Origin of the sequence: Tolypothrix campylonemoides VB511288_2 (assembly GCF_045999855.1) — a bacterium.
GTDB lineage: Bacteria > Cyanobacteriota > Cyanobacteriia > Cyanobacteriales > Nostocaceae > Scytonema > Scytonema bouteillei_A.
In genome coordinates, this window is sequence record NZ_JBFPMW010000007.1 from 288,358 (window position 1) to 397,792 (window position 109,435).

The following is a 109,435-nucleotide window of genomic DNA, read 5'->3' on the forward strand; positions in this document are numbered from 1 at the left end:
TAGTAAATAAGAATAAGATGAAGTTGTTGTGTAACTGATAACTGGTAACTCAAGGATTGTGCGCCGATTAAACTCCTAAATTACGGAGTACGGCTTCGAGTCTGACCACGCTTTCTGACTTACCTTGGCGTTCGTATAGTTCTCGAGCTTGTTTGAAAACTGCGATCGCTTCTTTCGATTTTCCTTGCTTCATCAGTATATTACCTCGCAACTCATAAACTTGAGGATTTTTGGGATCTAGACTGACCGCTTGTTCGTATGCCCATTTAGCATTTACGTACTCTCCCAAACGCAAGAGAACTGTTGATAAACCTATGTACGCATTAGCGTTATTCCGATTGCTTTGTATGGCACGTCTGTAGGCTTCTTTGGCTGTTTTGTTATCTCCCAAATTACCACTTACGTAAGCTAAAGCATATTGGTAATCGCTATTGTTAGGATTGAGTGATACAGCACGTCGATACGCCGTTAAAGCTGCGGGAAAATTGCCTTGCTGGGCGTATAAGTAGCCAATACCGGCATATATGGTGGCATTTTTTGGCTCTAGATTTGTGGCTCTTTGATAAACTGCGATCGCGTTATTATAATCCCCTGTATCTACAAGTCGTCGCCCTTCATCTAGAAGTTCCTTTAACTCCTGAGAACTTTGTTGGGGCAAAATGCTTTGAGCGCGGGCTACTGATGGTATTGTTGCTGCAATACTGCTAATAATGAAAATACTTACTATAAAAGATGTTGGCTTGTACACAGTAATTTTCCTGATATTTTTTGCAACTTTTTCAAAGTTTTCTTGATTGCTTGTCCATTAAAACAAAAATATCTTGTTTTGCAAACACCTTGTATTGACTTTTATACAAGAATTATGAAGATTTTTCAGAACTCTGTAAAAGTACGTTACAAGCATTGTTTGATTTCATACAAGTTCTTTGGACTAACAAAAAAAGATTAACTAGCACTCATGTCATGGTAAAGGGGCTGACGTAACTCAATCAAAGCTTCAGCATTACTACCCGTTGATATTAACCACATGAACGGGCAAAAACTATTTTCCTATAAGTTGTGTACCTCAATTCATTTATTTCACAAGCTTTTTGCCCCCTCAGGAAGTTTTTCTAATGTCAATCATGGATGCATGGCTTTGGATAGACTCAAATATATATGTAGATGCGTTAATGAAAAAGCTACCTTTATCGCTCTCTCTATACCGATTAAATAATTAGGTAGAGGAGAACGTTAGCATATCAAATAGAATAAAAACCCGTGCTATTCCAATTAATGCGATTGAGGTTCGATTTATGATTTTGAGTACAACTGATGTCATTCAGGGATCTATCGTTGATTCATATTTGGGCATTGTGACTGCAGAAGTGGTCTACGGAAGCAATTTCCTGCGCGATTTCTTTGCGAGTATCCGAGACATTATTGGTGGACGCACTGGAAGTTACGAACGCCTATTTGAGCAGGGTCAACAAAAAGCGATCGAAGAATTATCCCTAAGAGCAAGGCGTTTGGGTGCGGATGCTGTTATTGGTATCGAAATTGATACTGGTACTATCAATGTTGACCAATCAGGTGTTCTCATACTTATTACAGCAACGGGGACAGCTGTGAAATTGCGCTAGTGGTGAGTAGTGAGTGGTTGTTAATAGAACTGCTAACTACCACTTGCTCACTAATTTACTATTTATTTTTCATCACAAACTGTTCATTCTTCACCGTTTTTATCCAAAATTTTAGAATTTTCGCTAGTATAACAATCCTATTTGAGTCCGAACAAGGAAGACAAGGAAGAGGTGTTTGTAATTCCGACAGGCTCTGCTATGGGTATTGCATACTATAGCACTCCTATTTGATTTATAAAATTATGAATCACAAAGACGAGCTATTGCATTGTGGGGTTTCCCTGTTGTTCAAAACAGCGTCTCCACAGGAGATAGCTCCGGGCGTCGCAAAGAGCACGTATAGCCCTAGCGGGCATAGCTTACAGCATCGCGTAGCGTCTTTGTCAGGAGAAGAAAAGAGAAATTTTACAAATGATTTAGGATTGCTGTAACAACCAAAAGTTAACAAGAAAGTTATTGAATAACCAAACAAAAAGTTTTAAAAAAAAGTTTTTGAAAATAAACTATAGATAACAAATATGATATATTTGAAAAAAGTTTAGAAATCCTCTAAAAATAGAATTAACTAACAAGTCCTATAGGCGATGCCACATACAGTCTTATATGGAGAAATATAGTTGGGCGGGCTGCTTACCAAAACCCTTATTTGCTTGGGAATACCTGCCTAACAATACTTAAAATTTTTCACAAAAGGGCTGGAAGTGCTATATGCCAAAATTCAAATAGGAGTTCGATGATTCTAAAAATAGAAGCTGTTGGTTAGCTTGGGAAAAGCAGTCATTCTCATTCCAAGTTATTCAAAACTTTTCAGTTAATATTTCTTAAAAAAAAGCTTAAATTTCCAAAAATATTATGACCAAAGATAGACAAGGCAAGTATTTCCAGTGGTAGATATTAAAAATCCAAAAAAGCAATTTAATTCTAGTAACTATTTGACTATTTTGAAGTAAAAACTTTACTGGAGTGGTAAGGGGAAAATAGAGTATGTCATACACAAATCGAGTAGGTGACGAGGTTATTAACGAACCTGCTGTGGTAGGTCGAATTACCGATTACCACGATCGCGTTCGTTGGGGTCCTATCATTTCCGGTCTGTTGATTGCATTAGCAACTCAATTAATATTAAGTTCGATGTTTGCAGCTATTGGAGCAGGAACAATTGAGGGGTCGGGCGCACCGAGATCTCTTGCACCCAATGTTGCAGGTAATGTGGGAATTTGGTCAACTATTGCTTTGTTGATTTCATTATTTACTGGTGGTTGGGTCATGGCTCGTGCTTGCGGTCCCATGAATCGCAATACAGCTCTTCTCAATGGTGCCATTCTGTGGGCAACGACTCTGGCGTTAAGTTCTTGGTTGTTAGCAAGTGGAGTATCGGGTGCTTTTGGTGTTGCTGCTTCTAACGCTGGAGAAGTTGTAAACCAAGTGCAGCAAGGTGGTGTCAATATACCCCAAAATACTCCCAATGTAAGTGCTCAACAAGCTGCTGAAATTGCAAGCAATTTCCGTAAAGGTCTGTGGTGGTTTGTCTTTGGGTCCTTGTTAGGTTTACTCGCCTCAATGGTTGGAGCCGCAGCAGGAACCCGCAGTCCGCGTAATAATAATAATTACGCTTAATGGGTAGTTATATCGTGCCTTTAGACTGGAAGTCTAAGGCTATACGAACAAAGTCCGCGCAGGCGGACTTTTTGTTGTTTTATAAGAGCTAGCGATCGCAGAAAAACTACTAACTACTAACGACTCACCCTTCTTACCACTTCAAATATGCAGCATCCACTCCTTGTTCTCGACGAATCTTGCTATCTTTCTCAAACCAAGCAATGACTTGTTGTGCGGTTAAATCCTCAACAGTCACGTTATACTCTTGAGCTATGTGATTCAATAGCCTGAGGGATGAAATAGTTATTCTAGTTAAGAACTTTTCTGGTGAGGACAGTAAAGCAGCATCAACCTTTGCTGATTCTTCTAATGTTAAAAATTGTGGCGGCGATTGGGGTGGTAAGTTCATAAATAAATCATTCAAAAATTTACAATTATCACAATAACCATACACCAGTTTGAAAAAAGAATCTGATAGATAATTGGGTACAATTAAGTCCAAGCGAAACTTTCCCAATCTACCCATCCAAAATCTAAAATCCAAAATGGTATGACTGACTTGACTTGGTAATACCAATTACCAAATACCCATTTTTTATGACCTATGCTTAATAACGAGCTTCTCATTCACAAAGGAAACCGCTCTCATAAAAGCACTTATTTTCTCGCTTGGACTAAATATCCACAACGGTGTTCGCCATTAATAATCCAGTGAGTTCTTTCTACAGTACAATCTGGCAATACAGCAGCAAACATTTCTAATTCATGACCGCAAACACTGGGAAAAGACTCTGCAACGTTGGAAATAGCGCAATTGTGCTCGGTGAGAATGAACTTATTATCATCTAATGAGTTACCTGATGGTACTGGATGACATTCAGCCATGTAACCTTCAGCTTTTCTCAGTTCTACCAAAGTTGCAACTCTTTCAGATAGAGGAGCATTCCCAAGACGCTCTCGATAATCGTGGGCTTTGCGTTCCCATTGTTTTCGTAGAATTGAGGTGACTTCGTCTCGTCCTACCGTTTCCGCTAATGTATCCAGTAGGGAAACGGCAAACTTACCATAGCTATCGCCGAGACCTTCGCTGACTTTTGTGTTTAACCGTTCTTTTCCCTGACGAGTCAGTTGATAGATATGTTGCGGACGTCCCATTCCCCCCTGTACGGATGACACGAGAGATATAAGTTGTTCTGCTTCCAAATCTTTAATATGACGGCGAATTGCTTGCGGGCTAACGTCTAGAGCGTCAGCCAGATCGAAAGCCGTAGCTTGTGAGTGTTTTAAAAGATATTCCAGAATATCTTGCTTGGTTGAGGACTGGTGGATAGTCGCCATCGTCGCCCCAAAAATTTATCGTGACAAAGCTAAATTATGGCTAATCTAGCGTAAAATAAAGATATGTTAAACAACACGAATGTTGTTTTAGTCCTTATACTTATTATGATAGCAGTCGAGTCACACCTCGGCTAGCTTGAAAAGGAAGCCCGGTTAAAGATTCCGTCTTCCATCCTTAAAGAGATTAAGAAAGAGAACACAAGAGTAACAGCCAATGAGCGCCACTGTCAAAACCTTAGTCAACCAGCCATATAAGTACGGCTTTGTTACTGACATTGAAGCCGACACAATTCCGCGTGGACTGAACGAGGATATTGTCCGTTTAATTTCCGCGAAGAAGAACGAGCCGGAGTTTATGTTGGACTTTCGCCTTAAGGCTTTCCGTCAGTGGCAAAAAATGGTTGAACCAGCTTGGCCGAGTGTCAAGTATCCTGCAATAGACTATCAGAACATTATCTACTATTCCGCACCCAAACAAAAGAAACAAAAGCTAAACAGCTTGGAGGAAGTCGATCCAACTTTATTGGAAACCTTTGAGAAGTTAGGCATCCCCCTATCAGAGCAGAAGCGATTGGCAAATGTTGCGGTTGATGCAATTTTCGATAGTGTTTCCGTAGCGACAACATTCAAAGAAAAGCTGGCTAAAGATGGTGTTATATTCTGCTCCATTTCAGAAGCATTGCAAGAACACCCAGAACTCGTACAAAAGTACTTGGGTAGCGTTGTCCCGGTAGCAGATAATTACTTTGCAGCCCTAAATTCAGCCGTATTTAGTGATGGTTCCTTCGTTTACATTCCCAAGGGAGTGAAATGTCCCATGGAACTGTCTACTTACTTCCGGATTAACAACGGTGAAACCGGGCAATTCGAGCGAACTCTGATTGTTGCAGAAGAGGGAAGCTATGTTTCCTACCTTGAAGGTTGTACTGCGCCAATGTACGACAGCAACCAATTGCACGCTGCTGTAGTCGAACTCGTTGCTTTAGACAACGCTGAAATCAAATACTCAACCGTTCAAAACTGGTACGCTGGCGATGCAAATGGCAAGGGTGGTATTTACAATTTTGTCACCAAGCGCGGTTTGTGCCAGGGCGTGAATTCTAAAATTTCTTGGACTCAGGTAGAAACTGGTTCTGCAATTACCTGGAAATATCCCAGTTGCGTGTTGGTGGGTGATAACTCCGTAGGTGAGTTTTATTCAGTAGCGCTGACAAATAATATGCAGCAAGCTGATACTGGTACCAAAATGATTCATGTTGGTAAGAACACCCGCAGCACTATTATTTCTAAAGGAATTTCTGCTGGTAATTCCAGTAACAGCTATCGCGGTCTGGTAAAAATCAATCCCAAAGCGGAAGGAGCGAGAAATTATTCTCAGTGCGACTCCATGTTGATTGGGGATAATGCTCATGCTAATACTTTCCCTTACATCCAAGTGCAGAATAATGCTGCCAAGGTAGAGCATGAAGCTTCTACTTCTAAGATTGGGGAAGATCAACTCTTCTACTTTGCACAACGCGGTATCTCTACAGAAGATGCAATTTCCATGATGGTGAGTGGCTTCTGTAAAGACGTATTCAATCAGCTACCCATGGAATTTGCTGTAGAAGCTGATAAGTTGTTGAGTTTGAAGTTGGAAGGAAGCGTTGGGTAATGTCATGGATTTCTCGTTACCAGGCTCAGCCTGGTAACACGTACTGTGAGGCAGGTTTGGGTAATTCTCGTAACAGGGCTCAGCCTGGTAACACGTACTGTGGGGCTCAGCCTCACGATACATTGGAGGCGGAGCCTCTCGTATGACATTCCCAGGCTGAGCCTGGGAACGAGGTAGAGCGAAATAGAGAGGAAAAAGACACACATCATGATTATTGAGAATAGTGAAGTCGTGCTGTCAGTGAAAGATTTGACAGCAAATGTTGATGGGACACCAATTCTCAAGGGTGTAAACCTTGAAGTTCGGTTGGGTGAAGTGCATGCGATTATGGGACCGAATGGTTCTGGTAAGAGTACTTTTTCTAAAGTTTTAGCTGGACATCCTGCTTATGAGGTAACGGGCGGGGAAATTATTTTCCAGGGACAAAACTTGTTGGAGATGGAGCCAGAAGAACGCGCCCGTTCTGGAATATTTTTAGCATTTCAGTATCCTTTAGAAATTCCTGGCGTGAGTAATTTGGATTTCTTACGGGTGGCTTACAATTCCCGTCAGAAAGCACGGGGTTTGGAGGAATTGGATGCTTTTGACTTTGATGACTTGGTAGAGCAAAAGCTAGAAGTGGTCAAGATGAATTCTGCTTTTCTCAACCGGAGCGTGAATGAAGGGTTTTCTGGTGGTGAGAAGAAGCGTAATGAGATTCTACAAATGGCGCTTTTAGAACCAAAGTTGGCAATTCTGGATGAAACAGATTCGGGTTTGGATATTGATGCGCTGAAAATTGTGGCGAATGGAGTTAATCAATTGACAAGCGCTGAGAACGCGACAATTATGATTACTCACTACCAAAGGTTGCTGAATTACATCGTACCAGACTACGTTCATGTGATGGCACGAGGACAGATTATTACCAGTGGCGGTAAAGAACTGGCGTTGGAATTAGAATCTCGCGGTTATGATTGGGTGTTGGAAGAAAATGGAGTTGAGGTGACTGTATAATGAGTATCCTTGTTTCTCCAAGTCCAGTTCCTAATTCCCATTCCATCGATTTGGCATCTACCGTGTTGGATAGAGATGCTTATTTGATAGATTTGTTGAATCAAATTGTGGGTGGTGTTGAAACACCTCGCGATCGCCTATCCTGGTTGCAGGAATTACGGGAACGCGCCGTTTTATGGGTTCGTCAATCCGTTTTGCCTACAACTCGTGATGAAGAATGGCGCTTCGCCGATTTATCTTTTTTGCGGAAAATTCAATTTCATGTGGGGACGAAGGGTAGCGCGTCTGTTGGCTCATCTTTACGATCGCTACCAGAAGCAGCTACAAGTCGGTTGGTGTTTGTTGATGGTGTTTATTCATCTGAGTTGTCCTCAGTTTCTCTTTTACCAGATGGAGTTGTCGTTAGCAATTTAGCCGATTTATCTGCTACGTACACTCAAGAGGTACAGAAATATTTAGCTCAAACTGAAGGCGCACACGAACTGTTTACTGCTCTCAATACGAGTGGAATGGTTGATGTCGCAGTCGTTTGGGTATCAAAAAATGTGGTGGTCGAGACCCCAATTCATTTGGTATTTCTTGCTACTGGCGAGCAGTCTGGAATTTCTCTTCCGCGTTGCTTGGTTGTGGCGGAGACTGGTAGTAGCGTGACGTTAGTGGAAGAGTATGCGAACCACACAGACGCGGAGAGCACAGAGGAAGAGAGCGTATATTTTACTAATGCGGTTACGGAAATTTGGGTCGGGGAAAATGCTCGGGTGAATCATACTCGGCTTGAGATGGAAAATGCAGAGGCTATTCATATTGGGAAAACTGCTGTTTCTCAAGCTCGTTACAGTTGGTATAGCTGTCACGCCGTAACTTTTGGTGGAAAGCTTTCACGTCACAATCTAGAGATTTTGCAAACTGGGGAGCAGACAGAAACTGTCCTCAATGGATTGACGATAATTGGGGGACAACAGTTAGCGGATACTCACAGTGCAATAGCGCTCAATTATCCTCACGGTACTAGCAAACAATTGCATAAGTGTATTCTGAGCGATCGCGCTCATGGAGTGTTTAACGGTAAAATTTTTGTGCCAAAACCCGCACAATTGACAGATGCGGCCCAGTTAAACCAAAATTTGTTACTATCCTCTAAAGCCAGAATTGATACTAAGCCTCAATTAGAGATTACAGCTGATAACGTCAAATGCGCCCACGGTGCTACCGTTAGCCAGTTAGAGGATGATGAAATCTTCTATCTGCAAAGTCGCGGTATTGATGCGAATGATGCTCGCAACTTATTAGTTAACGCCTTTGCAACTGAAGCCATCAATCAAATACCTGTTCCTTCCGTCAGACAATCCCTTATGCAAAAGGTTAGTGGTTAGTAGCTAGTAGCTAGTCATTTTTAACCAACAACCAACAACCAACCATTCAAAATCCATGACTTATACCCAAGAAAAAACTCTTGCCGATCGAGTCCGTTCTGACTTCCCAATACTCCATCAGGAAGTCAACGGGAAACCTTTAATTTATTTCGATAATGCTGCTACGTCACAAAAACCTTTGCTCGTACTGAATACTTTGCGAGATTATTACGAACAGTACAATTCTAACGTGCATCGTGGCGTCCATACTCTCAGTGCTAAAGCGACTGAAGCTTATGAAGCAGCCAGAGATAAAGTGGCTGCATTTGTAAATGCAGCATCGCGTCAGGAAATTGTTTTTACCCGTAATGCAACTGAGGCTATTAACTTAGTTGCTTACAGTTGGGGAATGAATAATTTGCAACAGGGAGATGAAATTATTCTCTCAGTTATAGAACACCACAGTAATTTGGTTCCTTGGCATTTTGTAGCACAAAAAACGGGTGCTGTGCTGAAGTTTGTGGAACTCTCAGCCGAGGAAAGTTTTGATTTGGAACAGTTTAAAACACTGATTTCTGACAAAACAAAATTGGTATCAGTGGTGCATGTTTCTAATACTTTGGGTTGTATTAATCCTGTAAAAGACATTTGCGCGATCGCCCATGAATATGGAGCCAAAGTTTTAATTGATGCTTGCCAAAGTGTCCCCCACATGCCAATCGATGTCCGGCAATTTGACTGTGATTGGTTGGTCGCTTCCGGTCATAAAATGTGTGCTCCAACTGGAATTGGCTTTTTGTATGGCAAGTTAGAACTGCTGCGGCAAATGCCTCCCTTTTTTGGTGGTGGGGAAATGATTTCTGAAGTGTTTTTAGATCGTTCTACCTACGCCGATTTACCTCATAAATTTGAAGCGGGTACACCTGCGATCGCGGAAACAATCGCTCTAGGTGCAGCAGTGGATTACCTGAGCAATATTGGCATGGATAAAATCTATGCTTATGAATCTGAATTGACTGGTTATCTTTTTGAAAAGCTAGTCCAAATTCCCGGAATTCGTCTGTTTGGTCCATTGCCCAAAGTCGCAGGTTTGGGGAGAGCCGCACTTTCTGCTTTCACGGCAAAAGATGTCCATGCTAATGATATATCTACATTGTTAGATCAAGAAGGTATTGCTATTCGTTCCGGACATCATTGTACTCAACCATTACACCGTCACTTAGGGATTGCAGCAACTGCAAGAGCCAGTTTATCTTTCTACAATACTCGTGAAGAAATTGACATTTTTGTGAAAGCATTAAAGGAAACTTTAGAATTCTTTGGCAGTTTTGAAAGTTAAATTTTAGGGGTTTATAATGCCCCACGCAATAAATTTTAAAATATGCAACCGAAGCCTGCACGCGCAGGCTATGCTGGTTTGTATGCAATTTCCTATGAATGCGATCGCCAATGATTGAGCGAAACTCATATCATCAAAAGAATTTATGACTACTGCGCCAGTCTCACCCAAACCAGTTACTTTTGAAGAATTTACAGCATGGCGTCCTGAAGGTGGACGCTACGAACTGCACAATGGAGCAATTGTCGAGCTGGCTCAACCAACCGGGAAGCATGAAAATGTTGTTGGGTTCTTAGCACGTAAAATAACTGTAGAGTTCGATCGCCTCAACCTTCCCTATCACATTCCCAAAACTGCATTAGTTAAACCACCAAACCAAGAATCAGCCTACTCACCAGATATTTTATTAATAAATCGCGAAAATCTTTCAAACGAACCGTTATGGGAGAACGAATCTACTGTTTCTCAACCTGCATCTATTCCTTTAGTTGTTGAAGTTGTTTCCACTAACTGGCGAGATGACTACTATAAAAAGTTTGCCGATTATGAAGAAATGGGTATTCCTGAGTTTTGGATTGCCGATTATGCTGCATTCGGAGGACGCAATTTTATTGGTAACCCCAAAGAACCTGCTATTTTTGTATGCCGATTGCTGAATGGGGAATATCAAATGAATTTGTTTAGGGGAAACACTGCAATTATATCTCCTAGTTTCCCTCAACTCAATCTAACAGCCCAGCAAATTTTTGATTCTGCTTTGTAGTGAAAGTGTTTTCCTTATCCGCTTGTTCGGATTGCTATAAATGCGATCGCCAAACTCAGCGAAGAGGAAATATATCAATAGAATCAATTTCCGCGAAATTTTCGCCTTTGCTAAAGCGAATTTGGTTAACACCAGTATTTAATTGTACTCTAATAACAGAATTTAACCAGTTGTCCCATCCCGTCCACACATATCTTAATGCTGGAAGCTCCTTACCATTTATGTATAATTTGTGACTTGCTTCCTTGCCACCTTCAGTGCCATTCCCAAATCTAACTGACATATTATATGTTCCCCGTTTGTTTACCCGAACGCGAAACTCTACATTGCTTTGTGGGTTATCAATGTAACCAACCTTTGCTCCGTTTGATGCGTTTGGATTGGATATTATTTTGGCAGCACCAGTAAAAAGAGCATCTTCGGCTTGGTAGCGATCGTGTTGGGGTTCTCCACTTGGTAAACTAATAGGAGCATTAACAGGTGCTGGAGAACCGAAGTTAGGAGTACCATCGCGGTTCCATCCAAATCTTTGAGTTCTGATATGTCGGTTCCATCCAGCGCTTAAAAAATTGGCTGCATGGTAAACAATCCAGTCCTCTTTGTTATTTGGAGATTTTACAAAGCTGGAGTGTCCCGGACTAACCACGCCATTCCCACTTTGAAACACCGGTTCTTTATATTTACGCCAAGCCGATGGAGACAAGAGGTTACTACCAACTTTTGCTGTTAATAAACCCAACGCATAATTATTTGTCCAACCTACACTTGCAGAGTAAATGAGATTAATAGTTTTGTCTTTAATAATAACTTGCGGTCCCTCATTCACCGTGGGCGGGCTACCAAAACTTTCCCATGGATAAGTTGGGCTTGAAATCTTAACTCGAGAACTACCGAGTGTTGTCGGATTGCTCATCGGTGCAATATACAAGTTCTGTTGTACGTTATTATCACCTTCCCATCCAGACCAAATAAAGTATCTTTTCCCACTGACAGTTAAGACAGTACCATCAATTGCCCACTTATCGTTTTTTTTGTCAAATATTTTGCCTCGATCCACAAAATTTCCGCGAAATGGATCGGGGCTAGCATTTTCAAGCACAAACATTCTATGGTTTAGAGTATTACCATCATCTGCCGTGTAATATATGTACCACTTACCATCTAGAAAATGTAATTCTGGTGCCCATATATTTTGACTATTTGAACCTGACTTAGGTGGTGTCCAGACTGTTTTTCTTTCTCCTCCAACAATACCTGAAAGTGTCAAAGACCGAAAAATGGTGATATTTTGATTTGTTAAGTAGGTCATGTAATAATATCCGTCTGTGTGTTTGTACACCCACGGATCGGCTCCACTTGAGGTGAGAACATTATAAAAATTAAAGGTTGGCGATCGGGCAAAACTATTTTTAATTGCAAGGCTGGAATTTGCAGAGAATATTAGATTACCGGGACCGATAACTCCAAAAATTGCAACCGCAAGAAGACTAGCAATAAATAGTACCGAAAATTTCCGAAGATAACGCATTCTATTTTAGATTTAAAGTTTTGGCTTGAGGTCTTATCAAATAAGAGTCTTATAAGTCAACCGACGAGAAAAAACACAAATATATAAAATAACACCAAATCCGTATAAAGATGCGCCGAATTATATAACGAACCGCGAAGGGCGCAAAGGACACAAAGAAAAAACTAAAGAAATTTGGCGCAACCTCATTAAAGAATTGGTATAAGAAAATATAAAATTTCTAGAATTCCGTTCGCAGTTGCGCTAGGAGCGCATACATCATAAATTACGAACTAGTGGTCTGTCCCATTAATTTTGCTAGGCTGTCACAACTCCGCACACCTAGTTCCCAGGCTCCGCCTGGGAATGCCTTACTGGAGGCTCAGCCTCCAGTGGAGCGCGAGGCAGAGCCTCGCCGACTGTGTTCCCAGGCTCCGCCTGGGAACGAGATAAAAACGTTCACCAGTCAAAACTTTTGGGACAGACCACTAGTGATTGTTATTTGCGCTTTATTTAGTTATCAATAGTAGCTATTTATACCAAATTATAAAACTCTCGACCACCAACTACTAACCACTCAACGCATTTTCTTGCGATAATTCTTAAGGGGTGAGACGATGGACCCTGCACTGGTTAGTTATGGGAGGAAAAATGAGTCACGAGCAGTCAAGTTCAAAGTTTGTAAGAACCGCAGGGCGGTTTATTTTAATAGTTCTGACTCTAGTGACAATCTTAACTGCCGGTCAGTCCTTATTATCGAGTTGGCAGCAACCTCAGTTTCAAAGTCGCTTGGAACTTTACCAAACCAATCTTGCACTACAAGCCGTCTCTTTGGAAGCATCGGATAGCGATCCCGCAAGTGTGAAGTCCTTGCAAGATGCCATCCTGGGTGCTAAACCTCTGGATGCAGCAGCACAGCAGTATCAAGAAGCAAGGGAATCGGCTCAAAGTAATTTAGAAAAAATTAAAACTCAACTAGCACAACTCCAATCCCAACCAGCAACGGCTCCTGCAACCTCTCAATCTCAATCGCAACCTCCTGCAACTAACCCCGCTTCCGAACAGCAGCAACTGTTGCAGCAGTCACTGAATCAAGTGCAAAAATTAATTCCTGAATTAGATTTGCGATTGGGAATCTTACAAGCACAGCAAGGAAAAACTGATGCTGCTGTGAAAACGTGGGATGAAATGCAGCAAAGTTTGGGAAGTAATTCTGAATTTGGTAGGGTTGCAGCAGTGATGTCGGGGCTGTGGAGCGATCCCCCCCGTCTTTTGCCTGATTCTGAAGCTCTGATTCAAGCTAATTTAGATGGCTGGTTTAAATATATTGCGTTGGAAAAACTCTATCAACTCCAGCAACGGCAAGATGCTCTCACAAGTTTAAAAGCCTCTCAACAGGAAGTTGCTGAAACAGCGATGTTGAGATTATCACTGATAGGTACTGTCCCGGTCATTGCTGCTCTTATTGGAGTAGGTTTACTGCTCTTTTTGCTCGCAGAACGTTTCTTCAAGGGAAAAACTGCAATACTTGCTCAAAATGCAGATGTTACTTGGTCAACGCCTTGGGATGCAGAAACGATTTTGGTAGTCTTTGTTGTTGGTTTTTTCTTCACGGGACAATTCCTCGTACCTGTAGCAATCAAAGCATTCCTAGTACCTTTAGTAAAATCGGTTCTCCCTATCAAAACCCTCGTCTCTAGCGTGCGAATTCAAGCACTATCTGTTTTTGTAAGTTACTTGTTCGTCGCCTTAGGGGCTTTGTCTGTACTGTATTTAGCTATCAACCGATTTTTGCCTCTACCTGATGGCTGGTTTCGCTTCCGGTTTAAGGATAAATGGTTTTTTTGGGGATTGGGTGGTTACTGCGTAGCATTGCCTGTAGTAGTTATTGTATCTTTGGTGAACCAACAATTGTGGAAAGGACAAGGCGGGAGCAATCCCCTGTTGCAACTGGTGCTTGAAAGTCAAGATTCTGTCGCACTGAGTATATTTTTCTCGACGGCGGCGATCGCGGCTCCCTTCTTTGAAGAAATTCTCTTTCGCGGTTTCTTGTTACCCTCTCTTACCCGTTACCTCCCCGTGTGGGGATCGATCCTCATCAGTAGTTTTTTATTTGCGGCTGCTCACCTTAGCTTGGCAGAAGTTCTCCCCCTGTTCTCTTTGGGCATTGTACTCGGTGTTGTTTATACGCGATCGCGCAACCTCCTCGCTCCCATGCTTCTCCACAGCCTCTGGAATAGCGGAACCCTCCTCAGCCTTTTTATCTTAGGTAGTCCGAGTCAATGATTTTTCTAGCAGCCAACTTTACCAATTCTTTGCTTAAACTTTTACAAAAATTTACTCGTAAACCTTGGTGTTTAATGTTGATAAATGCTACTTTGAAGCAAAGACGCTAAAGTTAAAGATAACTTAGCAACTATGTGAAATCAATAGTGAAAGAGTCACGCTAGTGGTAGCACGATCGATTCTGTCTATTCATAGGTGTAGGTTCGTTTGATGGCATGAATAGCTAAAACCGCTCCCCTGTCTGTTTACTGTTCTGTATGGAAATGGTTAGCAGACAGCGAGTCATACAGTTAGTGCTATTTTTATCGACTTGGTATCCTAACTTCTAGGAAATCACTTCAGAACTTAGAGATCTACACCAGTATTTTTATCACTGTAGAAATATCAAAAGAATCCGGAGAGAGCACAGCTTGACTAGTAAAAAATACTAGAGTCTTTGTATTTTTACGAATCTTGTAGCTAATTCTCCATCGAAGAATTTTACAGCCTAACGTGCTGTAAAATCCCTTTGCCGGATTTTCTAGCTAAAGTAAAGATAGCAGAGTCACGAGGGAGCGCAGCTTCAGCTATGTCTGAAAGCTGTGAGTTGTTCGTGTCGGTAGCGATTCGCCATGCATTGGTGAATCGCAACTTCTGCATATCTATTGTTATCAGTGCTTCTACCGAGATCGCTTGTTAAGTCAACTAAAAGCCTTAATTAGCTACAACTTATAGGTCTTACATATAAATCACTCATAAAGCAAAGGAAATAAACCCATGGCTAAACTCAGCCCCAGTCATGCTACCAAACAACTTTTAGCGGGATACTGCGGTATTATCTTTGGAGGTTTTGGTATCCATAAGTTCGTTCTTGGTTATGCTCCGGAAGGATTTGTCATGCTAATCATTTCTTTAGTTGGCAGTTATTTTACCTATGGTTTGACATTACTCATTATGCAGCTTGTTGGTTTAATTGAAGGAATGATTTATCTAAACAAATCACACGATGAGTTTGTCAGTACCTATTTCTTGAACAGACAAGGTTGGTTTTAGTTACTAACAAGTCACCAGCGATCGATGACTCTCAGGGTATTTCCTGAAGGAGACGCTACGGGTTGCCTTGCAAAGCCGTGGCGTCAGCCGCAGGCTTTGCCTGTAGGGCTATACGCTATTAGCACCCATTTCACTGCCTGTAGGACTGGGTTCACAAGCAACGAATTACTAGCAATTTGTGTTGCCGCATAACATAATACATTATTTCTCGACTCCCTTATCCCTTTCAGGATATTTGTAAAAAATTAAGTGCTTCTACGGTTTGTAGGTAAAAAACTCAACGCTAGCATTGTGACGTCATGATGAGAAATACGGGAGTTGCACTCAAATGTCAAATGGAACCTCAAGCGATGCTAGCAAGAAAACGACTGCTGGTATTTGTGGCATCCTAATTGGAGCATTAGGTATTCATAAGTTTATTCTTGGTTATAATACCGAAGGTATTATCATGCTGCTTGTTTCGTTACTGACATGTGGTATCGGAGCACCATTCATGGGTATTCTTGGTTTGGTTGAGGGTATTATGTATTTAACCAAAAGCGATGAAGAATTTGTCAGTACTTATGTAGTAAATAAAAAGAAATGGCTTTAACCATTTTAAAAGTCTACTGAAGGACGAAGGATGAAATATGAAGTATGTAGAAATATAATTTAAAACCCCATCAATAAATTGAGGGGCTTATATTCATTTATCAACCTATTTTTTATCCTTTATCCTTTTTTGTCTCAGCCTAAAGAAACAGGTGTTGAAATTATCTCGCTCTCCTTTATCTTACAGGGGTCAGTTTGTTCGTTGGGGTATACTTGGATTTTGTAGTACTCCTTTACTGGGAACGCTATTCTACAACCAAGGTTATAGAATAGCTTTCCTAGTTTGTCCGGTGCGACACTTCACTGGAATTCCTTGTCCGACATGCGGTATGACTCGTTCTTTTATGGCGATCGCACGTGGGAATTTAGAACAAGCAGCATCAGAAAATGTGTTTGGGATTATCTTATTTACTAGCTTTTTCATTGCAGTCATTCATGTTGCTGTAGAATTACTGTTGAAACGTCAAATGACTGCTTTCTATTGTCAATTGATAAAAATCAAAAAAATACACTCAATTACTTTTTTTATAGCTTTATTGTATTATATTTTGCGTTTATTTCATTTATTTAAAACGGGAGAACTTTATATTTCTTTTATACATTCTCCTCTCGGGCAATTTCTTCTTTCTATACAAGTCCATTAAGGAGTCATAAATGAGAAGACTGTTAATAGCTAATAGCTAATGGCTAATGGCTAATGGCTAATGGCTAATGGCTTTCTGACTATTAGCAATTAGCAATTAGCCATCCAAATTTTTTACAAATAATTTAGGATTGCTATAGTTGTGTTAGTGTTTATGAGAAACTAAATAGTATTTAAGAATATGTTGGCTCTCAAAGGGAAAAATATAACTTTAATCGCTCTTGCTCTCATGGCAATGGCTTATTTCAGTACTATGTCTCATTTGGAAATACACCCATTTTTAAAAGGGGAATTTGTTCTCATACCATTACAGGGACTCGCGTTAATTTACGTGATGTATTGGCGTTGGTATCATCGTCCCATAAAATAATGAAGAGAAAGGATCGGGGATAACATCCAACGACCTGCGCTTAACAAAACTTAATATGTTTGACAATCTGTCAATGCTTCAGATTTCGCCTACGCTCAAATAAGAGGCGCTTAAATAAGCGCGTTTATATTTCTTTCGTAGCAAATCTAAACATTTCCATGCAATTTGTCTCGAAGACTAACCTTCCCTCAGAACCAGCCCTAACAACAGAGAAAATTACTTTGGATGTTAGGGGTATGAAGTGTGCTGGCTGTGTAAAGGCAGTAGAACGCCAGCTAACTCAACATCCGGGAGTTAAAAGCGCTTGTGTGAACCTAGCGACAGAAGTCGCAGTCGTAGAATTAGAAACTGGTGCAGTACCGCCAGAAGCACTAGCAGAGAAATTAACATCGGCTGGATTCCCGACTCAACCTCGGAAATTACGCGGGCAAGGAGCAAGCGAGACACAAGGAATACCCAGCCTAGAAGAACGCCAGCGCCAAGAAATCAAGTCAGCGCGGCGGCAGTTGGCGATCGCAGCAATACTTCTGGTACTGTCAATTACCGGGCATATTGGCAGCCTTGGCGGACCGATACCGCCAGTTTTGCAAAACATTTGGTTCCATTGTGGCTTGGCAACTGTCGCCATACTTATCCCCGGTCGTCCAATTTTGGTGGATGGGTGGCTTGGGGTGCGGCACAATGCACCTAATATGAATACCCTTGTAGGATTGGGAACGCTAACAGCCTACATTGCCAGCTTAGTCGCCTTAGTGTTTCCCCAACTGGGTTGGGAATGTTTCTTCGATGAGCCAGTGATGATGCTGGGCTTTATTTTGTTAGGGCGTACATTGGAAAAACGAGCCAGAAATCGTGCGGCTGTCGCCTTTAAAGGATTGCTCGCCCTCCAACCGCAAGTAGCCCGGTTGATAGCGAAACCAAAAACAGAGGAAGATACGACTCTTACAGTTTCTGCCAATAGGGAAGTTGTAGAAATTCCTGCTGAAGTCGTGCGTGTTGGTGAATGGTTGCAAGTTCTTCCCGGAGATAAAATTCCCGTTGATGGTGAGATTGTAGACGGACAAACAACTCTAGATGAGTCGATGCTGACTGGAGAAGCAATGCCAGTTATCAAGCAACCGGGAGATTTCGTAGTAGCAGGGACAATAAATCTGTCAGGAGCGATCGCAATTCGAGCCACTCGAACAGGAAGCGATACAACCTTAGCTCAGATTGTTGCCTTAGTAGAAACAGCCCAAACTCGGAAAGCACCCGTACAAAAATTAGCAGACACAGTAGCAGGATACTTTACCTACGGGGTATTGACAGCCGCGCTGTTAACATTTGTTTTCTGGTACTTTTTCGGCACCCACCTTTGGCACGATTTAAGTGTGTCCGTTGGAATGAACACCGCTCATCATTCCCTCACCCCCTTACCCCCTCACCCCCTCACCCCCTCACCGCTTCTTATCAGCCTTAAACTAGCGATCGCAGTTATGGTAGTTGCTTGTCCGTGTGCTTTAGGGCTGGCAACACCCACAGCTATACTTGTTGGGACAACTATTGGTGCGGAGAGAGGTCTTTTAATCAAAGGTGGCGACGTTTTGGAGAAAGTACACCTTCTAGGCACTGTTGTTTTTGATAAAACCGGGACTCTGACAACAGGTCATCCTGTCATAACAGACTGTATCCCCGTTTGGGGAGACAAGGGAGAAAATTCCACCTTGTCTCTCAATCGCCAATTTCTGCTCAAAATAGCAGCCGCTGTGGAAAGTGGAACAATTCACCCGCTGGCAAAAGCGATCGTACAAGAATCACAAAAACAAGGTTTGCCAATCCCCAATGCTACGGATTTTCGTACAGAACCTGGATTTGGTGTATCTGCTCTTGTGGAAGGGAGTTTGGTGCTTTTGGGTAATAGCGACTGGTTGCACTGGCATGGAATTGAGATCGGCGAAACCATTGCACAACAAGCTCAAACACTAGCGGCGGATGGGAAAACAGTTGTTTTTATAGCATTTGAAGGCACTGTAGCCGGACTGATTGCTGTTCAAGACACGATAAGACCAGATGCCAAAGCAACAGTAGACAAGTTGCGCCAAATGGGTCTGCGGGTCATGATGTTAAGCGGTGACTCACTAGAAGCAGCAAAGACTGTAGCCAATCAACTGGGACTTTCAAGCACTGATGTTGTAGCTGGCGTTCCCCCTACAAAGAAAGCCTCTGTCATTCAAGAGTTACAGGGGGGAATAGAAAGTAGCGAATGGGGAGTGGGAATTAATTTGCCCAAGCCGAAGTCCCTCATTGCCATGGTAGGCGATGGTATTAACGATGCCCCTGCTTTGTCTCAGGCAGATGTAGGTATTACGTTACACTCAGGAACAGATGTTGCCACGGAAACATCTGAAATCGTATTAATGCGCGATCGCTTAACAGACGTGGTTGAATCCATCCAACTCAGCCGCGCCACTTTCAGTAAAATCCGTCAGAACTTATTTTGGGCTTTCGCGTACAACACACTTGGAATTCCCTTAGCAGCTGGTGTTCTGTTGCCCGGTTTCGGTTTTGTCTTAAGCCCCTCTGGTGCGGCTGCATTAATGGCTTTTAGTTCAGTCAGCGTAGTCACAAATTCTTTATTGTTAAGACGTTTTGCTCGCCCTGACTGAACTCTCACTGTAGAGGTATGATTTGACAAGGTTTCCCTATTAGCAGACTCACAAAAACAATCACGAGTAGAACGAAATGTTCTACTCTTTTAGGTGAGCATACAATATAACAGTATAAGTACTATTTAATTATCACTATAGTTTAGGGGCATGAGTGCGAGAGACGGGTACAGCTACAGTTTTATTCCGATTAATACCGATTAACGACGATTTAACGCTACCTAGTAACATGACAGAAAAAAATTCTCAACAAATTTTTATTGATAACAGTCCATCTGATTTAAAAAACGTGTCAATGGCAGCAGAAACTAATGAAAGTCATTTACTGATTATAGAAGACGACCAAGGACGTAAAGAGTTCACGTTAGATCGTCCTACTTATTCTATCGGTAGAGATCGGGAGTGCGATATTCGCCTTGTGTCACAATTTGTCTCGCGCCGTCATGCAACTCTCGTTAGGCTACCGCGTGATGATAAAAAACGGGGCTATTATTACCGAATCGTCGATGGTGATGCCAAAGGCAAAACGAGTTCCAACGGTTTAATGATTAACGGTCGCAAAATTCCAGCCCACGATCTTAAAAATGAGGATGAAGTTGTTTTTGGTCCGCAGGTTCGTGCCATTTATTACTTACTGCGGGACAGCATGCGGTCTACAGGACAGACAGATGCTAGTGAGTATGATATTACACTCATTAATCCTGGAATGACAGAGGATCTAGAAGACTGATAACTGAACTGTTGGCAGAAAATTTCTGCTGCTAGCTTGTATGCTCGCTCAAGCATTTTGCTACAAGCTAGCTAATTGAATTGCTAGCTCGAGCACAAGCGTTACCAGCGCTAATAACCTCAGCCAGCAAGACTTTCTATAAGATGCCAATGACGGCAATGTTCAATCTCCTGTTTGATAAACTCAAACATTTGTCGGCAGTGATTATCCAGTTGGAGAGGTAGTTCCTCGTTTTTAATCACAATGCTCATCCGCGTCTCTGTTTCAGTAGCCGAACTTTTATCAATCAACGCTTCCACCGTTACTAATTTAGAAAAGGGTACAGTCCCAGGAATCTCACGTGCCATTATGTAATCAGAAGTATAATATTGTACTTCTAGATTGCAGTCTTGTAGAAGTTCTACCATTAATGGCTGAAGATGGTTGAGAGCAACCGAAAGAATAAACGAACAGGTATAGCGAGCCATAATAGCCCCACGCCGTGCAACACTCCGTCCATCCTATAATATCCAACTACCCAATAGGCAAGTTATTACAGTTTAATTAAAAAGCGAACTGCTATTTAGAGGAAACAGAGAATAGGGAACAGTAGGGTGGGTGCTACCCTTTTAGGTAATATAGCGGAGAGTTCGGGAGTCATTGCTAATTGCTAGTAAAATAGGGGTCTGGTGAAGACTCGCAGTTAATAATGATGAAAGTAGCGATCGCTGGAGCAACAGGATTTGTGGGTAGTCGTTTGGTAGAACGGCTCCAGAAAGAGGGCATGGAAGTGGTTATTTTAACCCGTAGCGCTTCCTTTGCCCAAAAAGTTTTTCCATCTACAGCTTTTCCAAATGTTAAGGTTGTGACCTACACACCCACCGCATCTGGTTCTTGGCAAAGCGCCATTGCGAGTTGTGACGGAGTTGTTAATCTTGCAGGAGAACCTATTGGTGAGGGGCGTTGGACTTCAGAACGCAAGCAGGAAATTTTAAACAGTCGCAAGCTTGGAACGCAAAAAATCGTAGAAGCTATAGCTAGCAGCAATCCTAAACCAAATGTGCTGGTTAACGCCTCAGCGATTGGTTATTATGGCACAAGTGAAACAGCTACTTTTGATGAAACTAGCCCACCAGGTAATGATTTTCTTGCCCAAGTCTGTCAAGCTTGGGAAGCAGAAGCTCAAAAAGTCACCGAAGCTGGCGTGCGATTGGTTGTTTTACGCTTGGGCATTGTTTTGGGTACTGGTGGTGCCTTAGGTAAAATGATTACTCCATTTAAACTCTATGCGGGCGGTCCTATTGGCAACGGTCAGCAGTGGTTTTCGTGGATTCATGTAGATGATGTTGTTAACTTGATTTTACAGGCTTTAACCAGAACTGATATGCAAGGAGTCTATAATGCAACAGCTCCTTCTCCAGTCCGCATGACAGAACTCAGCAAAACTATGGGACAAGTTATGAATCGTCCCTCTTGGTTACCCGTACCTTCCTTTGCAATAGAAGCCCTTTTAGGAGAAGGAGCGATAGTTGTTCTGGAAGGTCAGCAAGTGCTTCCCAAACGCACTCAAAGCATTGGCTTTCAGTACAAATACCCCTCGGTTGAACCGGCACTAGCGCAAATTTTGAAATAGGGCTAATGGCTAATTGCTAATGGCTAATTGCTAATTGCCCTCCCTTGTATCTCAGGAGCACAGACGCTTCGCGATGCGAAGCTATGCCCGCAGGGCTATACGCCCTATCTCAGGAGCACAGACGCTACGCGTTGCGAAGCTATGCCCGCAGGGCTATACGGGTTCGCCAGTCCCCAGGGCGCGGGAGACCCGCCTATGGCGCATTCGCGCCACGCTTCGCTATCAGGGCTGGACTCACCAGTTGCCAGGGCGCGGGAAACCCGCCTACAGCACTGGACTCACCGCCTACAGGACAGAACTCACCATTAGCCATTAGCTATTAGCTATTAGCCATTAGCCAGTCTTCCATTAGCTCTTCTGAAATTTCCTAGACACCCAACTGGTAATTCCACTGACAAGAGCGCCTGCCATTAGGATGCCAATAGCTGGATTAAATACGGGTTGCCACAGCTTGTACCATAAATCTAAGCCAAGTGCGACTCCGCTTGCTTGGCCGATTGCTGCTACTGCTAACCATGCAAAGCCAAACAAGACCAGAAATACGTCCGCAACTAGGATAAAGTTGAGCCAGTTTATGAATTTATCTTTCATAAGAAATTGGGAAATGATAGTTAGCGGTTAGTTGTTATTTGTTAGTAGTTTACAATTACCAACAACCAACCACTAACCACTAACCACTACTCAGGAAACAACCAACCTTTAACTTTTTTCAAACTTTGCCAATCTGGTTTTCTGTTTAAGCCATCTTCTATGCTGCTTTTGATTTCTTCTTGCCAGTCAGGATTTACAAAGATCAGCTGGTGTGCAAAGTCAACGTGCTCGCGCAAACCTTTTTGACCTGTTTCTAACATTGCAACAGCAAGATTGACCCTTGCTTGAGGGTCTTGGGGATTCAACTTGACAGCTTTTTGAGCGGCTTTGAATGCTGCGTTTGCTTTGTCGTTTAACAGATACAGCCATGCCAAGCACGTCCAAGCAGCGCTGTTTTTAGGGGCGCGATCGCAAATTTCTTTAAATACAGGAATTAAAGTCTCTGCTGATTCTCCAGCTTTATAACGTTCTAATCCTGTATCAAAGAGGGTTTCAACTGTTTGAGTCATTTGTCTGAGTCACGGGTCATAGGTCAGGTGGTTACACACCAAACGATTTACCACAACCACAGGTTTGGTTAGCATTGGGGTTGGAAAACTGAAAGCCACCACCAATCATGGCATCGCTATAATCTAGTATTAAACCATAGAGATATAATAAGCTCTTGCGATCGCATACAATTTTGAAGCCGTCATAATCATAAACTTCATCGTGGGGGGTAATTTTGCTGGGGTCTTCAAAATCCATTAAGTAAGACATTCCAGAACAACCACCTTGACGAACTCCGACCCGCAAGCAGAGGTCTGTACCTTGCCTATCTCGCAAGAATTTTACCTGTTGCAGTGCGGCATCGCTAATTTGAATTCCCTTTTGTTGAGGTTGAATGGCTTGTGTCATATGTTTGTTTATACTCCTTACCTCGTTTAAGCTTAACCATACCGCAGCAGAGTGAGAGAATTAAACCTACATCCTGCCGCCAATGTGAGTTTCTCACGCCTTTTTTGCTTCTATTGTAGCGACATTAGTGCCCCGAGTTGGCAAATTATAAATACTCCGTTAAAAGCAGGCCAAGATTTTTATTCTAGAATTGAGAGATTCGGTATGTAAAAATTCAATATTTTTGAAATTTATGCTTTGTAACGGTTGTTATCCGCGCTCGCAAAGCGCAAGCTGTACCCAGTTTATCGCTCTTCACAAATAGCCAGGGCTTTTGGCTCTGGGTATTTGTATAACCCAAAAATTGATTTCTTTATTATTTTTTTGATGAAATGACTCTATGACAAGTTTTAATCGCTCTACCAGTCGTCGGCTGAAGAAATTAACTCAAATTCCTTCTGTATGGGAGGGCGATCGCCGTCCGTTGTTATCACCGCCAAGCCAAAGCCTGGAAACCGAGGTCAAGGGTGAGTGCATTTTGTGGGTGGACGGCACGCAGGGTATTGTCCGGGGTATGGATGTAGTAGCACCAGAAACCGGTCCGGAAGCAGTTGTTCGTACCTTGATGCGAGCAATGGAGCATCCTCACAGTCCGGCGAAACCTGCTCGTCCCCAAAGAATTGTGGTTAGAGACAGAGAAATTCAATTCTACCTGCGCGGAGTCCTCCAAGATTTAGACATAGCAATAGAATATTCACCAGAATTGCCGTTAATTGACGAATTATTTCGTGGGTTTGCTGAAATTTTGGATAGCCAAGTTCCTGACTTACCCCCACAGTACGTACAAGTGCTGCGAGAAAAAGCATTTGCCATTTGGCAAGCAGCCCCTTGGGAATTTTTAGAAGAACAGCAAATTTTATCAATTGAGATCGATCGGTGGGATGTCGGAACTCTTTATGCCAGCGTTATGGGTATGCTGGGTATGGAATACGGAATTTTACTATATCGCTCTGAAGAATCGTTAAAACAGTTTCGAGCCACAGTTTTAAGAGATGATGAATTACAGGGGCGTTTAGAAGAAGCTTTTCTCAAGCAGGATTGTCTGTTTCTCACTTTTGAGAGTACCGATGAAATAGATGATGAAGATGATGAGTTTTTCGATTTAGCAGATTTGTCACTTTCAGACATAGAACCCACCTTCGGTAATATTCATCCATTAGAAGGGTTGAGATCGGTTTTATATGATGAAGAAGCACTCGTGGTCTTCGTAGCGTTAGAAAGCTTATACCGTTTTATTCGGGACTACCGTCGCCAACTAAGTGATGACACTTTCCCCACCCTCAGTCGTCGCTACCGCATTACTCTTCCTGAGTCATCAAATAATGACCCAGGAAAGTCAATTCCTGTTGTTGTCTCTACCATGCCACAGTTAGCAGAAGAGTTAGAGGAAATAGCGGGTTTCAGTTTTGATGATGACGATGATTATGATAGTTATGAAGACGATGAAGACGATGAAGACGATGAAGAAATGTCTCTGTTTCAGTCATTACGAGATGATGTGATACCAGAAGATTCATTCATCAGTTTAAGTGTTGTGTCTTGGGAAACTTTGGATGACTTGCGGAAGGGATCGAACTACCATAAGATTGGTGAAATGACACAAGTAGGTGATGGATTACCTGTCATATTAATTCAAACATCCCGTCCTAAGGCAAAGACCCTAATTGAGAACATAGAACAAGCAGGTGGTTTAAAGGGGATCGGTTTTAATCCTGGTGCAGATCCTTTTGACGAGCAAGATTACGATTTGGGTTTGTTACAAACTGAAAATGACGAATTGATTTTGTTTGGTGAGTTTGAGGATGATGACCCCGTACATATAGAAGACCGACAAAAGTGGAATCAGCGATGTAAAAATACTAAGGGATACTGCGGTTTGGTGATTGCTAAAGGATTAACCGGCTCTTCTCGTGGTAATCCTCAGCCACGGGATATGATGGCTTTGTTTGAAGCGAGATTCCTTTCACCTAAAGATATAGGCATTGGAACTTTACAACTCATGCCTCAACTGCAATTTGAGTAACTGAAGGAAGAATAAAAGATGAAAAATGAAATTTGTTATCCTTCCTGATGCGACATTTCGTCCATTCCACAAGACAATTATTTGTGTTGCAGTCAGCGAAACCCTTTATATTTGAACGAACACAAACCCGGTTTCTTTTAGAAGCTGGGTGAGTTTCTATAAGACTGATTCTCTCAATATCGTAAGTTCGATGAAGTCATAACAGACTTCACTGTATTACACCCCAAACCTCTCTCCTTATGGGAGAAGGGCTTCAAGCCCCGATTGTTTTGGAGTTGCTCCTTCGTTACTTTAGACTTACCCAAAGTTAAACTGTCGCGCCATAATTTGCATATTCTAAGTTTTTGGAAAAACTCAGTCAAACCCTCCCCTTCAACCAACGTGAGAACATGAAATGCTTCACAGCTGACCCAAGAAGGCCAAACATTTCTCGTTACTGGTCTAGCTGAACTCTAAAGCTGAATTCCTGCTTCACCCTGATGATTTTGGCATCATCCCGTGTTCTGAGAGATTGCGGTACGTACAAGTTAGATTTACCCCTTGAATCCTCCCAATACATTGGAGAGAGGTTTGGGGAGAGGTTTGATATTCAGTTCCCTCCCCTTTCACGCTTGAGGTCTAAGGTGGGGTAAAACTGACACTCAAACCTTTATCTGACAAATCTTTCTGACTGGTAGGTACACTGTCAATACTTATCGGGTTTTGCCGTTTTTTCCTCCCCCGCACAAAGTTGCTTGTCTCTCGCGACAATTTTCGAGAGATCTTGCAGTATTGGGCACACTGTAGCTTTTTCAGAGAAGCTTGCTGCACCATTGTAGTTTTTTCGACTTGTAGTAAGTAGCGTTGATTTAGAGGTCTCTCAATGTGTTCCTTTCATCAAGGGAATTTGTTCACTAATTGCAATGAAATGCATTGCTGAGTTCGCTGGTGTAGCTGCAATTTCGTTCTTACTAGAGCTAAAAAACTAGGTTTCTTAATGTTAAGTCAAGTTTGGTTCTAGCAACAGGAGAAATTCTAATTGAATAACATGTAACTTAGATTCATAAAGATAAGTAAAAAAGTTTTTTAATCCTTGTTTCGAGTCTATCAAAAATTCATAAACTACCGTAAATTAAAGAAGGTTTAATTTTTTTAACAAAAATTGTAAAGAGTAAGTAAAGACTTAAAATCTTTAATAAAAGGATATACAATGTGGTAATTAGACACTTTAATTCGTACCTAATTATGGAAGTCTGTGATATCTATTATGGATAAGTAAGAAACCTTCTAACAGAAGAAGCTACGCTGAAATTTTTCATGAATATCTGTATTTTTCAATACAATGTGCCGATCGAATATTGACTAAGAGTGGTTATGAATATCTGACCGTGCAACAAAGAAAGTAATTGTCTGGTGTGTTGCTATCGATTTTCAATGAACGGGAGATGCAGTAAGAATCTCACGAGCCACAAACGTTCTTGTTGGCTCCACCATAAACCAGCCTGTAAATGCCATGCTCCGGGTTGATGGCATATCTTTTTTTTTACAAGGTGCTCGGCTGATTGCTGTTAGCTAATTCTAACAACGTACTAAGCCTCACAATACTAAAATTTGTCTCTTGCTTGATAGAAGATTTTGTCATCAAATTTATACAATTTCTTTATGAAGCAAAGACAGCCTGTTGCTAACTTGATTCAATTGGCAGCAGGTGTACTTTATTTTCACACTTTGTTAGTACATTCGGTTGTTGTACTCTCTATACTCTATCGAAAAATGAAAGATACATTCACAAAACCAAACAAAGTTTTTAGTCTTTACCAAATTACTTGTTTCCTGACAAAAACTCTGATAAGTTATCCTTTTCATCTCTAGTTTGTTCCCTTAGATGATGTTAATAACCAGCAAATACAACAATAAAATGACAAATAAAAAATGGGCTGTAAAACGTATCACTGTCAATTTAGCAACTCAGGAGGCAGAAAAACTGGAAAAGTATTGCCGTCAGACTGGTAGACCAGCCACTGACGTGATCCGCGAACTTATCCGAGCCTTACCAGTTAACGATGATTCCAAGGACGTCACTAACAACTAAGACAAAGCTTGTTAACAGTTAATGCTCAAAGCTTAACAATCAACTGTTAACACCCGTTGGTACGAGGCGCAAATTCCGACACCAACCCAGTTACAATTTGTAAAGAAACTGAGAAGGAAAAACGGAATGCGTGTTGCAATCATAGGTGCGGGACTTGCTGGACTAGCAACCGCTGTAGATCTAGCTGATGCTGGCTGTGAAATCCAGATTTTTGAGTCCCGTCCGTTTGTTGGAGGAAAGGTTAGTAGTTGGGTGGATGGCAATGGCAATCATATTGAAATGGGATTGCACGTCTTTTTTGGCAACTACTACCAACTGTTGGAATTGATGAAAAAAGTGGGAGCGCAAAATAACTTGCGTCCAAAAGTTCACACCCATACTTTCATCAATAAGGGGGGAAAGACAGGAGAGCTAGATTTTCGCTTTTTTATGGGTGCGCCTGTTAACGGATTAAAGGCGTTTTTTACAACTTCCCAACTTTCAATCTTGGATAAGTTGCAAAATGCTGTGGCTTTGGGAACTAGCCCGATCGTCAGGGGTTTGGTTGACTTTAACGGTGCAATGCAAAACATTCGCGACTTGGATAAAGTCAGCTTTGCCGATTGGTTCCGACGTCACGGCGGTAGCGAGGGTAGTATCAAGCGGATGTGGAATCCAATTGCCTACGCCCTTGGCTTTATTGACTGCGAAAATATTTCTGCTCGTTGTATGCTGACTATTTTTCAGTTGTTTGCTGTCAGGACAGAAGCGTCGAAACTACAGATGCTGGAAGGTTCTCCCTATGAGTACTTACACAAACCGATTGTGGAATACATTGAAGCTAGGGGGACGAAGATTTATACACGCCGTCAAGTGCGAGAAATTAAATTTTCTGGGGAAGGAGAACAGACTCGTGTCACTGGTTTAGTCGTAGCAAATGGTGATACAGAAGAATTAATAACTGCTGATGCTTACGTTGCTGCTTGTGATGTTCCAGGAATTCAGCGAGTGTTGCCTGAAGCGTGGCGCAAGTGGTCTGAATTCGATAATATATACAAATTGGATGCCGTGCCAGTAGCAACCGTTCAACTGCGGTTTGATGGCTGGGTTACAGAATTAAATGATGCAGATAAACGCAAACAGTTAAAGCAAGCAGCAGGAATTGACAATCTACTCTATACTGCAGATGCTGATTTTTCTTGTTTTGCCGATTTGGCTTTGACTAGTCCGGCTGATTATTATCGGGAAGGACAAGGATCTTTGTTACAGCTTGTGCTAACACCAGGAGATCCTTTTATTAAACAAAGTAATGAAGCGATCGCAGCCCACGTTCTCAAGCAAGTACACGAGTTGTTTCCCTCCTCGCGAGAGTTAAACATGACCTGGTATAACGTGGTCAAACTCGCACAGTCTCTCTACCGGGAAGCACCGGGAATGGATATTTATCGTCCGGGACAAAAGACACCAATTCCCAACTTCTTTCTTGCAGGGAGTTATACGCAGCAAGATTATATCGATAGTATGGAAGGTGCTACACTTTCAGGCAAGCGTGCAGCAAAAGCGATCTTGGAGACTGTGAAGAAATAAACCGCAAAGAGAAGGGCGCAAACAAATAATGGCAGATTGGTTAGAACACAGCGTACAAGTAGAAGTAGAGGCTCCTATTGATTTAGTATGGGGTCTCTGGGCCGATTTGGAACAGATGCCTCGCTGGATGAAGTGGATTGAATCTGTTAAGGTTCCGCCGGAGAATCCAGATATATCTTTGTGGACATTGAATACTGGTGGTTTGGAGTTTACTTGGAAATCTCGAATTCTCAAAGTTGTTCCAAACCAAATCATTCAATGGGAATCTGTGGATGGGTTACCAAATCGGGGAGCAGTGCGTTTTTACGATCGCCGCGGGAGCAGTATTGTTAAACTTTCTGTTGCCTATGCTATCCCCGGTATTCTTGGGAAAATCATGGACAATTTATTTTTAGGGCGAGCTGTAGAATCAACTCTTCAAGCGAATATGGAACGCTTTAGAGAGTATGCAATTAAGGAGAAATCTTCTTGATGGCTAATGGAAGACTGGCTAATGGCTAATAGTTTATGAAGCGTTAGCAGATGGCTATTAGCTTTTACTCTCTTGGATTGCCAAACAAATTATTGTCAACCATTTACACTATTGCGGAACTCGATTGAATACGAACGCAGATGATATTTCTATAATTTTATGTTTGGGATAACGCGAACATAAAAGTATTTTCTAAAGTCCACACAGGTGGACTTTGTTTGTAGCTAGTTACAATGACTCATCAACCATTAGCTATTAGCCAGTCTTCCATTAGCTATTAGCCAGTCTTCTATTAGCTATTAGCTATTAGCCATTAGCCATTAGCTAATAGCTATTAGCCATTAGCTATTAGCCATTAGCTATTAGCAATTACCAAGTCGGATCGCTAAATAAATTAATGGTCAACTGTTCGCGATCCGGAGGAACTGAACTAATACAAGCGCGGATAGTATCTCCATCTTCTATATCGATCGCGCAAGCAAAACATGAACCCATCAGACAACCTGTAGGAATAAATACACCTGCTCGATCTGCAACATCAAGCAGAGGTTCTCCGACTTCAGCATCAATGGCGACATTATCAGGTAAAAAATGGACGCGAACAGTCATAGCAACTACCCTAAGATAAAAATGCTGTTAGGTCTAAATGGCGTTCAACTTCTATAGCAAGGGAATCTAAAATGCCTTCTCTTTGTTCCCGATAATTGGCAACACCAGTCGGTAAAGATTTTAACCCCCTTTGTTGGCGCAGGCGATTTAACCAAGCGCGTCGCCAAGGACCGTTATCAAATATACCGTGGAGATAAGTTCCCCAAACCGACAGACAACTATCTACTAACCCTAAATTAGCATCATCAAACAGGGGATGGTATGCTTGAGGGTCTACTCCTTGAGTTTCTGTACGCGATCGCCCTTGATGAATTTCAAATCCGACAACGGGTAAGCCCATTTGCGGATAGTTTGATGTCACTTGTCGCTGGCGGGCGATTTTTTGTCCTGTAATGACAGTTTTGATGGGTAGTAAATTCAATCCTTGGTATCTACCGGCTTGTCCTTCTATCCCTTCTGGATCTGCTATCATTTGACCCAGGATTTGATACCCCCCACAGATACCCAAAACTGTACCCCCGGCGGCGGCGTAGTGCTGAATTGCTTCTGCCATTCCGCTTTTTTGCAGTATTAACAAGTCGGGAATTGTGGTTTTTGTACCAGGGATAATGACTGCATCGGGATGTCCCAAATCTTGCTTGGGACTTAAGTATTTGACTGTAACTGTAGGTTCTGATTCTAGAGGATCGAAATCTGTAAAGTTAGAAATTCTTGGCAAGCGGATGACACTGACATTGAGTTCTGTGTTCGATTTTACTACTCTCCTGTCTAGCAAATCGAGGGAATCTTCGGCAGGATATATATGTTCTAAATAAGGAATCACTCCCACAACAGGAATACCAGTCCGTTCTTCCAACCACTTTATCCCTGGTTCGAGAAGCGATCGCTGCCCTCGGAACTTGTTAATGACTATACCCTTAATTAATTGGCGTTCATCTGGTTCCAATAATTCCAGAGTTCCCACAATATGGGCAAAAGCGCCCCCTCTGTCAATGTCTACAACTAATAAAGCAGATGCGTTTAAGTGTTTTGCCACCCGCATATTAGTTAAATCTCGATGTTTGAGATTGATTTCTGCTGGGCTTCCCGCACCTTCGCATACAAGTAAATCAAATTCCGTACTTAAGTGCTGTAAAGATTCTTCAATAGCCCGCCAACCGACATCAAAATATTGTTCGTAGTAATCTGAAGCATTCACTCTACCCACATACTTACCCTTGATGATGACTTGAGAAGTCATATCTCCTTGGGGCTTTAATAAGATGGGGTTCATTTCTACCCAAGGTACAACTCCTGCAGCCCATGCTTGCACTGCCTGAGCATAACCAATTTCGCCACCGTTGGGGGTCACATATGCATTTAGCGCCATGTTTTGACCTTTAAAGGGAGCCACTCGCCAACCACGGCGTGACAACATACGACAAATAGCTGCAGTTAACAACGATTTTCCTGCGTGGGATGTCGTTCCCAATACCATAATAGCTTTCATAAGTCAACGTTCCATCATAAATGGTTAGTAGTCAATGGTCAATAGTCAATGGTCAATAGTCAACTGACTCTGACTATTGACTAAACACCAACATAATCGGGTAGCAATGGTAAAGACTTCATGAAAGAAGTTACAGCTTCCGTATTTATTGTTCCCCTTTACTCCCAACAATTAACAATAACCAGTTAACTGCATACTGTATTACAAGGGTAATTTCAACCAACGAATTGCAGTATCATAAAGGCGATCGCTCCATGAGGGAGCTCTCCAAGGTGTCTGATGGCATTGTTTTACTAACTGACGACCCAAAGGAGTCAGGCGGAAGCTATCTGTAATTCCCTGACCATCTACTTCTCGGCGCAATACACCCACTTGAATCAGCCAGACCAGATCGTTATCTGCGGACAATTCTGACGCCAACCGTTTTGTAAAGCCCTTTTGGACACCTGTACTACCAGTTATCTCACTGAGTGCTACACTGCGAGAGAGCATTGTTTCAAACAAATTAAGCTGAAATGGAGAACACACTAGCGCTCTCTCTGCTCGTTCTATGGTTTTACGAGGGTAGGTAAAGATTTTAGGGCTTGGGGAATTGGTAACAGACATTCTTGCTCTCTCGATCTATTTTCTTTACTGAGAGATATCTAATGGCCGCAACACAAGCAGCACTAGAGGACTAGTTTAGGAGATACTCATATTTTATTTTACTACAAAGGCTCTGTTGGGGAGTTCTGCAAGGTCATTTCCTACCAACAGTTCAAACTATTACCTTAAAAGAAGTACATAAAATTTGTTACAATGACCCCTGCTAAGAAAAATAACCTCTGTATTTAGGAGCAACACTCACACTATGCCTTTAGCAGTTGGTAGCGATGCACCGAACTTTTCCGTTAAAGACACAAACGGTAACACCGTTTCATTGTCTGATTTCAAGGGCAAAACAGTGGTTTTATATTTCTATCCCAAAGATGACACCCCAGGTTGCACCAAGCAAGCTTGTAGTTTTAGGGATGCCAGCACCGAGTATCAGGGCAAAGACGTAGTAGTTTTGGGAGTTAGTGTGGATGATGAGGCTTCCCATCAGGCATTTACCCAAAAATACAATCTGAATTTCCCACTACTTGCTGATACCCAAAAAACTCTCGTGAATGCTTATGATGTCGATGGTGGTGGTTATGCCAAACGCGTTACCTACGTGATTGATGGTAACGGTAAAATCATTCACGTTGATTCTAGTGTAAATACATCCACCCATGCCAGCGATGTTTTGACTGCATTGGGTTTGTAACTGTTTCCAGAAAAATATAAAGTAAAGACGCGCTACGGCGCGTCTCTACAGGTTCTGTTGGCAATATTTTGGTTTTTTGGACTTGGCTGGCGATCGCCAATCACTGCTGGTTGGTCACTGGAAGGACTGGTTTGTTTTGTTGTTGTGCTCCTTGTTGCTGCAGCAGGTATTGCTGCTTTTTCCTGAATTCCGCAGTAGCATCATTGAGTTGTTGGTCTTGTTGTTTTGAATCCCAAACAGTACTGCCTTGATTAAATCGATGAATGAGATCGAAAAGACCCAAATTATCAACTTCATCGGAACGAGGTCCCAACGGATCGTTACCTCGTTGTGGATCGAGATCTTGCAAAATACTTCTTCCCGTATCCGCTAGGGTAAACTGTTGCCCTAGGATGGTAGTAAAGCTCATGCCTGCAACAGCTATAGCAATCAGCCCTTTTATTGGTAAAGACAGAGTTTTCATAAAAAGTGTCGAGTATGAAGGATGAAGTATGAAAGATAAAGAATCAAGTACGGATGAGTTATTTATCCTTTATCCTTTACCCTTCATACTTTTTATCTTATGCCAGAGTTTGTCGCAATCGAGGTTGAATACTCAATAGTGCGACAATAGCAAAGCCAAACAATACAAGTAATGCACTTCCAAAGGTAACATCACCCCAGAAAGCATGCATGACTACACTGTTTAAGCCCCAATCTTGATGGACGTATAGATAGCGAATTGGTTCAATCGCATAGCTGAGGGGATTGAGAGCAGCGACAACTTGTAACCAACCCGGCATAAATGATAAAGGAGCCAAGGCGGTACTGGCAAACAACAACGGTAAGTTGCTAACAAAAATAACTGCAATCAGTTCAATGTGTCCGGGTAAGGCAAAAGCCAAGCCCAAGCTGATAGCAGTGACACCGAGTGCAAGCAAGAAGACAATTAAGGTGATAATTCCCAACCCTGCAAGATCGGGGACGCCCGCACCAAGAAAAGCCGCAGCTGTGACAATTACAGCTGCTTGTATCAAGCTTTGGCTGATGATAAAAATTGCTGAAGCTAAAACGATGGAAAACCGAGAGGCTAGAGGTGCAACTAACAACCGATTCAAAAAACCAAATTCTCGGTCGAACATCACGGGTAAACCGGCATTGAGAGCTCCAGCAAATGCTGTAAAAACAATAACCCCAGCACTTAAAAATTGACCGTAATTTGTTGTATTGCCAAAAATCCCTTTTGGTGCATTTTGAAATAACGCGCCAAACAATACCAACCACATCACTGGCTGAATAATTCCTGCAATTAAGGTTGAGGGACGCCGAGTCAGTTGAATAAACAGGCGACGAGTTAAAGCTAAAGTTTCTTGAACAAATTCATTGAACACATTGGGAGACGCATCGGCATAACTTTGAGGTGATACGACTTGTTGCCAGTTGATATCCGATTTTGGAGGTAAGACAGTGCCACTCATAATAATTGCTTGCTAATTGCTAATTGCTAATTGCTAATAGAAAATTAACTATTAGCCATTAGCTATTTTCTATCTCATATTTTGTTTTTTCTCAGCTTTTGGATCGCGAGTTGCAACGGCTGCAAGTTCTGCATCCATTAGGGTTCTTCCCGTCGCTGCTAGGTAGACATCGTCTAAGCTTGGACGAGATTGGGCTATACCAAAAATTGGTAACCCTGACGAATTTAGGGATTGCTGGATGGTAATTAAAGCATCTTGTTGCGGTGTGACTACTAAGTTAAGGGAGTTCCCTTGAGCGCTGTTGACAATCACTTCTTGAACAAAAGGCAGCGATTGCAGTAGTTCTTTAGCAATATTTGCTTCTTCGATGGGTGAGAATTCGCGGATGCGTAAAGTAATGCGATCGCCTCCCACTCTATCTTTTAATTCGGATGGTGTTCCAGTCGCAATGACCACACCTCGGTCAATAATCGCCACGCGATCGGCTAAAGCATCAACTTCTTCGAGATAATGGCTGGTAATGACTACTGTTGTTCCCGCTTGGCGTAACTTTTGCAAGAAATCCCAAACGACAAAACGGCTTTCAATATCCAGTCCTACTGTTGGTTCATCCAAAACTAAGACGTCTGGTGCATGGAGCAATCCTGCTGCTAAATCCAAACGCTTGCGTAAACCGCCTGAGTAAGTGCCGGTCTTTTTATCGGCGTATTCCTGCAAGCCAAGTAATTCCAGCACTGTGTTTATGCGCTGCTTGGCAACTGTACTTGGTAGGTGATAGAGTGCTGCTTGTAGTTGTAAAAGTTCTTTTCCTGTCAGAACTTTATCTAATGCAACTTCCTGAGCAACATAACCCAAGCGTTTCCTCGCCGCTCTGGGATTGTCTAATACAGAGATACCAGAAACCTCAATTTTTCCAGCATCGGGAGTGGTGAGAGTACACAAAGAACGCAAAGTTGTTGTTTTCCCTGCACCATTGGGACCAAGCAAACCAAAAATCTCGCCCGGTTCTACCTTAAAGGAAACGTCCTTTACGGCGACCACCGTGCCGTAGCTTTTTTTTAAATTTTCAATGAAAACGGCAGGAGCCATGACAGCTTGTCCTAACTATACAATTCTCAACAAACACTATCTTCATTGTAGTTGAGTACAGTGGGGCTATGCGAAGACGAGGTTTTTCTTAAGGAAATATGACCGATGAGCAGTAACCACCGACCGCTGAGTGCTGGTCTCGTTCTGGTGGCTCCCCGTGGGAATGTATAGCTAGGGGCTCCGCCTCTAGTTTGCGATCGCGTGCGGAGGTAACCATGAAAAAACCTTAACCCTTAACCCCTTTTCCTATCCTATACATAGAAAAAAGTTTTGCATTGCTGTATTTTGAAAGAAATTGCAAATGATGCAAATTATAAAATCGGGAGAATCTGACCATGGGTTCCAAAAAAGCGATCGCCTTATTTCTTTCTTTGGGTTTAGCAGCTACCGTCAGTGCATGTAGCGGTGCAACTGAAAATGGTGGTGAAGGCGGTGAAGGTGGCGAAGGTGGTCAAACAACAGCGCCAACGACTCAACCAACTGCAACACCTACAGAAGGTGGTGAAGGTGGTGAAGGTGGTGAAGGTGGTGAAGGTGGTGAAAGTGGTAAAGGTAAATAATTAGGTCAACGGGCGACTTCGTAATTCATAATTACAAATTACGAATTACGAATTGCAGCGAAAGCTGATTGGCCCTTATTTTCAATTCAACATATGATTCTTTGCATTGATAATGTTCTCACTTCTGATGAATTAGATTTTCTTGTTTCAAAGCTTAAGAATGCTGAATTTATTGATGGTAAAAACACGGCAGGATGGCACGCTAAGTTAGTCAAGAATAATATGCAGTTGCCAAACAATGATCTCACACAAGAGATGAGAGGAATTGTTACGCAGGCACTAAAACGCAATCCTTTGTTTCAAGCAACAGTCAGACCTAAAATTATTCAACCCATCATATTTAGTTGTTATGAACCGGGAATGTACTACGGTTCCCATACTGATAACGCACTGATGGGGGATGGAACTTTCACTCGTTCTGATGTGTCATTTACTCTGTTTCTTAGTCCTGCGTCAAGTTATGGGGGTGGAGAATTAGTCATTGATACATCTTTGGGAGAACAAACTTTTAAACTGGATGCAGGTTCGATGATTGTTTATCCATCTTCAACGTTACATCGAGTCGAAACAGTAACTGATGGTATAAGACTTGCAGCTATATCTTGGGTACAAAGTCTGATTCGCGACTCCGCAGAACGAGAAATTTTATTTGATTTAGAGACTGTTCGGCAAGTGATATTTCAGAAATATGGTAAAACCCCAGAGTTTGATTTAATTAGCAAAACCCATGCCAATCTACTTCGGAAATGGGTTGATGTATAAGCAATCAATGTCCGAGATTCTATTTGACATATTACCAGAAGAAAGGCAGAGGGCAGATGGCAGATGGCAGAAGGAAAGATTTTTATTCTTTAGACAAAGGTAAGTCATCTGTGCTTCCGTTCGCGAAGCGTGTCCGTAAGGACATAGTTTGCCCGGAGGGAAACCAACGCCAGTCCACTCAACGGGGGAAACCCCCGCACGTGGCTGGCTCCTCCTTGCAACTTCTCTCTGCCAGATGGTTTAAAGCCCCTTAATTTATTTGTGGGGATTACATGAATGCCCTCTGCCCTCGAAATAGCTGACTTCTTAATTTTGCTGACAATTGTCCATCCCACCGAAAATTTTTTAGAAAGAATTTAAGGTTTCTATATTTATTAGAGAATGTTTTAAAAGTGCTTGCTGAGGTATCCAAAATTTTAGAACCTCATAAAGTCTCCTGAAAAAAGTTATTTTCTCCCTCGTTTTCAAGAGATTTAGGGAGAGATTTTGAGACAACGATAGACTTTACAAACATCCTCTTAAAGATTTTTGGAGAAAATCAATGAAATTCAATTTTCGGAAAATTCATCGAAAACTTGCTCCCATTCTTTTCCTACCACTATTAGCAAGTGCCTTAACTGGAATTGCCTATCGTGTAGGAAGATATTGGTTTAATATCCCGAATCAAGTAGCCGATTTTTTAATGGTGATTCATCAAGGTGAGTATCTCGGTCAACCATTAGTACCTATTTACGTGCTCTTAGTTGGTTTGGGGCTGATAGGTATGATTGTGACTGGTTTGAGCATGACCGGATTATTTGGAAAAAATCTCCCTTCGCCAAAAGCATCAAAGCTTGATTTTCGCAAAATTCACGGCATTCTTGCTCCCATTACGTTTTTGCCCTTGGCTGTCAGTGCATTAACGGGAATTTTGTACAGATTGGGTAGAAATTGGTTCGGTATGCCTGGGGAACAAACCGCACTTCTTTTGAGAATTCACCAGGGGACGTATTTGGGTCCGCATCTTCGAGTATTGTACGTGATTTTAGTTGGTTTGGGGTTAGCCGCAATGCTGATTACCGGAATTAATATGACTGGAGTATTTCGCAAGCGTCCAACAGCGACCAATGACCGATGACCTTTGCACGGGTCATTGGCGGGCTACCTTTCCATTTAGCGATTGGGTTGGCGCAGAGCCTCCAAGTACTTACGCAACAATATATAGATATTTTTGCAAGCCATTGAAATCGCTGTACTCCAGTACTGTTGCCCGTTTCCTGTTCGGAGTTCCCTCTCTTAATTAAATAATCTATTGTACATGACCACTTAGATCTGCATTCTCCACTGGAGCCACCGGAACGAGAGGGGTCTTGGTCATTGGCGGCTAATAAGTCTTCTTTGTTATATGAATTCTTCTATCTTTAGATATAAATTTCATCTATACTAAGCTGCGGTAAAGTTTTATGAGGAATTTTTACAGAGTTTAATACAATAGTAATATTCCCCAATAAGTATTTTTGCTCAACGCCATGATGATGGATGGATTTCCTTGGCTGACCGCGATTGTCCTGTTGCCACTCGTTGCTTCTACGCTTATTCCATTGCTACCTGATAAAGACGGCAAACGAGTGCGATGGTATGCCCTCGGTGTGGGTATCGCGGATTTTGTTCTGATGTGCTACACCTTTTGGAAGCATTACGATGCAAGCAGTGCGACTTTTCAACTCGTGGAGAAATATGCCTGGTTGCCTCAGATAGGTTTGAGTTGGGCTGTTTCAGTCGATGGAATATCTGTTCCCCTCGTACTGCTAGCAGGGTTGGTAACGACGCTCTCAATGTTTGCCGCATGGCAAGTTAATTTGAAGCCTCGCTTGTTTTATTTTCTGATGCTGGTGCTGTATGCCGCTCAGATTGGGGTGTTTGTTGCCCAAGATTTACTGCTGTTCTTCATCATGTGGGAACTGGAACTGGTTCCCGTCTACCTGCTTGTCTCTATTTGGGGCGGTCAAAAACGTCGCTATGCCGCTACTAAATTCTTGCTTTATACCGCAGCTGCTTCAATTTTTATTTTAGTAGCTGGTCTGGCAATGGCTCTTTATGGAGATAATTTGACCTTCGACATAGTCGAACTTGGTGCAAAAAATTATCCTCTTGCTTTAGAACTTTTGCTTTACGCGGGATTGCTGATTGCTTTTGGTGTCAAGCTGGCAATTTTCCCCTTGCACACCTGGTTACCAGATGCTCACGGTGAAGCTTCTGCTCCTGTATCGATGATTTTGGCTGGTGTCTTGCTCAAAATGGGCGGATACGGTTTGATTCGTCTCAATTTAGAGTTGCTGACAGATGCTCACATTTACTTTGCTCCCGTGCTGGCAACATTGGGTGTTATCAATATTATTTATGGCGCTTTGAACTCTTTTGCCCAAAATAATATGAAGCGTCGCCTCGCTTATTCGTCAGTTTCTCACATGGGATTTGTGCTGTTGGGTATTGCTTCCTTCACCGATGTGGGAGTGAGTGGTGCAATGCTCCAAATGCTTTCTCACGGTTTGATTGCTGCAGTGTTATTCTTCCTGGCTGGCATTACCTACGATCGCACTCACACGATGGCGATGGAAAGTATGGGTGGAATTGCTCAAGCCATGCCCAAAGTTTTTGCTCTATTTACAGCCGGTGCGATGGCTTCCCTAGCTTTACCGGGAATGAGCGGTTTTGTGAGCGAACTTCAAGTCTTTGTGGGTGTCACCACTAGCGATATTTACAGTCCGACTTTCTGCACTGTGATGGTATTCTTAGCCGCAGTGGGAGTTATATTGACGCCAATCTATTTGCTTTCCATGTTGAAGCAGGTATTTTATGGAACTGGTGCAAAACTCACCTGTGATGTTAACAATGCAGGGTTCGAGAATCAGGAGGATGAAGGAACTGCTTGCTTTGGAACAGACTGTCTGTTACCTGCTGAGTCAGCATACAGCGATGCCAAACCTCGTGAAATGTTTATCGCCGCTTGCTTTCTGGTGTTGATTATTGGCATTGGGGTTTATCCCAAGTTGGCTACGCAATTGTACGATATGAAAACTGTTGCGGTAAACACTCAGGTACGCCAATCTTATGTCCAAATCGCTCAAGAGAATCCCCGGATATACGCAAAGGATTTTATTTCTCCACATTTTGGGGAGCCTGAAATAGCAACTGTTTCAAGCATTGTTAAGTAAGACTTTGGTGCGGTTTACTAGATATGTAATAAACCGCAGATGGTGTGTACTTGATTAGCATTAAAATTACTATAAATTTGAAAAACCTGGTTGTTTAAGCACAATCAGGTTTTTCTCGTCTTGTAAATTACAACAAATATATTCGGATTACATTAATTAATTTCTGCAACTTGACTTAAGCGTTGCTGCTGTAATTCAATATCGTCACAATATCTAAGAATATGTTTTAGAGTCCGAAATGCCCCTGATTTTGTTCTTTCAACCCAATATTCAGGAAAGAAAATTTTTGAGCACAAAGGAATAATTAAATCAACCAAATTCTTAGCAGTCAGTGTTTGTGTTTATTGTATTTCAGTTTAGAGGGAGGCGATCGCGTTGTATACTTGCCTGTATTCCCCTTCGGTTACAACAACCCCAGTTTAAGAGCAATCTTCTTTCAAGCTGGGTTCAGATAAACTCGACAGAATCACAACTCCAGTTGCGGTTATTGCCAATGCCGATAAGATAGCATTGCCTAAATAACCAACTTGTGCGTAGACGACTCCTGCGATCGCACCCCCAAGCCCACCGCCTACTTGTCCGATCGCCACCACCAAACTCATGAGAGAACCGCGACGAGCATCGGGAACAAGGGTTGTCAGAAGTGCTTGCAGTGGGCTTAATCTTAATGCCAGTAGCATCATTATCAAGAAAAAGACAACGTAAGCCGAGAGTATATCAAACACAACGAAAGGGGTCACTGCAAATAAGACAGCAGAAACCAAACAGAACAAAAGGGTGGCTTGATGCTTGTACTTCCTACCAAACAAATCAAACCATCACAACGTTGTCCTAATTGTGGGAAAATCCATAAACACTGGGCAGAATTGTCAAATCGTCACCATGTATGCTCAGATTGTGGATTTGAAATACCACGTGATAGAGGTTCTGTGATGGTCATGTACAACGTTGCGACGAATCGGCAACCGGGGTTAGGGACTAGCCTCGTAGACTGTGGATGTCTAAGCTCTACTGATTCGACCAAAAAGCGTAAGCATACTGGCTCGATGAAGCAACTTGGACAGTTGAAGCGTCAAAAACTCAACCATGAGCCAGACGGGGAATTAGAAACCCCGTCCGTCTATACGGCGGGGTAGTTCATTGATGCAATCTCTGAGGCAATGTGATACGCAGAGCTATTGAAATATGGAGCAATGTTTGGAACGCGAGCAAACGACAACTTCATATGCTGAATTATGAATGGTGGACAGTTATGACTCTTGTTTCAATAAGATCGGGACACGAGATGGGCAAAAGATGGGATACGATCGCAAAACCATGTGTTGCAATCAGTTCCGCAACACTTAGATGGCGTTCTTGAGGTTTACCTTTGGGGCTGATGCAGGCAAAAGCAGCAAGACCAGACGCATTTTGTCTCCTTCCTTCGCGAATCAGTGTCGATTCCAGACGGGATAAAGTTTGAGCGAGGGCGACTACGTTTCGTGTGGGAGGAGGGTTGCTGCGGCTCCCGGAACGTTGTAAATCCGAGCAAACAGTTGCTATAAGAGGAGGAAGCTCTACTTTTGCACGTGTAAAAGCCTCTAAAGGACGTTTTGCTCCCCAGGATTTCAGAATGGGCTCAGTTGTGGATAGCCATTGCTCGATAGAATGTTTGAGGGCGATCGCTTCTTGAGCGATCGATTGACCCACTACAGCTGCTGTTCGTAATGCAAAACACTGCTGTTGCAAAGTCTCTAACTTGTCAAAAGCAATCCGAAGTTCTTCGGGAAGACCGACTCTTCCCAAACGGTTGCTAGGGTCATCACTGGACAACAATAAATTTGTTCCTCCTGCATCAACGAGTTGTTTGGAAATGGTGCTATCTAAAACCGTAAATGAAGGACGGGTTACAATTTGAGGCATGGGGATGTTTGCCCAGGTATAAACTTCCCTAAGTTGAGCAAAATATTGCTGTTCGGTGGGACCTGCAACGCAAGCAATGGTGGGTAAGACTGTATCTTGACAAATGGGACGTAATAAGGCGCTTGGTGTAAATCGTTCGGGTTGTTGCTCTAACAAAGTTCTGACTGCATCATCAGTGAGATGAATCTTGCTGTTTTGCAATGCAAAGCCTTCCTTGGCTGGAAGCATGCGTCTGCGAGTTCCATCTGCATCTACAAAAAAGACTTGCAGCACATCGCGATCTGTGGGAATAGTTTCGGAAAGCCCCCGCTCGGCTAATGCTTGGCGGGCGCGAGTCAGAGGTATTTGAGAACGTTCATCACCAAAGAGTTCTTTTGCGATCGCATTACGAGCAAGTTCGGCAAATTCACGAGTTGATGGATCGAGGACAATCAGCCCAAATTCCTTTGTCAGCAAGCTCAACCAACGAGCAAAGGCTTCTGCAAAGGTGGTTCCTGGTTGATAAATGGTTTGTAGGGCTGCAACGACTTCTTGACTGTGAGGGCGTTGAGCGAGTGTTTGTTCTATCTGTTTTAATAGAGCATGAATGCCTTCTCCTAAAGGGGTAGAACCAACTAAACGTTGGGTAACGGGTAATTCCAGGCTGAGTATTTTTGGTTCGGTTTGATGAGCTAATAGCTGAACGTGCTGCACCTCATCAAGGTCACTATCGTAACTTGCCATCCAAAAGATGGGAACTGCAGGAATTCCTTGCACTGTCAAGTGCTGGGCTAGTTGAATGGCTCCGAGTGCTTTATAAAGGGTGTAAGCAGGTCCGCCAAAAACACCCACTTGCTGTCCTGTCACGACTGCAACTGTATGGGGATGAGAGAGTTTTTTGATGTTGGCAAAGGCTGCTTCTGATGACCCCCAGCATTCGGCTTGTTGTTGTAATAGTTTGGTTAATGCTTCTCTTGGATAAAGACGCTGACGCAGATTTTTGTATGCAGACACCCAGTCTCGGTTAATTGCCAGTTTGTGAAGCTTTGGATGCGATCGCAACACAGTGGCTGCAATTAAAGTTCCATGACATCGCGCTTGTAAGAGTTGGAGAGTCTCGAAGCTTGCACTAGGAGTGTCTGTTTTCAAGTCTGTTATCAAGCGTTGGGTTGAGTAGTGCTGTGACTCGTAAGCAAATAATGCTTTCAGTTTCTGTTGGCGATCGATTTCAACTCGCAAGATATTAGAACCCTGATGATGGGTGGGAACCATTGTATAGTGCTGTTCGATCGCCCAGGGAAGCAAGTGAGTCGCTTCTGGAACGATAAAGCCCGGATCGGCTGCTAGGTGGAATGCTATTAGAGCAGCAACTCCCAAACCAAGATGGTGTCCGTGCAGCGAATAGTTTGGATCGACCTCTGGATGCAGTGTTAAGAGTATTTGCGGGCGGTGCTTGCGGATTGTACGCACGAGAAGCGCTAGCGTTGGATCGAGTTCCCATCTTTGCAGTGCATCGGCGGCTGTTGTCGGTTGCATCCGAGAAACATCTCGATATTTGCCAAAATCAACCAATCCCAGGGATTCTACTTGCTCGATATTGAGACATTCAGCTGCACGGCGCAGTTCTAATGCTCTTTGCTCAACTCTTCTTGAGTGTTCGCCTCCACGTCCTGCTGCACCATCTGTTGCGACAACCAATCTCACTCGCTTTCCTGCTTCTGTTAGGGCTGCGATTGTCCCACCAGCATAGATTGATTCATCATCAGGATGTGGCATAAGTACCAATACATCACATTCTGGCTTTCCCTGACGCGCTGACTCCCCTGTGGTCTTCGGTAATGGTAGATGTCTTGGCTTGACTTGTCCCGTTTTAAGTTGAGATCGCAATGTCTCAACTAAATTTTGATTTTCATTACGGACTTTGGTATATTCATATGTCCAATCTGTGGCGAGCGTTCCTGTCATTAAAGGTTGACTGACAAGGTCTAACAAACGAGAGCGATCGACACAGGCGGTTCGGTCTATATCCCGAAGAATGGCTGGAAGCGATATTCCTTGTTGAGAACAACGTGCTACAACTCGCTGATAGACCACGGGGTCTTGGAAATCGCCGCCCTCATAGTAAGCTACAAATGATTGATGGTCTAGAACGGTTAGATCGAGCTGCTGCAGTAGGTGCTCGACAGTGTTTGGATCGTAGAGACATGCGGCTGTGCTAAATTTTCGCCCTTGGGGAGGAATGTAGGTAAATGCTAGCACTCCACCAGCTGCAAGCACCCATCTTAACTCTGCGAGGGTTCGACTTAAATCCTTTGCAAAGTGAAGTGCTCCGCAGCTTAGGACGACATCAAAACTCTGAGCTTGCAAACCGGCTTCAACGAGTGGGTGATTGAAGTCGTGTTCGATCAGGGCGTGAAACTGGGGGTATTTGGATTGAGCTTGTTGCAGCATTTGCGGTGATACGTCTAATCCAGTGACACAAGCCCCTATTTCAAGATAAGGAAGACTTGCTTGTCCAGTTCCAACACCGACATCAAGCACTTGCAAAAATCCCGCAGGGGGTGCATGATGTATTGTGGCTTCGAGCAGAAATTGCGGTGCTGTCCACCCAAAACTGGCGGTGCTTTTGTCGTAAGATTCCGCCCAAAAATCATAGCGATCGCGTGGGTTTAGATTGACGTTGGATACAGTGTTTTGGGTCATCTTAATGACTTCTTTCATAGAAAGTACGCTCTTTGAGAATTCGTAAAGTTCTTAAATCCAGAAACTGAACTCTTAACTCTAAATTGGCGTCACAAATCGTGCTAATTTTGCCTTTATCCCCGTTCTTCTCCCCCAGAGAGAAGGGGTCTCTACTTTGAGAGAGGGTGAGGATAAAGGAAATTAGCTTTGGAAATCCCCAAGCAAGAATTGGGGCGAGATTTTTATGGACTTCTCAGTCCTTGTTATTTTTAGTCTGGTTAATGAATGTGACAAAAAAATGTCAAATCCCTGAATTGTTGAAGTAAAATATCTTCAGATCTCTGACTTCTGTAAGAAATTGGGAAGCTAAGCTTCTTGGAAAATCAAAAATCCAGTAAATCTATAGATATATAGTATTTTATTTTTACATAAAATAAGCTGCAGCAAATGTCTCACAAAATCAATCGTCTCATCAAGTTCAGCCAAGATTTATTTGTTGCTTGGGTATTAATTGGTGCTACTTGGGGTTATTTTTTTCCAAAAATTGCTGCAAGTGGTAGTGGTAACATTTCAATAGCGCTGGGAGTGGTGATGTTAGGAATGGGTTTAACAATCACTACACAGCAATTACAAAGCTTGCGAAAAGCTGGTAGGGCATTAATCTTGGGGGTCTTGCTACAGTTTACTATCATGCCAATTGTAGGATGGTTAGCTGCAACAGTTTTGAAATTACCACCTATGTTGGCATTGGGAGTGATTCTTGTGGGTGCAAGTCCTGGAGGAACAGCTTCTAATGTAGTTACTTTTTTAGCTCGTGTTGACGCACCCACCCCTAGAAGGGGTGGGATTCACGCGAATATGCCATTTCCGCGTTATCCCACAGACTCAGTAGTACTGAGGTTGGCGGGTTCCCAGGCACACCGCGCTTGCCATTGCTGGCACGGTGTCTCCTTTTAATCGCTGTTAATTCAGGGTTGGGCGTTTCAAACAATATTAATTGTTTGGGTTCCGCAGAGTCCCTGCGTACCTTTTTAAGTTTCTTGATTGTTAACCCGTTTTGTTGTACAGCACGGGTTTTAATGTTAACTGCCGCTTGTTTGTCTGCGTGCGCTTCATGTCCGCACGATGTGCAAACAAACTTTTCTCCAAAGCGAGACAAGGCATCAACGACACCACACTTGGAACAAGTACGGCTCGTGTTTTTTGGGTCAACCTTGAAAAAACTTTTTCCCGACTTCGCAGCCGCGTACTGAATTTTTTCTATCAAAGTTCCCCATGAAGCATCTGAAATAGAACGATTCAAACCGCGTTTAGCGGATTGACCATTCTTGAGAAATCGACCTTGTTTAACATCATCAGGCTTAGGCTTACACCTTGCTTTCATCCCTTTGATGTTGAGATCTTCCACGCTAATAGCGTCAGCTTTTCTAACTATCTTGCTGGCAACTAGCCATTGGTAGGCACTACGTTTATCAGCGCGTTTTTTGTGGAGTCGAGCCAGTTTTTGCGCCTCTTTCTTGCGGTTTGCGCTACCTTTCTTTTTCCTAGATAAACGTCGCTGCCTGATTTTTAGAGTGCGTTTACCTTTCTTGGACGTACTAGGACGAGGATTGTCAAACTCAGAACCATCTGAGCAATGAACAAGCTTAGTCAATCCCATATCCACTCCCACAATAGTATTAACTTCTTTTGGGGTTGGATAATCAGGAACTGAATCATCTCTAATTAATATACTCGTGTACCAACCATCTGCTTTTTTACGCAGTGTTACGGTACGGATCTGGAATCCTTGTGGGATAGGACGAGAATTATAAAAACGCATCCACCCTATTAATGGCAGATATATTTTATTCCCGTCGAGCTTAACGTCACCTGGCTTGTACTGGAAAGAGCGAAAGTTAGACCTGTTCTTAAATGAAGGAAACCCACGACCATGTTTAAAGAAGCCTTCCATAGAACACTCAAGACGCTTTACCAGCATTTGCAACACGTTTGAGTGGATTGTCTTATACCAAGGTCTAGCTTGCTTCATTTCTGCCAAATAAGCATCTTGCATTAAACTTGCAGAACGCTTTTTGACTACTCCGTTTTTGTCTGGGTTTTTCCAAGGATTGTGCAAATTTGAGTTCTTGCTCAACGAACAAGTTAATGGGCATTGCTCAGTTCTTGTTCTAATATCGCAATACTCACCCATAACAAAGGTTTGATAATAGCCGTCAATACGGTCAGCCAGAAACCAGTTAAACAAACTACGCTGCATATCCAACCACGAATCCATAACTTTTGATTGATTTTCCCTAGGGCGCAATTTGTACTGGTAACTAACTTGCATCTTGACTCATCCTCTTTATCGACCTACGATTAGCTTAATGCATGGAGCTAGTCTATGTCAAATTCTAGACCAAAGAGAAAAGCTAAGAGAAATGAGCCGCTATTGTACGAAGAAACCAAAATACAAAAAGGAATATGGATCACCCCTAGTACCTGGGACAAAATGAAACAAGTGGCTGAGTCTGAAGGTGTCAGTATTAGCGAATTAGTTGAAAGGTGGGGACGGCAGCTAAAGGAGCCAGCCGCGTGCAAAGAGAAGTTGCGGCTTGGGGGAAACCCCCAAGCCGCAAACTATGTCCTAACGGACACGCTACGCGAACGGAGGGTTCCCCCCGTTGAGCGGACTGGCGTCTGCCTACGGCTTCCTCCCACCCCTGAAGGACGTTAAAGGGAGAAAACTTTTCGGTTTTCTCCCTTTAACTGGTGGGCTTCCGCCTTAAATTACTGTGAAGCAGAACCAACCATGACTGAAGCCAAGTCTATTCGTACAGTGCGCCGGGGGAGAGTATTTCCCCAAATCCAGTGGTCAGAAGAGAAGAAAGCTCAATGGCTTGCTGAAAAAGCAGAATTTAAGCAGCGTTGCGAACAGATCTTTAAAAAATTGCAGCCAGAATTAATTGAAACTCACTACAACTGGTATGTGGCAGTTGAACCAGAAAGTGGGGAATATTTTATTAATGAGGATGCCTTAGCAGTTGCCCAGATGGTACATGAAAAATACCCGAATGTGAGGCTGCACGTTTTCCGCATCAATGAAACTGGGGTCTGCGGCAGGATATGATTTCAATGAACTACAAAGGCTCTAAGAACTTGAGGAAAGAAAGAAGGTATTTCCTATCATACATAAATTGTTCCGGTAATTGCAATGTCAGTTCTTACCAAAGCTTTAGACAGAATCTTTCATTCTCTGCAACAACACAGACCGGAGGTAGCATCACTTCTTAAACCAGGATTAACGCTTGAAGAAATTGAATCTCAAGTGAAAAACCTTCCCTTTCGTTTACCACAAGAAGTTTTTGAACTTTACCAGTGGCATAATGGCATAGATTTTTTGAGTATTTCAAGAAGTAATAATTTAATCTTGGATACTAGATTTATTCCTTATTTTGATTTTCTATCTTTAGAGCAAGCAATAGAAGAGTCTCAAGAAATTGAAGAATTTAGATATAAATACACATCACCTAATGCTGAGAATTGTCATAAACCTTGGTTTCCGATTTTTGCGTATGATGATTTGGAATACTTAATTGTTTTTGGAGATTCCACAGATAATAAAATCTCACCTGTCATTCATTGCCATTTAGGAGGTGGAAGCCTACCTCAAATTAAATACCCAAGTCTAACAACTCTCATGTTAATTGTAGCGGAATGCTATGAAACGGGTGCTTACTATATGGACGAAAACTCCGAGTATGCTTCTTATTACATAGCATGTCTTGAACAAGATAAAAAACAAGTAACCCAGAGTGAAAGTAAGTATTGCTTTGAGTTACTAGAAGAAGCCTTAGAAGCATTACGTCACCCCATTTCCTTGCTGAACAGCAAGGTCTTTAATACTTTAATGCGGTTGCCAGATCCAAGAACTCTAGAACCAATGCTTTATGCTCTCCATATTCCTTTATCTGAGGTGGAGGATGAAGAAAAAAACATTGTGATTCGCTTGCGAGCAGCTATGATTCTTGGAGAACTCGGAGATTTGAGAGCGGTGGAACCTCTCATGAGAGCATTAGAGCATCGGCTTTCGGGAGACAGTCGATATGCTGTTGCCAATCAAGCAGCAGAAGCGCTTGGTAAGCTAGGAGATACTAGAGCCATTGGAGCGTTAAAACAATTTTTGCAAAACAATCGATCGATTCTTCCGGTGTTTGTACCATCACTTTCATGGTGCCATCGCATTGCTCTTTCAGAAGCCCGAGAGAAAGCTAATTGGGCACTCAAACAACTTGAACGGAAAAACCTTTAAAACTTGTTTGGGGTCATGCATGAGCCTGTAAGAACGTAATGTACCGATGCTCAGCTATATTTAACAGTTAAGAAGTAAATTAGTTAAAATTTAAATTAATTTTTTTTAAGAATTATTAATTATTTATTTTTCATGATGAATTCTGTAAAGAAATTATGGCATTCAAGTTGAGATTTTTAATTCTCAATTACCTTGAAAACTACAATAAGTGTTTGATTCGATAGAAATCTAATGAGTACTTGACATTTAGTCTGCTTTTTTCAGAAGAAGTTTGATAAATTATTATATAAATGTGACAGTCTTTAGCTATTCGTAATTGTAGAATTGTGCAAATTCAAATTCATTCTCAGTCAGAGGTTGGCCCTAGCGCCAACACTCACATTGAACAGGGCTTGCAAAGAGTTCTAGACAGACTTGTCAGAACAATGCATCGGGATGAATTCATTCGACATACAACCAATCAACTTAGAGAAACACTTGCGTCCGATCGCGTGGTTTTGTATTACTTTTACTGGCAGTGGCACGGGCAGGTAACTTTTGAGTCTTTAAGCCATAATAAATTTTCAATATTAGGTTCAACAGGGGCAGATGATTGTTTTAGTGACAAGTACGCAGGTCTGTATTTAGCAGGACGGGTGAGAGCGATCGCGGATATTGAATTAGAACCCATCCTCACGTGTCACCGAGATTTTCTTCGCAGCATACAAGTGCGTGCTAACCTAGTCGTACCAATTGTGATCCCCAGAGGACTGTGGGGATTGTTAGCCGCCCATCACTGTCAACAGCCCCGTTCTTGGTCACCATCGGATATTGAACTGATGCAAACAGCAGCACAAACTCTGGCAACAGATTCTAACATTTTAGAGAGTTAGAATAGGACCTGAAGAATGTCAAAAGCTTATCTTTTTTATCTTTCTAAGTATAGTGAATCTACTTAACAAAGGCAAAAATATTATTTAACCAAATTGCGATCGCTATTCCTAACAGCAGCCAAATAACCACAATGAATATTGCTGCTATCCAGTTAGTTGGTTTACCCTGCAACTTTTCTATCTCAGCCCGCTCTCGGCATTCGGATAATACAGATGGAGGAATTAACTTCAGAACCAACCAAATACCTAGTGGAATGATAATGAGATCGTCTAAATAACCAAGTAAGGGAATCGGATCTGGAATTAAATCAAGAGGGCTAAAAGCATAAGCAACAATAATAACTGCTAAAACTTTAGCATACCAAGGAGTTCTGGGGTCTTTACTAGCGAGATAAACAGCATAAACTTCTTGTTTAAGTTTCTTGGCAAACTTTTTTAATGACTGCATAAGAAGGCGAACACATTTGAGGGATCGATCTCATTCTGTATGAAAACGAGCCTTACAAGACCCCCCAGGGTGAAGCAGCCAAGAACGTGCCAAAACGGGAAAATAGTACGCGTTCGGAATTCCTCTAAGTTTTGAAACCGTTGCTAGGTAATTGTTTCAGCCTACTATGAATTGTAATTTTTTCCTGGTAGTGGTCTGTCGCAAAAGTTTTGATAGGCTGTCAAAACTTCGCACACCTGGTTCCCAGGCTCCGCCTGGGAATGCCTTACTGGAGGCGGAGCCTCCAGTGGAGCGCGAGGCTCTGCCTAGCCGACTGTGTTCCCAGGTAGAACCAGGGAACGAGAGTCGGTAGTGCGTTCGCTTACCCAGCAAAATTAATGCGATGAACCAGTAGTACTTGACTACATTGATTTTAACAGGTTGCCAATCGTCAGATTGCTTTTCAAGCAAGCTTTCCAGGAAAATTTATCTGTCAAAGTTTGTGTGGTGGACTAGTAGGGTGTCAATACTTGTCGGTTAAGCCGTTTTTTCCTCCCCTGCACCCCCTGCAACCCCTGCACAAAGGTGCTTGTCTGTAGCGACAATTTTCTCAGCCCTTGCAGTATTGAGTAGGGTGTAAATTATCAAGTATTTAATTGCCACAATGAATCAATTTAAACCCTTTTATACTTCTGGATGATTTAGCTCCTGAACTACTTGCTTATTCCGGAAAGTGACAGAAGAGGGTTATGAATTAACTACCTATGAACCGAATGGCACTAAGTTAAGCGTAAACCCTTGATATAACTAACTTTGGGGTGTGGGGTGTAGGGTGTGGTGAATTAAGAAGATGTTGAACGCTTTGAGCAACTAAAATTTAATTGTTTTAAACACTACCCCCTACACCCTGCCCAGACGAGCTTTCAGCTTTTCTTAGTGCCATTCGGTTTAGTATTCTCCAACGTAAACGTCTAAAAATCGCTGACTTTGCTAATAAAAAGGCTTTGAGCGAACGTTTGAAAGCTTTTATCGATGAATGGAATACCGTCGCGCACCCTTTTCATTGGAGTGAAAAGTCAACTTTAAAAATTCTTACAAAATGCCTGAAACAAGACTCCAAGAATATGACTCCAAGTGACCTCGTGATTGCCGCATAATTTCCGACCCGTTTTTCCGGTGACGTGTACTAAGGAATATGTAAATGCCAGATAGGTTTTATACAAGATTTTACTGAACGGTGGTTAAACCTTCTTTCACTTTGCTGAAAAACAGATCGGGTTGTTCAAACCAGGAAAAATGACCCGCATTTTCAATCAAAATGAGCTTAGAGCCTATAATTCCCATATGGAGTCGATGAGCATGGAGTGGTGAGCAAATAAAGTCATGGCTGCCAACTACAACCAAGGTTGGAACACGTATCTCTCCAAGGCGCGGCATCAGATTGGTTTTGTGCCACTGGCATTGAGTAGAACCCTTAAACGCATCCACAGACATTGAGGTTGCAGCATGGTAGACTGCATTCATCTCGATATTAGCGACATCGTAGTAATAGAATGGCAAGATGCTTTGAACCAACGTCGCCAAGGCTGCATCTGACTCTGGCATCCTCTGACTTGTGAAGGCTTGGTAAGCGAGGTCAAACCAGGGTTCGTGCTGGCGTTTCTGGATACGTGCTTCCATATCCATACGCGACTGCTCATCTTGGAAGCTTACTGCGTCAAGAAGGATGAGACCAGCACAATGGTCAGGGTACTGTAAGGCATAATAGAGCGCGTGACGCCCAGCTTCAGAGTGTCCCATTAACCAGACGCGATCTTGTCCTAATTGATATCGGAGCGCATCAACATCGGCAGCGAATTGATCGTATGTATACGCATTTGCTTGTGTCGGTCGCTCTGAGTGACCAGTGCCGCGTGTATCGAGATAGACAAGGGTGAACATCGTTTCGAGCGGGGTCAATGTCTGAAAGTACATATCTGAACTCGGCCCCCAGCCTGGAGTAGGCATGATACAGATAGGACCCGTACCGGAGACTTTATACCAGAGCTTGAGACCTTGAGTCCTGACGATCGCTTCTTCTGAATGCAACACAGTACTTTGCTCCTTGTTGTAAGGTGACAATTAATTCCAGCACATTGAAATCGAATCAAACTTTGTTAGCTGCATTGCATGGCTAAGTGCTTCCTCATATGATTCCGTTGTTGTATCAAACACGATTTGATTGGCATGAGTCTAATTGATGGCAGTAAAAGCGCAGTTTCTTCTTCACTAGTTAACTCTAAACTTGGTAAAATTGAGTTTGAAAAAGTTATCCACGCTATTGGGCAAATCCGGACAAAACCAATTTGCCAATCGTTCGCCCAGATTCCAGTTGAGTATGGGCTTTGGCGAGATTCTCTGGGTTTAAAGCTCCCAAATGCTCGGTCATTGTACTTTGAATTACTTGTTGATCTATTAATGTAGAAACTTTATTCAATATTTCATGTTGAGCTTGTATGTCATCAGTTTCATACATAGAGCGCGTAAACATAAACTCCCATGCAAACGTTACACTTTTGTTCTTGAGTAAATTCATGTCGAGGGGATGTTCTGTTTCCACGATCGAGCAGATTTTCCCTTGCGGTTTAATCGTCTCTGCCATATTTACCAAATGTTGCTCTGTGTCATTCAAACAGAGAATATAATCTACTTCCTGAATACCAATCTTCTTAAGTTCTGTCTTGAATGGTTGATGGTGGTTGATGGTGTAATCCGCTCCCATGTTGAGACACCACTCAAATGTTTCAGGTCGGGATGCTGTTGCAATGACCGTTAGTCCAGCAACCTGTTTTGCCAATTGGATGGCGATTGATCCGACACCACCTGCACCACCAATAATCAGAATGTGTTTATCACGTTTACTGGCTGACGTTTGTGGGGCGATCGCCATTCGCTCAAACAACGCTTCCCAAGCTGTAATGGTAGTCAATGGTAGTGCCGCCGCTTGTTCAAACGAAAGGTAAGCAGGTTTTCTACCGACAATTCGTTCATCGACAGCATGAAGCTCACTGTTACTTCCAGGACGGGTAATACTGCCTGCGTAATATACCTCGTCTCCCGGCTTGAACAAGCTGACTTGTAACCCGACCTGTTCTACCACTCCAGCCGCATCCCATCCTAAAATTCGGGGTGTAGATTGTTTGTCTTGAATAGATGAACGAACTTTGTAATCGACTGGGTTGACTGATATTGCCTGTACGCGCACTAGCAAATCTTTTGCCCCAATGGTGGGTTGTTCAATCGTAATTTCAGCAAAGCATTCTGGTGTATGGTTAGGACGAGTGTAATCAACTGCAATTGCTTTCATGGTTTTTGTCAGATATCTGTGAAAATCAATTTTCTCTGCCCCCTTAACGGCTGTAGACCGCCGTCTCATCTCTGTACCTTTGCTAAATTATTGTCCATACCATGCTTTTCTCCACTGCTGCATGTGAGAAATTTCTTGCTGCTGGCTATTGATAATATCTTGAGCCAGCTTTTTGGTTTCAGGGCGATCGCTCTTCTCCAAAGCTTCTTTCGCCATCGTCAGTGCGCTTTGATGATGAGGCAGCATGGCGTTGAGGAAGCGCAAATCAAACCGATCATCTGCGGCTCCCAAATTGCCATTCATCATCATGCTAGAACGCATAGAATCCGTCATAGGCATGTCCATTTTCATCTGAGCGTCATACATCACAGGTTTTGCACTAGCAGTCGGATACCAAGCTGTCCGCCATGCTTTCATCTGAGCAATTTCTTTTTCCTGAGCATTGATGATAGCTTGAGCTAGCTGCTTGATTTCTGGTCGCTGTGACTTCTGTAAAGCCTCTTGCGCCATTGTCACCGCTCCTTGATGATGGGGAGTCATGCCATCAATGAACCGCAAATCGAAATTTGCATCTTTGGGCCCCAGGTTCATATTCATAGAACCCCGATCCATATTGCCTATTGGGCTTTGTACCACATCTTGCGAGGGTGAGGCAGATTGATAGCCGACAGATGAGGTCCTAAGGGCATTTGAACAAGCGGCGAGAATTAAGTTGCCAGTAAAAGCGAGCGCAAGCAAAGGAGTTGCTAATTTCATAAAATTCAGTTACATCCTGTTCAGAAGGCAGAAGTACGAGGGCAGAGGGCAGAAGGACCCCTGCCTCAAGACAGGGGATTGAAACAAGGACGCCGTTTTTCCTCGTGCTACGCATCTTGGAAAAACATCTTTTTTTTAGTGGGCGCTACTCCCACAACGCGCATTTTTATTTCAGAGGACAGGAGACAGAATCCCTTCAGCATAGCTGCCTCCAGCAAGGCTGCCTTTCTTTGTAAGAAGAGTTTGTTAGATGCGACTGGCTTTAATTAAAGCAGCTGCTTTCTCACCAATCATGATGGTAGGCGCATTCGTATTTCCTGTCGCGATCGTTGGCACGATCGATGCATCAACAACCCTTAACCCCTCAACTCCATGCACTCGTAATTCCGGGTCTACTACCGCCATTGAGTCTGTACCCATTTTGCAAGTGCCGACCGGATGATACACTGTACTGCAATTATCCCGGATGTAAGCTTCAATCTGGATTCCCCAATGAATGCCAATGGTCATAGTCGTGATGATTCCCTCGGACATACATCATGAAATTAATTGAACTGCTACCCCCTAGAACTTTGCCACGGGGACAAAACATTTTGCGATTGTTGAGATAGGGTTCTGGTTCAGAAAAGTATGCCCAGTCCACCTCGGAGCCAAGTAAACTCATGACTTCTGACGGAATGAAAATCTCCGGCTTTGTATCGGGGTTGCCCGCTTCGAGAAGTAATACGGTTGTGTTACTGTTTTCTGTTAGACGATTAGCAACGACGCAGCCAGCCGAACCTGCACCAATCACAATCTAGTCATAATGAGCCATGCTAATTCTCCTTTACGTTGTCTGCAATGAATTAGCTATGCTTCTTTAACAGCGAAGGGTAAGGCTCCGGGGGAACCCAGAATTTCGTCACCAAGCTCGGCGGAAATTTTCAAAAGTAACTCCATATCTGGGGTTTCCGTTTCATTTTGCGTACCTACTGCTTCAATCAACCGAGCAGGACCGCTTGGTGCATTGATCACTAAATTGCGAGCTGGTTTAGTGCCGAAGACAGCAACCATATGAGGTGTGCCAATTGGAATTAGGAGATTTTCACCCGCACTCAGCACGACCTTTTTATCACCCGCCCAGACCGTGACTTCTCCTTCTAACACGTACATTTGTTGAGAATAGCGCGTGTGGAGATGGGGAGGTGTTTGTGAGCCAGGAAGGATATATTCTTCAACCAGGTCGTACTGACCTGCGGTAGTTGCAGCATCTGCAAGAATACGCATGCAAGAACCGAATAACCAGAAAGATTGTGTCATTAGATTGTTCCTTTTTTAATAAGTTTTAGAATCAACAACGAGTCGCTGGCACCAGCGCGGGGTCTCTACTTCCCTTCGTAGAAATAGTCCGGCTCGATCTTGTCTTTAAAATCGCGCCGATCGGGTCTAAAAACAGATTAACAGTCTCCATAATTTGTTAAATGTATAGAGGTGAAGTTCAAATCTGTGCCATCTCGCTATCGACAAATAGCGAGATATCGTTTACAAAGTTACCGCCATCTGATGCAAGAAAGATAACAGCTTTGGCAATGTTATCAGGCGTTACCACGGGAACAAAACATTTGGCGATCGTTATTTACTTAATTTGTGGCTTTGAAAAATAGCTGCGATAATCTGCTCCTGGTTCCAGCGATTGATATAACGTATTCCATTCACAAACAAACCTGGTGCCGCTTCTACTCCCCTTTGATTACTAACTGAGCTAAAAACTAGTTTTTGGAAAGGTCTAAGTCATTCAGAAGAAAATTAGAAGGCGACTAGAAAGGCAGTAATGTGGTTTTGGAATCTCAATCTAAACATATTACATACAGCACTTTTGAGGTATGTGAGGTACAACAATTGCAGAGTCGCTTTTAAACGTCGGAATTTGAATTAGGTACTGTACCTCATTAACTCCGAATCTGCTGTAATTAGTGGTTGTATATAGCTAATATATGCAATTGACTCTGATTTGTCGTCCGCTAAAAGTTCAAACTTTTGCTCAATTGAGCGATTGATAAATAAGTCGATTTCAAGATGGATGGTTGGCTCTAACTAAAGTTGGAATTTGGAGTCCAACTTTAGTAAAACTTACTTACAAATTGATAATCCCTTGTTTAACAGCAATAATCACAGCTTGAGTGCGATCGTTTACTCCCTATTTACTTAAAATTCGATTTACGTTGCGTTTGTAACCAGTGCATTCTTGATATTTTCACTCTCGATTTACAATGACAACAATTTCTGTTCCTTGTCCAGGTTGGCTCACAATCCTCAGTTGCGCTCCAATATTTTCTGCACGCTCGCTCATTCCCAGCAATCCAAATCCGCCAACTCTTGGAATACTACCAACCCCGAAGCCCCGTCCATTGTCTTTAACGCGCAAGATACATTGTGTATTTTCATATACTAACTCAACCCGAACTTCGCAAGCATGAGCGTATTTTACGGCATTGGTTAATGCTTCCTGTCCAATCCGTAGTAAATTATTCTCAACCTCGGCAGGCATTGGATAGGCTGTGCCTTTAATTTCGTAAATAAGAGATGTATCGGCAACAGCTCTCATCTGAGCCACCAGACGATATAAGGCGCTATGCAAGTTGCCATATTCCAAGAGATGGGGGCGGAGTGCTGCTACAGAACGACGTGCTTCGGCAAGCCCAGTTTGTGCCAGATCCTCCACCATTTCAAGATGTGCCTGTGTCGCTTCCAAATCATCTGTTAGCACTTGTGTCGCTGCTCCAACATTCAGTAGAATGCCAGTAAAAGCTTGTGCTAGAGTGTCGTGGATTTCTCGCGCCATACGGTTGCGTTCTTCCAGAATTGACGTGGCTTCGGCAAGTTTGCGTTCACGCAGTGCTGCGTTGTGCAGTTCGCTAATATCAAGAATCACACCCAACATTCGCACAGGTTGTCCGGCTGAGTTATAAATGCCTCGGCCTCTGCTAATCAACCAGTGAATACTACCATCTGGGTGGATGACTCGATATTCTACTTCACAATCGGTATGGGTTGCTAGAGATGCTTCAACAACTTGCTCAACCCGATGAATGTCTTCTGGATGAACGCGATCGCGCCATGCTTGAGTTCTACTCTCAACTTCACCTGGTACTAACCCCAGCAATCGAGCGTGGTTATCGTTCCAATCTGTTGTATTTTCAATGATATTCCAGCTCCAACTGCCAATGTGGGTGAAGTCCATTGTCAGCCTGTATTGCTCTTCACTATGTCGCAAAGCAATTTCCACTCGTTGGCGCTCTTCAATCTCCTGAGAAAGAAGCAAAGTTCGTTCAATTACTTGTTGCTCTAAGGTGCGGTTGTAATCAGCTACCAATTGCTCTGTTTGTTTGCGCTCTGTGATATCTTGAAAGGCTACGATCGCATAAATCACATTGCCCTGTTCGTCAAAAACTGGTGTTCCCCACACTTCAATTGGAATCGTTTTGCCGTTTTGCTGAATCTCCATATCGTCAATTCTGCTGCGTTCGCCATGCAAACCTAAGACTGCTGGCAGTTTTTCAGTGGGATAAGGTCGATCGGTTCCCGCCAGATAAATTTGATACGTTTGGGCGAGTTGATCGGCTGTCACAGAACACACAACCCCTTTGCCTGTTAGCTGAGTTGCCCGTTGGTTGACGAAGTAAGGGCGACCTGCTGTATCCACGACGGCAACACCCACTGGAATTGCTTCTAGAAATTGAGCCATCTGGCTTTGGCTAGTGCGTAGCTGTGAGTAGAGTTTGGCATTTTCGATCGCAATGGCTGCCTGTGTGGAGAGTAGATGCAAAATTTGCGATCGCTCTGGTGTAAATGCTCCAACCGCTAATTTATTTTCTAGATACAACACGCCCACTAGCTTACCTTGATTCAGCAGAGGCAAACATAAGATTGATGGAATTTGATTGTCTTGAATATATGATTCATGAATAAAATTACCTTCACGGGTAGCATCATTTAAAATGACACATTCATGAGTGCGAATAACATAATTAATAATTGATTCAGGTAGATGATTTGCAGTTGGGATAGATTGCAGTAATTGTGTAGCATAAACATTCTCACCCTCTATGAGTTCACCAGAGGCTTCAATCACCCATTTTCCTGAGTTTTCTAAAATTAGAAAACCTGTTTGTGCGCCAGCATTTTCGATTAATATCTTCATTAAGCAACAAAGCAATCGATCGAGTTCAATTTCACTTGAAATTGCTTGAGATGCTTTGATCGCCGTTACTAAATCGAAAGCGACAGGTGAGGTGTTAGAAGTGCTTCTAGAAGTTGTGTCGATTGGCGTGTAAGCCCCACCAGACAATTGAGGAAATAGTTGCGGATAACGATTTTCTAAATCTTCCACCTTCGCCGTCGCTCCCCAGCGTTGGTAGCAGTAATGAGCTTCTTTCATGTAGGTTTGTCCAAACTTTTCCCGACCACGAGACAGGTAAAATTTCGCAGCTAACTCGTATGCTAATGCTTCTTCTTGCAGATACTCGTTGTCTCTTGCACCAACAATTGCTTGTTCGTAGAACTCTTCTGCCTCAAGTAACTGGCCCAAAACTCGTGCCATCTCCGCTTGCACCAATTGATATTTATGCAAATAATTCATTGGTGCATAATATGCCAATTGCTGCATTTTCTTCTGGCTAATTACAACTATTTCCAGGATTTCCTCCTGCACTTGAGCGCTGCTATCGAGATAAGTTGCAAGTCTTGCCAGAGAATCATAGAGATAGTACAAAGGCTCAAGGGTTGTGCCTGTTAATCGGATCAAGTAACTTCCCGCTAGGACTGCGTTTTCAACGGCTTGAGCATATTCATAAAATAGGTAGCATAGAAAAAGTTTGTTGAAATATACAGCAAATATACTGCTTCCATCATTTGCTGCTTCATATTGTGACAGTTCATTTTCCTCGTTGTAGGATGTGCCAATGAGACGAGTTAGATTGACTGAGTATCCCATCAAGTTGATGATAGCTTGTCGAAAGATTCGATTCCAGGTGTGTGCTGTTTCTTGCTTGATTTGATGGATTGCTTTACCATAGATTGCCATATCACGTTCAACCTCTACAAGTTCTTTTCCATTGGCATAGGATTGAAAACAGTAAGTATAAGCGCAATAAGCGGCAAACTCTAAATCTCCAGTTTCCAGCCCACTTTGATAGCCTTCTAGTAATGGCTTCAATAGGACTCTTGCATGTTCTTTCCAGTGGATAATGAAGTTATTTACAATGTTTAAAGTCCTAGATTTAAGCCCATGAGAATTTGACTGTGACAACATCCCTAAAGCAAGCTTTCCAAACTGGTAGCCAGACTCTATGTCTTTGACTATTGCACAAAGAATTAATCCAAAGTTGGCATACGCAAAAGGAGATACCAACGCATTACCGTACTGGACGGACAATTTGACCTGTTGAGACACCAGTAAAGGCATCAAATTAGGGGCAGCAATATAGGCAGAAATCGCTATCTTTGATAGAATTCGCATCGCTGCTAACTGGCTCGGCTCTGTCATCTGGGGCAAATGGATCAAGTCCTCGATCGGTTTCTCACTCAAAATAGATGCAATCGCGTCTAGTTCAAGCTGAATATCTCCCTGACTGGGTGTTTCGGGAAAATCGATCCCCAGTTGCTGCAAAACTGACAGTGCAGTATTGATTGCTTTTAATAGCTGGCTCTGTGCAATGTCGGTCTGAATTTTGACTTCGTAAACTTTCACGCTGTCAAGAATAGTTTTTGCTTCTTTTATAACGATCGCTACCCAGTCTTCTACTCGCTCAAATTCGCCACATAAGTACGCGACTTCTGTTGTTTCTAGATATAACTCTAAAGTTAGGTCATAGTTGGTTTGCCAACTAGAAGCTGCCAGCCATAATCTTCCTGAGTCCAGATATTTTGCAGCTACATCGTAGGCGATCGCCCCCTTTGCTTTGTAAGCTGCCATTAAATTTAACTTGGCAATTTCATCTCGTTCTACTCGATCGGTGACAAGCTCAATTCCATAATTCAGATGATCGACAATTTCAAACAATTTGTCTGTTAGCCGCTCTGGTAAGGTTTTTTCTAGGAGATTATGACCGATTTGTAAGCGCACAAGCTGTTGTTGCGAGCCATCAATTAAGGCATAGGCGGCTTGCTGCACGCGATCGTGCAAAAACTTATAATCTTGAACTAGCAAGTTCTCGTCTAATTCTAAGAGGGGCTGAATTAGTCCTACTTGTATGGCTGCTAGTAAATCTTGGAAAACCACTTTAGGACTTTTTTCACAAACAATCGATAACGTCTCCAAATCAAATTCAGCCCCAACACAAGCGGCTAACCGGAGAATTTGCTGTGTCACCTCTGGAAGTTTCTTCAGCTTGAGGAGCATCAACTCCACAACATTATCAGTGATATTTTGAGCTTGAATCTGAGCAATATCCCATTGCCAACTTAAGTGTTGTGTATCAAAAGTCAATAAATTTTCGCTATACAGCATTCTCAAAAATTCATTGATAAAGAAAGGATTACCCTCAGTTTTACGTAGTACCAACTCAGCTAAGGAACGAACAGTTTCAGCATCCTGATATAATGTTTCAGCAATCAACTGGCTTAATGCCTCTAGCGTTAAGGGTGCTAAGATAATTTCTTTAAGCACTGCTCCTTGTTTTCGCAGTCTCTCTAACATTAATACTAGTGGATGCGTTGCATTGACTTCATTATCTCGATAGGCTCCAATCAAAAATAAATATTGGGTTTGCTCATCAAGCAGCATCAACTCAATTAACTTCAGGGTTGCTGAGTCTATCCACTGCAAATCATCTAAGAAGATCGCAAGTGGATGTTCCTTGGTACAAAACACCCGCACAAACTGCCCAAAGACTCGGTTAAAGCGGTTTCGAGCTTCAGTTGCTCCAACGGACGGTACAGGTGGTTGTTTACCAATAATTAGCTCAACTTCTGGGATCGCATCTATGATGATTTGTCCGTTACTTCCCAATGCTGTCAACAGGTACGATCGCCATTGTTGCACTTGTTTCTCTGGTTCACCCAGTATTTGCTGCACCAATTTTCGCAGAGCATCGGCGATCGCGCTGTAAGGTATATTGCGCTGGAATTGATCGAATTTCCCAGAGATAAAATAGCCACGTTTTTGGGTAATCGGTTTATAAATTTCCTGCACTAATGCTGATTTACCAATTCCGGCGTAGCCAGAGACAAGCATCATTTCAACTGAGAATTTTGAATTGCCCGTTGCTTCCCTTTCTGAAATCGTTTCTAAATTGTTTGGTAAAGAAGAAATGCGATTGTTTTCTGGACACGCTACACGATTGTCCTCCGGACATGCTACGCGAACAAAAGCCGCCAGTAATATTGCAACTTCCTTGTTCCGCCCATACAGTTTTTGGGGAATTTGAAACTGACCCGAAACATTTTGACGCGCCAGATGAAGGCTAAAAATTTGACCGATTTCTTCTAATTGTTGAACACAGATATCTAAATCTGCTTTTATTCCCCAGGCACTCTGATAGCGATCTTCTGCATTTTTCGCCATCAGTTTCAAAATAATATCTGACACTGGTTTGGGAATATTTGTATTTATTTCATGAGGTGAAGGGGGTCGTTTGGCAATATGACAATGGACTAGTTCTAGCATATCCATTGTTTGAAACGGCAGATGTCCGGTTAGCAGTTCGTAGAACGTCACACCAAGGGAGTATAAATCGGTGCGGTAATCGAGCAAACGGTTCATTCGCCCTGTTTGCTCTGGAGAAAGGTAGGCGAGTGTCCCTTCTATAACATAGTGGCTATTGAAAGTCGGATTCGTGCAGTTAAATTGGGTGGCAATCCCAAAATCAATAATTTTGACAACGCCAGTATCCAGATTTAGGACTATGTTTCCAGGGTTGATATCTTTATGAATGACATTGGCAGCATGGATTTTGCCTAAAATATCGGTGAGGGCGATCGCCAGACCAAGAAAAGTTGATAAAGGCATCGGGCAGAAAATATCTGGGCGCTTGTGCATCCATTGCTCTAATGACTCTCCCCCAAAATCTTCTAAAATCATCACCAGAGTGCGTTGATAGTTTTGCTGGCTGTATGCCTTGATAACTCCTTCCAAGTTGAGGGAACTGGTAATTCTATATTCCTGTCTGTAGCGGATTAGTTCTTGAGGTGAGGGATAATCCTGCTTGAGCATTTTTACGACGATCGCTACTCCATCGTCTTTCATGCCTCGATACACTAGAGAATTAGAGCTTTCGTATATCTTGTCTTGGATGGCGATACCAGGTAGAGCAATCATAAAGCTTCTCTGGTGAATATGATCTGGCTTACCTCAAACTATACACTAATTTTCATAACAATACCTTAGCCAAAATCAGAGGGTGCCAAGACGAGCAACGGCTTCAACAGCCCAGTTAACAGTTAAGGACTCTTGCAAAAGTGTTTTGTAGTATAGTTAAGGGCTTTGCAATTTGTAATTGGGACTTTGAGGAGCCGTGAAAATAGAGAAAGCCAAGCAGCTTACTGCAAAAAAATTTAAGCGCATGACTGGTGTAAGCCGTAAAACCTTTGATTCTATGGTTGATGTAGTTAAAGCTGATGAAAAAAAGAAAAAGAAATCTGGTCGTCGTCCTAAATTAATTATTGAAGACCAAGTTTTAATGGTAATTCAATATTGGAGAGAATACCGTACTTATTATCATATTGGATTAGATTGGGGACTTTCAGAATCCGCAGTATGTCGAACAGTATATAAAATTGAAAACATTTTAATTAGTTCAAAAAAGTTTAGCTTACCAGGTCTGGTTAAGTTTATATCGCCTCTAATTGCAGCAAAATGTGGACTTTTTTTGGCTCCAATTGCTGTTAAAATTTCAATCATTTCTTCATTGTTATATATTGCAGCTTCAATCAATGGATTCCATCCGCTTTCCTCATATAATCCTTCGTTGATATCTGCCCCATTCTCAATCAGTATGAGAGCGATATCTCTGTATCCATACTTTGCAGCAACGCAAAGTGGAGCCATACTTTTATGTTTTTTGACATCAGCACTAATGCCCCATTTAAGTAAGATTTTCACTATATTCAATTGACCAAATGATACTACATGATGCAAGAGGGTATAGGGGTCGTTCCAAATTCTTGAAACTAAGCAGACAAAGCCAAAACCTAAAGATAAAAGGATAAACGGGTTTTTCAAGTCATCACTGATATCAGACAATATAGTCATATGTAAAAATTCCTAATAAAATTATTTTTAAATGAATATTATTTACACTTAGGCTAGACTATTTACTATCAAGGAGCAACTGTTAGCTTAAAAAACAGCTATCTCTCAAAGACTATTACTGGAGGGCAGAATGCAACCTTTAAAAGGTAAGATAGCAGTTGTGACGGGAGCAACTCGTGGAGCGGGACGTGGAATAGCTTGCATGCTGGGTGAAGCGGGAGCAACAGTCTACTGCACGGGACGCAGCGTTCGGGGCAAACCCGCAACTGGCAATCGTCCTGAAACAATTGAAGAAACAGCAGAGATGGTTAACGCTTGGGGTGGTGTGGGTATCCCCGTACAAGTCGATCATACCGTTGAGGAGCAAGTAAAATCTTTATTCGAGCAGATTAAGAGCGAGCAAGGACAACTCGATATTCTCGTAAATGACATTTGGGGTGGAGACACTTTGATGGAGTGGGGTAAACCTTTTTGGGAGCAGTCGCTATCAAACGGGCTACTCATGCAACAACGGGGCATCCACACGCATATCATCACCAGCCATTATGCTATCCCGTTGATGGTTGAGCGAAAACAAGGATTGATTGTTGAAGTCACTGATGGCGATAGTTTGGGGTATCGCGGTAACTTCTTCTACGACTTGGCAAAGGTTTCCATTATTCGCCTTGCTTACGCAATGTCAAAAGAACTGCTCCCTTACAACATTACATCTGTTGCTGTGACTCCGGGCTTTCTGCGTTCGGAAGCCATGCTAGAGCATTTTGGTGTCACCGAAGCAAATTGGCAAGAAGGAGCGAAAAAAGATCCTCATTTCATTGCGTCTGAAACTCCGTTTTTCATTGGTCGTGCGATCGCAGCACTTGCAGCCGATCCGGAGGTTAAGCAGTACTCAGGAAAGGTTCTGAGTTCGTGGAACCTGTCAACAAAGTATGGCTTTACAGATATTGATGGTAGAAAGCCTCATTGGGGAAATTACTTCGACCGGAACGTTGAAAATAGTGCATCCTATCTGGATAGTTTTCCGTTCGGGGTAAATTTTTAAGTTATTCCCCAGCTAATTTAAGAGCTTCTGCGTACAATTGTTCTCGAATCCAGAAGCCATTAGCAATCAAATCGTCTAATAATGGCTGCATCAACGAAATTAATCCTTGTTGTTTTGCTGCTAGCAATATCCCCAATATTCCAGTTACTTGAAGACCCAACCTAATTGCTTCATTTCTACCTCTTCGTTCATCTATAATTAATCTATCAGCATTTAATTCAACAGCAAGGGTAATAGCTTCAGCTTCGCCGATATCTAAATTATTTTGCAAAGTTTGAAGCAAAGTAATATTAGCGACAGAACGAATCTCAATCCAGTTGACAGTTTGAATCGCCAAAACAGCGGGATCTGTCTCTCCTGAATTGAGAAATTCCTGATAAACGGCTGTAGGAACAATTACACTACCATAAAGTTGTTGCAGTAATTCTAATTGACCGATAGCAGCCAAATTACTAATAGGTGATGTATCGCTAACTACAATCATTTCCAATTATTTGCTTCCAGACTTTTTGCATCCTCCTTGAGTTCGGCAACATCGTAATGGAGAGGAATTTGACGACTTGCAAGTAAGTGTTGAAACTGGAGTTGATTCATTTTTGCAAAACGACTTGCTTGACCTAAAGTAAATTTTTCCTTTTGAAAAAGCATGACTGCAATTTCAGTCAATAACTCAGGCTCAGACATTTGGGTTGCTTGCAATACTTCATCTGGAATGATGATACTCATGGCTTTTAGGATTAATTAAGAATTCTAAATACTAGGATAGGCGATTGGGATAGGGCTTTGATTTAATAAGTGCATAAAAGAGCACACTGTAAAACGTGCGACGATCGCGCAAACTCATCAAGATGACCGGAAAAGTACTCGTCCTGGAAGCAGCTCGTCATCAATCTTGGCGTAAACTCGCAAACACGCAGAGACTTCCCCCGGTACACCGCCGATATCTAGTTGCAAATCGTCTTTTGACCAATTGAAAACATCAGCGTAAATTCCCCATAACGGGCGAATTTGTACCTGGTGTCCGGCTTGGCGTGCTTTTGCGACTACTAAGTCAAGAGTGCGCCGTGTTTCTTGTTGCAGTTTCCCCCACCAAGAAAAGCGATCGCTACAGGGTAAGTAAACTAACGAGTGGATTGCTTCATCTAAATCCAGTCTCGCACGCAATGCCACAGCCGAGTCGCTATTGTCTGCGGTTGCTTGGACGCGGCGAAAACGATCGATCAACGCAGTGACGTACTTAGATTTTTCTGATTCCAAGCTCAAAGACCGAATCCCAAATCTATCTACACTTTTCAGCGCGTGATGTACAAGCGGATCGCTTTCAATAAATTGGAGACAAATAGAAACAACTCCTGCAAGAAAATCTAGTTCTCCTCCACTCCTTTCCACCATCAGTCTTGAGTCAAAATCAACTCGATCTGAAAACCACAATCCAGAAGCTTTAACTTTTCCACCCAAACCGGGATAAATACATTCATGGCGAGTAAAGGGTAAAGATAAGTAGAGTTCCTTGTCCTCCACAGCCCCTACTTGAGCTAGTGCTTTTACGAGATACTCTCGCCAAGTATGAGCTAATTTTTCAGGAACTCGCAGTAGCAGACGTTGTATCTCGTTCCATAAATCGGCATCACTTGTGCTGTAAAATTCATACTGACCGATATAATTGCTTAATTCTCGGTCAACCAACAAAGCTTCACAAATTTGTCTGAGTTTCAACTCACCTGCAACTGGTTCCAACACATCTTCCCAAGAAGCATCATCTTGTTCGGATGCGATCGTTTTTTCGTGAGTTGATTGCGGTGTATTGACAGATTGCAAAAGAACATCCAATTCCCTCAGCAATTCCTCACACGCCATGTTTCCCGGATCGGTCTGCACCATTTTTAATGCTTCCTGTAATTGAGTTCGCAGTCCGTGCAATCCCAACCGCAGTACCCAAGCTAAATTTGAGTTTTCAATTTCCAATAACTTGCTGAGGTGCTGCATAATTCCTCCGATGTGTCCTCATTGGTTCGTAGTAGCGCTGTCTTCCCATGCATAACTGCTACGAGCGGAGGACTATGCCTCCATTAAGTTTACCAGAGGCTCTGCCTCTGAGAAGGTAGTCCCAGGTAGAACCTGGGCTCGAGCCAATCTAAAATCAATTATGAATTATGAATTATGAATTATGAATCTACAATCAATCAATCCAAAATCAATCAATCTAGAATTCAAAATCTAAAATCAATCAATCCAGAATTCAAAATGTTTAGTGTTCTCCAGAAAAGGGATCGCGTTCTGCTTTCACATCATTGGGTTGGGGTTGGAGGGTGTCTCGAAAAACATATCCTTCTTGTTTAAGACAATTCGGATCTGATGAAGTTAGGTAAGGAACTTCAAATGCATGCACTCTCAGAATTCCTTTCTCATTTAAAGAAACGTAATATCGACAGGGATATTCTGTTTTCACTTCTGGTTCCGGTAACTGACCGATGAGTTCCCATTTATTTGATTGTGGGTTGTGAAATTGAAAGTAAAAAGTGTGTTTTCCACTAGCAGGAAATGCAGGTAATTCTGTAATTAATCCTTTTCCTTGGGGCTGTACATCTCCGTCATCATAGCGAAAAACTCTTAAATCGTTGCTGTAGTCTTTCTGAGCCTGAAAGATAACGGTGTGAGCATCTGTTTTTAAAGCATTTGCCGATTCTGCAACGTTAACGGCGATATCACAGATAACTTGACCATCATCAGAAATGACTGTTGGTGTTGAAATCGCTTTTGCTGCATCCAAGCAAGGAAGATTAATCGGAATTAAGTAGTGTGGATTACTCTGACAAAGTAGTAAATCGATATCAAGCTTTTGATTGATTTCAAACTGAATTTTGATGAGGTTTTTAAAATCTTCCTCACTCATGTCTAGTTTTCTTCTCAACGCCTCACCGTTGTAGCTTCCCCAAAGTTGAGGCTTGATATTCTCAAAATCTTGACGAATGATATTATTTGTTAATTGCATCCCTTGCCAGGTACTGCGAAATCTTGCAAGCGAGTCATTCACTTGGAGTTGATAAAGTTCTTGACCTGCTTGGAAAATAGGATCTAAATTTCCTCCAATGACTTCTCGTTTAAAGGAGCAAGGGAGGAAATAAAATAAATTTTTAACATCTATATAAAGCTGGTTTGCGCCTCTACGCAGCAATTCTTTTGAATCTTTAGGAGAGAAACCCAGTTGTCTAATTTTTTCAGCAAAACAAGCCCCTGCAGAAGTCGCCAATTTTGTATATTCTGGTTCAAAGGTAACTCGCTCGTCATTCCAAACAAAATAATCTGACTTGCTAAAAACTTGATAGAGTTCTCGACTGACCAATTCAAGATTGCAGGTTTTTCCTGATAAAATAAACCAATCAACTTGCTCTTTGTTGTTTTGGGAATTTTGAGACTCAGGTACCTTGCTTCCAAACGCATTCTCAATTAAACCTTGAGCAATACCGATCGCTTCTCGAATGACAGGAGAGACGGCTCTTTCAAATTGCTTGACTGTCAGGGTTACACTGAGGGTATCGATCGCCTCACTTGGTAATTGAATATCATTTTGCTGCAGCATCTCAAAGATTTTTTGCCCGTTGACAACAAACACTGGTTCGGGAGCATCTTTCTGTCGCTTTTGACCGAGTATAATTTTTGCATTCTCTGCTTGTTCCCAGAGAGTGTAAAAAGTTTGAGCGCGGGATGACGCATATTTCCAACGAGTTGGAATTACTTTTTCTGCTGCATTTAATGCATCTTTATAAGCATCACCTTCTCGAATTTCTTTATCCACATAAGCTAACAAACTACCGGGTAAGTATTTACCATTATCGAGGAAGTAATCGCTTAACTCTTCTGGTTGTACTTTTAAAACATCCTTGTCTAGCCGTTCTCGGACAACAGCCGTTAGCAAACAGTCTGCGATCGCTGCTTTCAACAACAAAAACAATCGCAAAGTAATCAACTCACCACCCAATTGCAAATGACCGGAAGAACCCAGTAATTTAGGAGTCAGTTTGTAATATCTCCCACCATCACCCCGATCTTCTCCTGGCTCAAAGGGATTAATTTCTTCCAACGTCAGGCGAATCAATGCCAGATCCGTCGTTCCGCCACCAATATCTAAAACCAGGACATTTTGCCACCATTTATCCCCATTGTAACGGCAACGGGTTTTAAATGACTCAATCCCCACATTCAGATCGCCACCAAATTCCCGCCAGAGAAAAAAGAGGGCGACCGATATAGCTTCATCGTAAGCCATTTGCACATCTTCAATATCCAATTGTCTCACCAAATTTTCAATTTCACGACGAACAAACGGTGAGGCAATCGTTGGATAAGTTACGACAGCGCGATAGAATTTTCCTTCAGAACATCTACCGGGATAGCGTTGGCGGTACTTCTCAGTTAACTCTATCAGTTGAGCATAAGCAGCTTGAAGGAGTTTGTTGACTTCAATGCTTTCAGAGTTGCCATTCAGTGTAATTTGAAAAGAACGTTCTTGTCCAAAGTAACGTTTGGGAGAATGCAAAAACCTACCTTCAATATCCTCTCCATTCCTAATCGCATCGAGTCGGTGCTGCTTGGCTTGTTCGCCCAAAACCACTTTAACTTTTGCCCGATCGTTTTTTGGTAGAGATGGTTCCAAATGAGAAACTTCCAACTCACTAGAAATTTCATTCAGACGGCGATCTTTATCTAATTCTACTGGTATTAAACTTTGCCATTCTAACGGAGGTACGCGGAAAACTTCATGATAGATTTGATTCAACCGTTTGCTTGCTGCACGGCGAAACCAACCCAGACGTTTGCTCAAACAAATTTCAATTTGTCTGATAGTTTCCAACAAATCAATATTGTTTACACCCCGAAAAAGTCGATCTCCCAAATTGTGACGAGTCACAGAATTGATTTCTTTCAAATCTTTACTCAGTTCGGTCAAAAACTTTTGCCATTCTTGTTCCCATGCATCCCGACTAATACCCGGTATATTATCTACAGGGCGGTGGTTCAGCCATGACGCCATGCGTTCCCGCAACCTTGCTTCTTGCTCGCTGGGAAAGCTATCTGGAGTCACAATCACCTTAGGATCGTACAGCGTAATTGTAGAATTAGACGTACCAAAATCTATGGCAAACCAACCTGGATAGGAAATTTCTGGCTTTTGCATTTCTGGTATTGGTTCTGATTTAAAAAAAGGTCCTGGAGGTGGTGGTGTGATGAGTGCAGATGAAACTTTAGTTTCTGTTTCTTCAACTGGTGCGCTAGTCCATATATTACATTCAGACACGGCAATTTGTGTGGCAAACAGTTTTGGGTTACCAACTTCATCAGAATCGAAATATTCCACAGTGACCAAGAGAATGCAGTTGACACGCATTGATAAAGGTCTATCCCACCTGCAATCTATTTGCTTTAATCGTTGTGGAGTTGTCAGTTTTAAAAGTTTACTTGTACTGAAATTGACACTTTTATAAGCTGATTGTATCTGTAGTGCTAAATCTTCTGGTGTTCCAGTGACAGAGATATCAATTCTGGAAATGTGGGGTAAGTTGAAGTTATCAGTTGGTTTAATTTCAATAACGGGTAGCAGTAAAAGATCGTCGTCTTTTAAGCGTAGTTGGTAACGATTTAATAGTTCGATTTTGACTGGCATTTTGTGATTTTAGATTTTAGAATTTTGGATGAGAATTGAGTGAGTATTACACCGCCGTATCTAATTTTTAATGAGTCGCGATCGCCCTCTCTCTAAGCTCTGAATCTCCTATGCGGTTGAAATTCATTTATTGAACCGCTAAGACACAGAGTACGCAGCGGTAAGAGGAGAGAGCTATTGATTTCCTGAAGTTTTTTTGTACCATACCAAGCTTTTAGTTGGCATTGTACCCTACAACGGCTGACCAACTCGCCGTTGCAATTCAGCTTCGGCTTCTTCTACTGACATGGGTTTTGGATCGGGTTGAGCAGCACGTTTGCTATCAATATACGTGTAAAAAGCTTCATTATCTTCGGAATGTTGTTTAACGTAGTTTAGCAAGTCGTTATCAGATATAGCATTGTAATTCAGTTTAGTCATTGAACAGTTACCTTTGCGTTGGGATAAATTTCTATTTGTATTGTGTCCGCAACAAGTATAACAATGCGATTGTTCCTTCCATCCAGTCTAACCAAGTTAATCCACTGAATTGGACTTTGGACAAAAAAGATGTGTTCGCGAAAATTTTTTACGAACAACGTGATTAATCTTGCTTATATTTTTTAGCTTCGTCTATCAAATCAGCTGACCCTTGAAGTAAAGTATTTATAGCTCGTTGCAGTCCTTCAATCTTGGCTCTCATAGCGACTTGCTCAACTGCCATCAGGTAAGCTTGACTACCCAATTCCCAAGATGTTTATATTTAGTTAACTTCTATAAGGTTTTTGTGGGGAAGATGGCGGCGGTTGCTTGTAACTTATATTACCAGTAAGCTCCGCTTTTCCCTTTAGCTAAGTAGCGGCACCTTGGTCAATTCCCTTATCAGGAGAAAGGGTGTTAGTTCATCATGAGGCACTAAAAAATTGTGTAATCTGCATAATTTTTTTGAGTCAAGCCTAACTTGATAACAGGAGTTAACTCGGAAAAATTATGCAAATTCATATTTATGCACGGGAAGGAGATATCGCCAAAGTCGCGTATGAGATAGCTAATGGCGTTGATATTGATTGTTTAGAAGAGTTTTCCCAGCAAACACCATTAATGTACGCCCTTAGCAGTTCTAGCGCTCTTAGCGATATGATTCGCTTTCTGTTGCAACATGGCGCGAATGTGAATGCTGTTGAACCAGAATATCAACATACTGTCCTTGGGTTGGCTGTGCAGTCAGGGAATGTAGAGAAAATCCAATTGGTTCTGGATGCTGGAGCAGATATTAACTATCGCAGGCCAGGAGAATATGATGTCTTAATTGATGCTATGTATGGTCGAGATATTTTACAGGATGAAAATTTCATAGAGATTTTAAATTTACTTATCTCTAGAGGTGCGGCTGTGAATGGGATGAGTAGCTATGGTGAGACTGCAATTAAAGTAGCGGCTCATATTGGGAGATTTGATGCTGTCCAATTACTATTGAATGCGGGTGCTAACCCAGAGCAACTGGGATGGACTCAATTAATGCACGCTATAGTTTTTGGGAGTTTAGAGCAAATCCAGTTATTACTGGAACAAGGCGCAGACCAAAATACGCGTGATTGTTGGAATAGAACGCCTTGGTTATTGAGTATTCAGGTGGGTGAACTAGACATCTCCAAAATAGTTATATTCTGTGATATAAGAACATTAGAGAGCTTTTCTGACACAGAAATATGAGCAATATACTGAACCATATTGAAGAGAATCCTAAAGAAACAAAGCGGTTAATTGGTCTAGAGTACGAACAGTTACAACAATTAATTCAAAATGCCGAAAGATTACACCACGAAAAACAAGAGTTATTAGAATCTACAAAAGTGAGAATTATTGCTAGTGGTGGAGGTCGTAAACCCAAACTATCCATGAAAGAAGAAATAATTTTAACCTTGGTCTATCTCAGGCATCTGACAACCTTTCAACTTTTGGGCATCCAGTTTGGAGTGAGTGAGTCTACAGCAAATGATACATTTAATTATTGGTTGCCAATACTTAGGGAATTGTTGCCATCCAGTTTAATTGAACAAGTAAAAAAAAACGAATCTGATTTGATGGTAGTTCAAGAAATTCTCACAGATTACGAATTAATTGTAGACAGCTATGAACAAGTGAGGGAAAGACCTAAAGACAATAAGGAGCAAGAAAAATATTACTCTGGCAAGGCAAGTAAACATACATTTAAAAGTCAGATGATTATTTTGCCAGATGCAAGGGATATCGTTGATGTTGTAGCTGGCGAACCTGGACCGAAAAGTGATATAACTTTGTTTCGAGAAAATCGTGATAACTTTGACCAAAAACAAAAATTTAAGGGAGATTTAGGATATCAAGGAGAAGATTTAATTGACACACCTATTAAAACACCGAGAAATGGAAAGTTAACTATTTCTCAGAAAAAAGAAAACCAGGAGTTTTCCTCCAAAAGAATATTTGTTGAACACAGAATTCGTTCGGTAAAAATATTCCGAGTTGTCCAAGAAAGATTTCGGTTAAATCCTAAAAAGTATGAGCAAGTAATTTTGACAATTTGTGGACTAGTAAGATTCCGAATTGGGGCCCTCGTATTACCAACAGAAATATATGCGATCGCCTGATTTAAAAATGAATGCACCTAACTACGTTTTTTGGTTTGATTATTAACAACAAATATCTCAAAACCTTATTCTATCGTATAAACTAGCTGGCTTGCGAAACTGGAGATCGCACCCTATAAGTTAGTCATAGAGATACTTGGGCAGTTTTTGGAGATGTCTACTAGCTAAAGTTAAATTACTCCTAGCGGCGGGAGCAAATTACAACGATCGCGGAAACTGCGGACAAACGCCATTAATGTATGCGATAGGAAATAATAGGGTTGAAGTCCTACAATGGCTAATTGCAGGGGGATGTGATGTTGAAGCTACTGATGATTTTGGCAACACTGCGTTAATGTTGGCCGCAGAGCGTGGTGCAATTGATTGCGTCAGAATTTTATTAGAGGCTGGTGCAAATGCTGGCAGATCTGATAATTACGATAACAAAGCCATTAAGATGGCGACTAATCTGGAAATTGTGAGAATGCTCGTTGCAGCTGGTGAAGATTTGAGTGATATTAACGATGATATGCGGCGATTGCTTACTGGAATTAACCGCAGCACATTCTCACTCTCAAAATTATCACCAGAGCAGTATTTTGCTGACAAACATCCGCGTTTTGGCCGAACTAATCCAGAGTTGATGGAAATCCCTTTTTGGCAAGCGATGATTAAAGAAGGTTGTTCTGCTTATACAGCCAAACAGCTTTTTGACGATACAGAAAATTGGCAAGACTTAGCATGGTGCTATCAGCGATTTGGCAGAACCATTACACAATTACCAGACGGTAGAATTATCGAAATTGCCGGTGAACATGAAGACTACTATGACCCAGATTTTTGTATCTACAACGATGTTGTAGTTTACCAAGGTGATGGTAATTTCCAGATTTTTGGTTATCCAGAAGATGTGTTCCCGCCAACTGATTTTCATTCGGCAACATTAGTTGGAGAATACATCTATATTATTGGTAATTTAGGATATGTAGATGCAAGAATATATTATGAAACTCCGGTTTATCGGTTACATTGCCACACATTGAAAATCGAAAAAATCGAGACTACTGGAGATAAAGCAGGATGGATCAGCCGTCATCAAGCTTACTATAAAGAACCAAACCAAATTTATATTACTGGTGGGAAATTATGGCTTATGAATGATGAAACATCAGAATATATAGATAACTCTGTTGATTACGTCTTAGATTTAATCAAATTAACTTGGAGTCGTGCCACAGTTTAAATATAATTTTGTAGTTATCCTCAACTATGTATGAGGAATCAGAACCCTTACTTCTTTAATAAGTAGCAGGAAATAATTTCAAATTTCATCCAGCACTTTAAGCATTTTTGCAGTGCAAACTAACCTTAACCTGTCACGAATGGTATCATAGAAACGCTGATTCTATTGGGAGCATCCCAATTTGGAAAAAAGACCTGGCAATTGGAAATCGCGGCTATACAAGCTAAATCCACCTGCGCGGACTAATACGAAGTCCACGTAGGCGGGTTTCCCGCCGTAGGCGACTGGCGAACCCGGAGGGCGAACCCGAAGGGAGTTTGTTTGTATAGCCCCAGAATTCCATTCTGAGGGCAAATTGCCAAAACGGGATGCTCCCGATCGCGTGGAGTTTTTAGCCCTATGGTGAACAATCGGTTAATTTCATCAGGTGTTAAGATTTTGGTCTGGTCATGTCGGTCGATTTTCATAAGGTAATCTTACACCGACAAACTAAACGATATGCGCCAGTTGTTTTTTACTGTTCCACTGTTGGTTCCATTTAAATTTCCTCTGGATATGAAATTGCTGGAATTTGGGATAGAGTATCCAACCAAGGTGGAATGGAGGCTGAAGTTTGTGCTTCTGCAGAGGCGATATGTCTTAGCAGGGGTTCGTGCTTGGATTTTAAAAGTTCTTGCAGATTGTCTACAATTTCTTTTAAGGCTTTGGAGAAAGACACTTTGACTTGCTTGGTCAGTTGACTGACATACTGTACTAAGTGCAATCCCGCACTCGCTGTTATTTCATCTCGCAATCTTAAAACGGCAACTTGATGGTTAAATGGTCTTGGAGAAACGGTAAATTTTTTATCCGGGCTCCAATCAAAAATTTGACCGTTTTGATGTCTATCGTCTTTACGTGCTAGGGGAAATAAAGCCTCTGCATGAACGGGAACGGCATCTCCTGCTAGCCCGCTGTGTTGGATAATGAGGTTTTGCCATCTTTGAGCGGGTTCGATCGCACGCAGCAGGTTTCTGAATAAACGAACTTGGCTTCTGCCAAACTTTTTCTCAATGGAAGATTCTTTGTCTTGTAACAGAATCGGGCTGAGTTTCTCTCTTTCTTGCTGTACATCCGTGGATAATTTGCCGAATAAGTCTGTCACTGCTTCTGTGGTGCGATCGTGAGCAAAGGCTTGCATATCTTGGATGGTTTGTACAAATGCTGAGTAGAAATCATCGCTTTTTGTAGGAATGGAATCATCTACTTCATCTTCTTCAAAAAAGCTTTCACTTTCTGTCAAAACAATAGTTCCATTTTTTGTTCGATCGAAAAGTAATGTCCACTCGCTCCATTCAAAAAAGATTTTATTGGTTAGTTCATCTTTGACAACATCGCTAACGGCTACATTATTGCGATTAATTAAAATGGGTTGTTTGTCTAAATCTTCTTGGAATTGTCTGTATGCGGTTACTAAGTTTTCTATAGCTTCTCGTAAGGTAAGAAAAACAGGGCTTTCAACGACTGGTATATAAGCGGGAATATCTTCTAATAGATTTTTCAGATTGTTTTGTTCTTTTCTCAAAGCCTCAGATGCTTTTTTTGTATCTTCTACAAGTTGCTTCAGTCCGTGCAAAGCCACGTGTTCCTTAAGTAGAGAACGCAACCTGTTAATACCACCATCTTCAGCATAATTGCCCAGTTGTTTGTGCAAGTAACTTGATGGCGGTAGCATTTCGCTAAGTTGTCGCCATTTTTCTCGTAGTTGAAGCTCATCTGGTTTGTTTGGTTTATCCAGTTCGGATAAAAACTCTCTCGAAGAAACTTGCAGTAGAGAGGACTGTTCTGCTAGTTTTGTTAATCCATACAGTTGTGATAGCAAAACAATATTCTTTTTCTCTGTTGTCAAATTACTGGCGCTAGCCACGGTCAGTTTGAGAATGTTGAGCTGTTCGAGGACGGTTTCTTCTGAGAGGAGAGGTTCATCTAAAAGCTCGTCGAGCGATCGCTCATCACTCCCACTTAGAGGAATTTGATTGAAGCGTCCCACACCGACAATAATCCGATCTCTGAGGTCTTGTCCCTTATCCCGTTCCAACATACTGCGGATTTTTGTAGCAGTGACACCGCCAGGGTATCGACCGTTGAGAAGCAGCAGAATAGTTTGTACATCTCTCAATTCCCTCAGAGACAGAAAAGCGTCTCTGACACCAGAATCAGCCGCCCCCAACCCAGGAAAGTCCAACAGAATAAATTCATTTGTTCCCTGAAGGGAAGATAAATCCCAAATTTGTTTTGACACTTCAACCGTCACGTCAACGCGACGGATCAGGGAAAAGCTACTCCGTAAATCTTTGGCTGATGGCTGCGCTAAGGTTTCCCAGGGTTTTGGAGCAGGAGGTAATTGCTCAAAGCTGAGTTCTAAAATATTCATGGGCGGCTCAGCTAACCTTAACCCTTTGTGAGCCGTAGTACTATCAATCTGGTAGGTTTTACCGCAAATATCACTTCCATGTATGCTATAAGTACGAGCAAAAAGCACGAGTTCTCGCAATAAAGCCCTTAACTCCAAGCTTTGAATTTTCCATGCTTGCTCGCACCATCTTAAAATCCCGTGACTGTCAACCTGAGTTGTTGGGTACAAACTTTTCAAAACAGCAAGCTCTGATGCTGGTAGATTGACAGCTTTTGCCCGTTGTTCCGCCTCTTCTAGCATATAACACAGGCATTCTTTGACTCCTTCATGCGAAAGATATTCAACTGCAAACTGACTGATCTTCGTAGTTTGTAAGTCTGGTTGTTGAACGAGGTGAATTGCAGTGACATTTCCCGTTGTTGGAGTTTCACTGACGGGCAGAGCATCAGCATAGCCAATAAGACTGCCCAAAAGCAAGGTTTTTCCACTGCTGAATTCTCCCATAATGCCGATTTTGACAGGAGAAGAAGCAAGTTCTACGACCCTTTTAGCTGATTGCTGAAGGCGCTGGATGCTCTCGTGAATGGTTGTTGGAACCCAGTTATCTCTGGGAGGCGGGTTTTGCGATACTAAATCCAAATTCTGAAGAACGGATTCCCCATATTCTTTGTAGCGGCGTAATTGCTCTATTACCATGTCGCTTCTCATAACCCATTCCTAATTTAGATACAAGTGTAAAGGATGAAATATAAAGTATGAAGGATGAAATATTAAGTATAAAGTTTTTATCTTTTCAAGGGGCAGTCAAAATATCTAGTTGCGAATTTCTCTCAAAATAGCAAGCAGAGGCTGGGGTTGCCAATAACATGAGGGTATAGCTATTTTGTTAAGAATTATAAAAATCAATACTGGTACAAGCAAAGCTACTAGTAGTGGTTTTGCCACTTTAAATTTAAGGGGTTAAAGAAAAACCGCAGAGACGCTCTATCTCGGAACGAGATGATACAAAATCCCTTTTCTTTTTGCTAATTTCACCTTGTTTTATAAGCCCAGATTTCAAATTTAGCATCAGAAGAGAGAACGGTTTCCAGAGAGCCATAATGTTCAACACAAAACTCTTCAACAATATTACGCACAAACAAATCATAAATTTTAGATATTCTTTCAATAAAGAAACTGTAAAGAACTAGTATAAACTATAGCAGTCATGGTTCAATAAATATTAATGTCAGGTGTTGACAAATACTGTAATTTCAGTAATTTCACAACTTTTCCAATGAGAATTATCAATAAATTAGCAAAAACTTTTTCAGCCGCTACCGTACTTGCAATGACAGTTTACTTAGCTCCAGAATCTTCTATAGCTGGTATAGCCCAAGGTTCTGGTAGGGCAGTAAACACGACAGATACACTTTATTTTGAAATTGATACCTCTATCGCAGACACTAATACAGACCCCAAGTTAGGAAGCTTTCTTGGAGCTATTAAAAACGCTACTTACAATCAACTTGAAACTGGACCTTTTGGCGACGAGACGAAGTTTAACACGTTTAAGTTTAATCCGGCAGAATTAAAAACTTCTTTAATAGAAGATCCATCTGAATTGCAAGCAATTAATGATACAGACGGAGATTTTCAAGGAAAATTTACCAATAAAGCCGTGAAGTATGAAGCTAGATTACAAGATTCAAAATCAAATTTCATCAATTTTGAATTTTATGCTCCCTTCACCGATGCGAATTCTTTATCTGTTTTTAATGCATCAAATTTGAATCAATTTTTGAATAACGATGGGACAGTAGGATTCCCAAGACGACTTGGAGTTTTGAATGTGGATTCTGTTCTCAGCGAAACTAATGCATTTTTCTTGATTCCTGCTCCTGATGAGGTGACTAAAGTTCCAGAACCTATGGCTATAACTGGTTTACTAGGTTTTAGCATTTTGAGTACAGCATTACTACGGAAAAGTAATAGACGTCTGGAGAGATGAGAAGAGAATGTTTCTGGCATTGATTAGATAGGCCGTATTGACGACCGTCGTAAGCATTCTGTTTTAGCAAAAATTAATTTTTAGACTTAACGTAACCCATATTCTTCAAGATGTCTTTCTTGAAGAAATTTTATACTAAGTAGGTGGGTGGAATAAACAGAACTATATTACAAAATGTGAATACACTGAGATCCTTACCAATGACAAATGACAAATGACAAATGACTAAGGACGACCATTCCCAGTTACGTTTTTTCATACCGACCTACTTATAATTACGGATAATCTTCCTAAATCTCAGCCATATAGCAATCCTATCTGATTTCTGAAAAAATCTAAGTGCCTGTAAGGTGGGCATTGCTTACTAAAAGCTTTATACGGTGGGCAATGCACACCCTACAGGTATTTCAAAAATCAAATAGGATTCCTATTTGTTGAGATAAGTGAGAAAATTTAGGAAATTTTATTTTTTAAGAAAAGATGAAACCTCAGCTTAGTAAAACTTGTGAAATTAGTCTGTGCTGTTTGGGTGGTGTATTTTTTTCGCTATTATTCTCCAATGCAGCAATATCAGAAATTATTCCTGACACAACGCTCCCTGAGAACAGTATCGTTACAACTGAAGGCAATACTAGAGTTATTGAAGGTGGAACTCTTAGAGATGGGAATCTTTTTCATAGTTTTCAAGAATTTTCCTTTTCTGCGTCAACAATTGATACTACTGGAGATACGGCTTTTTTCAGAAATGATGCAGTAGTGAGAAATATCATCACAAGAGTAACAGGTGGTTTGCCTTCAAATATAGATGGCACGATCAAAGCTAATGGTAGTGCTAATGTATTTTTCATCAATCCTGCTGGTATTATTTTTGGACCTAATGCCAGTCTCAGTATTGGAGGTTCTTTTATTGCCAGCACAGCAAATAGCTTAAAATTTAAAGATGGCACAGAATTTAGTGCAAACATCTCTGGCACTACACCGTTATTAACAATCAGTGTACCGATAGGTTTACAATTTGGAGCTAATCCTGGAGAGATTATTAATCAATCTCAAGCCAGTCTAGATGGCGCAGTTAATACACTTGGCGTTCCTACTGGATTGCAGGTTCCAAGTAGTAAAACTTTAGCTTTAGTAGGCGGTACTATTTCCTTATCAGACGGGAATTTAACGGCATTAAACGGAAGAATTGAGTTAGGTAGTGTTGACTCTAATAGTTACGTTAGTCTCAATGAAGTTAATACACACTATGTTCTAGAATATTCAGGTGTTCAGACATTTAGAGATATTCAAATATCTGGCGTTACATCAGGTTCCTTGATAGATATTAGTGGTGATGGTGGTATTCAAGTACAGGGTAAAAATATCACTCTCACAGATAATTCTTTAATTTTTTCTATTGCTACAGGTTCACAAGCAAGTGGAAATTTAATAATTAATGCATCTGAGTCGGTAAAATTGAACGGAGGTTCCAATATCGGAACTTTTGCAGAGGGTGAAGGGAAAGCAGGAGATGTATTTGTGAAAGCCTTTGAGTCTGTAGAGTTAGAAGGAACTGCATCAGGTGCACCTACTTTCCTTGGCTCTCAAGTCTGTGTACTGTCTGCAGAATGTGGCAGCGTTACGGGTAATGGTGGTAATTTAACGATTGATACAAAAAGATTACTGGTTCGAGATGGAGCTAGTGTTGATACTTCAACTTTCGGTGTTGGAAACGCGGGAAACATACTGATAAAAGCATCTAGTTCTGTAGACGTCAGAGGCACTAGTTTAGATGGTAGTACCATCAGTGCTATCTCTACTCAAGTTGCCCAAAATAACAGCACAGATAATCCAGGAAATGCAGGGAGTTTGAATATAGAAACTCAACAATTAATCGTTCAAGATGGAGCGCAGATATTGACTGTTGCTCGTAAAAGTGGTGATGGCGGGAATTTGACTATTAATGCAACCAATTCCATTCTCTTGAGTGGAGCTTTACAATTTGCAACAGCATCCCTTTTGGACAACAATCGTAGTGGTCTTTTTGTATCAGCAGAAGAAGGAGCTACAGGAAGTGTGGGTAGCTTAAATTTGACGACTGGAGTGCTAACTGTTGAAAATGGAGCTAGAATTTCAGCAGATAACCTTGGTTCGGGTTTGCCTGGTAGTTCAACTTTAAATGTCAGGCAGTTGAGGATTCAGAATGGTGGGGAAATAAAATCAGGTTCTTTCTTTGATGGGGATGCGGGAACTTTGACAGTCAATGCGACTGAGTCCGTGTCTATCGTCGGTACTGGAATCATTGGAAATGAAACTATACCCAGCACTTTGTTCTCTCAATCTCTAGCTAGTGGTAGGGCGGGGAATTTGACAATTAACACTCCAATTTTAAGTCTCAGCGATCGCGCAGAACTAACTGTAGGTGCAAAGGGAACTGGTCCCGCCGGTAATTTAACAGTCAATGCTCGCTCTATTCTGTTAGACAACAACTCTATTATAACTGCTGACACTCGTAGTAACGACGCAGACCCAAATCAAGAACAAGCAACTATTAACCTACGAGCTAGAGATTTAATATTATTGCGTCGTAATAGCAAGATTACCAGCAGCGCCAGTGGCACTGCTACTGGTGGCAATATCAATATTGACACTAACAATCTTGTTGCTGTTCCACGGGAAAATAGTGATATTAGAGCCAATGCACAAGAAAGCTTTGGTGGTCGAGTAAGAATTAAGACTTCAGGTATCTTTGGCATTCAGTTTCGGCAGCAAGATACACCATTCAGTGATATTACCGTCAGTTCTGCTCAAGGTCCAGAATTCAGTGGCTCTGTAGAAATCAATACCCCCGATGTAGACCCCAATCGTGGATTAGTACAATTGCCGACAGTTGTGTTAAACACCCCAAACCTAGTTGCCTCTAGATGTGCCGCTTTTGACTTAGAAGGTAGTAGTTTTACCATCTCTGGACGCGGCGGTTTACCACCCAGCCCAGATGACCCCCTTAGCAATGATGTCGTTTGGACTGATACTCGTTTGCCAGCCACGACAGCACAGCAGACTAGAGAAAAACCATTTGCAAAGCCGTTTTCTAAACCAGAATCGGAACCCATAGCAATTATACCTGCTACTGCTTGGGTATTCAATGGTAAAGGGGAAGTGACGCTGATTTCCAAAACGTCTAGTACCAATAATTTAGAATCTACTCCCAGTACTTGTACAAGAAATTTCTACTGATTCTGTTAACCAACGTGTTTCGTCGTAGATTTGTGCAATGTGCTCTTTTCGAGCACGCCTTACCGAAATGATTCCTATTCGTTCTTTAGGATAGGTAATCACCTTGACTCGAGCCAGAAGTACACAAAGCACTTCGCCGCTAACGAGAACTTAGTATACTTGAATAATGCAAAAGAAGTCGTGAAACAATTTTTTCATCAAATTCATTATTTTTATTTATGTTACTCATTATTTATGATAAAAAAAAGCTGTGCATTGGAGTGGAGTCAACCAAATTATGAAGAAAACAATCCTTGCTACAGGACTACTGCTGAATGTATCAGGGCTAACAGCTACAAGTGCTCTCCAATCTCCACAATCCACTCGAGTTGTCGAAAATTCTCTCGGTAAAGATGCAAATTACTTTCGACACCCTGATAAAAGTGTTGGGCTGGATCTCGCAGGAATACTTGTTGCTGCTGGAGTTATCTTTGCCCTTAGCTCAACTGTTTGTGTAGTTTGTAAAGCTCTCAACCCAGGCAAACCTTCTTCAAACACTACAGATTCTCAGTATAGAAAAGAAGATTTGCCTAAGGCTACGGAAGATTCCACCATATCAGATAATACACAGATTGGTTCTGCTGCATACCTTGAAATTAAACAAAAAGATGACCAAACGCTGGTTCAATTGAATAATGCTATTCGCATTCATCCCCAAGATGCTTACCTTTACACTAAACGGGCTAACTTTCGTCACAGCAATTTAGGAGATAAACGGGGAGCTCTTGAGGATTATACCCAAGCGATTAATCTCCTTCCCGAGAACGCCCTTTTCTACCTTTGGCGCAGTCAACTTTACTACGAAGTCGGGGATCGGTTAAAAGCAATGGCAGATTATAACACAGCTATTCGTCTTGCTCCAGAAGATACGATGTATCACTCTTTTCAATCACACGCAACATCGGGAAAACACTGAATCTCCTGTTTCACTATTTGGAGCACTTAGCAGGTATAGACTAGCCTACTCAACTTGCCCTTTGGGTTAACGCCTTTATGCCAACCACGAGTGCGGCTCCGCCCTACAATACATAAAGACTTTCCTGATTTCTTGTCTTTCCAGACAACTCCCAGCACTTTCAGCCGTGGATTGAGGACAAATCTTTTTGTAACTGTTTGCAGTGTTTAAACCCAGTTTTTGCTGTCTTAACAAGTATTATATCAGAATTATCAGAAACTACAGCAACTTGCAAGGTGACAGAATAGTCGTTTCAAAAGTAGGATTTGGTGCTACTTCTACCAATCAATTTACCTAAAACAGCAACACAGGTGCTTTGTTGTTTCAGGGAACTCAATTCGCCATCCTTGAGAACAAACCTGCTGATTTGTCTACTGGTTTAAATATTGAACTTGTTTAAAAATCAATACGGTTCAGTTAACGATAATTGTAGGTTGGGTAGAGCGATAGCGTTACCCAACCTACTCCCCACACTATCCTAACAATTTAGGATACTGGAAAAATTTTTGCCATTTTTGCCAAGCCATAAAGCCAAGCCATAAGAATGGTGCCCATGTTTGTAAAAATAACCGATGCACAAGCTTTAGTTTGTGAGGTGACAAAATTTGGAAATCGTAATGATAATAAAGGCTATTTACAGCTATTTTTAAAGTAAAGTTCTTATTTGTTTACAAAAATATAATTCTATTAAGAGTATACTTCAGGTATTATTTTTCTTAGTTCTTGATAGGAATTGGTCTGGCATTCAAGCAACAGGTAAAACGACTTCCACAGTCTAGAGAGATTTAATCTTTATCTCCGCTGCAAGATTCCCGGTTTCTTTAAGGATACAGTTGGTCAATGGAGGTGACACCCCTCCCAAAAGTACTCTCTCGTTCCCAGCCAGAGGCTGGGAATGCAAACTGAGGTTCTCTTTCGCCTTATCCCCAATTCTGCTAAAACTGTCTATCCTTCTTAACTTTGCTGCGTTTAGTGGTCATGCTTAATAAAAGGTTCTTGAGTTTTTATTACCAAAGAGGTCTACTCAGTCTGCTTGCGCCAACCCTGACACTATTTAGTAGCTTGCACCAAAAACCGTTGTCTGCACAGACACTAAATACAGCTCAAGCCCTCCAGCTAAAGAGTGAAATCGGTCAAACCCAACCTCCTCCAGATATATTCCGCCGACCGGAAGAAGAAAATCCGCCGCTCGCACCCGAAACACCCCCTATTATTCCACCCCCAGAAAAGTTATTTCCATCTCCTCCCCCAACTCCTCAAACGGAGGAAGCAGTTCCCAACGACTTTGCCGGAACCATTACAGTAGAACGCTTTGACGTGATTGGCAGTTCTGTATTTAACCGCAAACAATTAACTGCTGTAGTTAAAGAATTTATCAACAAACCCATTACCTTTGCTGAACTGCTACAAGCTTCCGAAGCAATTAGCCAACTCTACCGTAATGAAGGTTACATTACCTCCGGAGCTTTCATTCCAGCTAACCAAACCTTCAAAGTGAAAGGAAGTGTGGTCACAATTCAGGTAATAGAAGGTAGATTAGAAAATATACAGGTTAGAGGTCTGAAGCGGTTAAACCCCAACTACATCCGCAGCCGTTTGGAAATCGCCACTGACAAACCTCTGAATGTGAATCGATTGCTAAGAGCATTGCAACTGCTCCAGCTGAATCCGCTCATTGGAAATATATCCGCAGAGCTTGCTACGGGGTCAACCCCTGGTGCTAACGTGCTAGATGTTAGGGTGACAGAAGCAAAGACACTCTCTGCTCAAATTGCCTTCGACAACAATCGTTCTCCCAGTGTTGGTAGCTTTCAACGGCGAATCCAACTAAACCAGGCTAACTTGCTGGGACTTGGAGATGGTTTAAACATCGCCTACACCAACACCACAGGTAGCAACGATGTCGAAGCCCGCTATACCTTACCCATCAATCCTCATAACGGGACATTGGAATTTAGTTATAATTACACAACCAGTGATGTTATTGAAAAACCCTTCGATATATTGGATATTGAAGGAACCTCACAAGACTTTTCTCTGACACTGCGTCAACCAATAGTGGAAACCCCCAACGAAGAATTTGCCCTCGGACTGACCGCATCTCGCCGAGAAAGTGAAGTTGACTTTTTGGGAGACATCACTGGGAAACGGGTGGGTTTTCCCGTACCGGGATCTGATGAAGGAAATACTCGCCTATCAGTACTGCGGTTTTTCCAAGATTGGACCAAGCGCAGTAGCCGACAAGTGCTAGCCGCGCGATCGCAGTTTAGTTTTGGTCTAGATGTCTTCAATGCTACCACTAACGATAATGCACCGGATGCTCGCTTTTTTTCCTGGCGAGGACAGGCGCAGTGGGTACGACTTCTAGCTCCGGATACCATAGTCTTAATTCGTGCAGAGGCTCAATTAGCTGATAGGGCGTTAGTACCATTAGAGCAGTTTGGTTTGGGAGGACAACGTACAGTACGAGGCTACCGCCAAGACTTGCTGTTAACTGATAATGCCTTTTCTGCTTCTGCTGAGCTTAGGTATCCAATTTTACAAGCACCTCAATTAGGGGGTGTGTTACAAATTACTCCGTTTGTTGATTATGGAACTGTCTGGAATAGTTCTGGGAACAGCGACTCTGACCCCAATAACCTTGTTTCTGTAGGACTAGGGTTGTTGTGGCAGAGCAACAGATTAAATGCCCGATTTGACTGGGGTATTCCTCTAGTTTCTGTAGATTCACGTGATGAAGACAGTTTACAAGAGAAGGGTCTGTATTTTTCTATCGTTTATACCCAACCATTTTAAGAACTGCGGCCATTGGGCATTGGATATCATTCTTTCCCTCCCTCCCTCACTCCCTCCCTCACTCCCCAATTATGTCCAAACTTATTCTTTTCGCTGTCGCCCAAATTACCGCCGCCGTCAGCCCACTCGCTTTAGTGGCGGATGCAGCAAATTACCCACAGACTAAACAAAGTCAACTGACCCAGGTTGTTCAGTCACCGAATGCAGAACAATTGCAGCAAGGTTTGAAACTCTACCAACAAGAACGGTTCTCCCAAGTCGTGCAGGTTTTACAAAAAGCTGCCCTTCAATTCCAATCTCAAGGAGATGTTTTGAATCAAGCCTTAGCTCTAAACTATGTAGCATTGGCATATCAACAGCTCGGACAGTTACCCCAAGCAAGCAAAACGATCGCAGATAGCTTGGATTTGTTACAAAAAAATCCGATAAATTCTAAAGAGTACCTGTCAATTCGCGCTCAGGCACTTAACACTCAAGGTCAAATACAAATAGCCCAAGGGAAAACTGAAGAAGCTCTTACCAGTTGGGAGAAAGCGAGTGGTTTGTACGGAAAAATACGTGATAAGGAAGGAGAATTAGGTAGCAAGATTAACCAATCTCAGGCACTACAAGCGTTAGGGCTTTACCGTCGCGCTCTCATAACCTTAACAGAGGTGAATCAATTGTTGCAACAGCAACCTAACTCTCTGCTGAAGGCAAATGGACTGTTAAGCTTGGGTAATGCTCTTCGAGTGGTAGGAATTTTAGACCAGAAAAACCCAAAAACCAAATCCATAGAGAACCTTGGTTCCCTGCAGGCGCTACAGCAAAGTTTGGCAGTGGCTTCTCAACTAAACTCTCCAGAACTGGTGGCTGAAATTTACTTGAGTTTGGGGAACACAGCCCAAGCGCTGCAAAAAACGGGTGAAGCAATGCAGTATTACAAACAAGCTGCTGCATCTTCTGTCTCACCCATGACTCGGCTGATGGCGCAAATGAATCAACTGCGTTTATCTGTGGAAGAGGCAAAACAGCCAGAAGATGGAGAGCAAAAGTTTTCTGACCAGACTTGGCAGCAAATTTTACCTCAAATTCAATCTCAGCTTGATACATTGCCACCCAGTCGCAAGACGGTATACGCTAGGATTAATCTTGCCCAAAGTCTGGCTTGTCTCAAACAAGGAACTGAGGCAAAAAAAACGACCCTCAATTTGATTTGTCCCCAACAGCAAACAAAGGCACAAGCGACAACAACCAACGAAACTCCGGAATGGTCTGGGATCGCTCAGATATTGGTAACGGCAGTTGAGCAAGCCAAGAGTTTGAAAGACAGCCGTGCTGAAGCTTATGCCTTAGGTACATTGGGGGGGCTGTACGAGCAGACTCAGCAGTGGTCGGATGCACAAACGCTGACCCAGCAAGCGCTGATGCTAGCTGAAAGTATTTCAGCATCGGATATTAGCTATCGTTGGCAATGGCAGTTGGGACGTATACTGAAAGCTAGAAAAGATGAGACAGGAGCGATCGCAGCATATACCAAATCTGTTGCTAACCTCAAGTCTTTACGCAGCGATTTAGTTGCCATTAATCGCGATGTGCAATTTTCATTTCAAGAGCAAGTCGAGCCAGTCTATCGCGAACTGGTGAGTTTGTTATTGCAGTCACAAAACAACAACCCCAGTCAAGATACTCTTGGCACAGCCAGAAATGTGATAGAGTCACTACAACTAGCAGAACTAGATAACTTTTTCCGCAGAGCCTGTGTAGATGCACAACCCGTTCAGATTGACCAAATCGATCGGACAGCCGCAGTGATTTATCCTGTGATTTTGAGCGATCGCTTAGAAGTCATCCTTTCTCTTCCTTCCACCTCAACCAACCAAAAATCTCCGCAAATTCTACGCCGTCACACAGTTCCTCTACGCCAAGCACAAATTGAAGACACGCTCGATCAACTGCGGCAAAAATTAGAAACCCGCACGACTGAAGAGTTTTTTCCTTTATCCCAACAAGTGTATGAATGGATAATTCAACCGATCGCTCCAGAATTGGAAAAACGCCAAGTCAAAAACTTAGTCTTTGTCTTAGATGGGGTACTGCGAAGTATCCCAATGGCGGTGCTGCACGACAAACAAAAGTATCTTATTGAGAAATATAACGTTGCTATCACACCGGGTTTACAATTATTAAACCCCCAACCTTTAGCACGCACCCAACTACGAACTATTGCTGGTGGACTGTCTGAAGCTCGTGGGGACTTTCCGCCATTACCTGCTGTAAAACAGGAACTAGACGAAATCAAGTCAACAGTTCGCCAAAGTCAAGTGCTGCTGAATCAGGAATTTACCACCGATGCTATTGAAAACGCTGTTAAGTCCTTGAATGCACCTGTGGTTCATCTAGCAACTCACGGTCAGTTTAGTTCTAGGGCAGAAGATACCTTCTTTTTGACTTATGATGGTGACGTCAATGTCAACGAGTTGAGTAACTTACTCAAAACCAGAGAAACCACCCAACGGGGTGCCATCGAGCTACTTGTCCTAAGTGCTTGCTCAACAGCTGCGGGAGACAAACGAGCGGCGTTAGGAATTGCTGGAGTCGCTGTCCAAGCTGGAGCACGCAGTACATTGGCATCGCTTTGGGTTGTAGAAGATGACGCGACTGCTCTCATTATGGGTGAGTTTTACAAGCAGCTAAACCAACCGAATATCTCTAAAGCAGAAGCCTTTAAGGGTGCTCAACTGAAGCTGTTAAAGAATCCTTTATACGAGCATCCCTACTATTGGGCACCTTTTATTTTAGTAGGTAATTGGCTCTAGAAGGAGTTCTGTAGGTTGGGTTTCGTTCCTCAATCCAACGTAAGCTAAGAATTTATGTTGGACTTGAACTTGATATGACTGGCTGAAGATGCTCACAACTTTTGCAGGCTGTATAAAACTTCCTCAGCAGACTGTTGTCGCTTGTGGAAATCAAAGGACACCATTTTGTCTAAGATTGCAGCCAATTCTTCTGTGGTTTGTGCAAGATGTCGCCAAACCAATGCTGTTGTTGAGTCTCTTTCGAGGTGTTTGGCTGGTGTCCCAGTTAAGGCTTGGATAGCAATCATTCCCAAAGCATAAATATCGCTGTTTAGCCTTGGCTGTCCCATGAACTGTTCTGGAGGTGCATAACCCACAGTCCCTACAGCTACTGTAAAGTTCTCCTGTGGCTCCTGCGGTTGAATTTGTTTAACAGCGCCAAAGTCAATTAAAATGATTCGCTCATCTTTTCGGCGTCGCATCAAGTTGCTGGGTTTTATATCTCGATGAATGACACCGTGAGCGTGAACAAATATCAGGACCTGCAAAGTCTCTTTGAGAAAATTGATCGCTTGAGCACTATCAAAGCATTTACCTGAGGTCAGTTCTTCTTGTAGAGAATGCCCTTCAATATACTCTTGCACTAAGTAAAATTGCTGGTTTTCTTCAAAATAAGCCATCAATTGCGGAATGCGATCGTGCTTGCCTAAAACCTCTAAAATTTCTGCTTCAGTTTTAAATAGACGCCTGGAAATCTCTAAAAAGACATCATCGTTTCGAGCAGGTTTCAAGTGCTTAACTACACACGTAGGATTTCCAGGTCGATGAGTATCTTCAGCCAGATAGGTATATCCAAATCCTCCAGCACCAAGCACTTGAGCGATTTTGTAGCGGTTGTTGAGTAGTTTATTTTGTAGGGATTCATAGTAAATTACCGTAGGTGCTTGTGTTGTACGACTTCCACTTTCTCTTAAAAGCGCTTGTAATAGCGAGATGGTTTCTTTTTGCTCTTGAATCTGAAGTGCTATTTTTTCTTTATGCTGCTTGTTATGGAATGCTGTGTAGGTGACAATACCCGCTTCTGCTATAAGAAACCCTAAAGCTGGAGGTGCTAGCGGTACCCATCCAGCATGGATAAAGATAACAAAACAGCTTAGAAGCAGTATTCCTAAGGCAGTGCAGGTTAAAAGCCCCAAACGAAGTGGATGCTGAATGCGCCACGCCAAAACTCCACCTACCAAAGTCCAGATCCATGTCCACAGAATTTCTTCCGACTCGGACCAAAACCAAAACAAAGGTCGTTTGTTGGAAACGGCATCCAGAATCTGACTGACCTTGTTAGCGTGAATCACAATTCCAGGCATTTTGCCAGAATTGTCCTGCTTTCCGTCGCTATAGGGTGTGTCGCGAACATCCTGGGAACTGAGTGCTGTTGAGCCAATCAAGACAATACGGTTTTTCACCCAACTGGGGTTGAAGCGATCGCTCAGTATATCTGTAAAACTGACTTGTTGAGCAACGTTACTTTCAGAACGGTAGTTCAGCAGTATTTGAAAACCTTGAGCATCAATATTTTGATAACCACCCGAATCAGCTTGTATAGGTTGAAAAACGGTCTTCCCCAGTTCCATTCCTTTTGGCGTAAATTGCGGTTCAATGTTTAGATATTGGAGTGCCACTACCAATCCTAAGGAAGCTGGGGTTGCACAAGTTGACTTGGGGTCAGGGGTGACCACTAATAAATTTCGCCGAATAGCCCCATCTCTGTCTTCTATGATATCCGCAAATCCTGCGGCTTCCGATTCTATACCTGATGGAGGTGGTACTGCCGGCTCCCGAACACTACCAAGTTTGCAGATCGTAACAATACGCGAACTCTGTTTTAGGCGTGTCAGGAGCTTTTGATGACCGGGTTCCACTGGTACGTCACGAAAGAAATCTAAACCAATAACTTTTGCTTGATAGCGCTCTAGTTTGCTCAAGACTGTGTCTAAAACATTACCATTGGGTGAAGACTGTTTTAATTTTTGAATGTCATTTTCGGTAAATGCCACAATCAAGAGGCGGGGATCTGGATTGAGCGCACTACGCCTTTGGACCATGTGGTCGAAAGCCTTCAGTTCTATTGGCTCTAGCACTCCCAACCGTTGAAAACCAACCACCAATATACCTGCAATGACACTAGCAACAACTACAGGATTTGTTAGTATATTTTGCAACCTGTTAAGCATAAAACCCTGACTAATTAATATATATATATCTAATAAGTATGGTATATTCAGTTTATGCATCCATAAAAACTAGCCCAATAGGATAAGAGATGCAAGTTAGAATGTAGCCATCCTGACGCTCGCTCTCTTGCAAACCTTCTGAGTCACCTTCAATCCAAACTTCTCCTTGTAACTTCCGCTTCTTGCATTGACCGCAAATTCCCGAACGGCAACTACTGACAATTTTTACCCCTTCCCGTTCAGCCAGATTGAGAATCGGTTGTTCGCCATCGCTGTTGACTTCTTTCCCCGACCTCAAAAAAACGACAGCATTTTGGCTGGAGCCGATTGACTGTGGTAAGGTGGAAGTCTGTATGACAGTTGGTGTACTCGTACCAGCATCGTTACTCCCATTTGACTCCCAAACAGTTTCTGCGGGGAAAGTCACAAACATCTGTTTCACACTTTGCCCAACAGGAGCGGTGACAGTCAAGTTTGGGCTGCTATCAATAGGTTGTTGTTTGGGCAATACAGAACACTTTTTCCATGGGGTTTCAAAGCTTTCTTCATAGTAGTTTTGCATGGGGAAGTTAAGGCTTTGTAGTATCTGTTTGACGCATTCTATAAAGCCGTGGGGTCCAGAAACATACACAGTGCGATCGCAAAAATCAGGTACAACAACTTGTAGCATAGCTGCATCAAGCCTGCCTGTTAGACTAAACCAACTCTGTCCGGGTTCTTTGCGAGTTGTAGAAATTGCCAGATGAAAATTCGGATACCGCGCTGACATCATCTCTAGTTCCTGTCGAAAAATGATGTCACCAGGGCTGCAAACGGAGTAGAAAAGAAATATATCACAATTAGCGCCAGTATCACACAGCCAGCGGGACACAGACATCATAGGCGTGATGCCATTACCCGCCGATATCAGCAACAGTTTTTGGGAAGGGTTGGTGAAGCAAGTAAAATTGTCCAATGGCCCATTCAGCTTAATTGTACTTCCGGCTGTGACATTTTCGTGTAACCAGTTAGAAACCAGTGCCTGTGGTTCCTCAGTTTCAGAATCACAGACACGGGGAAAACGTTTGACAGTGATTTCTAAGGTATGGGGACGTGAGGGGCTTGATGAAATAGAGTAGGAATGGCAAATGTGTTCTTTATTAATTTCCAGTTCGAGAACAACAGACTGACCTGGTTTGTAAGCGAACAACACTGGAGGATCTGCTACAAAGCGAAAGGTTTTCACATCATGTGTTTCATCAATAACACCTATACAGCGAACTGTTAACTCTCCCTTCACCCAACGTTCCCACTGGGACGGTTCTACCATTGCCACTGGCATATATTCAAGAGGAGAGACAGGGGGGACTGTTGGTATTACGCGATCGCTGGACTGAGTAACAACAATTTCTTGTAGGTTTTTTTGTGATTCTATAAGCGTTTTGTCTTCCTCTGACCCAATTTGTGAAATCATCAGAATAAACCTACCAATTTGAATCATGTCACCAACATGAAGAAGATAATTCTGATTGATTAGGGTATTTTCGCCATTAATCCGTGAACCACCCCTGCTACCCAAGTCAGCAAAATAATAGTTTCCATTTTTTTTGAAAACTTTACCATGCATCCTGCTGACTTCAGAACTGTCTAGAAATAAATCGCAGTTCAAAAAGCGACCAATAAAGCACTCCTGATTGGGCTTGGTTTCTGGTTTCAAGTCTAGGAATTGCGGCTGGTCTGGCTTCTTTGGATCGACTACTTTGATTTTAATCATGCCCCTGTCATTTGAGAGTGTATTTTAAATTTGAGTCATAGCTGCTACCTGTCCTAAACTTTCCTGGAGGCGAGCGCTTACCATTGCTAAAACATTCATTGCCAATAGTGGATTATTTGAAAGCGCAGCCTCAAAATCTTTTGCCTTGACAGCTAAAGCCCGAGACTGTACTTGTGCTGTCACTACAGTTGCCGTGTAATAGCTGTGAGTCAACACTTCTAGTTCACCAATAGTTTGCCCTGGCAAGATAGTGAGATTGCTGTGAGTATCGTTTCGAAGTACCATTGCTTCGCCATCAATCAGGACTATAAGTTCAACAGCAGGTGCTCCTATTTTGCAGATTTCTTGTTGCGGATGATAAACCCGCAGGTATGCATTCCTAGCTAGTTCAATCAAAGTATTTGCCTTCAGTCCTTGGAAGAAACTGCTGTCATAAAGCCATAACAGTTTTTCTAGGGTTCCTTTTGATTGAGTGATGGGATCTTCTTGGAGAGGTCGCATTTCCCATTGTACAAGGACGACTAACTCATCTCCATTGCTAAAGCGAACAAAATCTCCCTGTTGCAGTTGCTTTTGCTGATTGTAAATATGCTCCTTTCCAACCCGTAAACCATTGCCACTTCCCAAATCTTTAACCGTAACTCCTTTGTCACTTAGATAAAATATAGCGTGTTGTCGGGAAACACGTTTATCTAAAATAACGATATCGTTCTCGTGTCCCCGTCCGACTCGAATTGTCGGCTGCTGGAAAATTCGCTTTTCTGTGCTTCCCATTGCTCTAACCTGAACAATGAGAGTCGGTACACGAGCAGGTTCATTCTGGGACTGAGCTTGAGTGAGAATGCTTTGAGCCGTTTCCTGTAGAAGCCAATCTTTATTGTGCTTTGCATTAAGTATTTGATGAACTTGCTGGATACCAACAGCAGGATTAATCTGATGCAGGGCATAAAGACTGGCTGCTTGTACCAGGGGATCTAAATCTTGTAAGAGTTCGAGCAAGACATTATGAATTGCTTCTGGACGAAATATGTGCCGCTCGGGGAATAATGGAGTGGTAACATCCAAAAAATACGGTTTTGTTTGTAGTTTTTGAGTAGTGGTGGCAGCAATGCCAAGTTGTGTTGATAATGGGAGAAGTTGACTGAGCTGGTCTTGTTGACTGAAGGAATTCATCACCCTTGCGCTCAAACGCTTTTGCCAGCTTAACTCCTCGTTGTTAGACTTCAGTATTTCTGCTATGACATTTGCTGCCAATATGCCTGTTGAACGAGCAATGTTGAAAGCTTCAGGAGAGTCTCCTAGCAATTCTAAAATGCCGAGTAACTGAGTGGTCATCAGTTTTTTCCTCTCCTGCAGAGCTTTTCGCAGCAAAACATAAATAGACGCTTGCGGGTTTGGTACTGAGTTAGACAGTATTTGATCGCGTACAGCCAGTTCTTGCAGCCCAGCCAACAGGGTTTCGGCTGTCCGCAGTAATAGACCGTCTTGATTAAACATCTCAGCTAAGACTTGTTCTTGTTCATCTGCCGTAATAGCGTACTCTTGTCTCAATGCCAGAATTCGCTTTTGCTGGCGCTCGATCGCCTCATGCATTGGTGTACCCCCAGCCACTAAATCCTGAATCAGCAAATCTAATGCACGCCTATAGCTTTCAATCCGCAATTTGTTTTCACGACTGAGTGGCTTTTGAGGAGCAAGTAAGCTTGGATTTTCTACCCCAAGTTCTGCTATGACAGCATAGTGCTCGTCGTCAGTTACACTCAATTGCTTGCGTAGCTCTTTAAAATCTGCCAAACTTTCCGTCGAACTTACGTTTCCATCTTCTAAAGCTTCACGCAAAACTTCTTTATAAACTCGCCCTCGATCTGCACGGTTAAAACTAGGCACTAGCTTTGCAAGAACATACACTTCTTCTGGAATCAAGTCTTGCCATGAACGTCCTTCAAGCAACTTTGACCAGTCCACTGCTAGCTTGTCCAACTGCCACCGCAATCTACTGGCTAGACTTTCGCGTGAATAACGCTCTTTGCTACGCGCTAAGTTGCGCTCCAGCCATATGCTGCTAACTAGCACGATAAAAGTGTTGAATGAGAGGACTGTCCAATGTGGTAGTAAGTTTAAATTGGGGCTACCGCCAAATATAAAGAAGACGTTAAAAGAAACAAAGGTACACAAGACAAAACAGACGTGCAGTACTCGTTCCTCATCATGGTATTTGTTTTTCCGTTTCAAATAAGCTCTATAGGCTTTTTCTAAAGATACACAGGTAAAATAGCTAGCCGCGCAAAAAACAGCGAGAGTGACCGGAGCTGCAATTAGCTTTGGGATGGCAATTGGGCGATCGAAGATGTAAAATCCCGGACCCAAGAGTGTGCGTAACTGCCCTGCTTCATGAGCCCACACCCCAGAATAATAGTAGTCCCAGTTGCCGGAGTATAAGAAGTAGAAGACATAAAACCCTACCATCAAACCAAAATAACCATAGAAGACTAGCTTTTGGTCGGGTCTGGTAATTCCCTCCCAGTAAGAACGTTCCATGTCAATGTCAATACAAGGAGATTGACAACTCACACAAGCACTTTTTTCTTGACCGGAACTATCAACCGTTCTACAGGTAGACTGGGTGATACTTTGTGGTGGCTTAAGGTGAGCATCACTCCCTAGCAAGCCCCGTGGACCCGTGTAAAACATTTGTACGGGTGCCATAGGGCAAAAATACTGACACCAACTTCTTCCCTTGAAAAGAAAACCTACAGTAATAGCTGAGGCGATAGTCAATAGCAAGAACAACCCCAATGTCATGCGATTAACAACCAAAATGCGGATATTCAAGCCCAAGAAAAATAAACCAAATTGCAGGAATAGGTAATTGCGACCCAGCCAAGACTCTTTCTCTACACCTGTCAATTCGTAACGAATGCTATTTGTTTCTGGGTTAACGATTTTGCGTTTGCGTTGGATTCCCAGCGCCCGAGGGATTTGGGAGAAGAAATACAACGGACAAATTCGCCGCCAAAATTCATGACCGAACACTAGCAAAATTACGATCGCGATGGGGATAACCATTGCCCAAAAGATGCTAGACCCCAGACTATATGTCTGTTCCGTGAGACACACTCCCTGAAACTTAACGCAACTGATTGAGTCGAGAGACTCCCAACGATTGAGACGAAAAGGGCTGATGGAATGACTGGGAGCTGTTAACCAAGGTGAAATTGGATCGTAAAATAAAGAGAAGATTAACGTCAGCCAGCCGACTGCCAGTAGCCACCTGACCAAGTGCATTTTTTTTTCTGAAACTTGACCAATCATTGTTTTGGCAAAACACTACAAATTTATCAAAGGGAAAAGGTATAAAAAGTTTATATTCCTAATAAAAATTGAAATTGATGTTAAGTATCTAGTTGTGATTCACGATAAAGTATAGATTTCCTCATAGTTACTGGAAATTATCGTTAATTTTTGTTGCATTCTGTAATATATAGATAAAGAAGCTAATGGTAGTGTAAGCTCAAGTTGTATAAAATTACAAATTTTGCAAGTGCATTCTGAGGTCTTTCCTATATAATACACAGTGAAATAGTTAAAAAATACACAGGGTAAGTTTTCTTTCAACCACTATTGAAACAGGTTTTTGCGTATGGGTGTTATTATGAATATCTTTCTAAAACGCAGACTTCTAACAAAATCCTTTGCTGCTGTCTTGGGGTTGTCATTCCTGATTCCTTTTGCACCTGCAGAAGCTCGGATAAGGTTCAAAGCACCTTCTAATATAGGAGTACCTGGCAGACGCGTAGCAGCCGGAGCGCGAGTGAATAACAGTTGTTTATCAGTAAACAAGCAATTGACTGCTATAGTTCCCCAATCAAACATAGGCTTGACAACAGTAGCGAACCCTGTATTCTTTTTCTATATTCCTTCTCAAACTTCCAATGCTACATTAGAGCTACTCGTGCAGGATGAAAATAAAAGATTCTTCAAGCAAACTTACAAACCAAGTGGTAAAGCTGGATTTGTCGAGCTTCCCCTGACGGTAACCTCTCTCGATGTAGGCAAGGAATATCGTTGGTTCTTATCAGTCATTTGTAATCCAACAGAACGTTCCTCTGATAAGGTTGTCAGAGGTTCTATTAAGCGCATTCAACCTGAACCACAATTGATGGCAAAGATAAAGAATGCAACTACGCAAGAGCGTGTAGCTCTTTATGCACAAGCTGGAATTTGGCAAGATAGCCTTGCTACTTTAGCTCAGTTGCTTTTCTCCCATCCCGATGATGCACAATTAAAAGCAGATTGGGAAACATTGTTAACAGCAGAGGGTGTAGGTTTAGATTCAGAGTTAGCGAATGAGCCGTTGCTTAAAGGTCAGGAAGCACCACAACCCATTAAAAAGCATAAAAATTGATTTACCACAAATAATTATTGGCTCAATCTTGATAACAGTGTTTGCTATTTAACAAAAAATTCTTTACAACCGTTGTATTTAGTAGGTTGGGTTTTGTTCCTCAACCCAACCCACACGGTTTAAAATTTATAACTTATCCAAGTCGTAAATTAGGAAGAAGACTGAAGATAAAACTTAAGTAACAACCGGGTTTTTAGGATAAAGTTTTGTTTCCATATTTAGAACAAATTTGATGCGGGTTGGGTTGAGGCACTAAACCTAACAAAGTCTTGAAAAAGTTTTGTTCCTCAACCGAACCTACGATCTATCTTCTGTACTTTTGGGTACAATGTTGGGTTTCATCTACCTACCAAAACTGTAAATCTTCTGAGTTCCCAACTGTTCGCAACAAACAGATGAAGGCATTGTCCCGATGGGAAATGTTTGCCGATCCAATTGCACTTGCAAATTACTCATGGGGTCAATGCCAGGAGAAATCAGAAATTCTAGCTTTTGGACATAAGGCAAATTTACCAAATTGTCTAAAATCTGAGAAATTGCTTGTGCGTAAGGATGCCCTTTCTGCTTGTACCAATCGCAGGTTGCAATGTTGGCTTGATCGAAGCCTAAATGTACAATGAGGGATGGTTCGTCAAACAGTGCTAGGGCTACGGGACGTGCTTCTTCTTGTAACAATAAGTCGTAATTTTTTGCCAGATGCCGCAATTTTTCTAAGCGTTCGTAACGTTCTGTGACTGCTTTTGGATCGTCTTGCCAGTGAATCGCTACTGTTACTAGGTAAGTTTGTAACAGCATATGACCCAGCTTTTTCGCTTTTGTTGTGAGGTAGTAGGTATTGTAGTCGTTTGCTTCAATTAATAGGGGTACGCGATCGACGACTTCTAAGCCATAGCCTTTTAACCCTGCTATTTTTCGGGGATTGTTTGTAATCAGGCGAATTTTATGCACGCCCAAATCCATCAGCATTTGTGCTCCCATACCGTAGTCTCGCAAATCGGCTGCGAATCCCAACCTTTGATTTGCTTCTACGGTATCGAGTCCCATGTCCTGTAGGGAGTATGCTTTTAATTTGTTAACCAACCCTATTCCCCGACCTTCTTGTCGCAAATAAACGACAACGCCCTGACCCGCGTTTTCCAGCATTTTTAGGGCTGCTTGCAATTGCATCCGACAGTCACAGCGTAAGGAACCCAAAGCATCTCCGGTGAGACATTCTGAGTGCATCCGCACCATGACTGGATTGTCATCAAATTCCGCAGGATTTCCCTTGACAATAGCGACGTGTTCTGTATTGTCTAAAGTGTGTCGGTAGGCATAAATTTTGAAATGACCGAATTGGGTTGGTAAATCGGCAACAGTTTCCCGTTTGATCAAGCGATCGTGCTGTAGGCGGTAACTGATTAAATCGGCGATGCTAATGATTTTGAGATTGTGCTGGGTGGCATAGTCAAACAATTGCGGTAACCGTGCCATGGAACCATCGGAGTTTTGAATTTCGCAAATAACTCCTGCAGGGTACAATCCAGCTAATCGGGATAAGTCAACGGCAGCTTCCGTATGACCTGCCCGTTTGAGTACGCCTCCTTCTCTAGCACGAATGGGAAAAATATGACCGGGACGGCGCAAATCTAGGGGTTTTGTGGCTGGGTTGATAGCCACCTGGATGGTACGAGCACGGTCTTCTGCTGAAATACCAGTGGAAACTCCTAACTCCGGTCCCGCATCAATACTGACAGTGAAGGCAGTTTGGTTGGTATCTGTAATATTAGTTACCATCAATGGTAGGTCGAGTTCGTCCAAGCGATCGCCCATCATTGCCAAACAAATAAGACCCCGTGCTTCCACTGCCATAAAATTAATGATGTCCGGGGTGGCAAATTGGGCAGCACAAATCAAGTCGCCCTCATTTTCTCTGTTCTCGTCATCTACTACGACGATTGGGCGACCTGCTTTTAAATCTGCCAGGGCGGTATCAATCGAATCAAATTTAAAACTTTGAGTTGAAGAGGTGATATGCTGCGACACAGGCGATCCCCAGCTAGCAAACGTAAATTTTTTTAACAAATGCTTGTTTTTGATTGTAGCTCTTTTGGATTACTTCGGAAGTCCTGCCAGTAAGATTAGTTAACATATCAAAGACTGACCTAAAATTGGTTTTTAATGGTGCTTCAAAAGCAGCAACACGCAGAGTAGCGATAAACCGTTAGCAGTTAGCTATCAGACTAGTTCCTTATCGCCAGTTATATTACCTAAAGGCGTAGTAGGGTGGGCATTGCCAACCATTCGCTGTTGGTGGGCAATGCTCACCTAACAAAAATTTGGTAACTTTAGAGCGAGAAAGGAGTAATAGCTGATAGTTGAGTGGCAAATTCACTAAGAGCAGATAAGGATTTAATCTCTATGGGCAATTTTGGGCGCGTTCCGGTTGGAGTTGTTGGCGCGTCAGACTACGGTGGAGTGCAGTTAGTGCGGCTGTTAATGGATCATCCAGAAGTCGAACTCGTTTATTTAGGCAATGAGAGCAGTATAGGCAAACCATTTGCAGATCTTTATCCTCAATTGGCTCACGCTGTTAACCAAAAAATCGAGGCTGTCGATCCTGAAGTTATTGCTCAGCGATGTGAAGCAGTATTTCTGTGTTTGCCAAACGGTCAAGCTTGCGAAATTGCACCACAACTTTTAGAGAAAGGGTGTAAAGTACTCGATTTAAGTGCAGATTATCGATTTAGCCATCTAGCAACTTACACCGCTTGGTACAGTAAGGAGCGAAAAGATCGCTCAACAGCGGCTCTTGCTGTATACGGCTTACCGGAGCTTTATCGCGATCGCTTGACCGAAGCGCAACTAGTTGGTTGTCCCGGTTGCTATCCCACAGCCAGTTTGCTCGCACTTTCCCCACTCCTCAAGCAAGGGTTAATCGTCCCTGAAACTGCGATTATCGATGCCAAATCAGGCACATCTGGTAGCGGTCGTCAAGCAAAAATCAATATGTTGCTGGCAGAGGCAGACAATTCTTTAGCCGCATACAGTGTTTCCCGTCACCACCACACCCCAGAAATCGAGCAGATTTGTAGCGATTTAGCAGGGCATGAGGTAACAATTCAATTTACACCACACTTAATTCCCATGGTACGCGGCATCTTAGCAACAGTGTATTCCACACTCCGCGACCCCGGTTTGGTGAGAGATGATTTAATTACAATTTATCGAGCTTTCTACCGTAACTCCCCTTGGGTAAAAATTTGCGATCCGGGCATTTATCCTCAAACGAAGTGGGCTTACGGTAGCAACCTTTGTTATATCGGTATAGAAGTCGATCCCCGTACTGGTCGTGCGATCGTTATATCAGTCATTGATAATTTAATCAAAGGACAAGCAGGGCAAGCAATCCAGTGTCTTAATATCATGATGGACTGGGATGAAACATTAGGATTACCGAAGTTGGGGTTTTATCCTTAAAGTGCTAATGGCTAATTGCTAATGGCTAATAGTACAGATAGCAATTAGCCATTAGCCATTAGCCATTTTTTATTTCGGACCTAATCCCACAGCACCTGCGTATACGGCGCGATCGCTCAATTCATCTTCAATTCGCAGCAAGCGGTTGTATTTTGCCACTCGTTCGCTACGACACAGAGAACCAGTTTTAATTTGACCGGCACGGGTTGCAACGGCTAAATCGGCAATGGTTGTATCTTCAGTTTCTCCAGAACGATGGCTGATCACTGACCGGAAACCATTGCGGGTTGCCAAGTCAATTGTTTCCAAAGTTTCTGTAAGCGAACCAATTTGATTGAGTTTAATCAAAATGGCATTACCTGCTTTGAGTTCAATACCTTTTTGCAAGCGCTGGGTGTTTGTTACAAACAAATCATCTCCCACCAACTGCACGCGAGAACCTAACTTTTGAGTCAGTAACTGCCAATTTTGCCAATCTTCCTCGTGCAAGCCATCTTCAATTGACACAATCGGATATTGGTCAACGAGTTTGCCGAGGTAATCGATAAACTCAGCACCAGAATGAGGTTTGCCATCATAGACGTACTGCCCGTTTTTGTAAAACTCACTAGCAGCAACATCCAGTGCTAACGCCACTTGTTCTCCTGGTTTGTAACCAGCTTTCTCAATAGCTGCAACAAGCAATTCCAATGCCACTTGGTTTGACTCCAGGTTGGGGGCAAAACCACCTTCATCACCCACACCAGTGAGCAAACCTTTTTCATCTAAGACTTTGCTGAGAGTCGCAAATACTTCTGCACCCCAACGCAGCGCTTCCCGGAAAGAAGGTGCGCCAACGGGAACAATCATAAACTCCTGAAAATCCACGTTGTTAGATGCATGAGCACCACCATTAATGACATTCATTAAGGGTACGGGTAACAGATTTGCTAAAGGACCGCCTAAATAGCGGTAGAGGGGCATTCCTGAAGATTCAGCTCCCGCTTTAGCTGCTGCCAGGGAAACCGCTAGAATCGCATTAGCACCGAGATGGGATTTATTAGGGGAACCATCCAGGTCAAGCATGGTGCGGTCAATAAGTTCCTGGTTAAGGACATTCATTTCTACTAGCTTGGGAGCTAGCACTTCATTCACATTTTGCACCGCCTTGAGTACACCTTTACCCCCGTAACGGCTTTTGTCGTTATCCCGCAGTTCGTGTGCTTCAAAAGTGCCAGTAGACGCACCACTCGGAACCTGCGCCAATCCCGTAGCACCGTTTACCAAAAACACTTGTGCTTCAACTGTTGGTCTGCCGCGAGAATCCAGAATTTCGCGAGCAAATATAGCATCAATGGCAGTGTCAAACATTTGTTCTCGATCCTTTGTCATTTGTGATGACTCCCTTTGTGCTCTAAAATTACCAATTCTTGTAGGGTGGGGTTGTACCGCACATCCAATGCGGGTGGGCATTGCCCACCCAACATCTATAGGTAATCATCTGGCTGGAAGGGAGCAGTCATTAGTCATTGGTCATGGGTTAATGACTAACGGCTAACAGTCCAGTGACTCTCCGACCATTAGCATAAAGGTTTCAAGGGCGATCTGCGCCTACATTAACGAAGATTTCCAAGAGTTGTTAGTTGTTAGTGGCAAAACCGATCGCCAATCACCAACTACCAACCACTCACATAAGTTCCTCACATTTTGGCTATATGTTGCAAATAAATCTATATCCCGAGAGAGATTAAGAACATGACCCAACACAAAACAAATCCTTATCTTTCTTTGATTGAGATTCCCGCTGGATATCTCAACATTATGGGCTACGTGGATGAATCAGAGGTTAATGGTCCCGGATGCCGTGCTGTTGTTTGGGTGCAGGGTTGTTTGCGGGAGTGTCCGGGTTGTTTTAATTTGGAATCTTGGTCGTTTGAAATTAACCAATTGGTATCGGTTGATAGCTTAGTTGAGAAAATTCTCAGCAAGCCTCGCAATCAAGGGGTGACATTTTCTGGGGGAGAACCTTTTTGGCAAGCCCCCGCACTGGCTTCTGTTGCTCGTAAAGTGAAAGCAGCTGGGCTGAATGTTATGTCTTTTTCCGGTTTTACTATAGAGCAATTGCGATCGCCTTACGCACCTGCTGGTGCTCAAGATTTATTAGAACAGTTGGATATTCTGATTGATGGTCCTTATGTTGAGTCACTCGCAATCAATTCACCAGTTTCTCCTGTATCTTCTAGCAATCAGAGGATTCACGTTCTCAACCCTGCTTTTCAAGACCAAATTTCTTGGGCTAGCGACCAGATAGAAGTTCATATTTTTAAAGATGGTAGTCGTCTGATTACGGGTTATCGCGGAGGGTTGAGTAGGGACTAAGGTAGGGAGCTGGGGACAAGGGAGATGGAGGTAGGTTCTTGATCTAAAATCCAAAATCCAAAATCTCCAATGCCCAATCCCTTACAATTAATGCGGAACTATCAAAGGGGAAAAATTATGCGGCTCCTGCATACAATGCTACGGGTGGGTAATCTTGAAGAATCTTTAAAGTTTTACTGTGAAATTCTGGGAATGAAACTACTGCGGCGAAAGGATTATCCTGGAGGTGAGTTTACTCTGGCGTTTGTTGGCTATGGTGACGAAAGCGACCATACGGTACTGGAACTGACTTACAACTGGGGCGTAGATAAGTACGATTTGGGTAATGCATACGGTCACATTGCTCTTGGAGTTGATGATATCTACGCAACTTGTGAGGAAATTAAAAAACGTGGTGCTAGAGTGGTACGGGAACCGGGTCCCATGAAACATGGTTCTACGACGATCGCATTTGTGGAAGATCCAGATGGATATAAGGTAGAACTGATTCAACTGGGTACTCAAGGCTCTGCTGCTAAACAAGAAACTGCACAGCAAGTAACTGCCTAGCAACTTTAAATAAAAAAATGATGGAGTTGAGCGTTAAGCAATGCAAGTGGCAGAGAATTCGTTCTCATAAACTGTTGGCGGGCAGTTCGATTGGCTGTATCATTTTTAGCCAACTGTGCTTTCCTTCCATGGCGAATTCTTTGCCTTCTCTACAGCGCCAAGAGGCAATTACCTCAACGGCGATGGATTTGGCAACGGATGGGGAAACAGATGCAAAGGATGAATTATCTGAAGATTTTACCGATAATTCAGCATCATCAGACACTGTAGCTCAAGAGTTTGCTCCACCAACTTCGGTTACAGAATTGTCTGATGTTCAACCAACTGACTGGGCTTATCAAGCATTGCGATCGCTCATGGAACGCTACGGCATTCTCTCTGGGTATTCTGATGGTAAGTTTCGCGGTAACCGCCCTGTGTCTCGTTATGAATTTGCTGCTGCTCTAGCGACTACTTTAGATAAAGTGGATGGTTTAATTGTCAATGCCATTGGCGAGCAGTACATTCAAGAGGATTTGGTGACTCTAAGGCGACTGCAAAAAGATTACCGCTCTGCCTTGGATCAATTGCAGCAAAGGATAGCGTCTACCGAAGAGCGGGCGACTCAACTTGAGGCGAATGAATTTTCTACTACGACCAAACTCAAAGGACAGGTGATTCTTGCCTTCACTAATGGTAGCAACTCGAGTACTACTATAATTGCTCGCGAACGGTTAAATTTCTTAACAAGTTTTAACGGTAATGATTTACTTCTAACTCAGTTGGAAGCAGGTAATAACGGTCTCGATAGTATTGGACAGGCGCAAGAGAAAAATGTCAACCTGTTAGGAACAAGCGGTTTGATTGCCAATGGCGGCGGACTTGATTACATAGAAGCCGATTCGGGTCTCAGTCTCAGGCGTTTGTATTACACTTTTCGCCCGGTTTCCGATTTAGCGGTGACTGTTGGGGCAAAAATTTCGCCACGGGATTTTATTGACCGTAATACTTATGCCAACAACGAAGCTGTTGATTTTAGTTCTAGCTTTTTTCTGAATAACCCCCTGATTGTCCAAAACCAAATCGATCGCAACGGCGGTGCAGGAGCTGTTCTTTCATGGAATCCAGGTAGCGGACCTTTTACTTTCCGTTCTCTCTATGTTGCTGCTGACGCCAATAATCCCAACTCCAGCAATGATGGGGGTTTGTTTGGGGATAGGTACCAAACCAGTGTGGAACTGGAATACGCTGCCCGCGATCGCTTTGCATTAAGAGTACAATATACTAATGCCGCAATTAATAATACTGATATTAATGCCTTTGGTGTGAATGCAGAGTACGCCCTTAACCGTTATGTAGGGGTATTTAGTCGGTTGGGATTTGGGAATTATCAGGGATTTAATACCGCTATCAACCAGGACTTGGATTTGCACTCCTTCAGTTGGTCGGTGGGATTGGGTCTTCGCAACCTCTTCATTCCTGGAACGACTGCGGGGATCGCTGTTGGTCAACCTTTCGTCACTAACGCATTGGGAAATGCAAATCAGGTTAACTTTGAAACATTTTACAATTTAGAGCTTAACGATAATCTCAGTATTACTCCTATACTGTCAATAGTCACAAATGCTGATAACAGCACTTCCAACAGTACAATTTGGCAAGGGACTCTCAGAACTGTAATTGTGTTTTAGGGTGAGTGGTTGATTGTTGACAGGGGCGCAAGGTTTTGTGCCTTACACTGTAGGGGCGAAGATTGCTCCCCAAGATCCAACAGTTATCACTGAGGATTACACGTAGCCACTAACCTCGGACTCTGGGCATTACCTACCCAACTAACTACTAACGACTAACCATTAACTAACCAATAGGTATAAGCAAAAATATGCCCCTCGTGCTTGTATATTAGTTTAGAGTTAGCACAAAAATTTATATCTTGTATGCCCACGACCCAATCTCGTTTCCAGGCAGAGCTTGAGAATACCTGCGCGAGGCTCAACTTCAAGTAGTAAAGTAGAAAGTACTGAGGCATCTCCAAGGAAAAAAGTTCACTGCAAAGCATGACAACAGTATTTTTTCTTCTGCCCTCAGCATAGTTGCCTTTTTCAATTTAGCGGTTACCGGATGGATAGGGAAAAATCCCTATTCTCTAGCCCCTAGCCTCTATACTTAGTTTAAAAACCAAAATCTAAAATATAAAATATAAAATCCAAAATCGTAAAGATGCAGCCTACAGATCCGAATAAATTTACTGATAAAGCTTGGGAAGCAATTGTCAAATCGCAAGATATTGTCCGCGCCTATCAACAACAACAGCTTGATGTCGAACACCTAGTGCTTGCTCTATTGGAAGAACCGACGGGACTCGCAACACGTATTTTTAGTCGGTGTGAAATTGACCCTTTGCGCTTGCAACAACAACTTGAATCTTTTACTCAGCGTCAGGCAAAAGTGGGGAAAAATGACCAACTTTACCTGGGTCGGAGCTTAGACCATATGCTGGATAAGGCTGAGGAAGCTAGAACAAAAATGAAGGATGGTTTTATCTCGGTTGAGCACTTACTGTTGGCTTTTACTGAGGACGATCGCATTGGACGGCGGGTTCTAAAAAGTTTTAATGTAGATGCGGCTAAGCTAGAGGCGACTATTAAATCCGTGCGTGGTAGTCAGAAGGTGACCGACCAAAATCCGGAGTCTCGTTATGAAGCTTTACAAAAGTTTGGTAGGGACTTAACCGAACAGGCAAAAGCTGGTAAGCTAGACCCGGTTATTGGACGAGATGACGAAATTCGTCGTGTCATACAGGTATTGTCTCGCCGTAGCAAAAATAATCCAGTATTGATTGGTGAACCTGGGGTAGGTAAGACCGCGATCGCAGAAGCGTTAGCGCTGCGTATTGTCAATGGTGATGTTCCTGAATCTTTGAAAAACCGTCAGTTGATTGCTCTGGATATTGGCAGTTTGATTGCTGGAGCAAAATATCGAGGTGAATTTGAAGACCGTTTGAAATCGGTGCTGCGAGAGGTGACAGAATCCAACGGGCAAATTGTTCTGTTTATTGACGAATTGCATACGGTTGTCGGTACGGGTTCCAACCAACAGGGCTCGATGGATGCAGGGAATTTGCTCAAACCAATGCTCGCACGGGGTGAACTGCGCTGTATTGGAGCAACAACTTTGGATGAGTACCGTAAATTTATTGAAAAAGATGCTGCTTTAGAACGGCGTTTTCAACAAGTTTTTGTAGATCAACCGAGTGTGGAGGATACTATTTCCATTCTGCGGGGATTGAAAGAGCGTTATGAAGTTCATCACAACGTAAAAATCTCTGACTCAGCATTGGTCGCTGCAGCAACACTGTCAGCTAGATATATTTCCGACCGCTTCTTACCCGATAAAGCAATTGACTTGGTGGATGAAGCAGCAGCACAGTTAAAAATGGAGATTACTTCTAAGCCAACAGAATTAGAAATCATTGACCGACGGTTGATGCAGTTGGAAATGGAAAAGTTATCTCTGGCTGGGGAAGAAAAAGCAACGGTTCAAACCAAAGAGCGTTTTGAAAGAATTGAGCAAGAAATTACTAGTTTAACGGAGAAACAGCAGAATTTAAACAATCAATGGCAGGGTGAAAAGCAACTGCTGGAAGCAATTAGCGCCCTGAAGCAGGAAGAAGAAAAGCTGCGGGTGCAAATTGAACAAGCAGAACGAGCGTATGATTTGAATAAAGCCGCTCAGTTGAAGTACGGGAAGTTGGAAGGAGTGCAGCGCGATCGCGAAGCTAAAGAAACCCAACTGCTAGAAATTCAAAGTACGGGAGCGACATTACTGCGAGAACAGGTTACCGAAGCTGATATTGCCGAAATAGTCGCTAAATGGACGGGTATTCCTGTAAATCGCCTGTTGGCATCGGAACGGCAAAAGTTGTTGCAATTAGAAAATCACCTGCACGAACGAGTGGTTGGTCAACAAAAAGCTGTATCGGCTGTTGCTGCAGCAATTCGTCGCGCCCGTGCGGGGATGAAAGACCCCGGTCGTCCTATTGGTTCGTTTTTGTTTATGGGACCGACGGGTGTGGGGAAAACAGAATTGGCTCGTGCTTTGGCACAGTTTCTCTTTGATTCGGCTGACTCTATGGTGCGTTTGGATATGTCAGAGTATATGGAGAAACACTCCGTGTCTCGTTTGGTAGGTGCGCCTCCAGGGTATGTGGGTTATGAGGAAGGAGGTCAGCTTTCCGAAGCAGTTCGCCGCCGTCCTTACTCAGTGGTGTTACTGGATGAGGTGGAAAAAGCTCACCCCGATGTGTTTAATATTTTGTTGCAAGTGCTTGAAGACGGTAGAATTACTGATTCTCAGGGACGAACAGTTGATTTTCGCAATGCTGTGATTGTGATGACCAGTAATATCGGTAGCGAACACATACTGGATATATCTGGGGATGACGCCAATTATGAAAGAATGCAGAATCGGGTAATGGATGCTTTGCGTTCTCACTTCCGTCCCGAGTTTCTCAACCGAGTTGATGAAACTATTTTGTTCCACACACTCAACCGCAGTGAAATGCGACAAATTGTACGCATTCAACTCAAACGGGTGGAAAGCCTCCTCAACGAACAGAAAATTTCCTTGGAAATATCTGCTGCAGCTTGCGATCGCTTGGTGGAAGTAGGATACGATCCCACTTACGGAGCAAGACCGATCAAACGGGCAATTCAACGGGAAGTGGAAAACCCATTAGCAACTAAGCTGTTGGAGAATACGTTTGTTCCCGGTGATACGGTAGTGATTGATGCTGGGGATAACGAACTGGTGTTTAGTAAGAAAATGGCGGTGAAGGTACCGACGACACAGGGGAAGACCTTGTTGATTGAAGCGTCACGCGAAGCTTAAATTTCACCCCCAACTCGCCTCTCTCCTACTAGGAGAGGGTGCATCCTGTTTTTGAAAATTCCCCTAAGAATAGAATTCTGGACGGCAGGCGCTTCAACGGGGGGAACCCCCGCAACGCGCTGCCTCGGCTACACAAACGCTCGTCCCTCCCTTGTATCTCAGGAGCGGAGACACTACGTGATGCGAAGCTATGCCCACAGGGCTATACGCCAGTTGCCATAGGCGGTTTTCCCGCCTATGGCACGAAAGTGCCACGCTGCGCTATCAGCACTGGTCTCACCGCCTGTAGCGCTGGACTCACTAGCATGAAGAGAAAGAACAAAATATTGGCAGAGCGGCTAACAGTTTAGTTGCTGCTCAAACAGTGCTCAAAAAACCGGGTATGTAGAGACATGGAGTGGAACAGGTTGGACACTTTCTACTCGCACCCGGTTGTGAATACAACGACACAATCGGTATGACTGATGGCTCTTGTGGTGGTTAGCGATCGCCCGAGTGCTAATTATTGCTAAAGCGAGCAATTAAGTCTTGCCGCGATGACTGCACCAGTAATGGCGTAAACTCTTCTGGTGGCAAAGCCAATATTGCTTCAATAATTGCCGACAATTGTGCATCAACAGAACCAAAACGAACTCTTAACAAGTTTTCTACAACTTGCCTTTGTCCTTCAAGTCGTCCTTCAAGTTTTCCTTCAAGTTTTCCTTCGAGTTTGGCAAGTTCGCGCTCTTGCTGATAAAGTGGTGCTAATCTCATAATCAACTCCCGATCTTCTAGTTCTGAACTTGTGGTGGTCAGTTATCAGGCGAGCGCTAATTATTGCCAAAGCGAGCAATTAAATCTTGCCGCGATAACTGCACGAGTAATGGCGTAAATTCTTCTGGTGGCAAAGCCAATATTGCTTCAATAATTGCCGACAATTGTGCATCAACAGAACCAAAACGAACTCTTAACAAGTTTTCTACAACTTGCCTTTGTCCTTCAAGTTTGGCAAGTTCGCGCTCTTGCTGATAAAGTGGTGCTAATCTCATAATCAACTCCCGATCTTCTGGTTCTGAAATTGTTTGTGCTGCTAAATTTTGCCTGAGTGTGTACAACAATTCTAACGTGGCTTGACGAAACGGATGGCTGACGGGTAATGCTTCTAATTCATCAATGGCTTGGCTTTGTACTTTTCCTCTGCCCAACATTCTCAACCATAGTGTTTCTGGGGTAAGTGGTAGTTGATGAATCGCCACGATCGCGGTTCTGAAACTATCAGCGATGAAGTACACTCCACTCACCCAATCATCGGCTCTAGTTGCTCCAAATCCTGAAAGTAATTGACGTGAAGCGGTCGGTGTGAGTATCCAAAGTTTGGGAATAGCTGAGTCTGCTAAAGAGACGTTGTTGCGCTTGGCTTCTCGCCGCAATTCGCCCTTAATTTGTAACAGTTTGAGCA

90 protein-coding genes and 3 pseudogenes are annotated in these 109,435 nt (G+C 42.5%); 49 read left to right on the forward strand and 44 right to left on the reverse strand.

The window, feature by feature from the left end; all coding sequences use genetic code 11:
- Positions 1–67: 67 nt before the first annotated feature.
- A complete protein-coding gene (locus AB0756_RS22475) occupies positions 68–748 on the reverse strand; it encodes a tetratricopeptide repeat protein (protein ID WP_050046861.1) in 681 nt (226 codons plus the stop codon).
- A gap of 547 nt (positions 749–1,295) precedes the next feature.
- Here AB0756_RS22475 and AB0756_RS22480 point away from each other — a divergent pair.
- From AB0756_RS22480 to AB0756_RS22490, 3 genes are all read left to right on the forward strand, one after another.
- Positions 1,296–1,622: a YbjQ family protein gene (locus AB0756_RS22480; protein WP_038081901.1), complete on the forward strand. Its 327-nt coding sequence runs from the start codon at positions 1,296–1,298 to the stop codon at positions 1,620–1,622.
- Positions 1,623–1,864: 242 nt separating this feature from the next.
- Positions 1,865–2,053, forward strand: coding sequence for a hypothetical protein (locus tag AB0756_RS22485; RefSeq protein WP_167844754.1), 189 nt, complete (start codon positions 1,865–1,867; stop codon positions 2,051–2,053).
- A 553-nt stretch (positions 2,054–2,606) separates the two neighbouring features.
- A complete protein-coding gene (locus tag AB0756_RS22490; protein ID WP_038081903.1) occupies positions 2,607–3,239 on the forward strand; it encodes a hypothetical protein in 633 nt (210 codons plus the stop codon).
- Positions 3,240–3,372: 133 nt separating this feature from the next.
- On the opposite strand, the gene AB0756_RS22495 is transcribed toward AB0756_RS22490, so the two are convergent.
- Together AB0756_RS22495 and sufR are read right to left on the reverse strand one after the other, a co-directional pair.
- Complete coding sequence (locus AB0756_RS22495; protein WP_038081932.1) at positions 3,373–3,630, reverse strand: hypothetical protein; 258 nt, start codon at positions 3,628–3,630, stop codon at positions 3,373–3,375.
- A 248-nt stretch (positions 3,631–3,878) separates the two neighbouring features.
- Positions 3,879–4,559: an iron-sulfur cluster biosynthesis transcriptional regulator SufR gene (sufR, locus tag AB0756_RS22500; RefSeq protein ID WP_038081905.1), complete on the reverse strand. Its 681-nt coding sequence runs from the start codon at positions 4,557–4,559 to the stop codon at positions 3,879–3,881.
- A gap of 214 nt (positions 4,560–4,773) precedes the next feature.
- Here sufR and sufB point away from each other — a divergent pair, with 214 nt between their 5' ends.
- From sufB to AB0756_RS22525, 5 genes are all read left to right on the forward strand, one after another.
- A complete protein-coding gene (gene sufB / locus AB0756_RS22505) occupies positions 4,774–6,213 on the forward strand; it encodes a Fe-S cluster assembly protein SufB (protein WP_038081908.1) in 1,440 nt (479 codons plus the stop codon).
- Positions 6,214–6,420: 207 nt separating this feature from the next.
- Positions 6,421–7,209: a Fe-S cluster assembly ATPase SufC gene (gene sufC / locus AB0756_RS22510; protein WP_038081910.1), complete on the forward strand. Its 789-nt coding sequence runs from the start codon at positions 6,421–6,423 to the stop codon at positions 7,207–7,209.
- Positions 7,209–8,582: a Fe-S cluster assembly protein SufD gene (gene sufD / locus AB0756_RS22515; RefSeq protein ID WP_038081912.1), complete on the forward strand. Its 1,374-nt coding sequence runs from the start codon at positions 7,209–7,211 to the stop codon at positions 8,580–8,582. The genes sufC and sufD overlap by 1 nt, the downstream gene beginning before the upstream one ends.
- A 55-nt stretch (positions 8,583–8,637) precedes the next feature.
- Positions 8,638–9,900, forward strand: a complete 1,263-nt coding sequence (locus AB0756_RS22520; protein ID WP_038081914.1) for a cysteine desulfurase — start codon at positions 8,638–8,640, stop codon at positions 9,898–9,900.
- A gap of 145 nt (positions 9,901–10,045) precedes the next feature.
- Complete coding sequence (locus tag AB0756_RS22525) at positions 10,046–10,663, forward strand: Uma2 family endonuclease (RefSeq protein ID WP_038081916.1); 618 nt, start codon at positions 10,046–10,048, stop codon at positions 10,661–10,663.
- A 55-nt stretch (positions 10,664–10,718) separates the two neighbouring features.
- On the opposite strand, the gene AB0756_RS22530 is transcribed toward AB0756_RS22525, so the two are convergent.
- Positions 10,719–12,191 carry a family 43 glycosylhydrolase gene (locus tag AB0756_RS22530; RefSeq protein WP_082051913.1) on the reverse strand — a complete coding sequence of 491 codons (1,473 nt, stop codon included), beginning with the start codon at positions 12,189–12,191 and terminating at the stop codon, positions 10,719–10,721.
- 630 nt (positions 12,192–12,821) lie between these two features.
- Here AB0756_RS22530 and AB0756_RS22535 point away from each other — a divergent pair.
- The 8 genes from AB0756_RS22535 to AB0756_RS22570 all read left to right on the forward strand — a co-directional run bounded on the left by AB0756_RS22535 (position 12,822) and on the right by AB0756_RS22570 (position 20,467).
- On the forward strand, positions 12,822–14,456 hold the full coding sequence (locus AB0756_RS22535) for a CPBP family intramembrane glutamic endopeptidase (RefSeq protein WP_050046863.1): 1,635 nt from the start codon (positions 12,822–12,824) through the stop codon (positions 14,454–14,456).
- A 756-nt stretch (positions 14,457–15,212) separates the two neighbouring features.
- The gene (locus AB0756_RS22540; protein ID WP_038081918.1) at positions 15,213–15,488 is read left to right on the forward strand and encodes a TM2 domain-containing protein; all 276 of its coding nucleotides are present in this window, start codon (positions 15,213–15,215) and stop codon (positions 15,486–15,488) included.
- Between the two features lie 24 nt (positions 15,489–15,512).
- The gene (locus AB0756_RS22545; RefSeq protein WP_167844753.1) at positions 15,513–15,680 is read left to right on the forward strand and encodes a hypothetical protein; all 168 of its coding nucleotides are present in this window, start codon (positions 15,513–15,515) and stop codon (positions 15,678–15,680) included.
- 136 nt (positions 15,681–15,816) lie between these two features.
- Positions 15,817–16,080, forward strand: a complete 264-nt coding sequence (locus AB0756_RS22550; RefSeq protein WP_038081920.1) for a TM2 domain-containing protein — start codon at positions 15,817–15,819, stop codon at positions 16,078–16,080.
- A 151-nt stretch (positions 16,081–16,231) separates the two neighbouring features.
- Complete coding sequence (locus AB0756_RS22555) at positions 16,232–16,723, forward strand: DUF2752 domain-containing protein (RefSeq protein WP_038081921.1); 492 nt, start codon at positions 16,232–16,234, stop codon at positions 16,721–16,723.
- Between the two features lie 180 nt (positions 16,724–16,903).
- Positions 16,904–17,092, forward strand: a complete 189-nt coding sequence (locus AB0756_RS22560) for a hypothetical protein (RefSeq protein WP_038092141.1) — start codon at positions 16,904–16,906, stop codon at positions 17,090–17,092.
- A 158-nt stretch (positions 17,093–17,250) separates the two neighbouring features.
- Positions 17,251–19,737 (forward strand): heavy metal translocating P-type ATPase, encoded by a 2,487-nt coding sequence (locus AB0756_RS22565; protein WP_050046864.1) that lies wholly within the window; start codon positions 17,251–17,253, stop codon positions 19,735–19,737.
- A gap of 229 nt (positions 19,738–19,966) precedes the next feature.
- Positions 19,967–20,467 (forward strand): FHA domain-containing protein, encoded by a 501-nt coding sequence (locus AB0756_RS22570; protein WP_038092143.1) that lies wholly within the window; start codon positions 19,967–19,969, stop codon positions 20,465–20,467.
- A 119-nt stretch (positions 20,468–20,586) separates the two neighbouring features.
- Here the strand turns inward: AB0756_RS22570 and AB0756_RS22575 are convergent, their stop codons facing one another.
- Entirely contained in the window at positions 20,587–20,934 is a 348-nt protein-coding gene (locus AB0756_RS22575) for a hypothetical protein (protein WP_038092145.1), read from the reverse strand.
- Between the two features lie 224 nt (positions 20,935–21,158).
- Between AB0756_RS22575 and thyD the strand changes: the two genes are divergently transcribed.
- The gene (gene thyD / locus AB0756_RS22580; RefSeq protein ID WP_038092147.1) at positions 21,159–22,079 is read left to right on the forward strand and encodes a thylakoid membrane protein ThyD; all 921 of its coding nucleotides are present in this window, start codon (positions 21,159–21,161) and stop codon (positions 22,077–22,079) included.
- Positions 22,080–22,427: 348 nt separating this feature from the next.
- On the opposite strand, the gene AB0756_RS22585 is transcribed toward thyD, so the two are convergent.
- The 3 genes from AB0756_RS22585 to AB0756_RS22595 all read right to left on the reverse strand — a co-directional run bounded on the left by AB0756_RS22585 (position 22,428) and on the right by AB0756_RS22595 (position 23,567).
- Complete coding sequence (locus AB0756_RS22585; RefSeq protein WP_038083263.1) at positions 22,428–22,670, reverse strand: hypothetical protein; 243 nt, start codon at positions 22,668–22,670, stop codon at positions 22,428–22,430.
- A gap of 86 nt (positions 22,671–22,756) precedes the next feature.
- Positions 22,757–23,179 carry a tetratricopeptide repeat protein gene (locus tag AB0756_RS22590; RefSeq protein WP_038083265.1) on the reverse strand — a complete coding sequence of 141 codons (423 nt, stop codon included), beginning with the start codon at positions 23,177–23,179 and terminating at the stop codon, positions 22,757–22,759.
- A gap of 31 nt (positions 23,180–23,210) precedes the next feature.
- Complete coding sequence (locus tag AB0756_RS22595; RefSeq protein WP_038083268.1) at positions 23,211–23,567, reverse strand: HesB/IscA family protein; 357 nt, start codon at positions 23,565–23,567, stop codon at positions 23,211–23,213.
- Between the two features lie 379 nt (positions 23,568–23,946).
- Here AB0756_RS22595 and AB0756_RS22600 point away from each other — a divergent pair, with 379 nt between their 5' ends.
- From AB0756_RS22600 to AB0756_RS22615, 4 genes are all read left to right on the forward strand, one after another.
- Positions 23,947–25,629, forward strand: a complete 1,683-nt coding sequence (locus tag AB0756_RS22600; protein ID WP_038083272.1) for a DUF6930 domain-containing protein — start codon at positions 23,947–23,949, stop codon at positions 25,627–25,629.
- A 1,897-nt stretch (positions 25,630–27,526) separates the two neighbouring features.
- Positions 27,527–27,700 carry a ribbon-helix-helix protein, CopG family gene (locus AB0756_RS22605; RefSeq protein WP_038083275.1) on the forward strand — a complete coding sequence of 58 codons (174 nt, stop codon included), beginning with the start codon at positions 27,527–27,529 and terminating at the stop codon, positions 27,698–27,700.
- 126 nt (positions 27,701–27,826) lie between these two features.
- Complete coding sequence (zds, locus tag AB0756_RS22610) at positions 27,827–29,266, forward strand: 9,9'-di-cis-zeta-carotene desaturase (protein WP_038083278.1); 1,440 nt, start codon at positions 27,827–27,829, stop codon at positions 29,264–29,266.
- Positions 29,267–29,294: 28 nt separating this feature from the next.
- The gene (locus AB0756_RS22615) at positions 29,295–29,738 is read left to right on the forward strand and encodes an SRPBCC family protein (protein ID WP_038083282.1); all 444 of its coding nucleotides are present in this window, start codon (positions 29,295–29,297) and stop codon (positions 29,736–29,738) included.
- A 369-nt stretch (positions 29,739–30,107) separates the two neighbouring features.
- Here the strand turns inward: AB0756_RS22615 and AB0756_RS22620 are convergent, their stop codons facing one another.
- The 3 genes from AB0756_RS22620 to AB0756_RS22630 all read right to left on the reverse strand — a co-directional run bounded on the left by AB0756_RS22620 (position 30,108) and on the right by AB0756_RS22630 (position 32,442).
- On the reverse strand, positions 30,108–30,347 hold the full coding sequence (locus tag AB0756_RS22620) for a 2Fe-2S iron-sulfur cluster-binding protein (RefSeq protein WP_038083285.1): 240 nt from the start codon (positions 30,345–30,347) through the stop codon (positions 30,108–30,110).
- Between the two features lie 10 nt (positions 30,348–30,357).
- Positions 30,358–31,836, reverse strand: a complete 1,479-nt coding sequence (gene cobQ, locus AB0756_RS22625) for a cobyric acid synthase CobQ (RefSeq protein WP_038083288.1) — start codon at positions 31,834–31,836, stop codon at positions 30,358–30,360.
- Positions 31,837–32,037: 201 nt separating this feature from the next.
- The gene (locus AB0756_RS22630) at positions 32,038–32,442 is read right to left on the reverse strand and encodes an Npun_F0494 family protein (protein ID WP_050046866.1); all 405 of its coding nucleotides are present in this window, start codon (positions 32,440–32,442) and stop codon (positions 32,038–32,040) included.
- 244 nt (positions 32,443–32,686) lie between these two features.
- On the opposite strand from AB0756_RS22630, the gene AB0756_RS22635 reads away from it, so the two are divergent.
- Positions 32,687–33,124, forward strand: coding sequence for a peroxiredoxin (locus AB0756_RS22635; RefSeq protein WP_038083291.1), 438 nt, complete (start codon positions 32,687–32,689; stop codon positions 33,122–33,124).
- Positions 33,125–33,224: 100 nt separating this feature from the next.
- On the opposite strand, the gene AB0756_RS22640 is transcribed toward AB0756_RS22635, so the two are convergent.
- The 4 genes from AB0756_RS22640 to AB0756_RS22655 all read right to left on the reverse strand — a co-directional run bounded on the left by AB0756_RS22640 (position 33,225) and on the right by AB0756_RS22655 (position 35,887).
- On the reverse strand, positions 33,225–33,587 hold the full coding sequence (locus AB0756_RS22640) for a hypothetical protein (protein WP_038083294.1): 363 nt from the start codon (positions 33,585–33,587) through the stop codon (positions 33,225–33,227).
- A 97-nt stretch (positions 33,588–33,684) separates the two neighbouring features.
- A complete protein-coding gene (locus AB0756_RS22645; RefSeq protein WP_038083296.1) occupies positions 33,685–34,581 on the reverse strand; it encodes an ABC transporter permease in 897 nt (298 codons plus the stop codon).
- 69 nt (positions 34,582–34,650) lie between these two features.
- A complete protein-coding gene (locus AB0756_RS22650; protein WP_038083299.1) occupies positions 34,651–35,670 on the reverse strand; it encodes an ABC transporter ATP-binding protein in 1,020 nt (339 codons plus the stop codon).
- Positions 35,671–35,758: 88 nt separating this feature from the next.
- Complete coding sequence (locus tag AB0756_RS22655; protein ID WP_272899781.1) at positions 35,759–35,887, reverse strand: hypothetical protein; 129 nt, start codon at positions 35,885–35,887, stop codon at positions 35,759–35,761.
- Positions 35,888–36,005: 118 nt separating this feature from the next.
- On the opposite strand from AB0756_RS22655, the gene AB0756_RS22660 reads away from it, so the two are divergent.
- The 4 genes from AB0756_RS22660 (at position 36,006) to AB0756_RS22675 (ending at position 40,186) form a co-directional block, all read left to right on the forward strand.
- Positions 36,006–36,230, forward strand: coding sequence for a hypothetical protein (locus AB0756_RS22660; RefSeq protein WP_038083302.1), 225 nt, complete (start codon positions 36,006–36,008; stop codon positions 36,228–36,230).
- A gap of 93 nt (positions 36,231–36,323) precedes the next feature.
- The gene (locus AB0756_RS22665) at positions 36,324–36,992 is read left to right on the forward strand and encodes a Fe2+-dependent dioxygenase (protein WP_038083304.1); all 669 of its coding nucleotides are present in this window, start codon (positions 36,324–36,326) and stop codon (positions 36,990–36,992) included.
- Positions 36,993–37,533: 541 nt separating this feature from the next.
- Positions 37,534–38,109 carry a PepSY domain-containing protein gene (locus AB0756_RS22670; protein ID WP_038083310.1) on the forward strand — a complete coding sequence of 192 codons (576 nt, stop codon included), beginning with the start codon at positions 37,534–37,536 and terminating at the stop codon, positions 38,107–38,109.
- Between the two features lie 391 nt (positions 38,110–38,500).
- Complete coding sequence (locus AB0756_RS22675) at positions 38,501–40,186, forward strand: NAD(P)H-quinone oxidoreductase subunit 4 (protein ID WP_038083313.1); 1,686 nt, start codon at positions 38,501–38,503, stop codon at positions 40,184–40,186.
- 419 nt (positions 40,187–40,605) lie between these two features.
- Here the strand turns inward: AB0756_RS22675 and AB0756_RS22680 are convergent, their stop codons facing one another.
- Positions 40,606–40,911 carry a hypothetical protein gene (locus AB0756_RS22680; protein ID WP_336604383.1) on the reverse strand — a complete coding sequence of 102 codons (306 nt, stop codon included), beginning with the start codon at positions 40,909–40,911 and terminating at the stop codon, positions 40,606–40,608.
- Between the two features lie 60 nt (positions 40,912–40,971).
- On the opposite strand from AB0756_RS22680, the gene AB0756_RS22685 reads away from it, so the two are divergent.
- Complete coding sequence (locus AB0756_RS22685) at positions 40,972–41,322, forward strand: zinc ribbon domain-containing protein (RefSeq protein WP_038083321.1); 351 nt, start codon at positions 40,972–40,974, stop codon at positions 41,320–41,322.
- A 97-nt stretch (positions 41,323–41,419) separates the two neighbouring features.
- Here AB0756_RS22685 and bshC read toward each other — a convergent pair whose 3' ends face one another.
- Entirely contained in the window at positions 41,420–44,788 is a 3,369-nt protein-coding gene (gene bshC / locus AB0756_RS22690; protein ID WP_050046867.1) for a bacillithiol biosynthesis cysteine-adding enzyme BshC, read from the reverse strand.
- Positions 44,789–45,196: 408 nt separating this feature from the next.
- Between bshC and AB0756_RS22695 the strand changes: the two are divergent.
- Positions 45,197–45,559, forward strand: a pseudogene (locus tag AB0756_RS22695) (bile acid:sodium symporter family protein); the annotation flags it as partial.
- Positions 45,560–45,581: 22 nt separating this feature from the next.
- On the opposite strand, the gene AB0756_RS22700 reads toward AB0756_RS22695, so the two are convergent.
- Positions 45,582–47,081, reverse strand: a complete 1,500-nt coding sequence (locus AB0756_RS22700) for an RNA-guided endonuclease InsQ/TnpB family protein (RefSeq protein ID WP_038084803.1) — start codon at positions 47,079–47,081, stop codon at positions 45,582–45,584.
- 54 nt (positions 47,082–47,135) lie between these two features.
- Between AB0756_RS22700 and AB0756_RS22705 the strand changes: the two genes are divergently transcribed.
- The 4 genes from AB0756_RS22705 (at position 47,136) to AB0756_RS22720 (ending at position 49,915) form a co-directional block, all read left to right on the forward strand.
- On the forward strand, positions 47,136–47,468 hold the full coding sequence (locus tag AB0756_RS22705) for a hypothetical protein (protein ID WP_038084806.1): 333 nt from the start codon (positions 47,136–47,138) through the stop codon (positions 47,466–47,468).
- Positions 47,469–47,543: 75 nt separating this feature from the next.
- The gene (locus AB0756_RS22710; protein WP_038078031.1) at positions 47,544–47,861 is read left to right on the forward strand and encodes a hypothetical protein; all 318 of its coding nucleotides are present in this window, start codon (positions 47,544–47,546) and stop codon (positions 47,859–47,861) included.
- Between the two features lie 84 nt (positions 47,862–47,945).
- On the forward strand, positions 47,946–49,043 hold the full coding sequence (locus tag AB0756_RS22715) for an SMI1/KNR4 family protein (RefSeq protein WP_050046869.1): 1,098 nt from the start codon (positions 47,946–47,948) through the stop codon (positions 49,041–49,043).
- A 332-nt stretch (positions 49,044–49,375) separates the two neighbouring features.
- Positions 49,376–49,915, forward strand: a complete 540-nt coding sequence (locus AB0756_RS22720) for a GAF domain-containing protein (RefSeq protein ID WP_038078084.1) — start codon at positions 49,376–49,378, stop codon at positions 49,913–49,915.
- Between the two features lie 58 nt (positions 49,916–49,973).
- On the opposite strand, the gene AB0756_RS22725 is transcribed toward AB0756_RS22720, so the two are convergent.
- From AB0756_RS22725 to AB0756_RS22760, 8 genes and pseudogenes are all read right to left on the reverse strand, one after another.
- Positions 49,974–50,363, reverse strand: a complete 390-nt coding sequence (locus tag AB0756_RS22725) for a YkvA family protein (protein WP_038078032.1) — start codon at positions 50,361–50,363, stop codon at positions 49,974–49,976.
- A 516-nt stretch (positions 50,364–50,879) separates the two neighbouring features.
- Positions 50,880–51,005 (reverse strand): hypothetical protein, encoded by a 126-nt coding sequence (locus AB0756_RS22730; RefSeq protein WP_272899778.1) that lies wholly within the window; start codon positions 51,003–51,005, stop codon positions 50,880–50,882.
- Positions 51,006–51,569: 564 nt separating this feature from the next.
- Positions 51,570–52,433, reverse strand: a complete 864-nt coding sequence (locus AB0756_RS22735) for an alpha/beta fold hydrolase (RefSeq protein ID WP_038078039.1) — start codon at positions 52,431–52,433, stop codon at positions 51,570–51,572.
- Between the two features lie 226 nt (positions 52,434–52,659).
- Positions 52,660–53,757: a zinc-binding alcohol dehydrogenase family protein gene (locus AB0756_RS22740; RefSeq protein ID WP_237265944.1), complete on the reverse strand. Its 1,098-nt coding sequence runs from the start codon at positions 53,755–53,757 to the stop codon at positions 52,660–52,662.
- An 18-nt stretch (positions 53,758–53,775) separates the two neighbouring features.
- Complete coding sequence (locus AB0756_RS22745) at positions 53,776–54,279, reverse strand: DUF305 domain-containing protein (protein WP_336604382.1); 504 nt, start codon at positions 54,277–54,279, stop codon at positions 53,776–53,778.
- 411 nt (positions 54,280–54,690) lie between these two features.
- Positions 54,691–54,978, reverse strand: coding sequence for a GMC oxidoreductase (locus tag AB0756_RS22750; RefSeq protein ID WP_408019862.1), 288 nt, complete (start codon positions 54,976–54,978; stop codon positions 54,691–54,693).
- Positions 54,929–55,240, reverse strand: a pseudogene (locus AB0756_RS22755) (GMC family oxidoreductase N-terminal domain-containing protein); the annotation flags it as partial. The gene AB0756_RS22750 and the pseudogene AB0756_RS22755, both read right to left, overlap by 50 nt.
- 53 nt (positions 55,241–55,293) lie before the next feature.
- Positions 55,294–55,743 carry a cupin domain-containing protein gene (locus tag AB0756_RS22760; protein WP_038078046.1) on the reverse strand — a complete coding sequence of 150 codons (450 nt, stop codon included), beginning with the start codon at positions 55,741–55,743 and terminating at the stop codon, positions 55,294–55,296.
- A gap of 161 nt (positions 55,744–55,904) precedes the next feature.
- Between AB0756_RS22760 and AB0756_RS22765 the strand changes: the two genes are divergently transcribed.
- On the forward strand, positions 55,905–56,087 hold the full coding sequence (locus AB0756_RS22765) for a hypothetical protein (RefSeq protein WP_202048654.1): 183 nt from the start codon (positions 55,905–55,907) through the stop codon (positions 56,085–56,087).
- 590 nt (positions 56,088–56,677) lie between these two features.
- On the opposite strand, the gene AB0756_RS22770 is transcribed toward AB0756_RS22765, so the two are convergent.
- Positions 56,678–62,740: an AAA family ATPase gene (locus AB0756_RS22770; RefSeq protein WP_038078050.1), complete on the reverse strand. Its 6,063-nt coding sequence runs from the start codon at positions 62,738–62,740 to the stop codon at positions 56,678–56,680.
- A gap of 196 nt (positions 62,741–62,936) precedes the next feature.
- On the opposite strand from AB0756_RS22770, the pseudogene AB0756_RS22775 reads away from it, so the two are divergent.
- Positions 62,937–63,242: pseudogene (locus tag AB0756_RS22775) on the forward strand (helix-turn-helix domain-containing protein); the annotation flags it as partial.
- Here AB0756_RS22775 and AB0756_RS22780 read toward each other — a convergent pair.
- The gene (locus AB0756_RS22780) at positions 63,140–63,673 is read right to left on the reverse strand and encodes an ankyrin repeat domain-containing protein (RefSeq protein ID WP_038078053.1); all 534 of its coding nucleotides are present in this window, start codon (positions 63,671–63,673) and stop codon (positions 63,140–63,142) included. The pseudogene AB0756_RS22775 and the gene AB0756_RS22780 overlap by 103 nt on opposite strands.
- A 130-nt stretch (positions 63,674–63,803) precedes the next feature.
- Here AB0756_RS22780 and AB0756_RS22785 point away from each other — a divergent pair, with 130 nt between their 5' ends.
- Positions 63,804–64,715 carry an SDR family oxidoreductase gene (locus AB0756_RS22785; protein WP_038078056.1) on the forward strand — a complete coding sequence of 304 codons (912 nt, stop codon included), beginning with the start codon at positions 63,804–63,806 and terminating at the stop codon, positions 64,713–64,715.
- A 1-nt stretch (position 64,716) separates the two neighbouring features.
- Here AB0756_RS22785 and AB0756_RS22790 read toward each other — a convergent pair whose 3' ends face one another.
- The 7 genes from AB0756_RS22790 to AB0756_RS22820 form a co-directional block, all read right to left on the reverse strand.
- Entirely contained in the window at positions 64,717–65,199 is a 483-nt protein-coding gene (locus AB0756_RS22790; RefSeq protein WP_038078058.1) for a DUF3368 domain-containing protein, read from the reverse strand.
- Positions 65,196–65,441: a UPF0175 family protein gene (locus tag AB0756_RS22795; RefSeq protein ID WP_038078060.1), complete on the reverse strand. Its 246-nt coding sequence runs from the start codon at positions 65,439–65,441 to the stop codon at positions 65,196–65,198. The genes AB0756_RS22790 and AB0756_RS22795 overlap by 4 nt, the downstream gene beginning before the upstream one ends.
- A gap of 117 nt (positions 65,442–65,558) precedes the next feature.
- Positions 65,559–66,701 (reverse strand): hypothetical protein, encoded by a 1,143-nt coding sequence (locus AB0756_RS22800; protein WP_038078065.1) that lies wholly within the window; start codon positions 66,699–66,701, stop codon positions 65,559–65,561.
- Positions 66,702–66,963: 262 nt separating this feature from the next.
- On the reverse strand, positions 66,964–70,377 hold the full coding sequence (locus tag AB0756_RS22805) for a molecular chaperone (RefSeq protein ID WP_038078068.1): 3,414 nt from the start codon (positions 70,375–70,377) through the stop codon (positions 66,964–66,966).
- 231 nt (positions 70,378–70,608) lie between these two features.
- Positions 70,609–70,797, reverse strand: coding sequence for a DUF6887 family protein (locus tag AB0756_RS22810; protein ID WP_038078070.1), 189 nt, complete (start codon positions 70,795–70,797; stop codon positions 70,609–70,611).
- Positions 70,794–70,955 (reverse strand): DUF6888 family protein, encoded by a 162-nt coding sequence (locus AB0756_RS22815; RefSeq protein WP_408019863.1) that lies wholly within the window; start codon positions 70,953–70,955, stop codon positions 70,794–70,796. The genes AB0756_RS22810 and AB0756_RS22815 overlap by 4 nt, the downstream gene beginning before the upstream one ends.
- Before the next feature lie 5 nt (positions 70,956–70,960).
- Entirely contained in the window at positions 70,961–71,101 is a 141-nt protein-coding gene (locus AB0756_RS22820; RefSeq protein WP_408104007.1) for a hypothetical protein, read from the reverse strand.
- Between the two features lie 245 nt (positions 71,102–71,346).
- Between AB0756_RS22820 and AB0756_RS22825 the strand changes: the two genes are divergently transcribed.
- The 3 genes from AB0756_RS22825 to AB0756_RS22835 all read left to right on the forward strand — a co-directional run bounded on the left by AB0756_RS22825 (position 71,347) and on the right by AB0756_RS22835 (position 74,205).
- Positions 71,347–72,069, forward strand: coding sequence for an ankyrin repeat domain-containing protein (locus AB0756_RS22825; protein ID WP_237265943.1), 723 nt, complete (start codon positions 71,347–71,349; stop codon positions 72,067–72,069).
- A complete protein-coding gene (locus tag AB0756_RS22830; RefSeq protein ID WP_038093450.1) occupies positions 72,066–72,983 on the forward strand; it encodes a transposase family protein in 918 nt (305 codons plus the stop codon). Before AB0756_RS22825 ends, AB0756_RS22830 begins: the two co-directional genes overlap by 4 nt.
- 136 nt (positions 72,984–73,119) lie before the next feature.
- Entirely contained in the window at positions 73,120–74,205 is a 1,086-nt protein-coding gene (locus AB0756_RS22835; RefSeq protein WP_082051915.1) for an ankyrin repeat domain-containing protein, read from the forward strand.
- Positions 74,206–74,447: 242 nt separating this feature from the next.
- Here AB0756_RS22835 and AB0756_RS22840 read toward each other — a convergent pair whose 3' ends face one another.
- Together AB0756_RS22840 and AB0756_RS22845 are read right to left on the reverse strand one after the other, a co-directional pair.
- The gene (locus tag AB0756_RS22840; protein WP_082051916.1) at positions 74,448–74,672 is read right to left on the reverse strand and encodes a hypothetical protein; all 225 of its coding nucleotides are present in this window, start codon (positions 74,670–74,672) and stop codon (positions 74,448–74,450) included.
- A 71-nt stretch (positions 74,673–74,743) separates the two neighbouring features.
- Positions 74,744–77,308 carry a dynamin family protein gene (locus AB0756_RS22845; RefSeq protein ID WP_038092234.1) on the reverse strand — a complete coding sequence of 855 codons (2,565 nt, stop codon included), beginning with the start codon at positions 77,306–77,308 and terminating at the stop codon, positions 74,744–74,746.
- A 568-nt stretch (positions 77,309–77,876) separates the two neighbouring features.
- Between AB0756_RS22845 and AB0756_RS22850 the strand changes: the two genes are divergently transcribed.
- The 5 genes from AB0756_RS22850 (at position 77,877) to AB0756_RS22870 (ending at position 88,394) form a co-directional block, all read left to right on the forward strand.
- Positions 77,877–78,590, forward strand: a complete 714-nt coding sequence (locus tag AB0756_RS22850; RefSeq protein WP_137986604.1) for a hypothetical protein — start codon at positions 77,877–77,879, stop codon at positions 78,588–78,590.
- Positions 78,591–79,070: 480 nt separating this feature from the next.
- A complete protein-coding gene (locus AB0756_RS22855; protein ID WP_050046874.1) occupies positions 79,071–81,806 on the forward strand; it encodes a two-partner secretion domain-containing protein in 2,736 nt (911 codons plus the stop codon).
- A 277-nt stretch (positions 81,807–82,083) separates the two neighbouring features.
- Positions 82,084–82,761: a tetratricopeptide repeat protein gene (locus AB0756_RS22860; RefSeq protein ID WP_050046875.1), complete on the forward strand. Its 678-nt coding sequence runs from the start codon at positions 82,084–82,086 to the stop codon at positions 82,759–82,761.
- A 1,116-nt stretch (positions 82,762–83,877) separates the two neighbouring features.
- Positions 83,878–85,596 carry a ShlB/FhaC/HecB family hemolysin secretion/activation protein gene (locus AB0756_RS22865; protein WP_336604381.1) on the forward strand — a complete coding sequence of 573 codons (1,719 nt, stop codon included), beginning with the start codon at positions 83,878–83,880 and terminating at the stop codon, positions 85,594–85,596.
- Positions 85,597–85,667: 71 nt separating this feature from the next.
- A complete protein-coding gene (locus tag AB0756_RS22870) occupies positions 85,668–88,394 on the forward strand; it encodes a CHAT domain-containing protein (protein WP_038092238.1) in 2,727 nt (908 codons plus the stop codon).
- Between the two features lie 92 nt (positions 88,395–88,486).
- Here AB0756_RS22870 and AB0756_RS22875 read toward each other — a convergent pair whose 3' ends face one another.
- Genes AB0756_RS22875 through AB0756_RS22885 form a run of 3 tightly spaced genes read right to left on the reverse strand, consistent with a single transcriptional unit; the run spans position 88,487 to position 95,669 of the window.
- Positions 88,487–90,604: a CHASE2 domain-containing serine/threonine-protein kinase gene (locus tag AB0756_RS22875; protein ID WP_038092241.1), complete on the reverse strand. Its 2,118-nt coding sequence runs from the start codon at positions 90,602–90,604 to the stop codon at positions 88,487–88,489.
- A 52-nt stretch (positions 90,605–90,656) separates the two neighbouring features.
- Positions 90,657–92,357 (reverse strand): FHA domain-containing protein, encoded by a 1,701-nt coding sequence (locus AB0756_RS22880; protein WP_038092244.1) that lies wholly within the window; start codon positions 92,355–92,357, stop codon positions 90,657–90,659.
- Between the two features lie 24 nt (positions 92,358–92,381).
- Entirely contained in the window at positions 92,382–95,669 is a 3,288-nt protein-coding gene (locus AB0756_RS22885) for an FHA domain-containing protein (protein ID WP_050046876.1), read from the reverse strand.
- Between the two features lie 340 nt (positions 95,670–96,009).
- Between AB0756_RS22885 and AB0756_RS22890 the strand changes: the two genes are divergently transcribed.
- Positions 96,010–96,762: a DUF928 domain-containing protein gene (locus tag AB0756_RS22890; protein WP_082051937.1), complete on the forward strand. Its 753-nt coding sequence runs from the start codon at positions 96,010–96,012 to the stop codon at positions 96,760–96,762.
- 342 nt (positions 96,763–97,104) lie between these two features.
- On the opposite strand, the gene ribBA is transcribed toward AB0756_RS22890, so the two are convergent.
- Positions 97,105–98,787, reverse strand: a complete 1,683-nt coding sequence (gene ribBA / locus AB0756_RS22895; protein ID WP_038092288.1) for a bifunctional 3,4-dihydroxy-2-butanone-4-phosphate synthase/GTP cyclohydrolase II — start codon at positions 98,785–98,787, stop codon at positions 97,105–97,107.
- 375 nt (positions 98,788–99,162) lie between these two features.
- Between ribBA and argC the strand changes: the two genes are divergently transcribed.
- Positions 99,163–100,221, forward strand: a complete 1,059-nt coding sequence (gene argC, locus AB0756_RS22900; protein ID WP_038092247.1) for an N-acetyl-gamma-glutamyl-phosphate reductase — start codon at positions 99,163–99,165, stop codon at positions 100,219–100,221.
- 69 nt (positions 100,222–100,290) lie between these two features.
- Here the strand turns inward: argC and eno are convergent, their stop codons facing one another.
- Positions 100,291–101,571 (reverse strand): phosphopyruvate hydratase, encoded by a 1,281-nt coding sequence (eno, locus tag AB0756_RS22905; protein ID WP_137986673.1) that lies wholly within the window; start codon positions 101,569–101,571, stop codon positions 100,291–100,293.
- 384 nt (positions 101,572–101,955) lie between these two features.
- On the opposite strand from eno, the gene AB0756_RS22910 reads away from it, so the two are divergent.
- The 4 genes from AB0756_RS22910 (at position 101,956) to clpB (ending at position 107,997) form a co-directional block, all read left to right on the forward strand.
- Positions 101,956–102,579 carry a 4Fe-4S single cluster domain-containing protein gene (locus AB0756_RS22910; RefSeq protein ID WP_038092253.1) on the forward strand — a complete coding sequence of 208 codons (624 nt, stop codon included), beginning with the start codon at positions 101,956–101,958 and terminating at the stop codon, positions 102,577–102,579.
- A gap of 117 nt (positions 102,580–102,696) precedes the next feature.
- The gene (gene gloA / locus AB0756_RS22915; RefSeq protein WP_038092291.1) at positions 102,697–103,128 is read left to right on the forward strand and encodes a lactoylglutathione lyase; all 432 of its coding nucleotides are present in this window, start codon (positions 102,697–102,699) and stop codon (positions 103,126–103,128) included.
- A gap of 20 nt (positions 103,129–103,148) precedes the next feature.
- On the forward strand, positions 103,149–104,798 hold the full coding sequence (locus AB0756_RS22920; RefSeq protein WP_050046878.1) for an iron uptake porin: 1,650 nt from the start codon (positions 103,149–103,151) through the stop codon (positions 104,796–104,798).
- Positions 104,799–105,327: 529 nt separating this feature from the next.
- A complete protein-coding gene (clpB, locus tag AB0756_RS22925; RefSeq protein ID WP_038092259.1) occupies positions 105,328–107,997 on the forward strand; it encodes an ATP-dependent chaperone ClpB in 2,670 nt (889 codons plus the stop codon).
- A gap of 498 nt (positions 107,998–108,495) precedes the next feature.
- Here the strand turns inward: clpB and AB0756_RS22930 are convergent, their stop codons facing one another.
- Complete coding sequence (locus tag AB0756_RS22930) at positions 108,496–108,750, reverse strand: hypothetical protein (protein WP_408019864.1); 255 nt, start codon at positions 108,748–108,750, stop codon at positions 108,496–108,498.
- A gap of 56 nt (positions 108,751–108,806) precedes the next feature.
- A partial coding sequence (locus AB0756_RS22935) for a hypothetical protein (RefSeq protein WP_408104008.1) occupies positions 108,807–109,435 on the reverse strand: 629 nt, incomplete at its 5' end.

Coding starts and splice junctions, on each gene's coding strand:
- AB0756_RS22655 (WP_272899781.1), bottom strand. CDS start 35,887: ATGGTTACCTCCGCACGCGATCGCAAACTAGAGGCGGAGCCCCTAGCT.
- AB0756_RS22810 (WP_038078070.1), bottom strand. CDS start 70,797: ATGACTAAACTGAATTACAATGCTATATCTGATAACGACTTGCTAAAC.
- AB0756_RS22800 (WP_038078065.1), bottom strand. CDS start 66,701: ATGCAGCACCTCAGCAAGTTATTGGAAATTGAAAACTCAAATTTAGCT.
- AB0756_RS22740 (WP_237265944.1), bottom strand. CDS start 53,757: ATGAGACGGCGGTCTACAGCCGTTAAGGGGGCAGAGAAAATTGATTTT.
- AB0756_RS22885 (WP_050046876.1), bottom strand. CDS start 95,669: ATGATTGGTCAAGTTTCAGAAAAAAAAATGCACTTGGTCAGGTGGCTA.
- AB0756_RS22750 (WP_408019862.1), bottom strand. CDS start 54,978: ATGTCCGAGGGAATCATCACGACTATGACCATTGGCATTCATTGGGGA.
- AB0756_RS22790 (WP_038078058.1), bottom strand. CDS start 65,199: ATGATTGTAGTTAGCGATACATCACCTATTAGTAATTTGGCTGCTATC.
- AB0756_RS22675 (WP_038083313.1), top strand. CDS start 38,501: ATGATGATGGATGGATTTCCTTGGCTGACCGCGATTGTCCTGTTGCCA.
- AB0756_RS22560 (WP_038092141.1), top strand. CDS start 16,904: ATGTTGGCTCTCAAAGGGAAAAATATAACTTTAATCGCTCTTGCTCTC.
- clpB (WP_038092259.1), top strand. CDS start 105,328: ATGCAGCCTACAGATCCGAATAAATTTACTGATAAAGCTTGGGAAGCA.
- AB0756_RS22665 (WP_038083304.1), top strand. CDS start 36,324: ATGATTCTTTGCATTGATAATGTTCTCACTTCTGATGAATTAGATTTT.
- AB0756_RS22805 (WP_038078068.1), bottom strand. CDS start 70,377: ATGCCAGTCAAAATCGAACTATTAAATCGTTACCAACTACGCTTAAAA.
- AB0756_RS22850 (WP_137986604.1), top strand. CDS start 77,877: ATGAGAATTATCAATAAATTAGCAAAAACTTTTTCAGCCGCTACCGTA.
- AB0756_RS22685 (WP_038083321.1), top strand. CDS start 40,972: ATGCTTGTACTTCCTACCAAACAAATCAAACCATCACAACGTTGTCCT.
- AB0756_RS22725 (WP_038078032.1), bottom strand. CDS start 50,363: ATGCAGTCATTAAAAAAGTTTGCCAAGAAACTTAAACAAGAAGTTTAT.
- AB0756_RS22785 (WP_038078056.1), top strand. CDS start 63,804: ATGCAACCTTTAAAAGGTAAGATAGCAGTTGTGACGGGAGCAACTCGT.
- AB0756_RS22585 (WP_038083263.1), bottom strand. CDS start 22,670: ATGAAAGATAAATTCATAAACTGGCTCAACTTTATCCTAGTTGCGGAC.
- AB0756_RS22870 (WP_038092238.1), top strand. CDS start 85,668: ATGTCCAAACTTATTCTTTTCGCTGTCGCCCAAATTACCGCCGCCGTC.
- AB0756_RS22570 (WP_038092143.1), top strand. CDS start 19,967: ATGACAGAAAAAAATTCTCAACAAATTTTTATTGATAACAGTCCATCT.
- AB0756_RS22605 (WP_038083275.1), top strand. CDS start 27,527: ATGACAAATAAAAAATGGGCTGTAAAACGTATCACTGTCAATTTAGCA.
- AB0756_RS22645 (WP_038083296.1), bottom strand. CDS start 34,581: ATGAGTGGCACTGTCTTACCTCCAAAATCGGATATCAACTGGCAACAA.
- AB0756_RS22545 (WP_167844753.1), top strand. CDS start 15,513: ATGACTCTCAGGGTATTTCCTGAAGGAGACGCTACGGGTTGCCTTGCA.
- AB0756_RS22575 (WP_038092145.1), bottom strand. CDS start 20,934: ATGGCTCGCTATACCTGTTCGTTTATTCTTTCGGTTGCTCTCAACCAT.
- AB0756_RS22525 (WP_038081916.1), top strand. CDS start 10,046: ATGACTACTGCGCCAGTCTCACCCAAACCAGTTACTTTTGAAGAATTT.
- sufC (WP_038081910.1), top strand. CDS start 6,421: ATGATTATTGAGAATAGTGAAGTCGTGCTGTCAGTGAAAGATTTGACA.
- AB0756_RS22640 (WP_038083294.1), bottom strand. CDS start 33,587: ATGAAAACTCTGTCTTTACCAATAAAAGGGCTGATTGCTATAGCTGTT.
- AB0756_RS22620 (WP_038083285.1), bottom strand. CDS start 30,347: ATGACTGTTCGCGTCCATTTTTTACCTGATAATGTCGCCATTGATGCT.
- AB0756_RS22635 (WP_038083291.1), top strand. CDS start 32,687: ATGCCTTTAGCAGTTGGTAGCGATGCACCGAACTTTTCCGTTAAAGAC.
- cobQ (WP_038083288.1), bottom strand. CDS start 31,836: ATGAAAGCTATTATGGTATTGGGAACGACATCCCACGCAGGAAAATCG.
- AB0756_RS22615 (WP_038083282.1), top strand. CDS start 29,295: ATGGCAGATTGGTTAGAACACAGCGTACAAGTAGAAGTAGAGGCTCCT.
- AB0756_RS22930 (WP_408019864.1), bottom strand. CDS start 108,750: ATGAGATTAGCACCACTTTATCAGCAAGAGCGCGAACTTGCCAAACTC.
- AB0756_RS22670 (WP_038083310.1), top strand. CDS start 37,534: ATGAAATTCAATTTTCGGAAAATTCATCGAAAACTTGCTCCCATTCTT.
- AB0756_RS22530 (WP_082051913.1), bottom strand. CDS start 12,191: ATGCGTTATCTTCGGAAATTTTCGGTACTATTTATTGCTAGTCTTCTT.
- AB0756_RS22840 (WP_082051916.1), bottom strand. CDS start 74,672: ATGAAAATCGACCGACATGACCAGACCAAAATCTTAACACCTGATGAA.
- AB0756_RS22630 (WP_050046866.1), bottom strand. CDS start 32,442: ATGTCTGTTACCAATTCCCCAAGCCCTAAAATCTTTACCTACCCTCGT.
- AB0756_RS22600 (WP_038083272.1), top strand. CDS start 23,947: ATGACAAGTTTTAATCGCTCTACCAGTCGTCGGCTGAAGAAATTAACT.
- AB0756_RS22710 (WP_038078031.1), top strand. CDS start 47,544: ATGACTGAAGCCAAGTCTATTCGTACAGTGCGCCGGGGGAGAGTATTT.
- AB0756_RS22770 (WP_038078050.1), bottom strand. CDS start 62,740: ATGATTGCTCTACCTGGTATCGCCATCCAAGACAAGATATACGAAAGC.
- zds (WP_038083278.1), top strand. CDS start 27,827: ATGCGTGTTGCAATCATAGGTGCGGGACTTGCTGGACTAGCAACCGCT.
- AB0756_RS22910 (WP_038092253.1), top strand. CDS start 101,956: ATGACCCAACACAAAACAAATCCTTATCTTTCTTTGATTGAGATTCCC.
- AB0756_RS22875 (WP_038092241.1), bottom strand. CDS start 90,604: ATGCTTAACAGGTTGCAAAATATACTAACAAATCCTGTAGTTGTTGCT.
- AB0756_RS22595 (WP_038083268.1), bottom strand. CDS start 23,567: ATGACACAAGCCATTCAACCTCAACAAAAGGGAATTCAAATTAGCGAT.
- AB0756_RS22480 (WP_038081901.1), top strand. CDS start 1,296: ATGATTTTGAGTACAACTGATGTCATTCAGGGATCTATCGTTGATTCA.
- AB0756_RS22855 (WP_050046874.1), top strand. CDS start 79,071: ATGAAACCTCAGCTTAGTAAAACTTGTGAAATTAGTCTGTGCTGTTTG.
- sufD (WP_038081912.1), top strand. CDS start 7,209: ATGAGTATCCTTGTTTCTCCAAGTCCAGTTCCTAATTCCCATTCCATC.
- AB0756_RS22660 (WP_038083302.1), top strand. CDS start 36,006: ATGGGTTCCAAAAAAGCGATCGCCTTATTTCTTTCTTTGGGTTTAGCA.
- AB0756_RS22760 (WP_038078046.1), bottom strand. CDS start 55,743: ATGACACAATCTTTCTGGTTATTCGGTTCTTGCATGCGTATTCTTGCA.
- AB0756_RS22490 (WP_038081903.1), top strand. CDS start 2,607: ATGTCATACACAAATCGAGTAGGTGACGAGGTTATTAACGAACCTGCT.
- AB0756_RS22485 (WP_167844754.1), top strand. CDS start 1,865: ATGAATCACAAAGACGAGCTATTGCATTGTGGGGTTTCCCTGTTGTTC.
- AB0756_RS22795 (WP_038078060.1), bottom strand. CDS start 65,441: ATGAGTATCATCATTCCAGATGAAGTATTGCAAGCAACCCAAATGTCT.
- eno (WP_137986673.1), bottom strand. CDS start 101,571: ATGTTTGACACTGCCATTGATGCTATATTTGCTCGCGAAATTCTGGAT.
- sufR (WP_038081905.1), bottom strand. CDS start 4,559: ATGGCGACTATCCACCAGTCCTCAACCAAGCAAGATATTCTGGAATAT.
- bshC (WP_050046867.1), bottom strand. CDS start 44,788: ATGAAAGAAGTCATTAAGATGACCCAAAACACTGTATCCAACGTCAAT.
- AB0756_RS22520 (WP_038081914.1), top strand. CDS start 8,638: ATGACTTATACCCAAGAAAAAACTCTTGCCGATCGAGTCCGTTCTGAC.
- AB0756_RS22705 (WP_038084806.1), top strand. CDS start 47,136: ATGTCAAATTCTAGACCAAAGAGAAAAGCTAAGAGAAATGAGCCGCTA.
- thyD (WP_038092147.1), top strand. CDS start 21,159: ATGAAAGTAGCGATCGCTGGAGCAACAGGATTTGTGGGTAGTCGTTTG.
- AB0756_RS22745 (WP_336604382.1), bottom strand. CDS start 54,279: ATGAACCTGGGGCCCAAAGATGCAAATTTCGATTTGCGGTTCATTGAT.
- AB0756_RS22825 (WP_237265943.1), top strand. CDS start 71,347: ATGCAAATTCATATTTATGCACGGGAAGGAGATATCGCCAAAGTCGCG.
- AB0756_RS22535 (WP_050046863.1), top strand. CDS start 12,822: ATGAGTCACGAGCAGTCAAGTTCAAAGTTTGTAAGAACCGCAGGGCGG.
- argC (WP_038092247.1), top strand. CDS start 99,163: ATGGGCAATTTTGGGCGCGTTCCGGTTGGAGTTGTTGGCGCGTCAGAC.
- AB0756_RS22880 (WP_038092244.1), bottom strand. CDS start 92,357: ATGATTAAAATCAAAGTAGTCGATCCAAAGAAGCCAGACCAGCCGCAA.
- AB0756_RS22780 (WP_038078053.1), bottom strand. CDS start 63,673: ATGACTATATTGTCTGATATCAGTGATGACTTGAAAAACCCGTTTATC.
- AB0756_RS22495 (WP_038081932.1), bottom strand. CDS start 3,630: ATGAACTTACCACCCCAATCGCCGCCACAATTTTTAACATTAGAAGAA.
- AB0756_RS22845 (WP_038092234.1), bottom strand. CDS start 77,308: ATGAGAAGCGACATGGTAATAGAGCAATTACGCCGCTACAAAGAATAT.
- AB0756_RS22550 (WP_038081920.1), top strand. CDS start 15,817: ATGTCAAATGGAACCTCAAGCGATGCTAGCAAGAAAACGACTGCTGGT.
- AB0756_RS22860 (WP_050046875.1), top strand. CDS start 82,084: ATGAAGAAAACAATCCTTGCTACAGGACTACTGCTGAATGTATCAGGG.
- gloA (WP_038092291.1), top strand. CDS start 102,697: ATGCGGCTCCTGCATACAATGCTACGGGTGGGTAATCTTGAAGAATCT.
- AB0756_RS22565 (WP_050046864.1), top strand. CDS start 17,251: ATGCAATTTGTCTCGAAGACTAACCTTCCCTCAGAACCAGCCCTAACA.
- AB0756_RS22650 (WP_038083299.1), bottom strand. CDS start 35,670: ATGGCTCCTGCCGTTTTCATTGAAAATTTAAAAAAAAGCTACGGCACG.
- AB0756_RS22540 (WP_038081918.1), top strand. CDS start 15,213: ATGGCTAAACTCAGCCCCAGTCATGCTACCAAACAACTTTTAGCGGGA.
- AB0756_RS22830 (WP_038093450.1), top strand. CDS start 72,066: ATGAGCAATATACTGAACCATATTGAAGAGAATCCTAAAGAAACAAAG.
- AB0756_RS22920 (WP_050046878.1), top strand. CDS start 103,149: ATGGAGTTGAGCGTTAAGCAATGCAAGTGGCAGAGAATTCGTTCTCAT.
- AB0756_RS22890 (WP_082051937.1), top strand. CDS start 96,010: ATGAATATCTTTCTAAAACGCAGACTTCTAACAAAATCCTTTGCTGCT.
- AB0756_RS22700 (WP_038084803.1), bottom strand. CDS start 47,081: ATGCAAGTTAGTTACCAGTACAAATTGCGCCCTAGGGAAAATCAATCA.
- AB0756_RS22715 (WP_050046869.1), top strand. CDS start 47,946: ATGTCAGTTCTTACCAAAGCTTTAGACAGAATCTTTCATTCTCTGCAA.
- sufB (WP_038081908.1), top strand. CDS start 4,774: ATGAGCGCCACTGTCAAAACCTTAGTCAACCAGCCATATAAGTACGGC.
- AB0756_RS22765 (WP_202048654.1), top strand. CDS start 55,905: ATGTATAGAGGTGAAGTTCAAATCTGTGCCATCTCGCTATCGACAAAT.
- AB0756_RS22590 (WP_038083265.1), bottom strand. CDS start 23,179: ATGACTCAAACAGTTGAAACCCTCTTTGATACAGGATTAGAACGTTAT.